The organism is Pseudomonas sp. 32A (genome assembly GCF_052682255.1).
In genome coordinates this window covers 113,283-228,192 of record NZ_JBQYLY010000001.1, presented here as the reverse complement: position 1 = coordinate 228,192, position 114,910 = coordinate 113,283, and the positions used below count along the sequence as shown (strand labels likewise).

At 60.6% G+C, this 114,910-nt stretch carries 100 protein-coding genes, 2 tRNA genes and 4 pseudogenes (2 of these 106 only partly in view); 49 read left to right on the top strand and 57 right to left on the bottom strand.

Annotated elements, in window-relative coordinates:
• From argS to ACUN0G_RS01000, 9 genes and pseudogenes are all read left to right on the top strand, one after another.
• Positions 1-1,378 carry the 3' portion of an arginine--tRNA ligase gene (gene argS, locus ACUN0G_RS01040; protein ID WP_177028678.1) on the top strand. It extends 359 nt beyond the left edge of the window, so only the last 1,378 of its 1,737 coding nucleotides appear in the window; its start codon lies beyond the left edge, outside the window; its stop codon occupies positions 1,376-1,378.
• 1 nt (position 1,379) lies between these two features.
• Complete coding sequence (locus ACUN0G_RS01035) at positions 1,380-2,084, top strand: SPOR domain-containing protein (RefSeq protein ID WP_017478234.1); 705 nt, start codon at positions 1,380-1,382, stop codon at positions 2,082-2,084.
• 267 nt (positions 2,085-2,351) lie between these two features.
• On the top strand, positions 2,352-2,882 hold the full coding sequence (hslV, locus tag ACUN0G_RS01030) for an ATP-dependent protease subunit HslV (RefSeq protein WP_003209323.1): 531 nt from the start codon (positions 2,352-2,354) through the stop codon (positions 2,880-2,882).
• A gap of 38 nt (positions 2,883-2,920) precedes the next feature.
• Positions 2,921-4,258 (top strand): ATP-dependent protease ATPase subunit HslU, encoded by a 1,338-nt coding sequence (hslU, locus tag ACUN0G_RS01025; protein ID WP_008439258.1) that lies wholly within the window; start codon positions 2,921-2,923, stop codon positions 4,256-4,258.
• 161 nt (positions 4,259-4,419) lie between these two features.
• Positions 4,420-4,797 (top strand): gamma-butyrobetaine hydroxylase-like domain-containing protein, encoded by a 378-nt coding sequence (locus ACUN0G_RS01020; RefSeq protein ID WP_017478232.1) that lies wholly within the window; start codon positions 4,420-4,422, stop codon positions 4,795-4,797.
• A gap of 249 nt (positions 4,798-5,046) precedes the next feature.
• A complete protein-coding gene (phaC, locus tag ACUN0G_RS01015; RefSeq protein WP_017478231.1) occupies positions 5,047-6,726 on the top strand; it encodes a class II poly(R)-hydroxyalkanoic acid synthase in 1,680 nt (559 codons plus the stop codon).
• A 152-nt stretch (positions 6,727-6,878) separates the two neighbouring features.
• A pseudogene (phaZ, locus tag ACUN0G_RS01010) lies at positions 6,879-7,723 on the top strand (poly(3-hydroxyalkanoate) depolymerase).
• Between the two features lie 247 nt (positions 7,724-7,970).
• Positions 7,971-9,653 carry a class II poly(R)-hydroxyalkanoic acid synthase gene (gene phaC / locus ACUN0G_RS01005; RefSeq protein WP_258343316.1) on the top strand — a complete coding sequence of 561 codons (1,683 nt, stop codon included), beginning with the start codon at positions 7,971-7,973 and terminating at the stop codon, positions 9,651-9,653.
• Between the two features lie 27 nt (positions 9,654-9,680).
• Entirely contained in the window at positions 9,681-10,301 is a 621-nt protein-coding gene (locus tag ACUN0G_RS01000) for a TetR/AcrR family transcriptional regulator (RefSeq protein WP_177025866.1), read from the top strand.
• Positions 10,302-10,472: 171 nt separating this feature from the next.
• Here the strand turns inward: ACUN0G_RS01000 and ACUN0G_RS00995 are convergent, their stop codons facing one another.
• The 3 genes from ACUN0G_RS00995 to ACUN0G_RS00985 all read right to left on the bottom strand — a co-directional run bounded on the left by ACUN0G_RS00995 (position 10,473) and on the right by ACUN0G_RS00985 (position 12,299).
• Complete coding sequence (locus tag ACUN0G_RS00995; protein ID WP_445572507.1) at positions 10,473-11,483, bottom strand: phasin family protein; 1,011 nt, start codon at positions 11,481-11,483, stop codon at positions 10,473-10,475.
• A gap of 12 nt (positions 11,484-11,495) precedes the next feature.
• Positions 11,496-11,918, bottom strand: coding sequence for a phasin family protein (locus tag ACUN0G_RS00990; protein ID WP_017478218.1), 423 nt, complete (start codon positions 11,916-11,918; stop codon positions 11,496-11,498).
• A 105-nt stretch (positions 11,919-12,023) separates the two neighbouring features.
• The gene (locus ACUN0G_RS00985) at positions 12,024-12,299 is read right to left on the bottom strand and encodes a polyhydroxyalkanoic acid system family protein (protein WP_017478217.1); all 276 of its coding nucleotides are present in this window, start codon (positions 12,297-12,299) and stop codon (positions 12,024-12,026) included.
• Between the two features lie 143 nt (positions 12,300-12,442).
• Between ACUN0G_RS00985 and ubiE the strand changes: the two genes are divergently transcribed.
• The 12 genes and pseudogenes from ubiE (at position 12,443) to ACUN0G_RS00925 (ending at position 22,625) form a co-directional block, all read left to right on the top strand.
• Positions 12,443-13,213 carry a bifunctional demethylmenaquinone methyltransferase/2-methoxy-6-polyprenyl-1,4-benzoquinol methylase UbiE gene (gene ubiE / locus ACUN0G_RS00980; RefSeq protein WP_003209306.1) on the top strand — a complete coding sequence of 257 codons (771 nt, stop codon included), beginning with the start codon at positions 12,443-12,445 and terminating at the stop codon, positions 13,211-13,213.
• Positions 13,213-13,836 (top strand): ubiquinone biosynthesis accessory factor UbiJ, encoded by a 624-nt coding sequence (locus ACUN0G_RS00975; RefSeq protein ID WP_003209304.1) that lies wholly within the window; start codon positions 13,213-13,215, stop codon positions 13,834-13,836. The genes ubiE and ACUN0G_RS00975 overlap by 1 nt, the downstream gene beginning before the upstream one ends.
• Positions 13,833-15,437: a ubiquinone biosynthesis regulatory protein kinase UbiB gene (ubiB, locus tag ACUN0G_RS00970; protein WP_421525248.1), complete on the top strand. Its 1,605-nt coding sequence runs from the start codon at positions 13,833-13,835 to the stop codon at positions 15,435-15,437. Before ACUN0G_RS00975 ends, ubiB begins: the two co-directional genes overlap by 4 nt.
• 41 nt (positions 15,438-15,478) lie before the next feature.
• Positions 15,479-15,871 (top strand): phosphoribosyl-AMP cyclohydrolase, encoded by a 393-nt coding sequence (gene hisI / locus ACUN0G_RS00965; protein WP_010169173.1) that lies wholly within the window; start codon positions 15,479-15,481, stop codon positions 15,869-15,871.
• Between the two features lie 2 nt (positions 15,872-15,873).
• On the top strand, positions 15,874-16,206 hold the full coding sequence (locus ACUN0G_RS00960) for a phosphoribosyl-ATP diphosphatase (RefSeq protein WP_017478214.1): 333 nt from the start codon (positions 15,874-15,876) through the stop codon (positions 16,204-16,206).
• 25 nt (positions 16,207-16,231) lie between these two features.
• On the top strand, positions 16,232-16,510 hold the full coding sequence (locus ACUN0G_RS00955) for a twin-arginine translocase TatA/TatE family subunit (RefSeq protein ID WP_017478213.1): 279 nt from the start codon (positions 16,232-16,234) through the stop codon (positions 16,508-16,510).
• 10 nt (positions 16,511-16,520) lie between these two features.
• Positions 16,521-16,957, top strand: a pseudogene (tatB, locus tag ACUN0G_RS00950) (Sec-independent protein translocase protein TatB).
• A complete protein-coding gene (tatC, locus tag ACUN0G_RS00945; RefSeq protein ID WP_026078063.1) occupies positions 16,954-17,745 on the top strand; it encodes a twin-arginine translocase subunit TatC in 792 nt (263 codons plus the stop codon). The pseudogene tatB and the gene tatC overlap by 4 nt, the downstream one beginning before the upstream one ends.
• The gene (locus tag ACUN0G_RS00940) at positions 17,742-18,449 is read left to right on the top strand and encodes a 16S rRNA (uracil(1498)-N(3))-methyltransferase (protein WP_258343301.1); all 708 of its coding nucleotides are present in this window, start codon (positions 17,742-17,744) and stop codon (positions 18,447-18,449) included. Before tatC ends, ACUN0G_RS00940 begins: the two co-directional genes overlap by 4 nt.
• Positions 18,450-18,628: 179 nt before the next feature.
• Positions 18,629-19,639, top strand: a pseudogene (locus ACUN0G_RS00935) (methyl-accepting chemotaxis protein); the annotation flags it as partial.
• Positions 19,640-19,672: 33 nt separating this feature from the next.
• A complete protein-coding gene (locus ACUN0G_RS00930; RefSeq protein WP_371103578.1) occupies positions 19,673-20,545 on the top strand; it encodes a methyl-accepting chemotaxis protein in 873 nt (290 codons plus the stop codon).
• A gap of 172 nt (positions 20,546-20,717) precedes the next feature.
• Positions 20,718-22,625 carry a methyl-accepting chemotaxis protein gene (locus ACUN0G_RS00925; RefSeq protein WP_445572506.1) on the top strand — a complete coding sequence of 636 codons (1,908 nt, stop codon included), beginning with the start codon at positions 20,718-20,720 and terminating at the stop codon, positions 22,623-22,625.
• Positions 22,626-22,694: 69 nt separating this feature from the next.
• Here ACUN0G_RS00925 and ACUN0G_RS00920 read toward each other — a convergent pair whose 3' ends face one another.
• The 22 genes and pseudogenes from ACUN0G_RS00920 to hutC all read right to left on the bottom strand — a co-directional run bounded on the left by ACUN0G_RS00920 (position 22,695) and on the right by hutC (position 49,541).
• Complete coding sequence (locus ACUN0G_RS00920; protein WP_088423043.1) at positions 22,695-23,429, bottom strand: amino acid ABC transporter ATP-binding protein; 735 nt, start codon at positions 23,427-23,429, stop codon at positions 22,695-22,697.
• Positions 23,422-24,381 (bottom strand): amino acid ABC transporter permease, encoded by a 960-nt coding sequence (locus ACUN0G_RS00915; RefSeq protein WP_258343295.1) that lies wholly within the window; start codon positions 24,379-24,381, stop codon positions 23,422-23,424. Before ACUN0G_RS00915 ends, ACUN0G_RS00920 begins: the two co-directional genes overlap by 8 nt.
• 143 nt (positions 24,382-24,524) lie before the next feature.
• Positions 24,525-25,322: a transporter substrate-binding domain-containing protein gene (locus tag ACUN0G_RS00910; RefSeq protein ID WP_258343293.1), complete on the bottom strand. Its 798-nt coding sequence runs from the start codon at positions 25,320-25,322 to the stop codon at positions 24,525-24,527.
• Positions 25,323-25,541: 219 nt separating this feature from the next.
• Positions 25,542-26,345 carry a transporter substrate-binding domain-containing protein gene (locus ACUN0G_RS00905; RefSeq protein WP_258343292.1) on the bottom strand — a complete coding sequence of 268 codons (804 nt, stop codon included), beginning with the start codon at positions 26,343-26,345 and terminating at the stop codon, positions 25,542-25,544.
• Positions 26,346-26,565: 220 nt separating this feature from the next.
• Positions 26,566-29,156: pseudogene (gene mdoH, locus ACUN0G_RS00900) on the bottom strand (glucans biosynthesis glucosyltransferase MdoH).
• The gene (locus ACUN0G_RS00895; RefSeq protein WP_421525252.1) at positions 29,149-30,888 is read right to left on the bottom strand and encodes a glucan biosynthesis protein G; all 1,740 of its coding nucleotides are present in this window, start codon (positions 30,886-30,888) and stop codon (positions 29,149-29,151) included. Before ACUN0G_RS00895 ends, mdoH begins: the two are co-directional and overlap by 8 nt.
• Before the next feature lie 267 nt (positions 30,889-31,155).
• The gene (gene dtd / locus ACUN0G_RS00890) at positions 31,156-31,593 is read right to left on the bottom strand and encodes a D-aminoacyl-tRNA deacylase (RefSeq protein ID WP_008439281.1); all 438 of its coding nucleotides are present in this window, start codon (positions 31,591-31,593) and stop codon (positions 31,156-31,158) included.
• Positions 31,590-32,561: a prolyl aminopeptidase gene (gene pip / locus ACUN0G_RS00885; RefSeq protein ID WP_421525253.1), complete on the bottom strand. Its 972-nt coding sequence runs from the start codon at positions 32,559-32,561 to the stop codon at positions 31,590-31,592. The genes dtd and pip overlap by 4 nt, the downstream gene beginning before the upstream one ends.
• A 103-nt stretch (positions 32,562-32,664) precedes the next feature.
• A complete protein-coding gene (locus tag ACUN0G_RS00880; protein ID WP_445572505.1) occupies positions 32,665-33,600 on the bottom strand; it encodes an alpha/beta hydrolase in 936 nt (311 codons plus the stop codon).
• A 172-nt stretch (positions 33,601-33,772) separates the two neighbouring features.
• Complete coding sequence (locus ACUN0G_RS00875) at positions 33,773-34,720, bottom strand: choline ABC transporter substrate-binding protein (RefSeq protein WP_076018108.1); 948 nt, start codon at positions 34,718-34,720, stop codon at positions 33,773-33,775.
• Between the two features lie 259 nt (positions 34,721-34,979).
• On the bottom strand, positions 34,980-35,780 hold the full coding sequence (gene hutG, locus ACUN0G_RS00870; RefSeq protein WP_445572504.1) for an N-formylglutamate deformylase: 801 nt from the start codon (positions 35,778-35,780) through the stop codon (positions 34,980-34,982).
• 11 nt (positions 35,781-35,791) lie between these two features.
• Complete coding sequence (gene hutI, locus ACUN0G_RS00865) at positions 35,792-36,997, bottom strand: imidazolonepropionase (protein WP_445572503.1); 1,206 nt, start codon at positions 36,995-36,997, stop codon at positions 35,792-35,794.
• A gap of 16 nt (positions 36,998-37,013) precedes the next feature.
• Entirely contained in the window at positions 37,014-38,423 is a 1,410-nt protein-coding gene (locus tag ACUN0G_RS00860) for an amino acid permease (RefSeq protein ID WP_063033490.1), read from the bottom strand.
• Between the two features lie 182 nt (positions 38,424-38,605).
• Complete coding sequence (hutH, locus tag ACUN0G_RS00855; RefSeq protein WP_085984627.1) at positions 38,606-40,144, bottom strand: histidine ammonia-lyase; 1,539 nt, start codon at positions 40,142-40,144, stop codon at positions 38,606-38,608.
• Positions 40,145-40,163: 19 nt separating this feature from the next.
• Positions 40,164-41,687, bottom strand: a complete 1,524-nt coding sequence (locus tag ACUN0G_RS00850; RefSeq protein ID WP_445572502.1) for an HAL/PAL/TAL family ammonia-lyase — start codon at positions 41,685-41,687, stop codon at positions 40,164-40,166.
• Positions 41,688-41,823: 136 nt separating this feature from the next.
• Complete coding sequence (locus tag ACUN0G_RS00845; RefSeq protein WP_167662987.1) at positions 41,824-42,648, bottom strand: quaternary amine ABC transporter ATP-binding protein; 825 nt, start codon at positions 42,646-42,648, stop codon at positions 41,824-41,826.
• The gene (locus tag ACUN0G_RS00840) at positions 42,645-43,496 is read right to left on the bottom strand and encodes an ABC transporter permease (protein WP_017478193.1); all 852 of its coding nucleotides are present in this window, start codon (positions 43,494-43,496) and stop codon (positions 42,645-42,647) included. The genes ACUN0G_RS00845 and ACUN0G_RS00840 overlap by 4 nt, the downstream gene beginning before the upstream one ends.
• A 71-nt stretch (positions 43,497-43,567) precedes the next feature.
• A complete protein-coding gene (locus tag ACUN0G_RS00835; protein ID WP_076018113.1) occupies positions 43,568-44,533 on the bottom strand; it encodes an ABC transporter substrate-binding protein in 966 nt (321 codons plus the stop codon).
• A gap of 69 nt (positions 44,534-44,602) precedes the next feature.
• Positions 44,603-46,060, bottom strand: coding sequence for a purine-cytosine permease family protein (locus ACUN0G_RS00830; RefSeq protein WP_421553319.1), 1,458 nt, complete (start codon positions 46,058-46,060; stop codon positions 44,603-44,605).
• Between the two features lie 149 nt (positions 46,061-46,209).
• Entirely contained in the window at positions 46,210-47,880 is a 1,671-nt protein-coding gene (hutU, locus tag ACUN0G_RS00825; protein ID WP_445572501.1) for a urocanate hydratase, read from the bottom strand.
• 324 nt (positions 47,881-48,204) lie between these two features.
• Positions 48,205-48,765, bottom strand: a complete 561-nt coding sequence (locus ACUN0G_RS00820; protein ID WP_063033495.1) for a HutD/Ves family protein — start codon at positions 48,763-48,765, stop codon at positions 48,205-48,207.
• A complete protein-coding gene (gene hutC / locus ACUN0G_RS00815; RefSeq protein WP_177025851.1) occupies positions 48,762-49,541 on the bottom strand; it encodes a histidine utilization repressor in 780 nt (259 codons plus the stop codon). The genes ACUN0G_RS00820 and hutC overlap by 4 nt, the downstream gene beginning before the upstream one ends.
• Positions 49,542-49,619: 78 nt before the next feature.
• On the opposite strand from hutC, the gene ACUN0G_RS00810 reads away from it, so the two are divergent.
• Positions 49,620-50,984, top strand: a complete 1,365-nt coding sequence (locus ACUN0G_RS00810; RefSeq protein WP_445572500.1) for a formimidoylglutamate deiminase — start codon at positions 49,620-49,622, stop codon at positions 50,982-50,984.
• 113 nt (positions 50,985-51,097) lie between these two features.
• Here the strand turns inward: ACUN0G_RS00810 and ACUN0G_RS00805 are convergent, their stop codons facing one another.
• The 6 genes from ACUN0G_RS00805 to ACUN0G_RS00780 all read right to left on the bottom strand — a co-directional run bounded on the left by ACUN0G_RS00805 (position 51,098) and on the right by ACUN0G_RS00780 (position 60,857).
• Positions 51,098-51,667: a lipocalin family protein gene (locus ACUN0G_RS00805; RefSeq protein WP_017478186.1), complete on the bottom strand. Its 570-nt coding sequence runs from the start codon at positions 51,665-51,667 to the stop codon at positions 51,098-51,100.
• Between the two features lie 32 nt (positions 51,668-51,699).
• Positions 51,700-51,954, bottom strand: coding sequence for a hypothetical protein (locus ACUN0G_RS00800; RefSeq protein WP_003217986.1), 255 nt, complete (start codon positions 51,952-51,954; stop codon positions 51,700-51,702).
• 257 nt (positions 51,955-52,211) lie between these two features.
• Positions 52,212-53,222 carry a class 1 fructose-bisphosphatase gene (locus ACUN0G_RS00795; RefSeq protein WP_003217989.1) on the bottom strand — a complete coding sequence of 337 codons (1,011 nt, stop codon included), beginning with the start codon at positions 53,220-53,222 and terminating at the stop codon, positions 52,212-52,214.
• Between the two features lie 107 nt (positions 53,223-53,329).
• Positions 53,330-54,685: a DUF3999 domain-containing protein gene (locus ACUN0G_RS00790; RefSeq protein ID WP_445572499.1), complete on the bottom strand. Its 1,356-nt coding sequence runs from the start codon at positions 54,683-54,685 to the stop codon at positions 53,330-53,332.
• Positions 54,685-58,221, bottom strand: coding sequence for a DUF2339 domain-containing protein (locus ACUN0G_RS00785; protein ID WP_445572498.1), 3,537 nt, complete (start codon positions 58,219-58,221; stop codon positions 54,685-54,687). Before ACUN0G_RS00785 ends, ACUN0G_RS00790 begins: the two co-directional genes overlap by 1 nt.
• A gap of 185 nt (positions 58,222-58,406) precedes the next feature.
• A complete protein-coding gene (locus tag ACUN0G_RS00780; RefSeq protein WP_258343266.1) occupies positions 58,407-60,857 on the bottom strand; it encodes a glycogen/starch/alpha-glucan phosphorylase in 2,451 nt (816 codons plus the stop codon).
• Between the two features lie 235 nt (positions 60,858-61,092).
• Here ACUN0G_RS00780 and ACUN0G_RS00775 point away from each other — a divergent pair, with 235 nt between their 5' ends.
• Positions 61,093-61,527, top strand: coding sequence for a YkgJ family cysteine cluster protein (locus tag ACUN0G_RS00775; protein WP_258343265.1), 435 nt, complete (start codon positions 61,093-61,095; stop codon positions 61,525-61,527).
• 189 nt (positions 61,528-61,716) lie between these two features.
• Here the strand turns inward: ACUN0G_RS00775 and typA are convergent, their stop codons facing one another.
• Both typA and thiI read right to left on the bottom strand, forming a co-directional pair.
• On the bottom strand, positions 61,717-63,537 hold the full coding sequence (gene typA, locus ACUN0G_RS00770) for a translational GTPase TypA (protein ID WP_063033502.1): 1,821 nt from the start codon (positions 63,535-63,537) through the stop codon (positions 61,717-61,719).
• Between the two features lie 139 nt (positions 63,538-63,676).
• Positions 63,677-65,131, bottom strand: a complete 1,455-nt coding sequence (thiI, locus tag ACUN0G_RS00765; protein ID WP_063033503.1) for a tRNA uracil 4-sulfurtransferase ThiI — start codon at positions 65,129-65,131, stop codon at positions 63,677-63,679.
• Between the two features lie 333 nt (positions 65,132-65,464).
• On the opposite strand from thiI, the gene glnA reads away from it, so the two are divergent.
• The 4 genes from glnA (at position 65,465) to ntrC (ending at position 70,508) form a co-directional block, all read left to right on the top strand.
• Positions 65,465-66,871: a glutamate--ammonia ligase gene (gene glnA / locus ACUN0G_RS00760; RefSeq protein ID WP_003217999.1), complete on the top strand. Its 1,407-nt coding sequence runs from the start codon at positions 65,465-65,467 to the stop codon at positions 66,869-66,871.
• 190 nt (positions 66,872-67,061) lie between these two features.
• Positions 67,062-67,598, top strand: a complete 537-nt coding sequence (locus ACUN0G_RS00755; protein WP_445572497.1) for a chorismate mutase — start codon at positions 67,062-67,064, stop codon at positions 67,596-67,598.
• Positions 67,599-67,989: 391 nt separating this feature from the next.
• Positions 67,990-69,075: a nitrogen regulation protein NR(II) gene (gene glnL / locus ACUN0G_RS00750; RefSeq protein WP_003218001.1), complete on the top strand. Its 1,086-nt coding sequence runs from the start codon at positions 67,990-67,992 to the stop codon at positions 69,073-69,075.
• Positions 69,072-70,508 carry a nitrogen regulation protein NR(I) gene (gene ntrC / locus ACUN0G_RS00745; RefSeq protein WP_003218003.1) on the top strand — a complete coding sequence of 479 codons (1,437 nt, stop codon included), beginning with the start codon at positions 69,072-69,074 and terminating at the stop codon, positions 70,506-70,508. The genes glnL and ntrC overlap by 4 nt, the downstream gene beginning before the upstream one ends.
• Before the next feature lie 623 nt (positions 70,509-71,131).
• On the opposite strand, the gene ACUN0G_RS00740 is transcribed toward ntrC, so the two are convergent.
• Positions 71,132-71,572, bottom strand: a complete 441-nt coding sequence (locus ACUN0G_RS00740; protein ID WP_445572496.1) for a hypothetical protein — start codon at positions 71,570-71,572, stop codon at positions 71,132-71,134.
• On the opposite strand from ACUN0G_RS00740, the gene ACUN0G_RS00735 reads away from it, so the two are divergent.
• Positions 71,571-72,026: a tRNA (cytidine(34)-2'-O)-methyltransferase gene (locus tag ACUN0G_RS00735; RefSeq protein WP_003218007.1), complete on the top strand. Its 456-nt coding sequence runs from the start codon at positions 71,571-71,573 to the stop codon at positions 72,024-72,026. The genes ACUN0G_RS00740 and ACUN0G_RS00735 overlap by 2 nt on opposite strands.
• Before the next feature lie 168 nt (positions 72,027-72,194).
• On the opposite strand, the gene secB is transcribed toward ACUN0G_RS00735, so the two are convergent.
• Genes secB through ACUN0G_RS00720 form a run of 3 tightly spaced genes read right to left on the bottom strand, consistent with a single transcriptional unit; the run spans position 72,195 to position 73,392 of the window.
• The gene (gene secB, locus ACUN0G_RS00730; protein ID WP_003218009.1) at positions 72,195-72,680 is read right to left on the bottom strand and encodes a protein-export chaperone SecB; all 486 of its coding nucleotides are present in this window, start codon (positions 72,678-72,680) and stop codon (positions 72,195-72,197) included.
• 42 nt (positions 72,681-72,722) lie between these two features.
• A complete protein-coding gene (gene grxC, locus ACUN0G_RS00725) occupies positions 72,723-72,977 on the bottom strand; it encodes a glutaredoxin 3 (RefSeq protein WP_010169095.1) in 255 nt (84 codons plus the stop codon).
• A 1-nt stretch (position 72,978) separates the two neighbouring features.
• Positions 72,979-73,392: a rhodanese-like domain-containing protein gene (locus ACUN0G_RS00720; RefSeq protein ID WP_003218014.1), complete on the bottom strand. Its 414-nt coding sequence runs from the start codon at positions 73,390-73,392 to the stop codon at positions 72,979-72,981.
• Between the two features lie 151 nt (positions 73,393-73,543).
• Here ACUN0G_RS00720 and gpmI point away from each other — a divergent pair, with 151 nt between their 5' ends.
• The 6 genes from gpmI (at position 73,544) to ACUN0G_RS00690 (ending at position 81,702) form a co-directional block, all read left to right on the top strand.
• Entirely contained in the window at positions 73,544-75,070 is a 1,527-nt protein-coding gene (gene gpmI / locus ACUN0G_RS00715) for a 2,3-bisphosphoglycerate-independent phosphoglycerate mutase (protein ID WP_445572495.1), read from the top strand.
• A gap of 137 nt (positions 75,071-75,207) precedes the next feature.
• Positions 75,208-76,509, top strand: coding sequence for a peptidoglycan DD-metalloendopeptidase family protein (locus ACUN0G_RS00710; RefSeq protein WP_445572494.1), 1,302 nt, complete (start codon positions 75,208-75,210; stop codon positions 76,507-76,509).
• A gap of 31 nt (positions 76,510-76,540) precedes the next feature.
• On the top strand, positions 76,541-77,848 hold the full coding sequence (locus ACUN0G_RS00705) for a S41 family peptidase (RefSeq protein WP_258343255.1): 1,308 nt from the start codon (positions 76,541-76,543) through the stop codon (positions 77,846-77,848).
• Between the two features lies 1 nt (position 77,849).
• The gene (locus tag ACUN0G_RS00700; RefSeq protein ID WP_445572493.1) at positions 77,850-78,632 is read left to right on the top strand and encodes a divergent polysaccharide deacetylase family protein; all 783 of its coding nucleotides are present in this window, start codon (positions 77,850-77,852) and stop codon (positions 78,630-78,632) included.
• A 242-nt stretch (positions 78,633-78,874) separates the two neighbouring features.
• Positions 78,875-80,347, top strand: a complete 1,473-nt coding sequence (locus ACUN0G_RS00695) for a trypsin-like serine protease (RefSeq protein WP_445572492.1) — start codon at positions 78,875-78,877, stop codon at positions 80,345-80,347.
• A 41-nt stretch (positions 80,348-80,388) separates the two neighbouring features.
• The gene (locus ACUN0G_RS00690; protein ID WP_445572491.1) at positions 80,389-81,702 is read left to right on the top strand and encodes a Vps62-related protein; all 1,314 of its coding nucleotides are present in this window, start codon (positions 80,389-80,391) and stop codon (positions 81,700-81,702) included.
• Here the strand turns inward: ACUN0G_RS00690 and ACUN0G_RS00685 are convergent.
• The 7 genes from ACUN0G_RS00685 to ACUN0G_RS00655 all read right to left on the bottom strand — a co-directional run bounded on the left by ACUN0G_RS00685 (position 81,655) and on the right by ACUN0G_RS00655 (position 87,427).
• Positions 81,655-82,413 (bottom strand): substrate-binding periplasmic protein, encoded by a 759-nt coding sequence (locus ACUN0G_RS00685; RefSeq protein ID WP_445572490.1) that lies wholly within the window; start codon positions 82,411-82,413, stop codon positions 81,655-81,657. The two genes, ACUN0G_RS00690 and ACUN0G_RS00685, sit on opposite strands and share 48 nt — an antisense overlap.
• Before the next feature lie 66 nt (positions 82,414-82,479).
• Positions 82,480-83,250 (bottom strand): imidazole glycerol phosphate synthase subunit HisF, encoded by a 771-nt coding sequence (gene hisF, locus ACUN0G_RS00680; RefSeq protein ID WP_017138643.1) that lies wholly within the window; start codon positions 83,248-83,250, stop codon positions 82,480-82,482.
• 9 nt (positions 83,251-83,259) lie between these two features.
• On the bottom strand, positions 83,260-83,997 hold the full coding sequence (gene hisA / locus ACUN0G_RS00675; RefSeq protein WP_003187784.1) for a 1-(5-phosphoribosyl)-5-[(5-phosphoribosylamino)methylideneamino]imidazole-4-carboxamide isomerase: 738 nt from the start codon (positions 83,995-83,997) through the stop codon (positions 83,260-83,262).
• A 39-nt stretch (positions 83,998-84,036) separates the two neighbouring features.
• Positions 84,037-84,294, bottom strand: a complete 258-nt coding sequence (locus ACUN0G_RS00670) for a DUF2164 domain-containing protein (RefSeq protein ID WP_003218033.1) — start codon at positions 84,292-84,294, stop codon at positions 84,037-84,039.
• Positions 84,294-84,932: an imidazole glycerol phosphate synthase subunit HisH gene (hisH, locus tag ACUN0G_RS00665; RefSeq protein WP_017478168.1), complete on the bottom strand. Its 639-nt coding sequence runs from the start codon at positions 84,930-84,932 to the stop codon at positions 84,294-84,296. The genes ACUN0G_RS00670 and hisH overlap by 1 nt, the downstream gene beginning before the upstream one ends.
• Positions 84,932-85,525: an imidazoleglycerol-phosphate dehydratase HisB gene (gene hisB, locus ACUN0G_RS00660; protein WP_003218037.1), complete on the bottom strand. Its 594-nt coding sequence runs from the start codon at positions 85,523-85,525 to the stop codon at positions 84,932-84,934. Before hisB ends, hisH begins: the two co-directional genes overlap by 1 nt.
• Before the next feature lie 240 nt (positions 85,526-85,765).
• Positions 85,766-87,427, bottom strand: a complete 1,662-nt coding sequence (locus ACUN0G_RS00655) for an OFA family MFS transporter (protein ID WP_010169062.1) — start codon at positions 87,425-87,427, stop codon at positions 85,766-85,768.
• A gap of 323 nt (positions 87,428-87,750) precedes the next feature.
• On the opposite strand from ACUN0G_RS00655, the gene ACUN0G_RS00650 reads away from it, so the two are divergent.
• The 4 genes from ACUN0G_RS00650 to ACUN0G_RS00635 all read left to right on the top strand — a co-directional run bounded on the left by ACUN0G_RS00650 (position 87,751) and on the right by ACUN0G_RS00635 (position 91,479).
• Positions 87,751-89,967 (top strand): AsmA family protein, encoded by a 2,217-nt coding sequence (locus ACUN0G_RS00650; RefSeq protein ID WP_445572489.1) that lies wholly within the window; start codon positions 87,751-87,753, stop codon positions 89,965-89,967.
• Entirely contained in the window at positions 89,964-91,031 is a 1,068-nt protein-coding gene (gene mutY / locus ACUN0G_RS00645; protein ID WP_445572488.1) for an A/G-specific adenine glycosylase, read from the top strand. Before ACUN0G_RS00650 ends, mutY begins: the two co-directional genes overlap by 4 nt.
• Positions 91,028-91,300, top strand: coding sequence for an oxidative damage protection protein (locus ACUN0G_RS00640; RefSeq protein ID WP_017478164.1), 273 nt, complete (start codon positions 91,028-91,030; stop codon positions 91,298-91,300). Before mutY ends, ACUN0G_RS00640 begins: the two co-directional genes overlap by 4 nt.
• 103 nt (positions 91,301-91,403) lie before the next feature.
• Positions 91,404-91,479, top strand: a tRNA-Phe gene (locus ACUN0G_RS00635).
• 179 nt (positions 91,480-91,658) lie between these two features.
• Here the strand turns inward: ACUN0G_RS00635 and ACUN0G_RS00630 are convergent.
• Both ACUN0G_RS00630 and ACUN0G_RS00625 read right to left on the bottom strand, forming a co-directional pair.
• The gene (locus ACUN0G_RS00630) at positions 91,659-93,299 is read right to left on the bottom strand and encodes an ArnT family glycosyltransferase (RefSeq protein ID WP_445572487.1); all 1,641 of its coding nucleotides are present in this window, start codon (positions 93,297-93,299) and stop codon (positions 91,659-91,661) included.
• An 87-nt stretch (positions 93,300-93,386) separates the two neighbouring features.
• Entirely contained in the window at positions 93,387-94,352 is a 966-nt protein-coding gene (locus ACUN0G_RS00625) for an arsenic resistance protein (RefSeq protein WP_445572486.1), read from the bottom strand.
• 172 nt (positions 94,353-94,524) lie between these two features.
• Here ACUN0G_RS00625 and ACUN0G_RS00620 point away from each other — a divergent pair, with 172 nt between their 5' ends.
• Together ACUN0G_RS00620 and ACUN0G_RS00615 are read left to right on the top strand one after the other, a co-directional pair.
• Entirely contained in the window at positions 94,525-95,445 is a 921-nt protein-coding gene (locus ACUN0G_RS00620; protein ID WP_445572485.1) for an alpha/beta hydrolase family protein, read from the top strand.
• Positions 95,446-95,518: 73 nt separating this feature from the next.
• Positions 95,519-95,932 carry a hypothetical protein gene (locus tag ACUN0G_RS00615; RefSeq protein WP_445572484.1) on the top strand — a complete coding sequence of 138 codons (414 nt, stop codon included), beginning with the start codon at positions 95,519-95,521 and terminating at the stop codon, positions 95,930-95,932.
• Positions 95,933-96,067: 135 nt separating this feature from the next.
• On the opposite strand, the gene gabP is transcribed toward ACUN0G_RS00615, so the two are convergent.
• A complete protein-coding gene (gene gabP / locus ACUN0G_RS00610) occupies positions 96,068-97,459 on the bottom strand; it encodes a GABA permease (RefSeq protein ID WP_445572483.1) in 1,392 nt (463 codons plus the stop codon).
• A gap of 554 nt (positions 97,460-98,013) precedes the next feature.
• Between gabP and ACUN0G_RS00605 the strand changes: the two genes are divergently transcribed.
• The 5 genes from ACUN0G_RS00605 to ACUN0G_RS00585 all read left to right on the top strand — a co-directional run bounded on the left by ACUN0G_RS00605 (position 98,014) and on the right by ACUN0G_RS00585 (position 102,245).
• Complete coding sequence (locus ACUN0G_RS00605; protein ID WP_017478155.1) at positions 98,014-98,787, top strand: ABC transporter ATP-binding protein; 774 nt, start codon at positions 98,014-98,016, stop codon at positions 98,785-98,787.
• Between the two features lie 13 nt (positions 98,788-98,800).
• The gene (locus tag ACUN0G_RS00600) at positions 98,801-99,553 is read left to right on the top strand and encodes an ABC transporter substrate-binding protein (RefSeq protein ID WP_445572482.1); all 753 of its coding nucleotides are present in this window, start codon (positions 98,801-98,803) and stop codon (positions 99,551-99,553) included.
• A gap of 73 nt (positions 99,554-99,626) precedes the next feature.
• Positions 99,627-100,322, top strand: a complete 696-nt coding sequence (locus ACUN0G_RS00595) for an ABC transporter permease (RefSeq protein WP_034117272.1) — start codon at positions 99,627-99,629, stop codon at positions 100,320-100,322.
• Between the two features lie 38 nt (positions 100,323-100,360).
• Complete coding sequence (locus ACUN0G_RS00590; RefSeq protein WP_177071123.1) at positions 100,361-101,050, top strand: ABC transporter permease; 690 nt, start codon at positions 100,361-100,363, stop codon at positions 101,048-101,050.
• Positions 101,031-102,245 carry a methyltransferase gene (locus tag ACUN0G_RS00585; protein ID WP_445572481.1) on the top strand — a complete coding sequence of 405 codons (1,215 nt, stop codon included), beginning with the start codon at positions 101,031-101,033 and terminating at the stop codon, positions 102,243-102,245. Before ACUN0G_RS00590 ends, ACUN0G_RS00585 begins: the two co-directional genes overlap by 20 nt.
• A gap of 242 nt (positions 102,246-102,487) precedes the next feature.
• On the opposite strand, the gene bcsQ is transcribed toward ACUN0G_RS00585, so the two are convergent.
• The gene (gene bcsQ / locus ACUN0G_RS00580; RefSeq protein WP_445572480.1) at positions 102,488-103,429 is read right to left on the bottom strand and encodes a cellulose biosynthesis protein BcsQ; all 942 of its coding nucleotides are present in this window, start codon (positions 103,427-103,429) and stop codon (positions 102,488-102,490) included.
• A 372-nt stretch (positions 103,430-103,801) separates the two neighbouring features.
• Between bcsQ and ACUN0G_RS00575 the strand changes: the two genes are divergently transcribed.
• Together ACUN0G_RS00575 and ACUN0G_RS00570 are read left to right on the top strand one after the other, a co-directional pair.
• Complete coding sequence (locus ACUN0G_RS00575) at positions 103,802-104,038, top strand: DUF2790 domain-containing protein (protein WP_258343235.1); 237 nt, start codon at positions 103,802-103,804, stop codon at positions 104,036-104,038.
• 168 nt (positions 104,039-104,206) lie between these two features.
• Positions 104,207-104,282, top strand: a tRNA-Thr gene (locus tag ACUN0G_RS00570).
• A gap of 975 nt (positions 104,283-105,257) precedes the next feature.
• Here the strand turns inward: ACUN0G_RS00570 and ACUN0G_RS00565 are convergent.
• Positions 105,258-105,518, bottom strand: a complete 261-nt coding sequence (locus ACUN0G_RS00565; RefSeq protein ID WP_445572479.1) for a hypothetical protein — start codon at positions 105,516-105,518, stop codon at positions 105,258-105,260.
• 539 nt (positions 105,519-106,057) lie between these two features.
• Here ACUN0G_RS00565 and ACUN0G_RS00560 point away from each other — a divergent pair.
• Positions 106,058-106,339, top strand: a complete 282-nt coding sequence (locus tag ACUN0G_RS00560; protein ID WP_445572478.1) for a DUF3077 domain-containing protein — start codon at positions 106,058-106,060, stop codon at positions 106,337-106,339.
• Between the two features lie 167 nt (positions 106,340-106,506).
• Here ACUN0G_RS00560 and ACUN0G_RS00555 read toward each other — a convergent pair whose 3' ends face one another.
• From ACUN0G_RS00555 to ACUN0G_RS00535, 5 genes are all read right to left on the bottom strand, one after another.
• Positions 106,507-107,217, bottom strand: coding sequence for an SDR family NAD(P)-dependent oxidoreductase (locus ACUN0G_RS00555; RefSeq protein WP_445572477.1), 711 nt, complete (start codon positions 107,215-107,217; stop codon positions 106,507-106,509).
• A 31-nt stretch (positions 107,218-107,248) separates the two neighbouring features.
• Complete coding sequence (locus ACUN0G_RS00550; protein ID WP_445572476.1) at positions 107,249-107,899, bottom strand: DsbA family oxidoreductase; 651 nt, start codon at positions 107,897-107,899, stop codon at positions 107,249-107,251.
• On the bottom strand, positions 107,896-108,111 hold the full coding sequence (locus tag ACUN0G_RS00545) for a tautomerase family protein (RefSeq protein ID WP_003218111.1): 216 nt from the start codon (positions 108,109-108,111) through the stop codon (positions 107,896-107,898). Before ACUN0G_RS00545 ends, ACUN0G_RS00550 begins: the two co-directional genes overlap by 4 nt.
• Before the next feature lie 201 nt (positions 108,112-108,312).
• Entirely contained in the window at positions 108,313-109,599 is a 1,287-nt protein-coding gene (locus tag ACUN0G_RS00540) for an OprD family porin (RefSeq protein ID WP_421524631.1), read from the bottom strand.
• 271 nt (positions 109,600-109,870) lie between these two features.
• The gene (locus ACUN0G_RS00535; RefSeq protein ID WP_445572475.1) at positions 109,871-110,578 is read right to left on the bottom strand and encodes a DsbA family protein; all 708 of its coding nucleotides are present in this window, start codon (positions 110,576-110,578) and stop codon (positions 109,871-109,873) included.
• Positions 110,579-110,807: 229 nt separating this feature from the next.
• Here ACUN0G_RS00535 and ACUN0G_RS00530 point away from each other — a divergent pair, with 229 nt between their 5' ends.
• Positions 110,808-112,880 carry a TonB-dependent receptor gene (locus ACUN0G_RS00530; protein ID WP_445572474.1) on the top strand — a complete coding sequence of 691 codons (2,073 nt, stop codon included), beginning with the start codon at positions 110,808-110,810 and terminating at the stop codon, positions 112,878-112,880.
• 102 nt (positions 112,881-112,982) lie between these two features.
• On the opposite strand, the gene ACUN0G_RS00525 is transcribed toward ACUN0G_RS00530, so the two are convergent.
• The 3 genes from ACUN0G_RS00525 to ACUN0G_RS00515 form a co-directional block, all read right to left on the bottom strand.
• Entirely contained in the window at positions 112,983-113,198 is a 216-nt protein-coding gene (locus tag ACUN0G_RS00525; protein WP_167663014.1) for a hypothetical protein, read from the bottom strand.
• Between the two features lie 243 nt (positions 113,199-113,441).
• Complete coding sequence (aguA, locus tag ACUN0G_RS00520; RefSeq protein WP_445572473.1) at positions 113,442-114,548, bottom strand: agmatine deiminase; 1,107 nt, start codon at positions 114,546-114,548, stop codon at positions 113,442-113,444.
• Positions 114,549-114,685: 137 nt separating this feature from the next.
• Positions 114,686-114,910, bottom strand: the final stretch of a protein-coding gene (locus ACUN0G_RS00515; RefSeq protein WP_445572472.1) for an aminotransferase. 2,685 nt of this gene lie beyond the right edge of the window; 225 of the gene's 2,910 nt are visible here — the last part of the coding sequence; its start codon lies off the right edge, out of view; it ends in the stop codon at positions 114,686-114,688.

Sequence of the window (114,910 nt, the reverse complement as noted above, 5' to 3'; positions counted from 1 at the left end):
GGCCATCGACCTGTCGGCACCGAACCTGGCCAAGGAAATGCACGTGGGCCACCTGCGCTCCACCATCATCGGTGACGGCGTGGCGCGGGTCCTGGAGTTCCTCGGCGACGACGTCATCCGCCAGAACCACGTAGGCGACTGGGGCACCCAGTTCGGCATGTTGATGGCCTATCTGCAGGAAAACCCGATCACCAGCAATGAGCTGTCGGACCTGGAGAACTTCTACCGCGCCGCCAAGAAGCGTTTCGACGAATCCGAAGAATTCGCCGACCGCGCCCGTGGCCTGGTGGTCAAGCTGCAAGCCGGCGATGCCGAATGCCTGGAGCTGTGGGGCCGCTTCCGCGAGATTTCCCTGTCCCACTGCCAGGAAATCTACGAGCTGCTCAACGTCAAATTGACCATGGCCGACGTCATGGGCGAAAGCGCCTACAACGACGACCTGATCAACGTGGTCAACGACCTCAAGGCCAAGGGCCTGCTGGTTGAGAGCAACGGTGCCCAGTGCGTGTTCCTCGAAGAATTCAAGACGGCCGACGGCGACCCGCTGCCGGTGATCATCGTCAAGGCCGATGGCGGCTACCTCTACGCCACCACCGACCTGGCCGCCGTGCGCTACCGCAGCGGTGTGCTGAAAGCCGACCGCGCCCTGTATTTCGTTGACCAGCGCCAGGCCCTGCACTTCCAGCAAGTGTTCGAAGTGGCGCGCCGCGCCGGTTTCGTCACCCACCCGATGCAGATGGAACACATGGGCTTCGGCACCATGAACGGCGCCGATGGCCGCCCGTTCAAGACCCGTGACGGCGGCACCGTGAAGCTGATCGACCTGCTGAACGAAGCCCAGGACCGCGCCTACAACCTGGTGAAGGAAAAGAACCCGGAGCTGGCCGAAGCCGACCTGCGCAACATCGCCCGCGTGGTGGGGATTGGCGCGGTGAAATACGCCGACCTGTCCAAGCACCGCACCAGCGACTACAGCTTCAACTTCGAGCTGATGCTCAACTTCGAAGGCAACACTGCGCCGTACCTGCTGTATGCCTACACCCGGGTGGCCGGTGTGTTCCGCAAGCTGGGCAAGGACTTCAGTGAAGTCGAAGGCCAGATCAACCTTGAAGCGCCGCACGAGCAGGAACTGGCGGCCAAGCTGGCGCAATTCGGCGAAGTGCTGAACAGCGTCGGCGAGAAAGGCACGCCGCACATCCTCTGCACCTATTTGTACGAAGTCGCCGGTTTGTTCTCCAGCTTCTACGAGAACTGCCCGATCCTGACCGCAGACGACGAAGCCCAAAAGCAGAGCCGCCTGCGCCTCGCCGCACTGGCAGGACGGACCCTCAAGCAAGGCCTGGAATTGTTGGGCCTGGAAACTCTGGAGCGTATGTAAGTTGGCTGCCAAGAAAAAACCTGCACCCAAGCGCGGCGCCAGCCGCTACCAGGCACCTGCGAAGAAACCTATTCCGGGCTGGTTGTGGATGGCGATCGGCCTGACGGTCGGCGCGTTTGTCGTCTTCCTGATGAAGCTGGACCCGGGCAAGGGCGATGACGTCAAACGGGTCAAGCAAGAGCAGCAGAGGGCCACGAAAATGGCCGAAGCGAACAAGACCGTCCCGAGCCCAACTGCACCGGTGAAGCCGAAGTACGACTTCTACACATTGCTGCCGGAATCGGAAGTGATCGTGCCGCCGGACGCCGTGCCGGAGAAAACCCTGCCGACGCCGCAGCCGGTGCCGACTACGCCGGTTACCCCGGCCGAAGCAGCGAAGATAGACACGGCCCGGGCCCAGGCTGCGCTGGCCGGGATTACCCCGCCGCCACCGCCGCCGGTTGCCACCACCAAGGCCGCGCCGGTGACCAAGTTCTTCCTGCAGGCGGGCTCGTTCCCGAAACAGGCGGATGCGGACCGCGTGCGTGCGCAGATTATTTTGCTGGGGCAGGCAGTGACGGTTGAGTCGGGCACTGTGAAGGATGCGACCTGGTATCGCGTGCTGGTAGGGCCGTTCAGCAACCGTGAACAGCTGACCGTGGCCCAGAAACAACTGGCGGGTGCAGGGTTTAGCAACCTGTTGTTACAACAACGCCAGAGCCGCTGATCGGCCCCGACTCCGAGGTCACAGCAGATCAAATGTGGGAGCCGGGCTTGCCCGCGATGGCGGTGGAACAGTCAATATTTTCGGTGACTGACCCACCGCCATCGCGGGCAAGCCCGGCTCCCACATTGGTTTTCATTGTATTTAAAACCTCGGTACACACAGATTCACCACTCGTCCGCCCTCCCGTCCTACAGTTGAAATCCCCCCCGCCACCCCCATATGAGTTCCATCAGGGCATTTTCGCCCCGCAGCGTGGAGACTCTCCCCTTGACCACCATCGTTTCAGTTCGCCGCCACGGCAAAGTCGTCATGGGCGGCGACGGCCAGGTTTCACTTGGCAATACCGTGATGAAAGGCAACGCGAAAAAAGTCCGTCGCCTGTACCACGGCCAGGTCCTCGCCGGTTTCGCCGGCGCCACCGCTGACGCCTTTACCCTGTTCGAGCGCTTTGAAGGCCAACTTGAGAAGCACCAGGGCCACCTGGTCCGTGCCGCCGTCGAACTCGCCAAAGAATGGCGCACCGACCGCTCCCTCAGCCGCCTCGAAGCCATGTTGGCCGTCGCCAACAAAGATGCCTCGCTGATCATCACCGGCAACGGCGACGTGGTTGAACCCGAAGAAGGCCTGATCGCCATGGGTTCCGGCGGCGGTTACGCCCAGGCCGCTGCCAGCGCCCTGCTGAAGAAAACCGACCTGTCGGCCCGGGAAATCGTCGAGACGGCCCTGGGTATCGCTGGCGACATCTGTGTCTTCACCAACCACAACCTGACCATTGAGGAGCAGGACCTCGCCGAGTAAGCCGCAGGCTTATTCCCGCTTGAGGACCGCCAATTACTATGTCCATGACTCCCCGCGAAATCGTCCATGAACTCAATCGCCATATCATCGGCCAGGACGATGCCAAGCGCGCCGTTGCCATCGCCCTGCGTAACCGCTGGCGCCGGATGCAACTGCCCGAAGAATTGCGCGTTGAAGTAACCCCCAAGAACATCCTGATGATTGGCCCGACCGGTGTCGGTAAAACCGAGATCGCCCGACGCCTGGCCAAACTGGCCAACGCTCCGTTCATCAAGGTCGAAGCCACCAAGTTCACCGAAGTGGGCTACGTGGGCCGTGACGTCGAATCGATCATTCGTGACCTGGCCGACGCTGCCCTGAAGCTGCTGCGCGAACAGGAAATGACCAAGGTCAGCCATCGCGCCGAAGACGCCGCCGAAGAGCGCATCCTCGACGCCCTGCTGCCACCGGCACGCATGGGCTTCAACGAAGACGCCGCGCCGAGCTCGGATTCCAACACCCGCCAGCTGTTCCGCAAGCGCCTGCGTGAAGGCCAGCTGGACGACAAGGAAATCGAGATCGAAGTCGCCGAAGTGTCCGGCGTCGACATCTCCGCACCGCCTGGCATGGAAGAAATGACCAGCCAGTTGCAGAACCTGTTCGCCAACATGGGCAAGGGCAAGAAGAAAAGCCGCAAGCTCAAGGTGAAGGAAGCGCTGAAACTGGTGCGTGACGAAGAAGCCGGGCGCCTGGTGAATGAGGAAGAACTCAAGGCCAAGGCCCTGGAAGCGGTCGAGCAGCACGGCATCGTGTTTATCGACGAGATCGACAAGGTGGCCAAGCGCGGTAATTCCGGCGGCGTCGATGTCTCCCGCGAAGGCGTGCAGCGCGACCTGCTGCCGCTGATCGAAGGCTGCACCGTCAACACCAAGCTGGGCATGGTCAAGACCGACCACATCCTGTTTATCGCTTCCGGTGCCTTCCACCTGAGCAAGCCGAGCGACCTGGTGCCGGAGCTGCAAGGCCGCCTGCCAATTCGCGTTGAGCTGAAAGCCCTGACGCCAGGCGACTTCGAACGCATTCTCAGCGAGCCCCATGCGTCGCTGACCGAGCAATACCGCGAACTGCTGAAAACCGAAGGCTTGGGCATTGAGTTCCTGCCGGACGGAATCAAGCGTTTGGCCGAGATCGCCTGGCAGGTCAACGAGAAGACCGAGAACATCGGGGCCCGTCGTTTGCACACCTTGCTGGAGCGCCTGCTGGAGGAAGTGTCCTTCAGTGCCGGCGACATGGCGGGCGCGCAGAATGGCGAGGCAATCAAGATCGACGCCGACTACGTCAACAGCCACTTGGGCGAATTGGCGCAGAACGAAGATCTGTCTCGTTATATCCTGTAAGGCTTACGCAGGAACCGCTCTGCTTTAATGTGGGAGCGGGCTTGCTCGCGAATGCGGTGGGTCAGTTATGCAACGGTAACTGACCCACCGCATTCGCGAGCAAGCCCGCTCCCACAGTTTAAAGCCGGTTCCTTCAGGATCATCTCTGAGCGGTTCCCCAAATGACCAAACTGCCTACCGCCATCAACCTGCACAAAGCCTCCAAGACCCTGGGCCTTACCTACGGTCCTGACGAGGTGTATCAATTGCCCGCCGAATTCCTTCGCGTGCACTCCCCCTCCGCCGAGGTCCAGGGCCACGGCAAACCGATCCTGCAATTCGGCAAGCTCAATGTCGGTTTGACCAAGATCGAACCCGCCGGCCAATACGCACTGAAATTGACCTTCGACGATGGCCATGACAGCGGATTGTTCACCTGGGACTACCTCTATCAACTTGCCGTGCGTCAGGACGCGCTGTGGGCTGACTATCTTGCCGAGCTGAAAGCCGCCGGAAAAACCCGCGACCCGAGCCAGTCGGTCGTGCGGTTGATGCTCTAGCTCAGGCCTCTTGCTCATTAGTGGGCATTTTCTAATTCCATCTGCTTGAATGCCCCTCTGTCGTGGCCAACGATTGGCCCGCTTGCGAAAAAAATTAAACTCGGGTAACCAATGGAACTGGCAAGTTCCCTGCATTTGACGATGCGGTATTAACGGTCACCCGAGCAGTAGTACCAGGCTGTGCTGTGTGGCAAGTAGTGGTACACAGCGGTACCCGGTACTCGTCTGTCGGACAATGGAGCGTCGTAGATGAGTAACAAGAACAACGATGACTTGAAACGCCAAGCCTCGGAAAACACCCTGGGGCTGAACCCGATCATCGCGTTACGGAAAAAGGATTTACTGGCATCCGCTCGGATGGTGCTGACCCAGGCCATCAAACAACCGTTGCACAGCGTCAAGCACGTCGCCCATTTTGGCGTCGAATTGAAGAACGTGGTGTTCGGCAAATCACAGCTGACACCCGAGGCCGACGACCGCCGCTTCAACGACCCGGCGTGGACCCAGAACCCGCTCTACAAACGTTACCTGCAAACCTACCTGGCGTGGCGCAAGGAGCTGCACGACTGGATCGGTGACAGCAACCTGTCGGAGCACGACATCAGCCGCGGCCACTTCGTCATCAACCTGATGACCGAAGCCATGGCGCCCACCAATAGCGCGGCCAACCCGGCGGCAGTCAAACGCTTCTTCGAAACCGGCGGCAAGAGCCTGCTGGACGGCCTGTCCCACTTGGCCAAGGACATGGTGCACAACGGCGGCATGCCAAGCCAGGTCAACATGGGCGCCTTTGAAGTGGGCAAGAGCCTGGGCACCACCGAAGGCGCCGTGGTGTTTCGCAACGATGTGCTGGAGCTGATCCAGTACCGGCCGATCACCGAGCAGGTGCACGAACGCCCACTGCTGGTGGTGCCGCCGCAGATCAACAAGTTCTATGTATTCGACCTGAGCCCGGACAAGAGCCTGGCGCGGTTCTGCCTGCGCAATAACCAGCAGACGTTTATCGTCAGTTGGCGCAACCCGACCAAGGCCCAGCGCGAGTGGGGCCTGTCGACCTACATCGAGGCGCTGAAAGAAGCGGTGGATGTGGTGAGCGCGATCACCGGCAGCAAAGACATCAACATGCTCGGCGCCTGCTCCGGCGGCATCACCTGCACCGCCCTGCTGGGCCACTACGCGGCGCTGGGCGAGAAGAAGGTCAACGCCCTGACCCTGCTGGTGAGCGTGCTGGACACCACCCTGGACACCCAGGTGGCGTTGTTCGTCGACGAACAGACCCTGGAAGCGGCCAAGCGCCATTCCTACCAGGCCGGTGTGCTGGAAGGCCGCGACATGGCCAAGGTGTTTGCCTGGATGCGCCCCAATGACCTGATCTGGAACTACTGGGTCAACAACTACCTGCTGGGCAACGAGCCACCAGTGTTCGACATCCTGTTCTGGAACAACGACACCACCCGCTTGCCGGCCGCTTTCCACGGCGACCTGATTGAGCTGTTCAAGAACAACCCATTGGTTCGCGCCAATGCCCTCGAAGTGTGCGGCACGCCGATCGACCTGAAGCAGGTCACCGCCGATATCTATTCGTTGGCCGGCACCAACGACCACATTACGCCGTGGCAGTCCTGCTACAAGTCGGCACAGCTGTTTGGCGGCAAGGTTGAGTTTGTGCTGTCCAGCAGCGGGCATATCCAAAGCATCCTTAACCCGCCGGGCAACCCCAAGTCGCGTTACCAGACCAGCGACACGATGCCGGGCAAGGCCCTCGACTGGCAGGAGAACGCCACCAAGCACACCGATTCGTGGTGGCTGCATTGGCAGGCGTGGCAGGCGGAGCGGTCGGGCAAGTTGAAGAAGGCGCCGACGGCGCTGGGTAATAAAGCGTACGCAGCGGCTGAAGCGGCGCCGGGCACTTACGTTCACGAAAGGTAGGCTGGAATGGGATCAAATGTGGGAGCTGGCTTGCCTGCGATGGCATCAACTCGGTATGCCTGATACACAGCAGCGTCTGCATCGCAGGCAAGCCAGCTCCCACATTAACCGTGTTCCCGCAGGGAAATAGCGCCATTTTGCAGGGTAAGCCCATGCCGCAACCGTTTATCTTCCGTACCATCGACCTGGATGGCCAAGCCATCCGCACGGCGGTACGCCCGGGCAATCCTCACTTGACGCCGCTGCTGATTTTCAACGGCATCGGCGCCAACCTTGAGCTCGTGTTTCCGTTCGTCCAGGCCTTGGACCCGGACCTGGAAGTGATTGCCTTTGATGTGCCAGGCGTCGGCGGATCGTCGACCCCCAGCCGGCCTTATCGCTTTCCCGGCCTGGCCAAACTCACCGCGCGCATGCTCGATTACCTGGACTATGGCCAGGTCAACGCGGTGGGCGTTTCCTGGGGCGGCGCGCTGGCGCAGCAGTTCGCCTATGACTATCCGGAACGCTGCAAGAAGCTGATTCTGGCCGCCACCGCTGCCGGCGCCTTTATGGTGCCGGGCAAACCGAAAGTCTTGTGGTTGATGGCCAGTCCCCGGCGTTATATCCAACCGTCCCATGTGGTGCGCATTGCCCCGATGATCTACGGCGGCTCCTTCCGTCGGGATTCGAAGCTGGCCGCCGAACACGCCAGCAAAGTGCGTTCGGCGGGCAAGTTGGGCTACTACTGGCAACTGTTCGCCGGGCTTGGCTGGACCAGCATCCACTGGCTGCACAAGATCAAGCAACCAACCCTGGTGCTGGCCGGCGACGACGACCCGCTGATCCCGCTGATCAACATGCGCATGCTGGCCTGGCGCATACCCAACGCTCAACTGCACATCATCGACGACGGTCATCTGTTTCTGATTACCCGGGCCGAGGCCGTGGCGCCGATCATCATGAAATTTCTCCAGGAGGAACGCCTAGGGCGGTGATTCACCCGCAACCCGCCCTTTGAGCAAGCCCTCCGTAGCAGCTGTCGAGCGCCAGCGAGGCTGCGTCAGCCGCGACTCGGTCCTGCGCCAGGCTCATCATCGGCGGCGCGCTCAACGCAGCCTCGCTGGCGCTCGACAGCTGCTACGGAATTACGAATCACGGGGGTTACAGGGAAGAAATTTTGGTCGCGCATAGGGTCACTTGGCCAGAACCGACTATGGTTCTGAATTGGCGTGCTTGTTGATGGCTTGACGAAGGAGTGTTGGCGCATGCGAGAAAGACCCGTATCGAACCCGGTGCCCACACCCGCCGCGTTCATCAATGCACAAAGCGCGATCACCGGCCTGCGCGGCCGGGATTTGCTCTCGACCCTGCGCAGCGTCGCCGCACACGGCCTGCGCAACCCGGTGCACACCGCCCGTCACGCCCTGAAGTTGGGTGGGCAATTGGGCCGTGTGCTGCTCGGGGAAACGGTGCACGAGCCGAACCCGGCCGACAGCCGTTTCGCCGACCCGACCTGGCAGCTCAACCCGTTTTATCGGCGCAGCCTGCAAGCCTATTTGAGCTGGCAAAAACAAACCCGGCACTGGATCGACGACAGCAACCTGAGCGCCGACGACCGGGCCCGGGCGCAATTTGCCTTTTCCCTGCTCAACGATGCGGTTTCGCCCTCCAATACGTTGCTCAACCCGCTGGCGGTCAAGGAGTTGCTCAACTCCGGCGGCAACAGCGTGGTGCGGGGTGTCAGCAATCTGTTCGATGATCTGCTGCACAACAACGGCTTGCCGCGGCAGGTCACCAGGCAGGCCTTTGAAGTCGGCAAGACGGTGGCTACCACGCCCGGCTCGGTGGTGTTTCGCAACGAACTGCTGGAGCTGATCCAGTACAAGCCCATGAGCGAAAAACAGTACGCCAAGCCGCTGCTGGTAGTGCCGCCGCAAATCAACAAGTACTACATCTTCGACCTGAGCCCGAACAACAGCTTCGTCCAGTTCGCCCTGAAAAACGGCCTGCAAGTATTCATGGTCAGCTGGCGCAACCCGGATGTACGGCATCGCGAATGGGGCCTTTCCACCTACGTAGCGGCTTTGGAAGAAGCGCTGAACGTGTGCCGCGCAATCACCGGCGCCCGCGAGGTCAACTTGATGGGCGCCTGCGCCGGTGGCCTGACCATCGCTGCGCTGCAAGGCCACCTGCAGGCCAAGCGCCAGCTGCGTCGCATCTCCAGTGCCAGTTATCTGGTGAGCCTGCTGGACAGCCAGATCGACAGCCCCGCCACCCTGTTCGCCGACGAACAAACCCTGGAAGCCGCCAAGCGCCGCTCCTATCAACAAGGTGTGCTCGATGGACGCGACATGGCCAAGGTGTTCGCCTGGATGCGTCCCAACGACCTGATCTGGAATTACTGGATCAACAACTACCTGCTGGGCAAGGAACCGCCGGCCTTCGACATCCTGTACTGGAACAACGACAACACCCGCCTGCCCGCCGCACTGCATGGCGACTTGCTGGACTTCTTCAAGCACAACCCGCTGAGCCATCCCGGTGGCCTGGAAGTTTGCGGCACGCCTATCGACTTGCAGAAGGTCACGGTGGACAGCTTCAGCGTGGGCGGGATCAACGACCACATCACGCCGTGGGACGCGGTGTACCGCTCCACCCAACTGCTGGGCGGCGACAAGCGCTTCATTCTGTCCAACAGCGGGCATATCCAGAGCATCCTCAACCCGCCAGGCAATCCCAAGGCGAACTACGTCGAGAACCTCAAGCTGAGCAGCGACCCGCGTGCGTGGTACTACGACGCCGCTCATGTCGAGGGCAGTTGGTGGCCCAATTGGCTGGCGTGGATCCAGCAGCGCTCCGGTGTACAGCGCGAAACCCTGACCGCCCTGGGCAACCAGAATTACCCACCGATGGAAGCGGCGCCGGGCACCTATGTGCGGGTCCGCTGAGCCCAACGAAGACCTTAAGAAGACTGGATGAAGACCCGCGACCGTATCCTTGAATGTGCCTTGCAGTTGTTCAACCACAAGGGCGAGCCGAACGTGTCGACCATGGAGGTGGCGAATGAAATGGGGATCAGCCCCGGCAATCTCTATTACCACTTCCATGGCAAGGAGCCACTGGTGCTCGGGCTGTTCGAGCGCTTCCAGGCCGAATTGGCGCCATTGCTCGACCCGCCTGACGACGCCCAACTGGCGGCCGAGGATTACTGGCTATTCCTGCACCTGATCGTGGAGCGTATGGCCCACTACCGGTTTCTGTTCCAGGACTTGTCGAACTTGGCGGGGCGCCTGCCGAAACTGGCCAAGGGCATTCGCAACCTGCTGACGGCGCTCAAGCGCACGCTGGCCTCGTTGCTGGCCAGGCTCAAGACGGATGGGCAATTGGTCAGTGACACCCAGGCGCTGGGGCAGTTGGTGGAACAGATCACCATGACCCTGCTGTTTTCCCTGGACTACCAACGGATCCTCGACCGTGAAGGTGAGGTGCGGGTGGTGGTGTACCAGATCATGATGCTGGTGGCGCCGCATCTTTTGATGCCGGCGAGGATGGCGACGGAGCGGTTGGCGCTCAGGTACCTGGACGACGCGGACTAAAATGTGGGAGCGGGCTTGCTCGCGAAAGCGAAGTGTCAGTCAGCACATGTGTGACTGATCCACCGCTTTCGCGAGCAAGCCCGCTCCCACATTGGATTTGTGTTGTTCTGTAGATTCCATAAAAAACGCCCGACCTTCGCAGGCCGGGCGTTTTTATGTGTCCTGTAAAAATCAGGACTGACTGGTAGGCGTCGGGGTTGCCGGCGTTGCAGTCGGGGTAGCAGCAGCCTGGGTCGGTGGGGTCACCGAGTTGGTCGCTGGCGCCGGGGTTGCAGGCTTGGCCGCTACCGCAGGCTTTGGCGCTGCTGGCTTTTTGGCTACGGCCGGCTTCTTCGCCGCAGCCGGTTTTGCAGCCGGCTTGGCCGCTGCAGGTTTTGCAGCCGCAGGTTTAGCGACGGGTTTGGCAGCGGCGGGTTTGGCTGCAGGTTTCGCAGCGGCTGGTTTGGCAGCAGGTTTAGCGGCAGCGGTTTTAGCCGCTGGCTTGGCTGCGGCTTTTGCTGCCGGCTTGGCGGCTGGTTTTGCCGCAGGTTTTGCAGCTGCTTTAGCGGCCACTGGTTTAGCGGCAGGCTTGGCGGCCGGTTTAGCCGCTGCGGTTTTAGCCGCAGGCTTGGCAGCCGGTTTTGCAGCAGCTTTGGCCGGCGCTTTAGCGGCTGGCTTGGCTGCCGGTTTGGCGGCAGCCTTGACCAGCGGTTTAGCGGCGGTTTTTGCAGCAGGTTTGGCCGCTGCAGTTTTCGCGGCAGGCTTGGCAGCCGGTTTAGCCGCTGCGGTTTTGGCCGCAACTGGCGCAGCTTTAAGGCCAGTGAGCTTTTCGATTTGCTTGGTCAAGGTATCGACCTTGCTGTGCAGCGCTTTCACTTCAGTACGGCTAGGTACGCCGAGTCGCGAAATGGCACTGTTCAGGCGCTTGTCAAAAGCCCCTTCCAGTTCGCCCCACTTATCGCTGATACGTGATTTGGCAGAACCGGCGGAAGCCTTTGCCGCATCGACTTGTTTACCCACTGTGCTCTTGGTCAACTTCTCGGCCTTCTCGCCGTCTTTAACCAAAGTCTCGAAGTATTTACCGCCGTCACTGCTCACCTTCGAGTACACGCCTAAACCGGCCAGCCAGATCTTGCGGGAGTATTTTTCAACTTCCCCGATCCACGAGCTGCCTTCTTTATCAGTAGTCTTTTTACCAGCCATCCCGTTGTCTCCTTAGTGTTTACGCGCGACACGTTCGAGCAATGCCGTCAGCTCATCGAGCTTAGCAGAGAGTGTCTCCACGTCATGTTTAGACGGAATGCCGATCCGATTCAAGGCACTTCCAACACGACTATCAAAAGCGCGTTCAACTTTATCCAGTTGCACTTCGACTCGACCTTTGACGCCGAAGACTTCGCTCTTGACTTGATCAATCTGACTGTTGGCAGCATCAAGTTGTTCAATCACAACTTTTTTGCCTTTACTTTCAACATGTTGACCAGTCTTAACGAGCTCTTTGAAGTACTCGGCGCCCTCGCTTCCAACCTTGGCATAAGCCCCCAAACCGGCCAACCAGATCTTGCGGGCATAGGATTTAACGTCAGTCAGGGCGTTAGTTCCGGTAGCAATTTTTTTCTTCAAAATAACTTTGGCCATGGTGCACCTCACGCATAAAGGGGGGAGGAACTGCCCACAGAAGTTGAGGGCTTGGGCACAAAGTAGGCAGAAAAATTAGAATCGGCACCCTAAGAAGGACGAAAATCAGGCCAGGGCTTTATCCAGTGCCTTCTCGATTTCGGACTTGATGGTGCCACTCATGGCCGACATCAACAGCCCCAGTTCGACTTCGATGCGCAGAGAATCTTCAGCCACTTTCACGGTGCCTTTAACGCCCGAACGTTTGAGGTTCAGTGTGTCGCCGGCCCACGAAGACTCCAGGCCATATTGATCCTTGAGTTTGCTCGCCAACTTGTCGGCTTTTTCTCGGGCAGCGTCTTTGCCCAGCGTGTGAGCACGTTCAACCTGTATACGGGCCATTTGAATGACTCCTCGTTATAGAGACTTGTCGACCCGCCATGCGGCAAAAGGTCTCGGTGGCCACCTATCTTACCTTCAGCCTTGCCAAGACAAAGCATGCCTTGGGGATTAGAATGCCCCCATTCTCTTTTGGTGACAGCGATATGACTGATCAGCGCAAAGGCAGCGATGCCGAACCCACCACTCACTTCGGCTTCAAAAACGTCCCGGAAAGCCAGAAAGCGGAAAAAGTCGCCGAGGTGTTCCACTCGGTAGCCGCCAAGTACGACTTGATGAACGACGTACTGTCCGGCGGCATGCACCGCCTGTGGAAGCGCTTCACCATCGAGTTGTCGGGCGTACGCACCGGCAACCGCGTGTTGGATATCGCCGGCGGCACAGGCGACCTGGCCGCCAAGTTCTCCAAACTGGTGGGCCCCACTGGCCAAGTAGTCCTGGCCGACATCAACGGCTCGATGCTCAAGGTCGGCCGCGACCGCCTGTTGGATAAAGGCGTGGCGGGCAATATCGAATTCGTCCAGGCCGACGCTGAAAAGCTGCCATTCCCGGACAACCATTTCGATTGCGTCACCATCGCCTTCGGCCTGCGTAACGTAACCCACAAGGAAGACGCGCTGCGCTCCATGCTGCGGGTGCTCAAGCCCGGCGGTCGCCTGCTGGTGCTGGAGTTCTCCAAGCCGACCAACGCATTGATGTCCAAGGTCTACGACACCTACTCGTTCGCCTTCATGCCGTTGATGGGCAAGCTGATCACCAATGACGCCGAAAGCTACCGCTACCTGGCCGAATCGATCCGCATGCACCCGAACCAGGAAACCCTGAAGTCGATGATGGTAGAGGCCGGTTTCGACCGCGTGACCTACCACAACATGACCTCGGGCATCGTCGCCCTGCACCGCGGCATCAAGCCCTGATGTTGTTCGCAGGCCTTCTCGCCAGCGTCGAACACGGCCTCAACCGTGTACTGCGCCTGGACAGCACCGCCCTGGCACGGCTGGCGCACCTGAACGGCAGGATCATCGCCGTCGACTGCACCAGCCCCGCCTTGCAGCTGTTTATCCTGCCCAGCGATGAAGGCCTGTTGCTGGCGTCCCACTGGGCCGCCGACGCCGACTGCACCCTGCGTGCTTCCGGCTCAAGCCTGCTGCGCCTGGCCCTGAGCCGGGACAAGACGGCGATCCTCCACGGCCCGGACGTGGAACTTGAAGGCGACAGCGCGGTGCTGATGGACCTGGCCGCCGTGCTGCAAGACCTGGAACTGGACTGGGAGTACGAGCTGTCACGCTGGCTCGGCCCGGTGGCCACCCAACTGATCAGCGGTCACCTGCGCAGTCGCACGCGCTGGTACCAGCAGGGTTTCGCCAGCCTGAACCAGAACCTCGCCGAATACCTGAGCGAAGAATCGCGCACCCTGGTCGGACAACGGGAAGCGGAAGCGCGCTTTCGTGAACTCGACCAGGCCAAACTCGACCTGGAACGACTTGAGGCGCGCTTCGAGCGCCTGAGCCGCTCCCTTGATTCAAGCGATAACGCATGAAGCTGCTCGCCGTCCGCCGTTTGTTTCGTATCCAGCGCGTCGTAATCCGCTACCGCCTCGATGACCTGCTGTTCGCCCTGCCGCTGCCGTGGTTCCTGCTGGCGGTGCGCTATGTCCTGCCGTGGCGCTGGTTCCCGCGCAAAACCCTCGAGCTGAGCCGTGGCGCGCGCCTGCGCCTGGCGTTGCAGGACCTGGGGCCGATCTTCATCAAATTCGGGCAGATCCTCTCCACCCGCCGCGACCTGTTGCCCGAAGATATCGCCGACGAGCTGATGCTGTTGCAGGACCGCGTGCCGCCGTTCGACTCGCAACTGGCAGTCACGCTGATTGAAGAGCAACTGGGCAAGAAGATCAGCGAAGTCTTCAGCCGCTTCGATATCGCGCCATTGGCTTCAGCCTCGGTGGCCCAGGTGCATGCCGCGCAACTGAAAAGCGGCGAAGAAGTGGTGGTGAAGGTGATCCGCCCGGGCCTCAAGCCGATCATCGGCCAGGACCTGGCGTGGCTGTTCATCCTCGCCCGCGCCGCCGAGCGCTTCTCTGCCGATGCGCGCCTGCTGCACCCGGTGGACGTGGTGCTGGATTACGAGAAAACCATCTACGACGAACTCGACCTGCTGCGCGAAGCCGCCAACGCCAGCCAGCTCAAGCGCAACTTCGAAGGCTCGCAGCTGCTGTACGTGCCGCAAGTCTATTGGGACTGGTGCCGCCCGAAAGTGCTGGTGATGGAGCGCATCTACGGCGTGCAGGTCACCGACCTCGCGACCCTGGCCGACCAGCGCACCGACATGAAAATGCTTGCCGAGCGCGGCGTGGAGATTTTCTTCACCCAGGTGTTCCGCGACAGCTTCTTCCACGCCGACATGCACCCCGGCAACATCTTCGTCAGCACCGTGAACCCGTGGAGCCCCCAGTACATTGCGATCGACTGCGGCATCGTCGGCAGCCTGACCCCGGAAGACCAGGACTACCTGGCGCGCAACCTGTTTGCCTTCTTCAAGCGTGACTACCGCCGCGTGGCGCAGTTGCACATCGATTCGGGCTGGGTACCGGCTGAAACCAAGCTCAACGAATTCGAAGCAGCGATCCGCACCGTGTGCGAGCCGATCTTTGAAAAACCGTTAAAAGATATTTCCTTCGGCCAGGTGCTGATGCGCCTGTTCCAGACGGCGCGGCGCTTCAATATGGAAGTGCAGCCGCAGCTGGTGCTGTTGCAAAAGACCCTGCTGAACATCGAAGGCCTGGGCCGCCAGCTGTACCCGGACCTGGACCTGTGGAACACCGCCCAGCCGTTCCTCGAGCGCTGGATGCGTGAACGCGTCAGCCCGAAAACCCTGCTGGGCAACCTGCAAAGCCAGGTCGAGCAACTGCCGCACCTGGCCAATATGACGCGCGACCTGCTGGAGCGTATGTCCCAGCCCCATGCCAAAGACCCCGCGCCGCCCTGGCAGAAGCGCAAGGACGACTGGTTCCTGCGCCTGCTGGGTGCTGCGCACCTGGTCGGTGGCGTGATGCTGGCCATTGGCGGGCCGCTGAACCAACTGGGCCACTGGCCGGCTGGCATCATGGTCGCCGTGGGCGTGTATCTGATCGTGCGTCGATAGCCAATCCGGTTATACACTGTCGCAAATTGCCGGAGCCGAAAATGAAAGACTGGCTGGACGAGATCAAGTGGGACAGTGACGGCCTGGTGCCAGCCATTGCCCAGGACTACAAGACCGGGCGCGTGCTGATGATGGCCTGGATGAACCGCGAGGCCCTGAGCCTGACCGCCGCCGAGAACCGTGCCATTTACTGGTCACGTTCCCGTGGCAAACTGTGGCGCAAGGGCGAAGAGTCCGGGCACGTGCAAACCCTGCATGAGATGCGCATCGACTGCGATGCCGATGTGGTGATCCTCAAGGTCGAACAGATCGGCGATATCGCCTGTCATACCGGCCGTCACAGCTGCTTTTACCGCGTGTTCGAGAACGGCGAGTGGAAGACCGTCGAGCCCGTGCTCAAAGACCCGCACGCTATTTACTCGGCAGGACACTGAACATGACCGATACCCTGAACCGCCTGGCCCAGGTGCTGGAAGACCGCAAGGGCGCGGCCGCCGACAGCTCTTATGTCGCCAGCCTGTACCACAAGGGTCTGAACAAGATTCTGGAGAAACTCGGCGAAGAATCCGTCGAGACGATTATTGCTGCCAAGGACGCGCAAATCAGCGGCGACTGCAGCGACGTGATCTACGAAACTGCCGACTTGTGGTTCCACAGCCTGGTCATGCTCGCCCAACTGGGGCAGCATCCACAGGCAGTGCTTGATGAACTGGACCGTCGCTTCGGCTTGTCCGGGCATGCCGAAAAGGCCTCGCGCCCGTCCGCCTGACCAACTTTTACAGAGGAATTGCAGCATGGGCATTTTTGACTGGAAACACTGGATCGTCATTCTGGTAGTGGTTGTCCTGGTATTCGGCACCAAGAAGCTGAAAAACCTCGGCACCGACGTCGGTGAATCGATCAAGGGCTTTCGCAAGGCCATGAACGACGACGAGAAACCTGCCGACCCGGTCGTCAACCCGGTGCCACCGGCACAGCCTGTGCACCCGCAGGCCACTCAGCCGATCACTGAACGTCGCACCTTCGACGTGCAGGCCGAGCACGTCAAAGAGCAGAACCAAAAAGACTCGTGAGTACTGAATAATGTTTGGTATCAGCTTCTCTGAACTGCTGCTCGTCGGCCTCGTGGCCCTGCTGGTACTGGGGCCGGAACGCCTGCCCGGTGCCGCGCGCACGGCCGGCCTGTGGATCGGGCGCCTGAAACGCAGTTTCAACGCCATCAAACAGGAAGTTGAACGGGAAATAGGCGCCGAGAGATTCGCCGGCAACTGCACAACGAGCACATTCTGTCGTTGGAGCAGGAGGCACGGAAGATTCTCTCGCCTGTGCAGGAAACGCCCAAGCCGGTTGAACCTGTGGCCGAGCAATCGATTGCACCGCCCGCCGCACCTGCACCTGCACCTGCACCGGTCGCTGACCCCGTGCATGCCGCGGCGCCAGCAACCCCGACCGAACCCGCGCCGACGCCTGCCGTGTCGCCCGCGCCCCACGACCCTACATTGCCGCCGCGAGCCCCATGAGCGCTGATAAACCGGAAACCGACCAGCACATGCCGCTGGTCTCGCACCTCACCGAGCTGCGTACCCGCCTGCTGCGCTGTGTCGCGGCGATCTTCATCATCTTTGCCGGGCTGTTTGCCTTCACCCAGCAGATCTACACCTTCGTCTCCACGCCGCTGCGCGACTACTTGCCAGCTGGCGCAACGATGATCGCCACCGACGTATCGTCACCGTTCCTCACGCCGTTGAAGCTGACGATGATGGTTTCGCTGTTCCTGGCGATCCCGGTGATCCTGCATCAGATCTGGGGCTTTATCGCGCCGGGCCTGTACAAGCATGAAAAACGCATCGCCGTGCCGCTGCTGGTGTCGAGCATCCTGCTGTTCTACACCGGGATGGCCTTCGCCTACTTCCTGGTGTTCCCGCTGATCTTCAAATTCTTCGCCGCTGCTACCCCGGCCGGTGTGGAAATGATGACCGACATCACCAGCTACCTCGACTTCGTGATGACGCTGTTCTTCGCCTTTGGCGTGGCCTTCGAAATCCCGGTGGCCGTGGTGCTGCTGGTGTGGATCGGCGTGGTCGACGTCAAATACCTGAAGAAAATCCGCCCGTACGTGATCATCGGCTGCTTCGTGGTCGGCATGATCCTGACCCCGCCGGACATCTTCTCCCAGACCCTGCTGGCCGTACCCATGTGGATGCTGTTCGAGATCGGCATCCTGTTTGGCAGCCTGGTGAGCAAGCGTGGCGATCACCCGGATGACCAACCCGCCGACGACGACCAGCCGCCAGCGACCCAGCCGTGAACCTGCTGCTGCTTGAGGAGGCCGACTTTATCGCGGCCGACCGGGTGGTGCTGCGTGATCGGCGTCTGGTGCATATGCAGGAAGTCCACCGTGCCGCCGTAGGCGACAGCCTGCGGGTCGGGCGCATTGGCGGGTTGATGGGCAATGCGCAATTGCTGCGCCTGGAAGCCCGGGAAGCCGAGCTGGAAGTCACCTTCGACCAGCCGCCGCCGGCCAAACTGCCCCTGACCCTGCTGCTGGCCCTGCCCCGTCCGAAAATGCTCCGCCGAGTGCTGCAAACCGTTGCGTCCATGGGCGTGCCACGGGTGGTGCTGGTGAACAGCTATCGGGTGGAAAAGAGCTTCTGGCAAACGCCGTTCCTGGAGCCGGAGGCGATTCGCGAGCAACTGATCCTTGGCCTGGAACAGTCCCGAGACACGGTGCTGCCCGAGATTGTTATCGAAAAGCGCTTCAAACCATTCGTCGAAGACCGCCTGCCCGCCCTGGCGCACGGCACCCTCGGCCTGATTGGCCACCCGGGTGACTATCCGCCCTGCCCTCGTGGCCTGGATGAACCGGTCACCCTGGCCATCGGGCCGGAAGGCGGCTGGATTCCCTACGAGGTGGATCTGCTGGCCAAGGCCGGGTTGCAGCCGGTGCAACTGGGGGCTCGGATCCTGAGGGTCGAAACCGCCGTTACCGCATTGCTCGCCCGCCTTTTCTAAACACCGCCCTCTCCTGTAGGAGCGAGCTTGCTCGCGAAAAACTCAAGGACACCGCGTTCATTCAGAATGCCCGCGTTATCGTTGACGACCTTCGCGAGCAAGCTCGCTCCTACAGAAACATCCGAATCTGCCGATACGCTCTGAATAAGTCCAAGCCTTGTTCCAGGGGAGTTCGCAGCATGTATCGTTGGTTAGCCGAGAAACTGGGGAATGTCAGCGTCAACCGCAAGCTGAGCATAGGCTTCGGCCTGGTATTGGTCCTGACCCTATTGATCACCTTCACCGGCTGGACCGGCCTCAGCGGCGTGATCAACCGTGGCGATAAGCTGGGCTATATTTCCAGTCTCAACGGGCTGTCCAAAGACCTGCGCCTGGCGCGCCTGGACTTCGAAATGCGTCGCGGCGAACAAGGTACAGGCGCGGTCACCGACTTGATCGCACAGCTGGACAGCGGCCTGAAAACCGCCGCAGAGCTGATCGAGCAACCCGCCGACAAGCTTGTCGTGGAACAACAACAGGAAGCCTTGGGCCAATACAAAAAAGCCTTCAGCGCCATGGTGCAGGCCGGCCTCAAGCGCGAAGGTGCCCGCAGCAAACTGGGTGATACCGCCGACAACGCCGTGGCAAAAACCAACGAAGTGGAAAAATCCCTGCTGCAAGGCGACAGCGTCACCCTGTTCAACAGCGTGGTCGACCTGAGCAAACTGATCCAGCAAGCGCGCTTCCAGGTGCGCGGCTACACCTACAGCGGCAAGGTCGAAGCCGAACAGCCGGCTCTGGATGCCATCGACAACGCCCTGAAAAAAATCACCGACCTCAGCGACCAGTTGCCCGAGCAATATCGGGCCAACCTGCAAGAAGCCAGCGTCTCGCTGCAGGCCTACCGCGCCGCCGTCAGCCAGTACCGCGATTCCCAAGTGGCCACCGCTGCCGCGACGAAAATCATGGCCGAGCAAGGCGACATCCTGCTCGACCGCAGCGACAAACTCACCACCTCGCAAACCGTGGTGCGCGATACCGACACTGCCCACGCCAAGAACTTGCTGCTGTTGGCCACCGCCCTGGCGTTGGCCTTCGGCATCCTCGCCGCCTGGGCCATCACTCGCCAGATCGTGATCCCGCTGAGCCAAACCCTTAAAGTCGCCGAACGCGTAGCGGCTGGCGACCTCAGCCACAACCTGATCTCCGAACGCCGCGATGAGCTGGGCCAACTGCAACGCTCCATGCAGAGCATGACCGTGGGCCTGCGGGAACTGATCGGCGGTATCAGCGACGGCGTCACCCAGATTGCCAGCGCCGCCGAGCAACTGTCGGCCGTTACCGAGCAGACCAGCGCCGGGGTCAACAGCCAGAAGGTCGAGACCGACCAGGTCGCCACCGCCATGAACGAAATGGCCGCTACCGTGCAGGAAGTCGCACGTAACGCCGAGGAAGCTTCCGAGGCCGCCGTCGCCGCCGACCAGCAGGCCCGTGAAGGTGACAAGGTGGTCGGTGAGGCCATCGCCCAGATCGAGCGCCTGGCCAGCGAGGTGGGCAACTCCACCGAAGCCATGGGCCATCTCAAGCGGGAAAGCGACAAGATTGGCAGTGTGCTGGACGTCATCAAGTCGGTAGCCCAGCAAACCAACCTGCTGGCCCTTAACGCAGCGATTGAAGCGGCGCGCGCTGGCGAAGCCGGACGCGGTTTTGCGGTGGTTGCCGATGAAGTGCGCAGCCTGGCCCAACGGACGCAGAAGTCCACCGAGGAGATCGAAGAGTTGATCGTCGGCCTGCAAAGCGGCACCCAGCAGGTGGCAACCATCATGGACAACAGTCGCGGCCTGACTGACAGCAGCGTCGAGCTGACCCGCCGGGCCGGCAATGCCCTGGAGAACATCACCCGTACCGTCTCGGCGATCCAGGCGATGAACCAGCAGATCGCCACCGCCGCCGAGCAACAAAGCGCCGTGGCCGAAGAGATCAACCGCAGCGTACTCAATGTGCGGGACGTCTCCGAACAAACCTCGGCAGCCAGCGAAGAAACCGCTGCTTCCAGTGCCGAGCTGGCGCGCCTGGGGGTTTACCTGCAAAGCCTGGTAGGTCGCTTCAAGGTCTGACCCGCTTGCGGCGGCCATCAGGGCCGCCCTCCTGACAACTTGTGAAATTTCCTACGCGTTTTTCAGGTCGTGGATCACACACCTGGCGCCGAATAAAAGTAGCGTTTCAACTCCCCTGACCGTTGTCGGCCGGACGCTTGAGACGCTCCTTTTGATTCGTTGGAGGTTCACCATGTTTCGTCCACTGACCCGCCTGCTTGGAAACATCAGCATCAGCCTCAAACTTGCCCTGGGCTTTGGCCTGGTGCTCAGCCTCAGCCTGATCATCGCGTCTACCGGCTGGCAAGCCTTGAGCGCATCCCTCGAGCGCTCACAAAAACTCACCACCCTCTCGCAATTGGCCGTCGTCGGCGAAGAGCTGCGGGCTGATCGCATCGTCTATCGCACCCTTAATGACCCCGCGAGCCTGTCCAAAATAGAGCTGCACATGGACAAGATCGACCAGTTCCTGGTGGATCTTTCCCCACGATTCACCGACCTGGTCAACCAACAACAGCTGCAGGAAAGCCGACGCTTTGTCACCAGTTTCAAAACCGCCCTCAGTGGCCTGGAGGGGCTGATCAAACAACGCGAGGACGCCCGCGAACAGCTCAAGCGCAGTTCAATCCAGAGCAGCGACAGCCTCTCGGAACTGTCCAGCAACCTGCCCAATCAAGACGATGAAAAGGCCCTCGACGCCGTTGAACAATTGCGCCAGGCCATGGAACAAGCCGAAGACCGCGCCCAAAGCCCCGCGTGGGCCGCTGCGTCATTGGACGCCTATACCAACGGCGTGAGTGAAGCGCTACTGGCCCTGGACGGCGCCCAAGCGGCGGTAGGCGCACTGCCGGTTGATGCCAGCGCCCTGAAAAAAGCCCTGCTCGACTTTCGGACTCATCTGACACGCCTCAAGGATGCCCAACTCAGCACCGAAACCACCCAGAACCAGCTTGAGCAGTGGCTGGATAAGTTGCTCACGGAAAGCGACCTGCTGAGCCAGGACCAGACCGCCAAGCGTGACAAGGAAGCCAGCCTCGCCCGCACCCTGCTGCTCAACGTCACTGCGGCGGCGTTATTGCTCGGCGTCGTGGCCGCCTGGTTGATCGCCGTCCAGATCGTCGCGCCGCTGCGCCAGGCACTGCACGTGGCCAACCGGATTGCCGAAGGTGACCTGAGCCACGACATCCCGACCTCGCGCCAGGATGAACTGGGGCAGTTGCAGCGCAGCATCGGGCAAATGACCCTCAACCTGCGGGGCTTGATCAGCGGCATCGGCGACAGCGCCCAACAGATCGCCAGTGCCGCCGAACAACTGTCTGCCGTCACCGAACAGACCCGCGCCGGAGTCGACGGCCAGAAACAGGAAACCGAACAGGTGGCCACTGCCATGAATGAGATGCTCGCCACCTCCCAGGAAGTAGCACGCCATGCCGAGCAAGCTTCACTCGCCGCTACCGAGGCCGATCAGCAGGCGAGCCAGGGCGATCAGGTGGTGGCTGAGGCTATCACCCACATCGAGCACCTGGCTCAGGAGATGGCGCGTTCAAGCCAGGCCATGCAAGGCTTGCAACAGGAAAGCCGGAAGATCGGCAGCGTGCTGGAGGTGATCAAATCGGTGTCGGAGCAGACCAATTTGCTGGCCCTCAACGCCGCCATCGAAGCGGCCCGCGCCGGCGAGGCTGGCAGAGGCTTTGCCGTGGTCGCCGATGAAGTGCGCAGCCTGGCGCAGCGTACCCAGCAGTCGGCCGAGGAAATCGAGGAGCTGATCAGCGGCTTGCATCGTGGCACGCAGCAGGTCGCGGACATTATGGACAACAGTCGCAGCCTCACCGACAACAGCGTGCAACTGACCCGCCGTGCAGGAGAAGCGCTGGCGGGTATCACCCGTACCGTGTCAGTGATTCAGGAGATGAACCCGCAAATTGCCGCTGCCGCCGAGGAACAAACCGCGGTCGCCGAGGAGATCAACCGCAGCGTGTTGAAGGTCAAGGATGTATCGGAACAGACCTGGACCGCGAGTCAGGACACTGCGGCGGCCAGTGTCGAACTGGCGCGCCTGGGGGCGGATTTGCAGGTGTGGGTGGGCAAGTTCAAGGTCTGAAAAAACCCACGACCAACGCTATCCTGTGGCGAGGGAGCTCCCTCGCCACAAAAAGCATTCTCAACGCATTTATAGAACTTGGCGCAGGAAGGCTTGGGCGCGGGGGTCCTTCGGCGCATCGAAGAATTGCGCCGGGGCGGCGTCCTCCAGCAATTTGCCGTGATCGAAGAACAGCACTCGATCGGCCACTTCCCGGGCAAAACCCATTTCATGGGTGACGCAAACCATGGTCATGCCTTCCAGAGCCAGGGTCTTCATCACGTCCAGCACCTCGCCAACCATTTCCGGGTCCAGGGCCGAGGTGGGCTCGTCAAACAGCATCACCTTGGGCTCCATCGCCAGGGCGCGGGCAATCGCCACGCGTTGTTGCTGGCCGCCAGAAAGCCGCGACGGGAACTCGTTGGCTTTCTGAGCAATGCCGACTTTTTCCAGGAGGGCCAGGGCCTTGGCCTCACGCTCTTTCTTGCCGCGCTTGCGCACGACTTTTTGCGCCAGGCAGAGGTTTTCCAGCACGGTCATGTGGGGGAACAGGTTGAAGTGCTGGAACACCATGCCGACTTCGCGGCGGTAGGCGTTCACGTCGGTCTTCGGGTCTGCCAGTTGCAGGCCGTCGATGCTTACCGAGCCGGAATCGAATTCCTCCAGGCCGTTAAGGCACCGCAGGAACGTCGACTTGCCGGAACCGGACGGGCCGATCACCACCAGCACTTCACCCTTGGCCACTTGGGTGGTCACGTTGTCCACCGCGCGCACGACGTGGCCACGGGTGTCGAAGACTTTTACCAGATCGCGGACTTCAATCACTTTGCGCGAGCCTCCGCTCAAGCCGGCTGGCGATTTTCGACAGCGGCAGGTTGATCAGCAGGTACAGGCCTGCGACGCAGAACAGGATTTCAAACGGTGAGAACGAAGTAGTAATGACCTCGCGGCCGCTTTTCAGCAGTTCGGTAATCGCAATCACCGACACCAGGGACGTGTCCTTCACCAGGCTGATAAATTGCCCGGCCAGGGGCGGCAGCACGCGCTTGAAGGCTTGCGGCAACACCACATGACGCATCGACTGGCCAGCACTGAGCCCCAGGGAACGTGCCGCTTCATTCTGGCCCCGGGCAATCGACTGCACGCCGGCGCGGATGATTTCCGCCACATAGGCACCGGTAAACAGCGACAGCGCAGCGATCCCGGCGAACTCCCGGGACAGGTTGAGCACCGTGCCGATAAAGAAATAGAAAATGAAGATCTGCACCAACAGCGGCGTGCCGCGCACCAGTTCGACGTAGATCGTCGACAAGTCGCGCAAAGTCGGGTTGTTCGACAGGCGACACAATCCGGTGGCCAGGCCGATCAACAGTCCCAGCACCCCGGACACCACCGATAACCACAACGTAGTCCACAAGCCCCACAGCAGAGGGCCCGCAGCCCAATGCCGGGTGACGCCGACCACATCGCCCTCGGCCACGTCATCGCCCTTGGCCACTTGCAGGCTGTTCTCGGCCACGGTCAGGTGCTGTTCGTTGCCCTCGTCATTACGCAGGGTGACTTCAGCCACATCGCCCTTGCGCACCAACTCGCTGACGGTGGAAATGTCCGACGCCCGCTGGGATTCTTCGGCCTGGTAGACGAAGTACTGCGGCACGCGGTTCCAGCGCCATTCGTAGGACATCAGCGAGGTGGCGTAATACAGCGCGCCGGCCAGGCCGACCAGCACCAGCACCGTCAGCAGGTGCCAGGGCCATTGGGCTTTTTTCTGTTTCATTACGGGTTCCGGGATATGTCGAGATCGTTCCCACGCTCTGCGTGGGAATGCCTCACTGGACGCTCAGCGTCCGCTTTGTGACGCAGAGCGTCACGGGCTGCATTCCCACGCGGAGCGTGGGAACGATCAATGCAGGTCAGCTTTTATTCCATGTCCTTGAGCCACTCGGAGCTCTTGAACCACTTGTCATGGATGCGATCGTAGGTGCCGTCGTTGCGGATCTGGTGCAGGAAGTTGTTGATGAAGTTGATGCTGTCGTAGTCGCCCTTCTTCAGGCCGAACGCCAGGGGTTCAAAGGTGAACGGCTGGTCGAGGAATACCAGCTTGCCGGCGCCGACCTTGTTCACGGCCACCACGTTGTACGGGGCGTCATAGACGAAGGCGTCAGCCTTGCCGTTGACCACGTCGAGCACGGCTTCCTGCTCGTTGTCGTAGCCGTGGTACTTGGCCTTGGAGATCAGCTTCTTGGCGACCATCTCGCCGGTGGTGCCGAGCTTGGAGGTCAGGCGGTATTTCTCGTCGTTCAGGTCTTTGTAGGACTTGATGGTGCCTTCCAGCTCCTTGCGGATCAGCAGGGTCTGGCCGACCACGATGAACGGTTCGCTGAAGTTCAGGCGCAGGTTGCGTTCCTGGGTCAGGGTCATGCCGCTGCCGATCATGTCGAACTTGTTGGTCAGCAGGGCCGGGATGATGCCGTCATAGCCGGTGGAGATCGGCTCTAACTTCACGCCCATGGACTTGGCCATGGCCTTGAGAATGTCGACTTCAAAGCCGATGATTTCGCCGCGCTTGTTGGTCATCTGGAACGGCATGTAGGTCGGGTCCATGCCGACTTTCAGCGTGCCGCGCTTGACCGCATCATCGATGGCGCCGGCGTGGGCCGCGTTGACCGCCACCAGTGCGGTGACGCCTAGCAGCAGCATCGAAAGATACTTTTTCATCATCAAGTCCCCTGAACTCATTTTATTGTGAGATCGGCGCGCAAAAGGGCTGCACCATTTCGGGGTGCGATCCTAACTCACTCACCGCCCGGTACAAAGGTTTCGCCGGGATTTGTTGCCAAGGGATGACAGAAAAGCCTCACAACCGTGCAGAGAACGGTACCGCTAGACACTTCAGCCCACAGATCGGCCAATGGCTTGATGTGTAAGTAGTTATGACTACCAGTCCACCTCCGCCATCCAGCCCGAGTCCTTGAACCACTTGTCATGCAGCCGATCGTAGGTGCCGTCCTGGGCCACCTGATTGAGGAAGTGATTGATCCAGTTGAGGCTGTCGTAATCGCCTTTTTTCAGGCCGAACGCCAAAGGCTCGTAGGTGAAAGGCTGCTCCAATGCCAGCAACGCACTGTTCTGGGGTTTGGCGATGGCGATCAGGTTATACGGCGCATCGTGGACGAAGGCGTCGGCCTTGCCCTCCACTACCTGGCGCACGCCTTCTTCAGGGGTTGGAAAACTGCGCAGCCGCGCGGTGCCGAGAAACCTTTTCGCCGCCGCCTCGCCCGTGGTGCCGTCAGCGGCCACGATCCGGTAACCGGCTTCGTTCAGGTCTTCGATGCTCTGGACCTTGTCGGCCAACCGTGGGTTCAGCAACACGGTCTGGCCGACGATGATGAACGAGTCGCTGAAGTTGAGGGTCAGGTTGCGCTCCTGCGTTACGGTCATGCCGCTGCCGATCAGGTCGAAGCGGCTGGCCAGCAGGCCGGGAATCAGCTCGGTATACGGCACCGAAACCAGCTCCAGCTTGACCCCAAGCGCCTTGCTCATCTCCCGCAACAGATCAATTTCAAACCCGACGATACGGCCTTTCTTGTCGGTCATCTCAAAGGGCACGTACGCCGGATTGGTACCGACTTTCAGCACACCCCGCCGAACGGCCTCGTCTATGGCGCCGGCGTGCGCCAGGTAACCGTGGGAAAGCGTGACGATGCCGAGCAGCAGCATCGACAAATACCTTTTGATCATGAAAAGCCCCTGTTTCGTTAAACACACCCACACCCAGCCACGCGTAAGTTCGCGTAGGCCAAGGGCTTCGAGTCAGATTTTGGGGGCGATGCTAACCCACTCGCAGGCACGGCAATACGCCTCGGCGAAGGGTCTTTTGTTTCGAAATAACAAGGAGTTAGCAGAATGAAGCAGAAGGGAAAAACAGCGTAGGACGGTGACAACAAACGCCCCCGAGGCGTTACCTCGGGGGCGTCTGAATCAGGCCAGTTGAGCCTGGGACGACAGCGGTTTCAATGGCAGCAACGGCGCATGAGGATCGGCCTTGACCGATTCGCGCCAGGCGTTGAGCCATTCAGCATGGCCTTCGTTCCAGACTTGCTCGTGCAAACGTGCCAGAGCGACCGGGTCGCTCAGCAGAGCCAGGCGCTCGCCGTTGTTGAGGCCGGCCGGGCCGACTTTCAACGCGTGGCGAACACGGTCAACACGCAGCCATTCGATCGGCTCCGCTTGGCCATGACGGGAAGTTGCCAAGGCGCACGCCAAGGCGTTCTGTTGTGGATCGACCACCGCCCGCACAAAACCGTCATTCAGCGCGTGCCAACGGTTTTCGTGGGTGTACTTGTCGGTCGACAACAGCGCCTGGGGCGGGTTGTATTCCTCAGGGATCAAAAACAGGCTCTCGTCGCGAGACTTGAGGCCCAGCTTGACCCGGCTGGAAATCACCGACACCGGAATCGACAGCATCAGCGAACCGACGATTGGCACCAGCCACCACAGGAAGCTTGGGTTCAACCACACCACCAGCAATGCCCAGAAGAAACCGAGCAGGGTCTGCGGGCCGTGGCGCTTGACCGCCTCGCTCCATGGCGTGGAATCGTCGTCACGCTGCGGCGAGTTCCAGGTCGCAGCCCAGCCGAGGAACGCGGCGAGTACGAAACGGGTGTGGAAAATCATCCGCACCGGCGCCAGCAACATGGAGAACAGCATCTCCAGGAGCATCGACAAGGTCACCTTGAACTTGCCGCCGAACTCTTTCGCGCCCTTGGCCCAGATCAGGATGATGCTCAGCAACTTAGGCAGGAACAGCAGCACGATGGTGGTGGAGAACAGCGCCACCGCCTTGTCCGGATGCCATTGAGGCCACAGCGGGTACAACTGGCGTGGCGCCATGAAGTACTGCGGCTCCATCAGTGTGTTGACCGCCAGCAAGGCCGTCGACAGCACCAGGAAGAAGAACCACAACGGTGCCGACAGGTACGACATCACGCCGGTCAGGAACACCGCACGGTGCACCGGGTGCATGCCTTTGACCAGGAACAGGCGGAAGTTCATCAGGTTACCGTGGCACCAGCGACGGTCGCGCTTGAGTTCGTCCAGCAGGTTCGGCGGCAGTTCTTCGTAGCTGCCCGGCAAGTCGTAGGCAATCCACACGCCCCAGCCGGCACGGCGCATCAGCGCCGCTTCAACGAAGTCGTGGGAGAGGATCGCACCGGCAAACGCGCCTTTACCTGGCAACGGCGCCAGGGCGCAGTGCTCGATAAACGGCTTCATGCGGATGATCGCGTTGTGACCCCAGTAGTGGGATTCACCCAACTGCCAGAAGTGCAGGCCAGCGGTAAACAGCGGGCCGTACACACGGGTGGCGAACTGCTGCATGCGCGCATACAGGGTGTCCATGCCCGACGCACGTGGCGCGGTCTGGATAATCCCGGCATCCGGCGTGGCTTCCATCAAGCGCACCAGGCTGGTCAGGCAGTCGCCGCTCATTACGCTGTCGGCGTCGAGGACCACCATGTACTTGTAGTCACCGCCCCAGCGACGGCAGAAGTCGTCGAGGTTGCCGCTCTTGCGTTTGACGCGACGGCGACGGCGGCGATAGAAGATCTTGCCGAAGCCACCGGCTTCGCGGCATACGTCGAGCCAGGCTTGCTGCTCGGCGATGCAGATGTCGGCCTCGTTACTGTCGCTGAGGACGAAGAAGTCGAAACGGTCCAGGTCGCCGGTGGCGGCCACCGATTCGAACGTCGCGCGCAGGCCGGCAAATACCCGGGGCACGTCTTCGTTGCAGATCGGCATCACCAGGGCGGTGCGGGCGTCTTTCGGAATCGGCTCGTCACCGGCACTTTTACCGGAGATACGGTATTTATCGTGACCGGTCAGCAGTTCCAGGAAGCCCATCAGCGCGGTCCAGAAACCGGCCGAGACCCAGCAGAACAGAATCCCGAACAGCACCAGAATGCTGGTTTGCAGGGCGTAAGGCAGAACCTGGGTAGCGGTTTGCAGCAAGGTCTGGTTGCGGATCTCGTCAAAGTCGACGAAGGACCAACCCTGGTACGGCATGATGCCTTTCATGTACCAGCCGGCGACGACCGTCTGGCCGAGCATCAGCACCAGCAGGATGTAACGACGGATCGAACCGACGGTGCGCCAGCGGGCAGCCGGCAGCACGCGCTCATCCTTCGGCGGTGCCGGTGGATTGGTGCGGCCGGTCAGGCGGCGCCAGCCACGCACCAGGATATTGGTGCGCCACGGCTCGGGCACGACCTTGGTCCGACGGATCGGCGGCGTGGCCTTGAGGCAAACCCGGCCGCTGGCGTCGAGCGCCAGCATTTCGGCGTCTTGCAGCTCTTCGGCGGTGTTGAGGGTCAGCCGCGCGCCGACCGACGCTTGGGCAGCGTCGGCAGGTGCGTCGAACGTGGACGATGACAGGCGCTTGTGCAATTCACTGAAGGACTCGCAGCCCGCCAGTTCGGCGCGCTGCTCATCGGTCATCGGTAGATGCGCCAGGTACTCGGCAAGCGTCTCTGGCTGGACTTGAGAATTACTCATCGGCAGGCAACTGATAGCTCCAGGTTTCGGTCAGGACTTGTTCTGTCTTGGCCGGCTCCGGTGTGGCTGGGGCCGCAGCTTCGGGCTGCTTGGCATCCTTGTCTTTGGCTTCTTTCTTGGCGGCTTTCTCGTGCTGCTTGGCCAAGACCTTGTCAGCTTTAAGCACTTGGGTCGAAACCTTCTCCGGCTCAGGCGTCACGATGTCCTGGACCAGGGCAGCGCGCATTTCAGTCGGCTTGCCTGCGTCCTTGATCTTCATGCGCAAGGTCAGGCGCCAGCCTTGTGTGTGCGGGTTGTAGCGCACGCTGTTTTCAACGATTTCGGCGTTGTCGCCCACGCTGACCTGGCTGCGAACCGGTGCGTCAGCTGGCAGTTTCTTCAGGGACGGGCCCTCGAAGTCCACCAGGTAAGCCACGCTGCCGTCTGGCTGACGGATCAGGTTGGATTGCTTGACGTCGCCGGTGGAACGCAGGGTCTGCTTGACCCAGGCGCTTTCAGGCGAATGGAACTCGGCGTCGTTCAATGTCCAGTGCAGGCGGTAGGCAACGTCCAGCGGCTTGCCTGGCTCCGGCAGTGTTTCCGGGCTCCAGAAGGCAACGATGTTGTCGTTGGTTTCATCGGCGGTCGGGATCTCTACCAGGTCGACGGAGCCCTTGCCCCAGTCGCCTTCAGGCTCGATCCAGGCGCTTGGGCGCTTGTCGTAGTTGTCGTCGAGGTCTTCGTAGTGGCTGAAGTTGCGACCGCGTTGCAGCAGGCCGAAACCGCGCGGGTTTTCCACGGTGAAGTTGCTGACCGACAGGTGTTTAGGGTTGTTCAGTGGGCGCCAGATCCACTCGCCGTTGCCGGCATGGATCGACAGGCCGCTGGAATCGTGCAGCTCGCGACGGTAGTTAAGGACCTTGGACGGCTGGTTGGCGCCGAACAGGAACATGCTGGTCAGCGGAGCGATGCCCAGCTTGGTGACCTTGTCACGCAGGTACATCTGGGATTTGACGTCGACAATGGTGTCGGTGCCAGGGCGCAGGATCAGGCGATAAGCGCCGGTGGCCCGTGGCGAATCCAGCAAGGCGTAGATCACCAGCTGCTTCTCACCCGGCTTTGGACGTTCGATCCAGAACTCGGTGAAGCGCGGGAACTCTTCGCCGGACGGCAAGGCAGTGTCGATCGCCATGCCACGTGCAGACAGGCCGTAGACCTGATCTTTACCCACGACGCGGAAATAGCTCGCGCCGAGCATGGTCATGATCTCGTCTTGCTTGTCGCCCTTGTTGATCGGGTACAGCACACGGAAACCGGCATAACCCAGCTGTTCTGTGGACTTGGGATCAAACTTGACGTCGCCGAAATCGAAGCGGGACGGGTCGTACTTGATTTCCTGGACGCTGTCGGCAGTGACTTCGTTGATTTTCACCGGTGTATCGAAGTGCATACCCTGGTGATAGAAGGACAGCTTGAACGGGGTGTTTTGATCGGCCCACTCGGCTTTTTCGTTGCGGAAACGAATTTTCTGGTAATCAGCGAATTTCATTTCGCGGAATTCGTTCGGCAAATTGCTGCGCGGAGCTTCGTATTTCTGCCCGGCCAGCTCTTTAGCCTTGGCCGACACATCATCCAGACTGAATGCCCACAGTTGACCCGCGCCGAACAGGCAAAACAGGGCAGAGCCCGTTACCAGTGCGTTTCGTAACCGTTTGGCAGACAATTTTGGTGCATTACAGGGACTAACAATCACGAGCAACCCTCGCCGAAAACAGATCAAAAAACCAACGGCCAGCTATCTATATGCCAGGTTGGCGAGCATTGTTCCGACTCCCATGGGGCTAAATGATTCCCCAACAGTCATCGGGCAAGTCTCTACCTAAGTCAAAAATGGACCAATCAACGCTGATCCCCGTAGCGCGCGATTATCTAGTAGCCCGCGTGACAACGCATCAGGGTCAGCGAAGTATTTGTAGCGAAAACCCGGTTTTTTGGGCATTACAAGTCGTTTTCAGTACATTCACGTCTGTAACAGGAAGGTGACCGGCCCGTCATTGACCAAATGCACCTGCATATCCGCGCCAAAACGCCCTGCCGCTACCGTGCCATGCAATTGTTGCGCTTGTAACAACAGGTAGTCGAAAAGTGCCTCGCCCACCGCCGGCGGTGCCGCCGTGGAGAAGCTGGGACGCAAGCCGCTCTTGGTGTCTGCCGCCAGAGTGAACTGCGACACCAGCAGCAAACCGCCGCCAATGTCTTTCAAGGACAAGTTCATCTTGCCCTCGTCGTCGCTGAACACCCGATAGTTAAGCAGCTTATGCAGCAGCTTGTCGGCGCTGGCCTGGGTATCTGAGGGCTCGACGGCCACCAGCACCAGCAAACCCTGGTCTATCGCACCCACCACCTGCCCTTCTACCTCGACCCGGGCGCCGCGCACCCGTTGCAAAAGCCCCTTCATGCTTCTTCAGGCGGCAAATCAAGCAGGCGCCGTGCCATTTCACTCGCCGCACGCACCAGCGCATCGGTGATTCCGGGTTCGGACGCCGCATGGCCGGCTTCGCGGATGATCTGCAGCTCGCTGTTGGGCCAGGCTTGATGCAGCTCCCAGGCGTTATCCAGCGGGCAGATCATATCGTAGCGGCCATGCACGATTACGCCAGGCAGATGGGCGATCTTGTGCATGTCGCGAATCAGCTGGTCGGGCTCAAGGAACGAGTTGTTGGTGAAGTAATGGCATTCGATACGCGCAATCGACAGGGCGCGCTGGGGCTCGGAGAAACGCTCGATCAATTGCGGGTTCGGGCACAGGCCCAACATGCGGCCTTCCCACGTGGACCAGGCCTTGGCGGCGTGCATCTGGGCAATCTGGTCATTGCCGGTCAGGCGCTTGTGGTAGGCGCTGAGCAGGTCGTGACGCTCTTCCGGGGGGATGGGCGCGAGGTAGTCCTGCCAGTAATCCGGGAACAGGCGGCTGGCGCCGGCCTGGTAGAACCATTGAATGTCCTGGGGGCGGGCCAGGAAAATGCCCCGAACGATCAAGCCATGCACGCGCTCCGGGTGGGTTTGCGCGTAGGCCAGGGCCAGGGTCGAGCCCCAGGAACCGCCGAACAACACCCATTTCTCGATGCCCAGGTGCTCGCGGATCCGCTCAAGGTCGGCCACCAGGTCCCAGGTGGTGTTGTTTTCCAGGCTGGCCCGTGGGGTGGAGCGCCCGCAGCCACGCTGATCAAAAGTAACAATTCGGTACAGATTGGGATCGAAATAGCAGCGGCTATTGGCGTCACACCCGGCGCCGGGGCCGCCATGGATGAACACAACGGGCAAGCCTTCCGGGGAACCGCTTTCGTCGACGTACAGGACGTGGGTTTCATCGACGGCCAGATCGTGCCGGGCGTAGGGTTTGATCTGCGGGTACAAAGTCTGCATTGCGCGCTCCGTAAGGGGTCGAGTTCATCCCTGAGGGGACGTCTATTATTTTGCCGTCTGGCATCATAAACCCGAATTGTGCAATGAGCATGCCCTAGCGGACTTAGAGCTGTGTCAGCAAAACACCACACAGATAATCCATCAGATAACCGTAGAGCCGATCGACCTCCTCCACCTGGCCCCGGGCCCTTAGGCAGCCATGAATCAAGCCTTTTCCGGGATAGAGCGTGGCAGCCACTCCGGCAGTCTGGAGGCGCTCGGCGTAGAGCATGCCGTCGTCCCGCAACGGGTCAAACTGGGCGACAGCGATCAGCGCCGGTGGCAATCCGCTGAAATCCACGGCCAGCAATGGCATGGCGTAGGGCGACGGCTTGCCCGGCCCACGCAGGTAAAGGGCGAGGTAGCACTCGGTGTCGGCGGTACTGAGCAGCGGCGCGTCGACGCAGTCGCGGCGGGACGGCAGGTCGGCGGGGCCGCCCAGGCCGGGGTAGATCAGGATTTGCGCCAAGGGCTGCGGTTGATGGTCATCCCGCAGGCCCAGACATAAGGCGGCCGCCAGGTTGCCGCCGGCGCTGTCACCAGCCACCACCAGGCGTTGCAGGTTGACGGGGCAAGGTGCTTCACCCGCCTGAATCGCCTGCCAGACTGCACGGCAATCATCGAAGGCCGCCGGAAAAGGGTGTTCGGGTGCCAGGCGGTAATCGATGGCGATTACCAGCACCTGCAGCGCGTAGGCCAGCTCACCGCAGATAAAGTCGTGGGAATCCAGCCCGCCCACCACCCAGCCACCACCGTGCATATAAAGGATGCATGGCCAGCCGCCATCAGGGGTTGGCGTCGCCGGTTGATAAATGCGTACGCCCACGCCATTCAGGGAAGCGTCTGACACCTGTAACCCTTCGGGCCGCGCCGGGGTGAATGCCTGGCACATGCGGTCATAGCTCCGGCGCAATCCGGCCAGCGATGTGTCGTCGCTGGTGAAGGATTCGGTTTTTTCGACGAAGGCGCACATCTGCGGGGAAATCGGGTAATGGGACATCAGAAATTGCCCTGCTGCTGAAAACTTGAAGCACACCACAAGACAAATGTGGGAGCTGGCTTGCCTGCGATAGCGGTGTATCAACCAACGCCATCGTCGACTGATACACCGCTATCGCGGGCAAGCCCGGCTCCCACAGTGGTGCTCTGTTGTTTGATCTATCGTGTTCGCATCAGGGTTTGAGGCTGGCCTGCACCGCCGCCACGCCGTCTTTTCCATCCAGGGTCGTTACACCCGCCAGCCAGCGCTGCAAATCCTCGGGGTTGTCGCGCAACCATTGTTTGGCCACCTCCTGCGGCGTCTTGCGGTCCATGATCGGCACCATCAACTGGCTTTCCTGGGCCGCGGTGTAGGTCAGGTTTTCCAGCAGGCGGGTCACGTTGGGGCAACGCTCGGCGTAATCCGGCGCCGTCACCGTGGAGACCGTGGCCATGCCTTCGTTGGCACCGAACACATCTTCACTGCCGGTCAGGTAAGCCATTTTCATGTTGATGTTCATCGGGTGCGGGGTCCAGCCGACAAACACCACGAACTCCTTGCGATTCACCGCCCGCTGCACGGCTGCCAGCATGCCCGCCTCGCCGGAGGCCACCAGCTTGAAGCCGCCGAGGCCGAAGCGGTTGCTGTCGATCATTTTCTGGATATCGGTATTGGCGCCGCTGCCCGGCTCGATGCCATAGATCTTGCCGCCCAGTTTGTCCTTGAAACGGGCAATGTCGGCAAAGGTCTTCAGGCCTGCGTCCGCAACATACTGCGGCACCGCCAAAGTCGCTTGGGCGTCGGCCAGGCTCGGTTTGTCGAACACCTTGACCTGGTTGGCCGCGAGGAACGGTGCGATGTTGTTGTCCATCGCCGGTTTCCAGTAGCCCAGGAAGATATCCAGGCGCTTGTCGCGGATGCCGGCAAAGATGATCTGCTGCACGGCGCTGGTTTGCTTGCTGTCATAGCCCAGGCCATTGAGCAGCACGTCGGCCATGCCGCTGGTGGCGATCACGTCAGTCCAGCTGACCACGCCCATGCGCACGACCTTGCACGAGGCCGGGTCGGCGGCCATCGCATTGGCGCTCAGAAGTGCGGCGCCGGTGAGAATCAACAGACAACGGTTGAACAGTCTTTTCATCGATGCGGTCTCACTCGGCAGTTTTTATTGTGGGAGTGGCGTCTGACGCGCCGTGCCCAACACCTTACCCAGCGAGACCTCGATCAAAGCGACCTGTGGCGACAGGGATTTGCACACAGACGACTTGAGGGATGTGTTGCTGTTGAGGGCCTCTTCGCGAGCAAGCCCGCTCCCACATTCGACCGTGTTCCTCCTGAAGAAATACGGTCGAATGTGGGAGCGGGCTTGCTCGCGAAGGCTATCTCAGCAACGACGCCAATCAGGAGTAATGCCGCTTGCCCCACGCCAGGAACCCTTCCAGCAGCTCCTTCAACACCCCCCGCGTCGGCTCGGCCAGATCGACGCGATAACGAAACGGCTCAAACTCTTCCATGTAGGTGCACTGCCCCAACTCCAACTGCACGGCGTGGATGTTCTCGGCCGGGTTGCCGTAGTGCCGGGTGATATGCCCGCCCTTGAAGCGCCCGTTGAGCACATGGCTGTACTGCGGGTGACCGGCGCAGATGGTTTCCAGTTGGCTGGCGAGTTGCGGATCGCAGGACGCGCCGTTGAAGGTGCCGAGGTTGAAGTCCGGCAGCTTGCCTTCGAACAGGTGCGGGATCACCGAGCGAATCGAGTGCGCATCAAACAATAGCGCATAGCCGAACTCGGCCTTGAGCCGGGCCAGTTCGTTCTGCAGGGTGCGGTGATACGGGGTCCATATCTGTTCCAGGTACGTGGTGCGTTCGGCCTTGGACGGTTCCAGGCCTTCGCGGAACAGCGGTACACCGTCGAACAGCGTCGCCGGGTACAAGCCGGTGGTAGCGCCGACGTACAGCGGCTTGTCGTCGGACGGCCGATTAAGGTCGATGACAAAACGCGAATACTCCGCCGCCAGGGTGCTGGCGCCCAGCGCTTCGGCGAAGTCATACAACGTGGGAATGTGCCAGTCGGTGTCCGGCAGGCTTTGCGCCTCGGGGATCAGCCCGGCTTGCACCGTCGGCGTCAGGCGCAGGCCCGCGTGGGGCATGCTGATCAGCAGCGGCACACGGCCTTGTTTGAAACTCAGAACCTTATCCACAGCAGTACTCCTTAAACGGTGACATCGGCGCCGTGGCGCACGACGCGTTTATCCAGCTCGCCACCCAGCCAGTAGGCCAGGTCAGCGGGGCGATCAATCTGCCAGGCGACAAAATCCGCGACCTTGCCCACTTCCAGCGAACCGTGGCTGTCGCCCAGGCCCAAGGCGGTAGCCGCATATTGCGTGGCGCCGGCCAGGGCTTCTTCCGGGGTCATGCGGAACAGGGTGCAGGCCATGTTCAGCATCAAGCGCACCGACAATGCCGGTGACGTGCCCGGGTTGAGGTCGCTGGCGATGGCGATCTTCACACCGTGCTTGCGCAGGGCGTCCATCGGCGGCAGCTGGGTTTCCCGCAGAAAGTAGAACGCCCCCGGCAGCAACACCGCGACGGTACCGGAAGCGGCCATGGCGATGGCGTCTTCCTCGGTCATGAATTCCAGGTGGTCCGCCGACAGCGCCTGATAACGCGCCGCCAGGCTGGAGCCGTGCAGGGAGGACAACTGCTCGGCGTGCAGCTTCACCGGCAAGCCGAGCTTGTGTGCAGCGATGAAGACGCGCTCTACCTGCTCCGGTGAAAACGCCAGGTATTCACAGAAGGCGTCGACCGCATCCACCAGACCTTCCGCTGCCAGTGCCGGGAGCATTTCAGCGCAGATGTGTTCGATGTAAGCATCGGCACGGTCCACGTACTCCGGCGGCAACGCGTGAGCTGCCAGGCAAGTGCTGCGTACGCTCACCGGCAGCTCGGCGCCGAGGCGGCGGATCACCCGCAGAATCTTGCGCTCGCTGGCCAGGTCCAGGCCGTAGCCGGACTTGATCTCGACGGTGGTTACACCGTCCCGCAGCAAACTGCGCAAGCGCTTGCGGCTGCTTTCGAACAGCTCATCTTCGGTGGCCGCCCGGGTGGCGCGCACGGTGCTGGCAATACCGCCACCGGCCGCTGCGATCTCGGCATAGCTCACACCTTCCAGACGCTGCTCGAACTCGCCGCTGCGATTGCCGCCGAACACCGTGTGGGTGTGGCAGTCGATCAGCCCGGGCGTGACCCACGCCCCTTGCAGGTCATGGGTGGTCGCGTAGTCCGCCTTCGGCAGTTCGGCACGCGGACCGATCCACTCGATGAGCGTGCCCGAGGTCACGATGGCGGCATCCTCGATGATCGAGTATTTGCCCTGGGCCATGGTTGCGACGTGGCAATGTTGCCAAAGCGTTTTCATCAACGCCTCCGTTGGGTTATCGATGAGACAAAGCCGGGTCGTAATGAACCTTGGCTGCTTGCCCGGCGGAGGGTTTGACCCACAGCAGATAGGCAACGATCAGCAAGACGATCCACACGGCACCGACCATAAGGGCGGCCTGGGTGTCCGGGAAGTAACCCAGCACGCCGAAGATAAACAGCATGAACACGATGGCCGCCGCTGGCGCGTAGGGCCAGAACGGCACCGGGAATTTCAGCTCGGCAATCTGTTCCTTGGTCATGGAGCGACGCATGGCGACCTGGGTAACCAGGATCATCAACCACACCCACACCGTGGCGAAGGTCGCAATCGAGGCGATGACGAGGAACACGTTTTCCGGGATCAGGTAGTTGAGCACCACACCGCCGAGCAACGCGGCGCCCATCACCACCACGGTCATCCATGGCACGCCCTGGCTCGACAGTTGGGCAAAGCCTTTGGGCGCCTGCCCTTGCTGGGCCAGGCCGTACATCATGCGACCGGCGCCGAAGATGTCGCTGTTGATGGCCGAGACAGCGGCGGAGATCACCACGATGTTGAGGATGGTCGCCGCCGAGCCTATCCCCAGGTTGCTGAAGATCTGCACGAACGGGCTGCCCTGGCTGCCGATCTGCGGCCACGGGTAGATCGCCATCAGCACAAACAACGTCAGCACGTAGAACAGCAGGATGCGCAGTGGCACGGCGTTGATCGCCTTGGGAATCACTCGCTGCGGGTCCTTGGCTTCGCCGGCGGTGATGCCGATGATTTCGATGCCGCCAAAGGCAAACATCACCACCGCGAAGGACGCAATCAAGCCACCCACGCCGTTAGGCATGAAGCCGCCGTGGGCCCACAGGTTGCTGAGGCCGGTGGCCGGTGCTTCGCCCGCCGAGTGAATGCCGAACAGCATGATGCCGAAGCCGCCGAGGATCATCGCGACGATGGCGCCGACCTTGAGCAGCGACAGCCAGAACTCCATTTCGCCAAAGACTTTGACGTTGCACAGGTTCAGGCCGCCGATCAGCAGCACGATGCCGAGCACCCAGACCCAACGCGCGACTTCGGGAAACCAGAAGCCCATGTAGATGCCGAAGGCGGTGACGTCGGCGAGGCAGACGATGATCATTTCAAAGGCGTAGGTCCAGCCGAGGATAAAGCCGGCCATTGGGCCCAGGTAAGTGCTGGCGTACTGGCCGAAGGAGCCGGACACCGGGTTGTGCACGGCCATTTCGCCGAGGGCGCGCATGACCATGAAGACGGCGGCGCCACCGATCAGGTAGGCCAGCAGTACGGCCGGGCCGGCCATCTGGATGGCGGAGGCAGAGCCGTAGAACAGCCCGGTGCCGATCGCGGAACCGAGTGCCATGAAGCGAATATGTCGGGCGGAGAGCCCGCGTTTTAGCGTCTTTTCTTGCTGGTGCATTTCTCGTCCTTAATTATTTTTATCCTGAGAAAATTCGAATCTGTAGAAGATCAAATGTGGGAGCTGTCGAGCCCCAGCGAGGCTGCGATAGCGGTGGGTCAGGCTACGAAAGTGTTGCCTGTTCCGGCGCCATCGCAGCCTCGCCGGGGCTCGACAGCTCCCACACGGGATCGGTGTCGCTCTTACAAGCTCGGCAGCAATTTCGCCGGCACCAGCTCATTCAGGCAACGTGTTGCCAACAACTCACTGGCGGCGTTGATGTCCGGCGCAAAGAACCGGTCCTTCTCATAAAACGCCACTTTGCTGCGCAGGATCCCGCGCGCCTTTTCAAGGGCAGGCGAGGTTTTCAAGCCATTGCGCAGGTCCAGGCCCTGGCACGCGGCCAACCATTCCACCGCCAATACACCGCGGGTGTTTTCGGCCATTTCCCACAGGCGTTTGCCCGCAGCCGGCGCCATGGATACGTGGTCTTCCTGGTTGGCCGACGTCGGCAGGCTGTCGACGCTATGGGGATGGGCCAGCGCCTTGTTCTCGCTGGCCAATGCCGCCGCGGTCACCTGGGCGATCATGAAGCCGGAGTTCACACCGCCGTTGCCCACCAGGAATGGCGGCAGTTGCGACATGTGCTTGTCCATCATCAACGAGATACGACGCTCGCTCAGGGAGCCGATTTCCGCGATGGCCAATGCCATGTTGTCAGCGGCCATGGCCACCGGTTCAGCGTGGAAGTTGCCGCCGGAAATCACGTCTCCTTCAGCCGCAAACACCAACGGGTTATCCGACACGGCGTTGGCCTCCACCACCAGCACTTCCGCTGCCTGGCGGAACTGGGTCAGGCAGGCGCCCATGACTTGCGGCTGGCAGCGCAGGGAGTACGGGTCCTGGACCTTGTCGCAGTTCTCGTGGGATTGGGAGACTTCACTGCTTTCACCCAGCAGGGCGCGATACGCGGCGGCAGAGTCGATCTGGCCACGCTGGCCACGGGCAGCGTGAATGCGTGCGTCGAACGGCGAGCGCGAACCCAGTACGGCTTCCACCGTCAGGGCGCCACAGGCCAACGCACCGGCAAACAGGTCTTCGCCTTCGAACAGGCCGCGCAGGGCATAAGCGGTGGACACCTGAGTGCCGTTGAGCAGGGCCAAGCCTTCTTTGGCGGCCAGGGTCAGCGGCGTCAGGCCGGCGACTTTCAGCGCCTCGGTGGCTTCCAGCCATTCGCCTTTATAGCGGGCCTTGCCTTCGCCCAGCAGCACCAGCGACATGTGGGCCAATGGCGCCAGGTCACCGGAGGCACCCACCGAACCTTTCAACGGAATGTGCGGGTACACCTCGGCGTTGATCAGGGCGATCAGCGCGTCGATGACCTGCCGGCGAATCCCGGAGAAACCACGGCTCAGGCTGTTGACCTTGAGCACCATGACCAGCCGCACCAGCGCATCGCTGATGGGCTCACCCACGCCAGCGGCGTGGGACAGCACCAGGGAACGCTGGAGGTTTTCCAGGTCTTCGCTGGCGATGCGGGTCGAGGCCAGCAAGCCGAAACCGGTGTTGATGCCGTAGGCGGTGCGGTTCTCGGCGAGAATCTGCTCCACACAGGCGACACTGGCTTCGATCTGGGCCGAGGCGCTGTCATCCAGGCTGAGGGTTACCGGCTGCTGGTAGATGGCCCGCAGTTGGGCAAGGCTCAGTTGGCCTGGAATCAGGTTTAGCGCAGTCACATTCATACTCCTTTTGAATTAGGTTTCAGTGCAAATTCGGTAAAACACGGTTCAACAAATCGGAGGCCTTGAGCAACGCGGCGGTGGCTGCGATGTCCGGCGCCAGCCAGCGGTCCTGGTCGTAGGCCGGGACGTGTTCACGCAGCAAACGCCAGGCGGCGTCGGTGCCAGCGCCGAAGCGTTGCTCCTGGAGAAACTCGAACGCCTGGGCTGCCAGCAGGTACTCGATGGCGAGGATCTGGGTGACGTTTTCCAGCACCGAATACAGCTTCAGCGCGGCGTTGGTGCCCATGCTCAGGTGGTCTTCCTGCAAGCCTGAGGTGACGAAGTTGTCGAGCACCGCCGGTTGCGCCAGCTGGCGGTTTTGCCCGCACAGCGAGGCCGCGACGTACTGCACGATCATCATCCCGGAGTTGACCCCGGGGTTGCTCACCAGAAACGCCGGCAAGCCACTCACGTGCGGGTTGATCAGGCGGTCCAGGCGGCGCTCGGCAATGGAGCCGATTTCCGCCATGGCGATGGCCAACATGTCCGCCGCCAGGGCCACGGACTGCCCGTGGGGGTTGGCCTGGGACACCACGCGGTAGTTGTCCGGGGTGCCGAGCACCAGCGGGTTATCAGTGGCGCCGTTGAGTTCGGTTTCGATCTGGCGGGTGGCATGTTCCAGTTGGTCGCGGGCGGCGCCGTGCACCTGGGGAATCGAACGGATGCTCAGGGCGTCCTGGGTACGAATGCCTTTGCTGCTGGCGATCACTTCACTGCCGTCCAGCAACGCCCGCAGGTTGATGCCCACTTGCTGCATGCCCGGGTGCGGCTTGAGGGCAATGATTTCTTCGTCGAAGGCGTCGATCTGGCCGCGCTGGGCTTCGAAACTCATGGCACCGATTACGTCGGCCCATTGCAGCAGGCGGTGCGCATCGGCCAGGGCCAGGCAGCTGAGGCCGGTCATGCACGGCGTGCCGTTGACCAGGCACAGCCCGTCCTTGGCACCGAGCACCACCGCCTGCAAACCTTCTTCGGTCAGCGCCTGGTGCGCCGGAACGATACGGCCCCGGTAGCTGACGTCGCCGACGCCGAGCAAAGCGACGCCAATGTGCGCCATGTGGGTCAGGTAACCCACCGAGCCCTGGGACGGCACTTGCGGCGTGATGCCATGGTTGAGCAGCCCCAGCAGCGAATGCACCACCTGCGGATGCAGGCCGGATTTGCCGTGGCTGTAGTTGATGATCGCCGCGCAAATGATCGCACGGGTTTGCTCCACGCTCAGTGGCGCGCCGACGCCGCAGGCATGGCTGAGCAAGGTGTTGCGCGACAGCCGGCTCAGCTGTTCGTCCTTGAGCGACACATTGCACAAGGCGCCCAGGCCGGTATTGATGCCATAGGCGCGCTCGCCGCTGCTGACGATACGCTGGACGATGGCCTGGGCATTGTCGATGCGAGCCCAGGCGTGGCCCGAGAGTTCGAGGATCGCACCGTGGCGGGCCACGGCGACCACGTCCTGCCAACGCATTGGGGCGTCGGCGATGATGATTTTTTCAGCCTGGGACATCGTTGTACCTTCTTCAATTCTTGTGCAGCCTTACCGGCCTCTTCGCGAGCAAGCCCGCTCCCACATTTGAAATGCATTCCCCTGTGGGAGCGGGCTTGCTCGCGAAGAGGCCAGCCGGCTCACCACAAGATCCGGATCAGACCACCGCAGCCCGCCGCTGAACAAACCGGTCCACATATTCATCCGCCGGCGAATGCAGGATTTCCCGGGGCGTGCCGACCTGGATCAGCTTGCCGTCCTTGAGGATCGCAATGCGGTTGCCGATACGCACGGCCTCGTCGAGGTCGTGGGTGATAAAGACGATGGTCTTGTGCAGGGTCTTTTGCAGCTCCAGCAACTGGTCCTGCATCTCGGCGCGGATCAGCGGGTCGAGGGCGCTGAACGCTTCGTCCATCAGGATGATGTCGGTGTCGGCCGCCAGGGCGCGAGCCAGGCCCACCCGTTGGCGCATGCCGCCGGACAGCTGGTGCGGGTATTTGTTTTCGTAGCCTTTGAGGCCCACGGTTTCGATCCAGTGCAACGCACGCTCGGCGCACACTTGCTTGGTTTCGCCGCGCACTTTCAGGCCATAGGCGACGTTGTCCAGCACGCTCTTGTGGGGCAGCAGGCCGAAGCTCTGGAACACCATGCTGATCTTGTGCCGGCGGAATTGGCGCAGGGCTTCCATGTCCAGTTGCAGGATGTCTTCGCCGTCCACCAGGATCGCGCCGCTGGTGGGGTCGATCAGGCGGTTGAAGTGGCGCACCAGGGTCGACTTGCCGGAACCCGACAGGCCCATGATCACGAAGATCTCGCCGGTGGCGATGCTCAGGGACAGGTCGTTCACACCCACCACGCAACCGGTCTCGGCCAACACCTGGTCCTTGGTCTTGCCCTGGCCAATCAGCGCCAGCGCCTCCTTGGAACGGTTGCCGAAGATCTTGAATACGTTTTTGACTTCAATCTTGCTGACGGTAGTCATTTGCTCGCCTCATGCCGTGGACGACCATAGGCCTGGGTAATGCGGTCGATGACCACTGCGAGAATCACGATCGCCAGACCGGCTTCAAGGCCACGTCCGACGTTAAGCGTCTGGATACCGACCAATACGTCTTCACCCAGGCCACGAGCACCGATCATCGAGGCGATGACCACCATCGACAGGGCCATCATGGTGGTCTGGTTGATCCCGGCCATGATGCTCGGCAGGGCCAGCGGCAGTTGCACGCCGAACAGTTGCTGCCAGCGGTTGGCACCGAAGGCGTTGATCGCTTCCATGACTTCGCCGTCTACCTGGCGAATGCCCAGGTCGGTCAGGCGAATCAGTGGAGGCGCGGCGTAGATCACCGTGGCGAAAATCGCCGGGACCTTGCCCAGGCCGAACAGCATCAGCACCGGGATCAGGTACACGAAGCTGGGCATGGTTTGCATGATGTCCAGCAGCGGCATCAGCACCGAACGCAGGCGGTTGCTACGGGCCGACAATATCCCCAGGGGAATGCCGATCAGCACCGAGATCACCGTGGCCACCATCATCAGCGCCAGGGTTTGCATCAGCTTGTCCCACAGGCCAACGGCGCCCACCAGGAACAGCAAACCGACAATCACCGCTGTAGTGACGACCTTGCGCGTGGCGTGCCAGGCGATGCCGCCGACAATTGCCAGCATCAGCCACCAGGGTGCTGCGCGCAACACCCCTTCAAGATTGACGATGGCCCACAACAGCGTATCGGAGATGTGCCGGAACACATCACCGTAGTTGGTCACCAGCGAATCAACCCAACTGTTGACCCAATCGGCGATGGAAAACGTAAAACTCTCAGGAAACATAGTGTGCTCTCGATCCAGTGGGTTGTGGCCGTGCGTCCGCTTGCCGGCGAGGGCAACCGGAAACGCTCAACCTACAAGGCCGCGTCGATTTTCTTGGCTGCGTCGTCGCTCACCCATGCGTGCCAGACTTCAGGATGTTCCTTGAGGAAAATTTTCGCCAGTTTTGGCGATTCAATTCGTTCTTTGGCCATACGGCCCAGGTTCTGGTTCAGCAGGTCGATGGGCAGGTTGACCTTTTCCAGCACGGCCACCAATTCCGGGGCTTGCTCGTGGAAGGTCTTGGACAGACCGACCTTGATGCTCACGCTTTTATCCACACCGGGCTTTTCTTCCAGCTTCACCAGGTCGACCTGGCCCATCAACGGGGTGGGCGACCAGTAGTAGAACAGGATCGGCTCGCCACGCTTGTAGCTCGACAACACCGCCGCATCCAGCGCCGGGCCGGTGCCTGGGCGGAAGTTGGTGTAGGTGCTTTCCAGGCCATAGCTTTTCAGCATCTCGCTGTTGTCCAGCTCACAGGTCCAGCCGGCCGGGCAGTTGTAGAAACGGCCCTTGGACGGCTCTTCCTGGTCCTTGAACACCGAGGCGTATTTGGCCAGGTCGGCGATGCTTTTCAGGTCCGGTGCCTTGGGTTCCAGCTTGCGCTTGGCGTCGCCTTCGATCACGTAGCGCGGCACGTACCAACCTTCGACAGCGCCCACCACCGGAGCACCGACACCCACGACCTTGCCGGCCTTCTCGGCCTTGTTCCAGACTTCGCTGCGGCCTACCCACTCCTCGGCGAACACCTGGATGTCATTGCTGCTCAGGGCGTTTTCCATGGTGATGGAGTTACCCGGCAGGCTGTCGGTTTTGCAGTCATAGCCTTTTTCCAGAACGGTTTGCAGGATGTCGGTCAGCAACATGCCGCTTTCCCAGTTCAAACCGGCAAATTTCACCGGCTTGCCGGACTCGCACCAACCGGCCGCCTGGGCGCCAGCAGAAGCCAGCAAGCCTGCCGAAAACAAAGTGGCCAACAGGGTCTTATTCATTTTCATTGTTGTGACGCTCCCAATCTTGAAATGGATTACGGCAGTCAGTAGGCATCCTGCCCTGTCCACGTCCCATCAGGCCTGTGCAACCAGCCCGTTTGTCGTTGGTGCAGCGCCCTGCTCTACCGGCAGGATCAAGTGTTCAGGTATTGCGCTGTGCCACTTTTTGGCAGCCCAGTAGTACAGCGCAGCCGGCACCACCAGGCCGATGATCCAGGAGATATCGGTGTCGCCGAGGCTGGCGACCAGTGGCCCGGTGTAGAAATGCGTGGAGATGAACGGCATCTGAATCAGCACGCCAAACACGTAGATGCTGATGCCCATCAGGTTCCAGCGACCGTAGCGGCCGTCGGGATTGGACAGCGCCGGGATGTCGTAGCGTTCTTTGGTGATGCAGTAGAAATCCACCAGGTTGATCGCGCTCCAGGGCGTGAAAAACGCCAGCAGGAACAGGATGAACGCGGAGAAATCCTTGAGGAACGAATCCTTGCCCAACAACGCCAGCGCAGCGGCAAGCGACACCATGACGAAGATGTACAACAGGCGCGTGCCACTGCCGATATGTCGGCTGCCACGGAAGCCGCTGATGATCGTCGCGATGGACATGAAGCTGCCGTAGGCATTGAGGGTGGTCACGGTGACCTTGCCGAAGGCGATGCTGAAATACAGCAGCGCCGCGACGATCCCGGTGCCGCCCAGGCCGACGATAAACGACACTTCGTGGTGAGCGAATTGCGAACCGGCCAGGGCCGCTGCGAATACCCCAAACACCATCGAAGCCTGCGCGCCGATCACCGAACCCAGGCCCACGGCCCAGAAGGTTTTCGACGCTTGCGTGCTGCGCGGCAAATAGCGCGAGTAGTCCGCCACGTAAGGGCCGAACGCAATCTGCCAGGACGCCGACAGGGAAATCGCCAGCAGGAAACTGCTCAGGGAAAAATGCTTGTTGCCCAGCAACGCACCGATGTCGTTACCGGCCAGCAGCTTGTAGAACAGGTACACGAAGGCAACCACACCCAGCACGCTGGCGACGCGACCGATACCGTGGATCACCCGGTAGCCGAAGATCGTGAACACCATGATCAGCCCCGCGAACAACACGATGCCGACCCAGTCTTCGACGTGGAGCAACTGCGCCACCGCCTGCCCCGCCAGCAATGAGCCGCTGGCGGAAAACCCGATGTACATCAGGCACACCAGCACCAGCGGGATCACCGCGCCATACACGCCAAACTGCACGCGGCTGGAGATCATTTGCGGCAAGCCCAATTGCGGGCCCTGGGCTGCGTGCAACGCCATGACGCCGCCGCCCAACAGTTGACCGATCAACAGACCGATCAACGACCAGAACACATCACCGCCCAACACCACGGCCAGGGCCCCGGTGACAATCGCGGTGATTTGCAGGTTGGCACCCAACCACAGGGTGAACTGACTCAATAGACGGCCGTGTCTTTCCGCTTCCGGGATGTAGTCGATCGAACGCCTTTCGATCAACGGGGTGGTGCTTGCACGAGCGTCTGTTACAGCCATTTATGTTCAACCTCTGATGGATTGTTCTGTATGCGGATTGCTCTTCTGTGGGAGCTGGCTTGCCTGCGATGGCATCACCTCGGTCTTACTGAAAAACCGAGTCGTCTGCATCGCGGGCAAGCCCGGCTCCCACAGGACCGAGCCAGTATTTATTTGATCATCGGGAGATTGAGGCCCTGCTCTTTGGCGCAGTCGATGGCGATCTGATAACCCGCATCGGCATGACGCATGACACCGGTGGCCGGGTCGTTGTGCAGCACGCGGGCGATGCGCTCGGCCGCTTCGTCGGTACCGTCGCAGACGATCACCATGCCGGAGTGCTGGGAGAAGCCCATGCCGACGCCGCCGCCGTGGTGCAGCGAAACCCAGGTCGCGCCGCTGGCGGTGTTGAGCAAGGCGTTGAGCAGTGGCCAGTCGGACACGGCGTCGGAACCGTCCTGCATCGATTCGGTTTCACGGTTAGGGCTGGCCACCGAGCCGGAGTCCAGGTGGTCGCGGCCAATCACGATCGGCGCCGACAGCTCGCCGCTGCGCACCATTTCGTTGAATGCCAGGCCGAGCTTGGCGCGCTGACCCAGGCCAACCCAGCAGATACGTGCCGGCAAGCCCTGGAAGCTGATGCGCTCGCGGGCCATGTCCAGCCAGTTGTGCAGGTGGGCGTCGTCCGGGATCAGCTCTTTGACTTTGGCGTCGGTCTTGTAGATGTCTTGCGGGTCGCCAGACAGTGCCGCCCAGCGGAACGGGCCGATGCCGCGGCAGAACAGCGGGCGAATGTAGGCCGGTACGAAACCCGGGAAGTCGAAAGCGTTTTTCACGCCTTCTTCCTGGGCCATCTGGCGGATGTTGTTGCCGTAGTCGAAGGTCGGCACGCCCATTTTCTGGAAGTCCAGCATCGCCTGAACGTGTACCGCCATGGATTGCTTGGCGGCCTTGATCACCTCGGCCGGTTCGGTCTTGGCGCGGGCGCGGTATTCGTCCCAGGTCCAGCCGGCGGGCAGGTAACCGTTGAGCGGGTCGTGGGCGCTGGTCTGGTCAGTGACCATGTCCGGGCGCACGCCGCGCTTGACCAGTTCCGGCAGGATTTCCGCCGCGTTGCCCAGCAGGGCGATGGAGATCGCGCGACCTTCCTTGGTGTATTTCTCGATGCGCGCCAGGGCGTCGTCGAGGTCGGTGGCTTGCTCGTCGACGTAGCGGCTGCTCAGGCGGAAATCGATGCTGACCTGCTGGCATTCGATGTTCAGCGAGCAGGCGCCGGCCAGGGTGGCGGCCAGCGGCTGGGCGCCGCCCATGCCGCCGAGGCCGGCGGTCAGTACCCAGCGGCCCTTGAGGTCATCGTTGTAATGTTGGCGGCCGGCTTCGACGAAGGTTTCGTAGGTGCCCTGCACGATGCCCTGGCTGCCGATGTAGATCCAGCTGCCGGCGGTCATCTGGCCGTACATGGCCAGGCCCTTGGCGTCGAGTTCGTTGAAGTGTTCCCAACTGGCCCAGTGCGGCACCAGGTTGGAGTTGGCGATCAGTACGCGCGGGGCGTTGCTGTGGGTCTTGAATACACCGACGGGTTTGCCGGATTGCACCAGCAGGGTTTCATCGTCGTTGAGGTTGGTCAGGCTTTCGACGATCTGGTCGTAGCATTCCCAGTTGCGCGCGGCACGGCCGATACCGCCGTACACCACCAGCTCTCTCGGGTTCTCGGCCACCTGTGGGTCGAGGTTGTTCATCAGCATGCGCAGCGGCGCTTCAGTCAGCCAGCTTTTGGCGGTGAGCTTGTTGCCACGGGCAGCGCGGATTTCAACGTCACGGTACTTGGTAGGCTTGGTCACAAAAAATTCCTCAACGATCAATGCGCGAACATGATTGGTGCGAAGAGGATGTTCATGGACTCTTACGCACACATCTTTACTTGTACATACAAGCATATGCAATCAAGCGGCCAACTTTGCGCGCAAGGTTTGTAGATTTTTTCGGGACGAGGGTGGAAGCCTTGGAAAACAAGGCTTCGCAGCATAATGAATTTTCTTACAAGGGATTTTTACAGTGCGGGAGACTTGTCATCGAGGCAGGGCTTTGCGCCATGCTGGGGCGTTCGGTAACAAGTTGGTGCGGGAAGAGGGAAACAAAATGTGGGGGAAGAAACCCCCACCTGTTCAAGCGGCTGCAGTCAATTCGATAACGCAGCAACGGCCAATCACGCTGACGTCCAGCAGGCCGGTGTTACCGTCCAGTTGCAGGCAGTCGTGACGGTTCAGCCGCTCGCCGAGCACCTTCACTTCATCGGCCACGCTGAACACCAGCACGGTGTGCGCTGCACTGAAGAAACGCTGCGTGCCGTCCATCCATTGCAACCGCGCTTGATAGCGTTGCGGCGAATAGATGAGGTTGAAATCGCGGATCGGCCCACCGATCAATCGGCAGGCCACCTGGCTGTCACCCTTGAACGGGAATGGCTGCAGCGGTAACAACCCGAGTTGTTCCTCGCCGTCCACCGTCAGCACCATGCCCGAGCCTTGCAGCACGGTGATGATCCGCTGGTACCCGGCAAAGGTGGAAAACCCGCCCGACTCGGCGATATCGGCAATCGACAGGCGCCAGCCGAAACCGTCCAGGCCCTCGCCCGCGTCACGGGTGATTTCTTCAGTGCTGCCGCCGCCGTTTTTCCACGGCATGCGGATGTAATCGGCGGCGCGCCAGACTTTCATCGAACTCATTTACTGAAACGTCCTTCCAGGCTATGACGGGAACCGGGGTGGATCAAACGCGCAGCCGTGACCGGCTGGCGGCCAGACCAGGTGCGGCGGCGAATCAACAGGCATGGCTCGCTGGTTTCAATTTGCAGCAACGTGCATTCATCGGCGTCGGCCAGGATCGCCTCCACCACGTGCTCGCCTTCGGTCAGCGGTGCCACCTGGTTGAGGTAGGCATAGGGCGTTTGCTGGGTGAAATCCTGCTGCAGGTATTCCGGTGCGACCAGGGCGTTGACGAAGCGGTCTTCGATTTGCACCGGGATGTCGTTTTCGTAGTGCACGATCAACGAGTGGAACACCCGCCCGCCTTCGCGCATTTCCAGGGCGACGGCGCGCTCGGAACCGGCGGCTTCTTCACCGAGGGTGATGACTTTGCACGTATGACGATGACCGCGAGAGGCGATCTCATCGGCAATGTTGTGCACTTCAAACAGCGCCGATTGACTCTTGGGCTCGGCGACAAAGGTGCCCACACCTTGCATGCGCACCAGCAGGCCTTCGGCGGTCAACTCGCGCAGCGCACGGTTGATGGTCATGCGGCTGAAGCCCAGCTGGTTGACCAGTTCGCTTTCCGACGGCACGCGATAATGCGGCGGCCAATTGCCGTTGAGAATCTGCTGGCTGATCATCTGTTTGACGCGGGCATACAAGGGCGCCGGACTTTCGTCCATGTGGGCAGCCAGTGGAGACTTGGCAGGCGGAGTCGGCACGGGAAATCCTTGTAGGTGAAAAAGAAGCATAGCTTGCCGGAGTTTACCGAGCAGGCAAACGTCTGTATATGTATATACAAATAAACACACGACCGGGGTGCCTGAATCATGTCCGCTTTCTTTGCCGAACGCGCGCTGCTGCCTAATGGATGGGCCAACGATGTACGTCTTGAAGTCAGCGCCGATGGCCTGCTGACCCAGGTTGAGCCTAACGCCAGTGCAGACGGTGCCGAACGGCTGAGGGGCCCGGTGCTGGCGGGCATGCCGAACCTGCATTCCCACGCGTTCCAGCGGGCGATGGCCGGGCTGGCGGAAGTCGCCGGCAACCCGAATGACAGCTTCTGGACCTGGCGCGACTTGATGTACCGGATGGTTGGCAAGATCAGCCCCGACCAACTGCAGATCATCGCGCGCCAGCTGTATATCGAAATGCTCAAGGCCGGCTATACCTCGGTGGCCGAATTTCACTACGTGCACCACGACGTCAGCGGCCAGCCTTATGCAGACCCCGCCGAGCTGTCGCGACAAATCAGCCAGGCCGCCGCCGGCAGCGGTATCGGCCTGACCTTGTTGCCGGTGCTCTACAGCCATTCCGGTTTTGGCGGCCAGGCGCCCAATGAAGGCCAGCGGCGCTTTATCAACAGCACCGAGCATTACCTGAACCTGCAATCACGCCTGCAACCGATTCTGGCTGCGCAACCGGCGCAACAGCTGGGCCTGTGCTTCCACTCGCTGCGCGCGGTAACACCCCAACAGATCAGCGACGTGCTGGCCGCCAGCGACAAGACGTGCCCGGTGCATATCCATATCGCCGAGCAGCAAAAGGAAGTCGACGACTGCCTGGCCTGGAGCGGCCAGCGTCCGCTGCAATGGCTGTATGACCATGTTGAAGTGGATCAGCGCTGGTGCCTGGTGCACGCCACCCACGCCAACCCGGAAGAAGTGACGTTGATGGCCAAGAGCCGGGCGATTGCCGGGCTGTGCCTGACCACTGAAGCCAACCTGGGGGACGGAATTTTCCCGGCGGTGGACTTCCTGGCCCAGGGCGGGCGCATGGGGATTGGTTCCGACAGCCATGTATCGCTGAGCGTGGTGGAAGAATTGCGCTGGCTGGAATATGGGCAGCGGCTGCGGGACCAGCGGCGCAACCGGCTGTATCGCAGCGATCAACCGATGGTCGGCCGCACGCTGTTCGATGCCGCGCTGGACGGCGGCGCCGAAGCGCTGGGGCAGCCGATTGGGCGCCTGGAAGTCGGCAAGCGTGCGGACTGGCTGGTGCTGGATGGCAACGATCCATACCTGGCGACGGCAAACGAAGACGGGATTCTCAATCGCTGGCTGTTTGCCGGGGGTGATCGCCAGGTGCGCGATGTGCTGGTGAACGGCCAGTGGGTGATTCGCGACGGGCATCACGCCGCCGAAGAAGACAGCAGCCGGGCGTTTACCCAGGTTCTGCGGGATTTGCTGGGCTAACAGACGACACATAACAAAATGTGGGAGCTGGCTTGCCTGCGATAGCGATGGTGAATCCAACACCGCTATCGCAGGCAAGCCAGCTCCCACATTGGAACGATGGCGTTCTTCCGTTACTGCGAAGTCTTCGCCATTTGCTTGTCCGACGTACGCCAGATCAAGCGCGTGGTGTCATACCCCTGTTGCCGCGCCCTGCTCAGCAGGTCTTCGCGGGTGTCGGCGCTGACTGTCGGCGTGCGCGACAATAACCACATGTAGCGCCGGCTAGGGCTGCCGACAATGGCGGTCTTGTAGTCATCGCTGACGTACAGCACCCAGTAATCGCCCTTGGCCACGCCCGGCAACAGCGAGGTGAACCAGTTATTGAATTCCACCCACAGTTTGTCGGTCCTGCCGGCGACCTGCGGCGTGGCCGTGCCCTTGGCTTCTTGCCATTTCCACTCAGGCGTCAGGCAGCGGTTGAATACCGACATATTGCCGTCGGGCAGCAGCGTGTAGCGGGCTTCGGACTGTGCGCAATTGCGCTGGAAGTACATCGGCAAACGGGCCAACTCATACCAGGTGCCCTGGTAACGCTTGAGGTTGACGCTGCCGACAGTCTTGGGTTGCAGATCATCGCCAGAATGGCTGGCGCAGCCCGCCAAAAACAGGCTGGCGCAGAGGTATAGAACGAAACGCATCATGTTGTTTTTCTCCCGCAGGCTTTCGCCCCGGTTTACTTCAGGCCTTGCCCGGAAAAAATCAGTACTTTGTCACCGGCGTATTGCACGCTGATAAAGCTGTTTTTATCGCCCCAGGTGCAACTGGACATACCCAGCGCGCCAGAGCAATCAGTCGGCTTACCCAGCAACGACTCCACTTCGGCCTTGGGCATGCCGGCCGACAGTTTTGCGTAATTTTCTTGGGTGACCTTGCTGCAAGCGGCCAGAAGCACGCAAAACGACAACAGGGCGAGACGGCGTAACGACATGGAATAACTCCTGGAGAGACGAAGCAGCTTGGGGGTCTGCCAGAAGCTTAGAAGGGAAAAGGGGTGTCTGGTTCCCGACGAGCGAAAACAAAAAAGCCCCGAAAACGCTGAAACGTTTCGGGGCTCAGTCAAGCGAATCAAATCACTGTAGGAGCGAGCTTGCTCGCGAAAAATGTTCAGGCGACGCGGGCAACCAGGCAGCCCGTGTCATCGTTAACGCTCTTCGCGAGCATGCTCGCTCCTACAGGTCACCAGGCTTATGCCTTGTGGTAACCGGTCACACGCTCAACTTCTTCCTTCGAACCCAGGAACACCGCCACACGCTGGTGCAGGCCTTCCGGCTGGATGTCGAGGATGCGCTGGTGGCCGTCGGTGGACGCACCGCCCGCCTGTTCAACCAGGAACGACATCGGGTTGGCTTCGTACATCAGGCGCAGCTTGCCCGGCTTGGAAGGCTCGCGGCTGTCACGTGGGTACATGAACAGGCCACCACGGGTCAGGATGCGGTGCACGTCGGCAACCATCGCAGCCACCCAGCGCATGTTGAAGTTCTTCTTCAACGGGCCTTCCTCGCCGGCCATCAACTCACCCACATAGCGGGTAACCGGCTCTTCCCAGTGGCGCTGGTTGGACATGTTGATTGCAAATTCCTGGGTGGACGCAGGAATGGTGATGTCTTCGTGGGTGAGCACGAAGCTGCCCATTTCACGGTCCAGGGTGAAGCCTTTGACGCCGTCCCCCAGGGTCAGTACCAGCATGGTCTGCGGGCCGTAGATCGCGTAACCGGCAGCGACCTGCTCGGTGCCTGGCTGCAGGAAGGCCTTTTCGTTCAGGGCTTCGTTCTGGCTCAGGTATTCGTTCGGGCAACGCAGTACCGAGAAGATGGTGCCGACCGGCGCGTTGATGTCGATGTTCGACGAACCGTCCAATGGGTCGAATACCAGCAGATACGCGCCTTTCGGGTATTTGCCCGGGATCTGGTAGGCGTTGTCCATTTCTTCGGACGCCATGCCGGCCAGGTGACCGCCCCATTCGTTGGCTTCGAGCAGGATTTCGTTGGAAATCACGTCGAGCTTCTTCTGCACTTCGCCTTGTACGTTTTCAGTGCCCATGCTGCCCAGGACACCACCCAGCGCGCCTTTGGAGACGGCGTGGCTGATTTCCTTGCAAGCACGCGCCACCACTTCGATAAGGAAGCGCAGATCGGCAGGCGTGTTGTTGCTGCGGGTCTGCTCGATCAAATAGCGACTCAGGGTAACGCGGGACATGGAAGGCTCCGGAAATTGGGGGCTAAAAACCCGCGCAGTTTAACGCGAGTCGGGGCGTATTTCCTCCTATCAGAGGATTTAAACCCAATAGAGTTCATGGACTTTATTTAACGTGCCACCGGCGGCTTGCGCAGCAAACTGTAGGCCATGGCTCCAAGTGCCGCCACACCGAGCAGCAGCACGGCCCAAAGACCGAGCTTTTTCCAGTTCGGCCCGGCATCGACAGGGGTCGCAACCGCAGGCGAAGTCACCACCGCCTCGCCCGCCACTTTGGCCTGCCCAAGCGCGGCGAGGCGTTCGACGCTGTAATCCGGGATCAACGTCGACAGCGGCAAGTTCGCGCCCTTCACCGACGAATTACCCAACGCCAACGTGAACGGTGGCTCGCCCCGCGCCAGGAACACCAACTGCGTGGCCCGCACCGCAAAGCTCAAGGTCGGCGCCTCAACACCCAGGCCACCGCCGCGCTCGTCCACCTCGAGCTTGAGCTGGGCAACAGCCTGGCCTGACAGCTGTAATTCATTCTGTAAAACGTCCTGGCCATTTTGCGTCAGCCGGTAGAGCAAGCCGCTGCTCAAGGGCTGCCAGGCCTGGTTGCTCTCTCGGCGGCCCGACAGAGTGACCGGTGCGAGGCTGTTGGGTTGACTCAGGTCGATACGCAGACGTTCGACGTTCAGTGCGCTGGGCAACTGCCAGCTGTATTCCCCGGCCTTGAGACGGCTGCCCGCCAACGGCTGCGACCACACCAGCGGCAACGGCAGGCTATGGGCGCTGACACTCTCCAACTGCGCCGACGTCAGTGTCGGTGCGGCCTGGCCTTTCCAGAGCAGGCGCAGGTACCGCGCCGACTGCCCCGGCAAACTCACTTCGTGCTGCTCGACCCGCTCATCGGCAAACGACAGTCGCGCCACCTGCCCTTCGCCCCAGGCACGCCAGTGCTGCAAATCGTCGCTGGCTTCGATGCTGAAACGCTGGAAGCCGTCGCGCTCACTGGTCCAGTCGAGAACCAGTTGCTGCAACGGCGCCTTGATCCCACTGGCGTCGAGCAGCCAGCCGCGCAGGACCTCTTCGCCCGCCTCCAATTGGCCAGGCGGCTGCACTTGCACCAACGTGCCGGTGGAAGTGGATTGCACACGCACACTGGGCACGGCTTCAGCGGAGTCGGCCGCGGCGTACAGCGGGAACCACTTCACGTTGGACAGGCTGCGGCTTTCGGTGCTTTGCGCCGACTGCCGCGCCAGCGCATAGGCCTGTGGCTCGCCAGCGGCGTTGAACACCCGCACATCGCTCAGGTCGGCCTGACGGGCGCTCAATTGCACCGCCAGCGGCAGCTCCAGGCGGTACCATGGGCCTTCACCACTGACCGTCAGCGGTACCCGCGTGGTGAAATCGGCGGGCGTTTCCTGGGCCCAGGCCGACAACGTTGTGCACAACCCCAACAGCGCCACACTCAACTTGCCCATCAAGAAGCCACTCCTTCAGTTTCAACCACCGGCTCGGGACGCTTGGGCGGCAGCGGAGCGAAATAACCCACCACCAGCAACAGCCCGCCCACACCGATAAACGATACGATCCGCGCCAGCCCGCCACGGTTGCTCAATTCGACGAAGAACAATTTGGCGACCACCACGGCAATCAACGCCGCACCGATCAACCACACCTCACGCCGGTGACGCAGATGGCCACCGATCATCAGGCTCAGGGCAATCAGGGTCCACACGATCGACAGCCCGGCCTGCACCAGCATCGACTCCAGCAACGCATCCAGATGGAACGGCACGCCGCCCCAATGATGAGCCGTACGCATCACCAGGGCGGTGAAGAAGGCGAACAATGAAACCCCGGCAACCGCCTGGGCGATCAGCTCGGCGCGCGGCCCGCGTTGCGGGGCGGCACTGCTGGACCACAGATAGACACCCAGCAGCGCGAACAACAATCCCAGATCCAGCGGGTTAAGCAGCGGCACGTACGGCAGCGGCTCGGCGGTGCCGTCGCTGAAGATATTCGCCAGCCAGAACCAGCCGAGCATCAGCACGGCCAGCGGCAGCGCGGCATACAACCGGTACTCGCGCGGGTACGCCGACACCGGCCACGGCCAACTGCGCGGCGCAGCGGCCAGCACCAGGTACAGGCTCGGCAGGATCGCCCAGCCCAGCCAGCGCCAGGCGTTGTATTCCTCGGACAGCAGCAACAGGCCGTAGCGCAGCTCCAGCGCCAGCACGCCGATCAGCAGCCAGCAACCAAGCACATGCGCGGCGCTCAGGGCTTTCTCCGGAATGACCGAAGCCAGGCTCCGCAGCGACACGAAGTGCACCGCAAACACCGCCGCCCACGCCAGCCAGGCGAAGTTCGCCGCCGGGTGATAACGCGAGCCCCACGCGCCCAGCAACACCACGCCCACCGCCGGCATCAACAGCGTGCACAACACGCCCAGCGACGCCCATTGCAGCCGCAAAGCCAGCACCGCCCAAATCGCTACACTCACGGCCGCGACTGCCAACAGCCAGGTGCCTTGCAGCGTTGATGGTGCAAAACGCAGCACTTCACTGACCAATGCCAACGTCCACCAACCCGCGCCCCATACCAACAGCACGTCGGACAGCCGCTGCAAGCTCAACGCTTCGAACACCGGTGCGTGAGGTCGACGCTGCAAGCGCCAGGCCCCGACCAGCGCTGCCAGCCCGAGCACCATTGGCGTCCAGAAGCCGCTATGACCCAAAGGACGCAAGCCTTCGCTGGTCAGCGGCCCGAGCAGGTCCGGCACCGCGATCAGGAACGACGCGCCACCGATGATTTGCAGCAACAACCCAAAGACAAAACTGACGCGCTGTTGCAGATAGAGGCTCAGCCAGATGATCAACAAGCCGCTGGCCGCCCACACGCCGCTGGCGGTCTCCCATGGCAGCACGAACAGCACCGCGAGGTTGATCAGCACCAGCCCGGCCAACAGCACCACCGACAGGCCACGCAACAACCGAACATCGCTGCGCACCATGGTGTCCCGCGCGGCCAGCAACATGCCGCCGATCAACGCCAGGCCAATCAGCGAAGCCGTGAGCAGCCCGCTCCAACCCGCACTGAACACCGCGCCGGAATCGGCGCCCGTCCGCAACCGCAGCAGGAACAGCGCCCCACCCAGCAACTGCACGGCAAACGCGGTGAAGAGGAACGTGCGCGAGCCGATCCGCAGACCGACCAGCAAGGTCGCAAGCCCCGCTATCGCCCAGCTGATAGCGGTGCCTTGGGTCGACAGCAACAGCGGCGCAAGCAGGTACAAGAAGCCCAGGCCGACGCTGGCCAACACCGGCAAGCCACGACGCTCCCACAGTGCCGCCTGCTCAGTCGGGGCTTTGCGCAACTGGAAGAAACTGAACAGCAATGCCGCGCCCAGCAACAAAGCACCGAGCGGCGCGCCATCCAACAGACTGGTCTCACCCACCCGCAATTCGCTGAGGAACGCCAGCGCCGAGCCGACTTGCAACAGCAAGCCAAACGCCCGTGCCAACGGCCGTTGCTGGCGCAGGCCGAGCCAGAAGATCCCGGCGCCTTCCACGGCCCAGGCCGCCGCCGTCCAACGTGCGTCGAGGCCCAGGGGAATCGCCAGGCTGGCGAAGATCACACCCAGCGCCAGGCAGGTTTCCGCCAGCAGCAAGGCGCGACCGCCGCTCAGCAAACGGGCCAGGCCCATGTAGATAATGCCCAGGGCCAGCGCGCTGAACGCGGCGGCAAACTCCAGGTGCTGCACCAGCGCAAACTGCAGCCCGAAACCCACCAACGGCGGACCGAACAGCATGCTGCCGTCGACATAGTCGCCCTTGGCCGCCGACCAGCGCAGCAATGCGCCACGGCTGTCATCCTCCGGTGCGTCGCGCATCTCCAGCAGCTTGCGCCGGGCGAACAACAGGCCAATGCCCAGGTACATCAGGAAAAACACAATCAGGAACGGCTCGGTGCTCCACAGCAACTCCGGCGTATAAGAGCGCATGCCCCAGGCGAAGCCGATACCGAAGGTGCCAACAAAGCCGATCAGGTTCAGCAGGCGCCAGGCCTTGAACCAGGCGATGGCGAGAATGCCCGCGTTAAGCAGGGCGAAGTAGCTGAACAGCGCCACATGATTACCGGCGCCGGTAGACGTAAGGATAGGCGCGGCAAAACCGCCGAGGGCGGCGGCGCAGGCCAGGCCGAGGGCGTCCTGGGTAATCGCCAGGATCGCCGAGAACACCGTGACAGCCACCAGCAAGCCCAAGGCCGCACCGGGATCAAGCAACGGATGCAGGCGCATCGCGGCGAACACCGTCAGGTACAACACGGCGATGCCGGTGCCTTGCAGCATCAACCCGTAATTGCTGTTGCGCAGCCGCAGCCACCACCCCAAACCCAGCAAGGCCAGTGCACAGCCGGCAACGCCCGCGTAACGCAGCTCGATCGGTACCACCATGCCTTCAGTGGCATAACGCAGCAGGAACGCCAGGCCGAGGAACAACAGCACCACGCCGACCCGCAGCACGGTGTTGCCGCCGAACAGCCAGTTGCGTGCGCCACTGATGGCGCGTTCGATCACGTTGGGGCCGCGAGGTGCCGCAGGCGTAGCAGGTTGTTCAGGGATTTTTTCGCTCGGCTCAGCCCTCCAGACGTCAGCCGGCAATGGCTGGCTGGGCTCGGCCGCCACGGTTGCGTAGGCCGGTTCCAGTTCAGCGGGTAACTCCCAGACGAGCTCGGGCGGCGCCGCTACCGGCAGCGGTTCTTCGACAAAGACAGGTTCGGGGGTTTCAACGGCACCCGGTGTTTCCAGCAAGGCCAGGCGCTGCTCGACTGCTTTAAGAGCGCTCCTGGCAGACTCCAGCTGACGGCCTTGCTCCTCCGTACGCGAGGCGAGCATCGACAGGCGAATCGCCTGGCCAATGCCCAACCCGAGCAGCGCTCCGATGCCCGCATCACTGAACGACTCATCGAGCGTCCAGCCGAGCACCAGGCCAATCAGCATGAAAATCCATTGCATGGTCGATATCCCTAAGCAGCCCGAAGCGGGCAAAGGCGATGCTCAGTATATCGACACGGACCCCATGTGGGAGCGGGCTTGCTCGCGAAGGCGGTGGATCAGTCACAAATTTGTCGACTGGTCCACCGCCTTCGCGAGCAAGTCGAATCGTCGCACCGCCGCTCCCACATTTTTTATTGCGGTGTCTAATCCAACGCTTTCCAGATCTCCGTCGCATATTCCCGGATGGTCCGGTCCGACGAGAACCAGCCCATGCGCGCGGTGTTGAGCACCGCCGAGCGCCACCATTCCTTGGAATCGTGCCAATGGGCCTCGACCCGCGCCTGGGCTTCCCAGTAGGAATCGAAGTCGGCACAGACCAGGAAGCGGTCGTAGTCGATCAGCGAATCCACCAACCCGGCATAACGGCCCGGATCATCCGGCGAGAACACCCCGCCGCGAATCGCTTGCAGCACGTCGTTCAAGCGATGAGACGCGGCCACGTCTGGCCCGGCATTGAACTCACCGGCATGTTTGCGCGCCTCCACCTGCTCGGCACTGAGGCCGAAGATAAACATGTGATCCGCGCCGACACGTTCGTGCATCTCGACGTTGGCGCCGTCCATGGTGCCGATGGTCAGCGCACCGTTGAGGCCGAACTTCATGTTGCTGGTGCCCGACGCCTCAAAGCCGGCAGTGGAAATCTGCTCCGACAGGTCAGCCGCCGGAATGATGCTTTCCGCCAGGCTGACGTTGTAGTTGGGCAGGAACACTACCTTGAGCAACCCACGCACGGTGGGGTCGTTGTTGACGGTACGAGCGATGTCGTTGGTCAGCTTGATGATCAGCTTGGCCTGGTGATAGCTGGCCGCTGCCTTGCCGGCGAAGATCTTCACCCGCGGCACCCAATCGGTGCCCGGCTCGGCACGGATCGCCTGATACAGCGCGACGGTGTGCAGCAGGTTCAACAGCTGGCGCTTGTACTCGTGGATCCGCTTGACCTGCACGTCGAACATCGCCGCCGGGTTGACCGAAACCCCCAGGCGTTCGTGGATGATGTCGGCCAGCGCCCTTTTGCTATGCAGACGCTGCTCGGCGAAGGCTTTGCGGAACGCTTGCTTCTCGGCGAAGGTTTCCAGCTCAACCAGACGGGTTTCGGTGTTGTCGAGAATGTCCGGGCCCAGCGCTTCCACCAGCATCGCAGTGAGTTTTGGGTTCGCCTGGAACAACCAGCGGCGGAACGTGATGCCGTTGGTTTTGTTATTGATGCGGTCCGGGTAGAGCTTGTGCAGTTCGGAGAACACCGTGCTGCGCATCAGTTGGGTGTGCAGGCCCGACACGCCGTTGACGCTGTGGGAGCCGAGGAACGCCAGGTTGCCCATGCGTACGCGGCGGCCGTTGTCTTCTTCGATCAAAGACACTGCGCGCAGTACGTCGAAGTCGTGAATGCCTTTGGCTCGCAGCGAGTCGATGTGCTGGGCGTTGATCAGGTAGATGATCTGCATGTGCCGCGGCAGCATGCGTTCCATCAAGCCGACCGGCCAGGTCTCCAGCGCCTCAGGGAGCAACGTGTGGTTGGTGTAAGACAAGGTTTCGACGGTCACGTCCCAGGCGGCATCCCACGGGATGTCGTGCAGGTCCACCAACTGGCGCATCAACTCGGCCACCGCAATCGACGGGTGCGTGTCGTTGAGCTGGATGGCCGCGTGTTCGCCCAGGCTCAGCACCGAGCCGTGCATGTTTTTGTGGCGACGCAGCAAGTCCTGCAACGAGGCGGAAACGAAGAAGTATTCCTGGCGCAGGCGCAGTTCCTGCCCTGCTTCGGTGCTGTCGGCTGGGTAAAGCACTCGGGAGATGCTTTCGGCCCGGGCCACTTCGGCGACGGCGCCCAAGTGGTCACCGGCGTTGAAGCGTTCCAGGTGCAGGTCTTCCACCGCACGGGCACGCCACAGGCGCAAGGTGTTGACGCTTGCGCCGCGCCAGCCGACCACCGGGGTGTCATACGCTACCGCGCGTACGGTTTCATTCGGCGACCACACCTGAATCGACTTGCCGGACGCGTCCAGCACGGTTTCCACACCACCGCCAAACCCGATCGGGTAGATCACTTCGGCGCGCTCGAACTCCCAAGGGTTGCCGAAATCCAGCCAACGTTCGGTTTGTTCCTGCTGCCAGCCATCGACAATCGCCTGGCGGAACAAGCCGTGCTCATAACGAATGCCATAGCCGTGGCCGGCAATGCCCAGGGTCGACATGCTTTCCATAAAGCACGCCGCCAGGCGACCAAGGCCACCGTTGCCCAGGGCCGCGTCGGGCTCCAGCAGGCGAATACGCTCCATGTCCACGCCCAGCTCGCTCATGGCCTCACGGGCCACGTCCAGCAAGCCGAGGTTGCTCAGGCTGTCGTAGAGCAGACGGCCGATCAGGAATTCCAGCGAGAGGTAATAGACCCGCTTCTGTCCCTTGCGGTAGATGTGTCGCGTGTGGTCCATCCAGTGGTCGACCATATGGTCGCGGGCAGCCAGCGCGATGGCTTCGAACCAGTCGTGGTCGAAGGCGTGATCGGGGTCCTTGCCCACCGCGTAGGTAAGTTTGGTCAAGACGGCATCGCGAAATGCGGCTACCTCTGCTTCTCGTACAAGCGGTTCCTGAGACATCGATGCGACCTCGGGCGAGATAGAAGGAGTTGCTAGAGCCTAGACGGTCTGACAGACGGTAGACGCTCTGGTTCGGCAGTTTTTTAACTCATTCACCTTTGCATGATTTAGATGCAGGGGCCGTGCCCGTTTGTGGCCCGTCACAGCCTTCGAGCTGAAACCTGGAAGATATTGTTCAAAAAACCACCAGTTCCGGTATGATCCCGCGCCGGATAACACCCCTCTTGGAAACCTGATGAAGCCTCAACTGATCGCCGCCGCGGAACTCGACCGTCTCGAGACCTGGCAGAAATACTCAAGCCATATGTGTGGCGGCTGTGTGTCGAGCTGCTGCACCCTGCCGGTTGAGGTGAAGATCAAGGACCTGATCCGCATCGGCATCGTCGATGAATTCGAGCGTGGCGACCCGCCGAAGAACATCGCCAAGCGCCTGCAGAAGGAAGGTATCGTCGAGCGCTTCAATGCCAAATCCGAGATCTTCACCCTGCAGCGCATGAGCAACAACGATTGCCTGTACCTGGATCGTAAGAGCCGCTTCTGCACTATTTATGACAAGCGCCCGGATACGTGCCGCAATCACCCGAAAATCGGACCACGGCCGGGGTATTGCGCGTACAAGCCGAAGGAAGTGGTGCGCGAGACCAAGTTGCGTACGCTCGAAAAGTTCTGATCCGAATTCTTTATTGCTTGAACGACCGCTTTCGCGAGCAAGCCCGCTCCCACATTTGAAATGCATTCCAACTGTGGGAGCGGGCTTGCTCGCGAAGAGGCCGGCACGGTCACCACACAATCCCCAGACAAACAAAAACGCCCCCGACCTTGCGGTCGGGGGCGTTTTTTTTGCAGCTAACTAAGAGACTTAGTTACCAGCTTTTTTCGCAGCGCGGGTACGCTCGCTTTCGCCCAGGATCTTCTTACGAAGACGGATGGACTTAGGAGTGACTTCGCACAATTCGTCTTCTTGAACGAATTCCAGAGCCTGCTCCAGGGTGAAGCGGATAGGCGGAACCAGAGCGATGGTTTCGTCTTTACCCGAGGCACGCATGTTGTCGAGCTTCTTGCCTTTGGTTGGGTTAACGCCCAGGTCGTTGTCGCGGCTGTTGATGCCGACGATTTGACCTTCGTACACGTCTTCACCGTGACCCAGGAACAGTTTGCCGCGAGCTTGCAGGGTTTCCAGCGAGTAAGTCAGAGCCTTACCGGTAGCAACGGAAACCAGCACGCCGTTCTGACGGCCGGACATGTCGCCGGACTTCATCACGTCGTAACGGTCGAAGATCGAGGTCAGGATGCCTGCACCGGAGGTCAGGGTCAGGAACTCGTTACGGAAACCGATCAAGCCACGAGCCGGGATGTTGTACTCAAGGCGCACACGGCCCTTGCCATCCGGAACCATGTTGGTCAGGTCGCCTTTACGGATACCGATCTGTTCCATGATCGAACCTTGGGATTCTTCCGGCAGGTCGATGGTCACGTTTTCGTACGGTTCGTGCTTCACGCCGTCAACCATACGGATGATCACTTCCGGACGACCAACACCCATTTCGAAGCCTTCGCGACGCATGGTTTCGATCAGTACCGAGAGGTGCAGCTCACCACGGCCGGAGACTTTGAACTTGTCAGCCGAGTCGCCTTCTTCAACGCGCAGAGCAACGTTGTACAGCAGCTCTTTGTCCAGACGCTCCTTGATGTTCCGGGAAGTCACGAACTTGCCTTCTTTACCGCAGAAAGGCGAGTCGTTTACCTGGAAGGTCATGGAAACGGTTGGTTCGTCAACGGTCAGCGGCTTCATCGCTTCGACGTTCAGTGGGTCGCACAGAGTGTCGGAGATGAACAGCTGGTCGAAGCCGCTGATGCAGACGATGTCGCCGGCAGCTGCTTCTTCAACGTCGATGCGGTGCAGGCCGTGGTGACCCATCAGCTTCAGGATACGACCGTTGCGCTTCTTGCCGTCGGCGTCGATAGCGACAACCGGAGTGTTCGGCTTGATGCGACCACGAGCGATACGGCCAACGCCGATAACACCCAGGAAGCTGTTGTAGTCCAGTGCGGAGATTTGCATCTGGAACGGACCATCGCGGTCGACTTTCGGCGCAGGTACGTTGTCGACGATCGACTGGTACAGCGGGGTCATGTCTTCAGCCATGTCGGTGTGTTCCAGACCGGCAATGCCGTTCAGGGCCGAGGCGTAGACGACTTTGAAGTCCAGCTGTTCTTCGGTAGCACCCAGGTTGTCGAACAGGTCGAAGATCTGGTCCAGAACCCAGTCCGGACGTGCGCCTGGACGGTCAACCTTGTTGATGACCACGATTGGACGCAGGCCGGCTTCGAAAGCCTTCTTGGTCACGAAACGGGTTTGCGGCATAGGGCCGTCTTGAGCGTCAACCAGCAGCAGAACGGAGTCAACCATCGACATTACGCGTTCAACTTCGCCGCCGAAGTCGGCGTGGCCCGGGGTGTCCACGATGTTGATGTGGTAGCCGTTCCAGTTGATGGCGGTGTTTTTCGCCAGAATGGTAATACCGCGCTCTTTCTCCTGGTCGTTGGAGTCCATCACGCGCTCGTCGTTGAGCTCGTTGCGCTCCAGGGTGCCGGATTGACGCAAGAGTTTGTCTACCAGGGTGGTCTTACCATGGTCAACGTGAGCAATGATGGCGATGTTGCGTAGATTTTCGATCACTTGTGTATCTCGATCAGAGGATTCGGTGTGCTGACAGGTCGTGGCAGCGATTAACAGTAGAGTCAGGCCTTGCCGTTACAGCTTGACGGCAGAGTCGGGGGGCCGGTGACGCAGGCCACAGGCAAACAGCCCCGGGCTCTTAGCTCGGTCGATAAACGCGCACATTGGCATGCCCCTCACTGAGCAAATGGTGGGCATGCAGGCGACTCATCACGCCTTTGTCGCAATACAACAGGTACTGACGGCTGTCATCCAGTTCCTTGAAACGCGCATTCAGTGCATAGAACGGCAGCGTTTGTACGTCGATGCCAGCAATTTCCAGCGGCTCGTCTTCAGCGGCATCCGGGTGACGGATGTCGATGATGATCTGACCGGCCAGAGCCTCGCTGACTTCTTCGATCTGCAAATCCTGGCCCAATTCGTCGATAACCCGATCGATCGGCACCAGTTTGGCGTTCTCAAGCGCACGCTCAAGAACGGCCATGTCGAACTGTTGTTCTTCGTACTCCACGCGGTTGCGTTTGGCGTGGGTCTTGGGGTTCACCGAGATGACCCCGCAATATTCCGGCATGTGCTTGGCGAAATCCGCCGTGCCGATCTGGGTCGCCAGGTCGATGATGTCTTGCTTGTGACTGGCGATCAGCGGGCGCAATACCAGCTTCTCGGTCACAGAGTCGATCAACGACAGGTTCGGCAGGGTCTGGCTGGACACCTGGGAAATCGCTTCACCGGTGACCAGTGCGTCGATTTCCAGCCGATCCGCGATTCGGGACGCAGCGCGCAACATCATACGCTTCAATACTACGCCCATATGACTGTTATCGACTTTCCCGAGAATTTCTCCCAGGACTTCCTCGAACGGAACGCTGACAAACAGCACCCGTTGCGAGCTGCCGTACTTCTTCCAGATGTAATGCGCGACTTCCATCACGCCCAATTCGTGTGCACGCCCGCCCAGGTTAAAGAAGCAGAAGTGGCTCATCAGCCCGCGGCGCATGATCTGGTAGGCCGCCACGGTGGAATCGAAACCGCCGGACATCAAGACCAGGGTCTGTTCCAGGGCGCCCAGCGGGTAGCCGCCGATGCTGTCGTGCTGGCTGTGGATCACGAACAACCGTTGGTCGCGAATTTCCATCCGCACTTCAATTTGCGGCGCTTTCAGGGAAATTCCGGCGGCGCCGCACTCGCGACGCAGCTTGCTGCCCACGTATTTCTCGACATCCATGGAGCTGAACGGGTGCTTGCCGGCGCGTTTGCAACGCACCGAAAAAACCTTGCCCGCCAGCACATCGCCGTAGTGCTGTTTGCACTTTTCGGTGATGTCGTCGAAGTCACCCAGCGGGTACTCGTCGACCTGCAGGAAATGCGCGATGCCCGGCACGCAGCTCAGGCGCTCGGTCATGTCCTTCAAGGCCTTGGGGTCTGTGAGGCGGGTTTCCAGCTCGAGATTGTCCCACACACCGTTCACCACCACAGCCGGGTCCAGATCGCGGAGCACGGCACGGATGTTCTTGGCCAATTGACGGATGAAACGCATCCGTACCGGTCGGCTCTTGATGGTGATCTCGGGGAAGACTTTAACGATTAATTTCATGAAAACAGCGCGCGCAGGCCCAGCCGAAAAAGGGGGGCGCGGATTATAGCGGAAATCGCTCAAGGTTTAACCAGTTAATATGCACCGAACCTTTCGCGCACCAAAACGGGTCATAAACGAAAATTCGCGCTACATTGCGGTGCGCATTTTCTTCCGCTTCAGCGGATTGCACCTTTATAGGGGCGTTTTTGTGGCAAAAAACCCATGTCGGGGCACTGGCATGCAATTTGCTCTCTTGTGAGGCAGGTTGCCTTGGTCGAGTATTCGCGCCGGCATCACCCACATTCTAAGGGCTACTCCACTACCCCAGCCCGAAGCCACCCGGAGGACACTATGTCGAAGTCGGTTCAACTCATCAAAGATCATGACGTCAAATGGATTGATCTGCGCTTCACGGACACCAAAGGCACTCAGCACCACGTGACCATGCCGGCTCGCGACGCGCTGGATGACGCCTTCTTCGAAGAAGGCAAAATGTTCGACGGCTCCTCCATTGCTGGCTGGAAAGGCATCGAAGCTTCCGACATGATCCTGATGCCGGACGACAGCACTGCCGTACTCGACCCGTTCACCGAAGACCCAACGCTGATCATCGTCTGCGACGTGATCGAGCCTTCGACCATGCAAGGCTACGACCGTGACCCACGTGCGATCGCCAAGCGCGCCGAGGAATACCTGAAGTCGACCGGTATCGGTGACACCGTATTCGTAGGTCCGGAACCAGAATTCTTCATCTTTGATTCGGTCAAGTTCAAGTCCGACATCTCTGGCTCCATGTTCAAAATCTTCTCCGAACAAGGTTCGTGGATGTCCGACCAGGACGTGGAAGGCGGCAACAAAGGCCACCGTCCAGGTATCAAAGGCGGCTACTTCCCGGTTCCTCCGTTCGACCACGACCACGAAATCCGTACCTCCATGTGCAACGCCATGGAAGAGATGGGCCTGGTCATCGAAGTTCACCACCACGAAGTGGCGACTGCCGGCCAGAACGAAATCGGTGTGAAGTTCAACACCCTGGTTGCCAAGGCTGACGAAGTACAGACCCTGAAGTACTGCGTACACAACGTGGCTGATGCCTACGGCCGTACCGCTACCTTCATGCCTAAGCCTCTGTACGGCGATAACGGTTCGGGTATGCACGTTCACCTGTCCATCGCCAAAGAAGGCAAGAACACCTTCGCTGGCGAAGGTTATGCCGGCCTGTCCGACACCGCCCTGTACTTCATCGGCGGTATCATCAAGCACGGTAAGGCCCTGAACGGCTTCACCAACCCGTCGACCAACTCCTACAAGCGTCTGGTCCCAGGTTTCGAAGCGCCAGTGATGCTGGCCTACTCGGCTCGCAACCGTTCCGCTTCGATCCGTATTCCTTACGTGTCCAGCCCTCGCGCTCGCCGTATCGAAGCCCGTTTCCCGGATCCGGCAGCCAACCCGTACCTGGCCTTCGCTGCGCTGGTCATGGCCGGCCTGGACGGTATCCAGAACAAGATCCACCCAGGCGACGCCGCCGACAAAAACTTGTACGACCTGCCGCCTGAAGAGGCCAAAGAGATCCCACAAGTGTGCGGCAGCCTGAAAGAAGCCCTGGAAGAGCTGGACAAGGGCCGTGCGTTCCTGACCAAAGGCGGCGTGTTCAGCGACGACTTTATCGATGCCTACATCGCCCTGAAAAGCGAAGAAGAAATCAAGGTCCGCACCTTTGTACACCCACTGGAATACGAGCTGTACTACAGCTGCTGATCCGGTAGCGCTGCTTAACGTAGCGTGATGAAAAAGGGCCTCCTTCGGGAGGTCTTTTTTTTGCCCGCAAAACCCTGTGGGAGCGGGCTTGCTCGCGAAAAATCCAAAGACACCGCATTTCTTCAATATTTACGCGTTATCGTTAACGACCTTCGCGAGCAAGCTCGCGCCTACAGAAGAGGGTTCTGCCTTGAAATTCAAACTTGGGTTCATCTTGCTGGCCATCAGCGCCAATGTATTCGCAGCACCACCCACTCTCGCCCCACTGCTCGACAGCATCGCCGAACGCCTGGCGATTGCCGACCAGGTGGCCCTGAGCAAATGGGACAGCCACAAGCCCGTCGAGGACCGTGCGCGCGAGCAGGACGTAATCGCCAGCGTCGTCGCCCAGGCGCCGAGCTACAAACTGGCACCGGCCCAGGCAGAACAGTTCTTCTCGGCCCAGATCGAAGCGAACAAATTGGTGCAGTACGCTCACCTGTCCGATTGGCAGTTGCAAGGCAAGGCACTCAATGATCCGCGCCCGGATCTGGTCGGCCAGATTCGCCCTAAACTGGACCTGCTGCAAAAACGCCTGCTGCAACAGCTGGCGGACTTCACCCCGGAGCGCATCAACCCGCAGTGTCCACAATGGCTGGCCCAAGCCAATCACGCGGCTGCACATGACCCGCTGCATCAATTGGCGATGATCCGCGCCACCGCCGAGCTGTGCCTCTATAAAATCTAAAATTGCGAACCCCATCAAAATGTGGAAGCGGGCTTGCTCGCGAAGGCGGTGTGTCAGTTGATATATGCATGACTGACACGCCGCCTTCGCGAGCAAGCCCGCTTCCACAATTTAGATCCGACCCATTCAGTCAATCAGTCGTTGCCACCAGCTTCCTGAACAGATCTTTCAAAACCGCACTATATTGGTGCAATGCGTTGCACCCTTCCCACTTACGCAACCCATTTTGGTTCGAAACTTCACGCTCAAGCTGGCAGAACGCCACAGTTTCGCGCCTTAACCTCCCATTTCAGGGCTTTAACGCTTCTTTTCGGAGCTTTGGTTTGGTTTTTGCATTTTCCTTGTATCAGCGCATGCCTCAAGGCCGCGCCTTGCTCCAAAAGAGGTCCTAATGACCATCAGCGACGCACTGCACCGCCTGCTACTCGACAACCTGACCACCGCGACCATTCTGCTCAATGACGAACTGCGCCTTGAGTACATGAACCCGGCGGCGGAAATGCTGCTGGCCATCAGCGGACAGCGCAGCCATGGGCAATTCATCAGTGAGCTGTTCACTGAGTCGGCCGAGGCCTTGAGCTCATTGCGCCAGGCCGTGGAGCAGGCGCACCCGTTCACCAAGCGCGAAGCGATGCTCACCGCCCTCACCGGCCAGACCCTGACCGTCGATTACGCGGTAACGCCGATCCTGAGTCACGGCGCGACCCTGCTGCTGCTGGAGGTGCATCCCCGGGATCGCCTGCTGCGCATCACCAAGGAAGAGGCGCAACTGTCCAAGCAGGAAACCAGCAAGATGCTGGTGCGCGGCCTGGCCCACGAGATCAAGAACCCCCTGGGCGGGATTCGCGGCGCCGCACAGTTGCTGGCCCGCGAGCTGCCGGACGAGAACCTCAAGGACTACACCAACGTCATCATCGAGGAAGCCGACCGCCTGCGTAACCTGGTGGACCGCATGCTCGGCTCCAACAAGCTGCCGTCGCTGGCGATGACCAACGTCCACGAAGTATTGGAGCGGGTCTGCCAACTGGTAGAGGCCGAAAGCCAGGGCTGCATCACCTTGGTGCGCGACTACGACCCGAGCATTCCCGACGTATTGATCGACCGCGAGCAGATGATTCAGGCGGTGCTCAATATCGTGCGCAACGCTATGCAGGCCATCAGCAGCCAGAACGAACTGCGCCTGGGCCGCATCAGCCTGCGCACCCGCGCCTTGCGCCAGTTCACCATCGGCCACGTGCGCCATCGCCTGGTGACCAAGGTCGAGATCATCGACAACGGCCCGGGCATCCCTGCCGAGCTGCAGGAAACCATCTTTTTCCCAATGGTCAGCGGCCGCCCGGACGGTACCGGGCTCGGCCTGGCCATTACCCAGAACATCATCAGCCAGCACCAGGGTTTGATCGAATGTGAGAGCCATCCCGGCCACACCACCTTCTCGATCTTTCTGCCACTGGAACAAGGAGCCCCATCGACATGAGCCGTAGTGAAACTGTCTGGATCGTCGATGACGACCGTTCTATCCGCTGGGTCCTGGAGAAAGCCTTGCAACAGGAAGGCATGACCACCCAGAGCTTCGACAGCGCGGACGGGGTGATGAGCCGCCTGGCTCGCCAGCAGCCCGACGTGATCATCTCCGACATCCGCATGCCCGGCGCCAGTGGCCTGGACCTGCTGGCGCGGATTCGCGAGCAGCACCCGCGCTTGCCGGTGATTATCATGACCGCGCACTCGGACCTGGACAGCGCTGTCGCGTCCTATCAGGGCGGTGCCTTTGAATACCTGCCAAAACCGTTCGACGTGGACGAAGCGGTCGCGCTGGTAAAACGCGCCAACCAGCACGCCCAGGAACAGCAGAACCAGGAAGCCCCGCCGGCACTGACCCGTACCCCGGAAATCATCGGCGAAGCGCCGGCGATGCAGGAAGTGTTTCGCGCCATCGGGCGTTTGAGCCACTCCAACATCACCGTGCTAATCAACGGCGAGTCGGGTACCGGTAAAGAACTGGTGGCTCACGCCCTGCACCGTCACAGCCCACGGGCCGCGTCGCCGTTCATTGCATTGAACATGGCGGCGATTCCGAAAGACTTGATGGAATCGGAACTGTTCGGCCACGAAAAAGGCGCGTTCACTGGCGCGGCCAACCTGCGTCGTGGCCGTTTTGAACAGGCCGATGGCGGCACACTGTTCCTCGATGAAATCGGCGACATGCCGGCCGACACCCAGACCCGCTTGCTGCGGGTCCTGGCCGACGGCGAGTTTTACCGCGTAGGCGGGCACACGCCGGTCAAGGTCGACGTACGCATCATCGCAGCGACCCACCAGAACCTGGAAACCCTGGTGCATGCCGGGAAATTCCGTGAAGACCTGTTCCACCGCCTGAACGTGATCCGCATCCACATCCCACGGATGTCGGACCGCCGCGAAGACATTCCGACCCTGGCCCGTCACTTCCTCAGCCGCGCCGCCCAAGAGCTGGCCGTCGAGCCGAAGCTGCTGAAAAGCGAGACCGAGGAATACCTGAAGAACCTGCCATGGCCGGGCAACGTGCGTCAGCTGGAGAACACCTGCCGCTGGATCACGGTGATGGCTTCGGGTCGCGAAGTGCATATCAGCGACCTGCCGCCTGAGCTGCTGAGCCTGCCGCAGGATTCGGCACCGGTGACCAACTGGGAGCAGGCACTGCGCCAGTGGGCCGACCAGGCTCTGGCACGTGGCCAGTCGAACCTGCTGGACAGCGCTGTGCCGGCGTTCGAGCGGATCATGATCGAAACCGCCCTCAAGCATACCGCCGGTCGTCGTCGTGACGCTGCCGTGCTGCTGGGCTGGGGCCGCAACACCCTGACTCGCAAGATCAAGGAGCTGGGGATGAAGGTCGATGGTGGGGATGATGATGAGGGCGATGAAGGCTGATTGATCCCTCAAGTACACCGAAGATCCAGTGTGGGAGCGGGCTTGCTCGCGAAGGCGATGGTTCAGTCAACATACGTATCGACTGACGCGCCGCCTTCGCGAGCAAGCCCGCTCCCACATTTGGATCTCCACAAGGTTTCAGCACTGTGCACCGCTTCAATGCACCACGAACCGGCATCGCGCACTTATTCACTCCTTGAAACACATGCCTTGCTAAAAAAATATTAAAAGCTGAAAACGCCAAAGCCCCGTATTCCGGGGCTTTGCGCTTTTTGAAGAAATTTTTTGGCACAACTTCACAGTTCTGGCACGCGCCCTGCAATAACCCTGTTACTACCCAGTTTCGGGGACCTTGGTACAGGCAGGCCGAGAATCCCCTCTTTACACCCGGGGTGCTTGATGCGGATCGCGTCGCGCCCCACACCCGTTTCGGGAACCTCGGTACAGGCAGGCCGGGGATTCCCTCTTTAACACCGAAGCCTTTGGCTTCACCCCGTTTTGGGAGCCCTGGTACAGGCAGGCCGGGAACTCCCTTCTTTACACCCGGGGCTTATGAGGCAACGCGCCCATAGCCCCAGCCCGTTTTGGGAACCTTGGTACAGGCAGGCCGGGGATTCCCTCTTTTATTGCTCCTGGAGATGGACCTCCACCCGCCAGCGCCCCTCGACCTTCGCCCCCGACCACGCCCCACGCAACGGCCGAGCCGCCACCAGGTTCAGCAGCAAGCCGCCATCGGTCTTGCGGATGCGCCAGTTCACATCCTTGTCGTTGACCTTCAGTTGCCCGCCCTGAGCCTTGCCCAGCGCGTCGAACAGCAGCGCCACCGTGCCGTCGATATGCTCGCCGTGCAGCTTGGGCTCGCTGTTGAACCACACCACCAGGCCATCGGCCGCAGGCTCCACCTGCTGCAGCTCGACCGGGTCTGGCGTGGTCAGCCGACCGATCATCAGGCCCACCATCAAGCCGACAATCGCCAACGAGCCTAAAACCCGTGGCAATAGCTTCGGCCTGGGGTCTTCTTCAGGGGTAGAATGCAGCGCATCTTTGCCTTCGGAGCCGTGCATGTTTCACGTCATCCTTTTTCAACCAGAAATTCCGCCGAATACCGGCAACGTTATCAGGCTGTGCGCCAACAGTGGCTGCCACCTGCATTTGATCGAGCCCTTGGGCTTCGACATGGACGACAAGCGCCTGCGCCGCGCCGGGCTGGACTACCACGAGTACGCCACCCTGCAACGCCACGCCGACCTCGCCAGCTGCCTGGAAAGCCTGAACCACCCACGGTTGTTCGCGTTTACCACCAAAGGCTCGCGACCGTTCCATGATGCCAGCTTTGCCGAAGGCGACGCCTTCCTGTTCGGCCCGGAAAGCCGCGGCCTGCCGGCGGACGTGCTCGACGCCCTGCCCGACGGCCACCGCCTGCGCCTGCCGATGCGCGAAGGCTGCCGCAGCCTGAACCTGTCCAACACCGTGGCCGTCGCCGTCTATGAGGGTTGGCGCCAACTCGGTTTCAAATAGCCCCCTATTCCTCTGTAGGAGCGAGCTTGCTCGCGAAAAACGTTAACGATGACGCGCGCATCCTGAATGGACACGGCGCTCTCAGGTTTTTCGCGAGCAAGCTCGCTCCTACAGGGGCTCGCCCAATAAAAAAGCGCCTGTTATGGCGCTTTTTTATGCAGCAACAGCTTACTGAACCGTTGGCGAACCTTCCTGTTGCATGCGCTGCAGCTCTTGCGCATACAGGGCATCGAAGTTCACCGGAGCCAGCATCAGCGCCGGGAACGAGCCACGGGTGACCAGGCTGTCCAGGGTCTCACGGGCATACGGGAACAGGATGTTCGGGCAGAACGCGCCCAGTGTGTGGCTCATGGACGCTTCGTCTAGGCCCTGGATCAGGAAGATACCGGCCTGTTGCACTTCAGCGATGAAGGCCACTTCTTCGCCGTTCTTGACGGTCACCGACAAGGTCAGCACGACCTCGTGGAAGTCGCCTTCCAGCGCCTTTTGACGGGTGTTCAAGTCCAGCGCAACGCTCGGGGTCCATTCCTGACGGAAGATGGCCGGGCTTTTTGGCGCTTCGAACGACAAGTCACGTACGTAGATACGCTGCAGGGAAAATTGTGGGCCTTGAGCTTCTTCTGCTGCCGCTTCGGTGTTCTGTTGGTCAGTCATCGCAGATCCTTCGTGATCTTGGGGTCTTTTAGGGGTTAGGAGTCAGACGTGAAGCAGCGCATCCAGTTTACCGGCGCGCTCGAGTGCAAACAGGTCATCGCATCCACCGACATGCTTGTCACCGATCCAGATCTGCGGCACGGACGTGCGTCCCGCTTTCTTGGTCATCTCGGCGCGCACCTGGGGCTTGCCATCAACCTTGATCTCTTCGAAGGCAATGCCCTTTTTCTCAAGCAGGGCCTTGGCCCGCATGCAATAAGGGCAATAATCGCTGGAATAAACGACAACCTGGCTCATATCACTTCACCAGCGGCAGGTTGTCGCCACGCCAGCTGGAAATACCACCCGACAGTTTGGCGGCGTTGAAGCCGGTTTTCAGCATCTCGCGGGCGTGAGTGCCGGAGTGCTGGCCCTGGGCGTCGACCAGGATGATGGTCTTGGCCTTGTGCTTTTCCAGCTCGGCCAGGCGCGAAATCAGCTTGTCCTGGGGAATGTTCAGCGCGCCGACAATGTGGCCGGCGGCGAAATCCTTGGCGGGACGAATGTCCACCACTACAGCCTCATCCTTGTTGACCAGGGCGGTCAGCTCGGACGTGCTGAGGCTGCGGCCACCGCGGCTCAATTCGTGAGCGATCAGCAGCGCCAGCAGTACGACGAACGCACCAGCGAGCAAATAGTGGGTAGTGGCAAATGCAATCAGGTGATCAACCATCAAGGAGGTTCCAGGGCGTTAAAATGGCGGTAAGTATACACAGCCGTCATGGTCGGCCAACCCCCGTAAAGCGGTGACGTGGTCGGAACTTCGCTTTAAACTGCCACTCCCTTTTCAATTGCCTTCATTCATTACTGCCGCGAGAGGATCTATGACTACTACGCCTAAACCTTTGGTCCTGATAATTCTCGATGGCTTCGGACACAGTGAAAGCCACCACGACAACGCTGTGTACTCGGCCAGGAAGCCAGTACTGGACCGTCTGAGCGCTACCGTACCGAACGGCCTGATCTCGGGCTCGGGCATGGATGTTGGCCTGCCGGACGGCCAGATGGGCAACTCGGAAGTCGGCCACATGAATCTCGGTGCCGGACGAGTGGTCTATCAAGACTTCACCCGCGTGACCAAATCGATCCGCGACGGCGAGTTTTTCGAGAACCCGACTCTTTGCGCGGCAGTGGATAAGGCAGTCAAGGCTGGCAAGGCCGTGCACTTCATGGGCCTGCTGTCCGACGGCGGCGTCCACAGCCACCAGGACCACCTGATCGCCATGGCCGAACTGGCCTTCAAGCGCGGCGCCGAAAAAATCTACCTGCACGCGTTCCTCGACGGCCGCGACACCCCGCCGAAAAGCGCCCAGTCCTCCATCGAACTGCTGGACGAAACCTTCAAGACCCTCGGCAAGGGCCGCATCGCCAGCCTGGTCGGCCGTTACTTCGCGATGGACCGTGACAACCGCTGGGACCGCGTAGCCCAGGCCTACAACCTGATCGTCGACGGCCAGGCCGAATTCAACGCCGCCACTGCCCAGGAAGGCCTGGAAGCCGCTTACGCCCGTGGCGAGAGCGACGAATTCGTCAAGGCCACCACCATCGGTGAACCGGTAAAAGTCGAAGATGGCGACGCCGTGGTGTTCATGAACTTCCGCGCCGACCGTGCCCGCGAGCTGAGCCATGTGTTTGTCGACGACGGCTTCAAGGACTTCGAACGCGCCCGCCAGCCCAAAGTCGAATTCGTGATGCTGACCCAATACGCCGCCAACATCCCGGCCCCGTCGGCATTCGCCCCGGGCAGCCTGGAAAACGTGCTGGGGGATTACCTGGCGAAAAACGGCAAGACCCAACTGCGCATTGCCGAAACCGAGAAATACGCCCACGTCACCTTCTTCTTCTCCGGCGGTCGTGAAGAACCGTTCCCGGGTGAAGAGCGCATCCTGATCCCGTCGCCGAAAGTCGCCACCTACGACCTGCAGCCGGAAATGAGTGCCCCGGAAGTCACGGACAAGATCGTCAACGCCATCGAACACCAGCGTTACGACGTGATCGTGGTCAACTACGCCAACGGCGACATGGTGGGCCACAGCGGCAACCTGGAAGCGGCGGTAAAAGCCGTGGAATGCCTGGACCTGTGCGTCGGCCGCATCGTCGACGCGCTGGACAAGGTAGGTGGCGAAGCACTGATCACCGCCGACCACGGCAACTGCGAGCAAATGTCCGACGAATCCACCGGCCAGGCCCACACCGCCCACACCACCGAGCCGGTGCCGTTCATCTACGTCGGCAAACGCAACCTGAAAGTGCGTGACGGCGGCGTACTGGCCGACGTGGCACCGACCATGCTGATGCTGATGGGGCTGGAGAAGCCGAAAGAGATGACTGGCACTTCGATATTGGTTTAATGGCAAAACCGCCCGGTTAAATCGCCCGAAACGGCTTTTTATGACGAACGCCTCAAAGCAGTTGGCTTTGAGGCGTTTTTTTTGCAGCGCTTGGCGGGCATACTAGGCCGTCCCTTTCCCTGGTGTCGCCCGCCTCTATGCTTCGCGCCTTGATTACCCTTGCTATTGTCTGCCTGCTCCAACCGGCATTTGCCGATGAGCGTGCACAAACCCAACAACAGTTGGACGCTACGCGTCAGGACATTACCGAGCTCAAGAAGCTGCTCGGCAAGCTCCAGGAAGAGAAATCCGGCGTGCAGAAAGACCTGCGCGGCACGGAAACCGAGATGGGCAAGCTGGAGAAGCAGGTCCAGGAGCTGCAAAAAGAATTAAAGAAGAGCGAGTCGGAACTGGAGCGACTCGACGCTGAGAAAAAAAAACTCCAGAGCGCCCGCGTTGAACAGCAACGCCTGATCGCGATCCAGGCCCGCGCCGCCTACCAGAACGGCCGCCAGGAATACCTCAAGCTGCTGCTCAACCAGCAGAACCCGGAGAAATTCGCCCGCACCCTTACCTATTACGACTACCTGAGCAAGGCCCGCCTGGAGCAACTGAAAAGCTTCAACGAGACCCTGCGCCAGTTGGCCAATGTCGAGCAGGAAATCGCTAACCAGCAGTCGCAGTTGCTCGACCAGAAAAGCGCCCTCGACAGCCAGCGCGACGAGCTGGACAAGGTTCGCAAGGAGCGCCAGCAGGCGCTGGCCAAGCTGAATGACGACGTAAAGGCCCGGGATGCCAAGCTCAAGAATCGCGAGCAAGACCAGGCCGACCTGGCCAAAGTCCTGAAAACCATCGAGGAAACCCTGGCGCGCCAGGCCCGCGAGGCCGAAGAAGCGCGGCAAAAAGCGCTGATCGCCCAGCAGGAAGCCGAAAAAAAGCGCGAGCGTGAGGCGGCCGAGGCCGTTGCCAGCGCCACCGATGCCCCGGCCCCGCGTAAACCGGCGCGTGCAGCGCCTGGCCCGCTGGTTTCCAGCGCCGGCGAATCGTTTGGCGGACCTTTTGCTTCAGCCCGGGGAAAACTTCCATGGCCAGTTGATGGTCGATTACTGGCACGCTTTGGTGAAACCCGTGGCGATGACACCCGCGCCAAGTGGGACGGTGTGATGATCAGTGCCGGTGCCGGCACTCAGGTCCACGCCATTCACGGCGGCCGTGTGGTGTTCGCCGATTGGCTGCGCGGCGCAGGTTTGCTGGTGATTCTTGACCACGGTAATGGCTATTTGAGCCTTTACGGCCACAATCAAACTTTGCTTAAAGCGGCAGGTGATGTTGTAAAAGCCGGTGAATCCATCTCCACTGTCGGTAACAGTGGTGGCCAGGACACTCCGGCGCTGTACTTCGCTATTCGTCAGCAGGGCCGCCCGAGCGACCCGGCACAATGGTGCCGCACCCAAGGATAAGGGTCGCATCTACATTAGGAGTTCGTTCGACATGCTGCATTTGTCCCGCCTCACATCGCTGGCCCTGACGATCGCCCTGGTGATCGGCGCGCCTTTGGCATTCGCCGACCAGACCGCCCAGTCAGCCACGGCCGCGACCACCAAGGCCCCGCTGCCGCTGGACGAGTTGCGCACCTTCGCCGAGGTCATGGACCGGATCAAGGCCGCTTATGTCGAACCTGTGGACGACAAGACCCTGCTGGAAAATGCCATCAAGGGCATGCTCAGCAACCTTGACCCGCACTCCGCCTACCTGGGCCCGGAAGACTTTGCCGAACTGCAGGAGAGCACCAGCGGTGAATTCGGTGGCCTGGGCATTGAAGTGGGCGCCGAAGACGGCCAGATCAAAGTAGTCTCGCCTATCGACGACACGCCGGCCTCCAAGGCCGGGATCCAGGCGGGCGACCTGATCGTCAAGATCAACGGCCAGCCGACCCGCGGCCAGACCATGACCGAAGCCGTTGACAAGATGCGCGGCAAGCTCGGCCAGAAAATTACCCTGACCCTGGTACGCGACGGCGGCAACCCGTTTGACGTGACCCTGGCGCGCGCCACCATCACGGTCAAGAGCGTGAAGGCCCAACTGCTGGAATCGGGCTACGGCTACATCCGTATCACCCAGTTCCAGGTCAAGACCGGCGACGAAGTGGCCAAGGCCCTGGCCAAGCTGCGTAAAGACAACGGCAAGAAACTCAGCGGCATCGTGCTCGACCTGCGCAACAACCCGGGCGGCGTGTTGCAGGCGGCGGTGGAAGTGGTCGACCACTTCATCACCAAGGGCCTGATCGTCTACACCAAGGGCCGTATTGCCAACTCCGAACTGCGCTTCTCGGCCACCGGCAACGACCTCAGCGAAGGCGTGCCGATGGTTGTACTGATCAACGGCGGCAGCGCCTCGGCTTCGGAAATCGTCGCCGGCGCCTTGCAAGACCAGAAACGCGGTGTGTTGATGGGCACCACCAGCTTCGGCAAAGGCTCGGTACAAACCGTGCTGCCGCTGAACAACGAGCGCGCCTTGAAGATCACCACGGCGCTGTACTACACGCCGAATGGTCGCTCGATCCAGGCCCAGGGCATCGTGCCGGACATCGAAGTGCGCAAGGCCAAGATCACCAACGAAGTCGACAGCGAGTTCTACAAGGAAGCTGACCTGCAGGGCCACCTGGGCAATGGCAATGGCGGCGCAGACCAGCCAACCGGCAGCGGCTCGAAAGCCAAGCCGATGCCGCAGGACGACGATTATCAACTGGCCCAGGCGCTGAGCCTGCTCAAGGGCTTGAGCATTACGCGCAGCCGTTGATATGCGTTGTGGACTGATCGTCGCGTTGCTGTGCTGTCTGGCGGGAGTTGCCCACGGCAACCCCGCCAGTGCAGCCTCCGCTGAACACAAAGCCTACCTGACCCTGATCATCGACGACCTCGGGCAAAACCTGCCCCGGGATCGTCGTGTGCTCGCCCTGCCCGGCCCGGTGACCACGGCGATCATGCCCGACACACCCCACGCCGCCGAATTCGCCCGCGAAGCCCACAAGGCGGGCAAGATCGTCATCCTGCACATGCCCATGGACCCGGCCACCGGCCCGTTCGCCTGGCACCCCGACCTGCCCATCGAAGAGCTCGGCAAACGCCTGGACGCGGCCTTCAAGGCCGTGCCTTACACCGCCGGCATCAACAACCACATGGGCAGCCGCATGACCGCCCAGCCGGAGGCGATGGCCTGGTTGATGGGTGAGCTGCAACGGCGCCACAAGTTCTTCGTCGACAGCCGCACCAGCGCCAAAACCGTCGCTGCCGCCGAGGCGCAGAAGATTGGTCTGGCCAGCGTCTCGCGGGATGTGTTCCTCGATGACGTACGCACCGAAGCGGCCATCACCACTCAATTGCAGACCGCGATCAAGCTGGCCCACAAACAGGGTTCGGCCGTAATGATCGGCCACCCCTATCCGCAAACCCTGGCGGTGCTGGAACGTGAGCTGCCCAAGCTCAAGGCCCAGGGCGTGGAATGGATCGATATCAAGTTGATGATCAGCGTTCGCAGTAACCAGGCCATGGCCGGCCACGGTAAAAACGGTAGATACCGCTGAGCACGGGCAGTTTTTCCATGCCTACATAAGTACTGCCGCACCTCCCGCCCCTCCCCCGATATTGACACCTGCCCCTCGGGCAGCGGATCGCCAACAGGCAAGCCGTCATGCTTCAACTATCGAGACCTCTCATGAAGAGCACCTACTGCGCGCTCGCCAGCGTGCTATCCATCTTACTGATCACAGCCCCCACGCAGGCCCGGGATTTTGGCGAAGGCCTGGTAAACGGTGGCCCTCCACGGATGCTAGCCAACGCGAACCGGCAGCACAGCCACTGGAGCGGCATCGGCCGCATCCGTAACGAATCCAACACCCTCTGCACCGCCAGCCTGCTGGACACCCGAGACGCACAGGGCAACTCCGGTCCGGCCTATGTGATCACCAGCAGCCATTGCATTCATCGGCTCAACGGCACGGTACAGAAAGACCTGCCTATCAAGGGCAGTATCAGCTTCAACTACTTTGACGACACGCTGGAACAGCTCAAGACCTTCTCCCTGAAAACCCTCAGGTGGGGCAGCAGCCAAGGCGTCGACCTGGCGATCATTGAACTGGAAAAACCTCTGGCCACGTTGATAGCCCGCGGCATTCACCCCCTGAAACTGGCAGAAGAAGTCCCCGCCGACGGGAGCGACATCCTGGCCTTGAGCGCACCCGAGTGGGAAACCCTGCACCTGTCGGCCTGTACCCAGCAACGCTCCGAGGAAACCGTCGAACAGCCCTTCGTCTGGCGAGTGACCATGAAAAATCAATGCCAGGGAATCCGGCACGGCAGCTTTGGCGGGCCGCTGGTAACCCGCGATGGCAACCGTCTCTTTGGCATTCTTGGCACCAGTACCGCCGGCCAGTCCGAGGAAAACAAATGCCAGCGCGAGGCGCCCTGTGAGATTCACGCCGGGTTGCCGGTCTGGCATGCCGACACCCACTACGGCAGCCCGGTGACCTTTCTCAACGATTGCTTTGTCGACGGTGTCCTGCAAGCCAATGCCCAGACCTGCAACCTCTACCCCACCACCTCAATCGAATTTCGCAACCCGAAACCCATCCAGCAGTATTTCGTGAAAAAACCCCGCGGCAGAGGCCAGGACATCACGCCACGTTGGGACCTGGCGTTCACCGTCAACACCCCGTTCTATCGCTACAAAGTCACCCGACGTGCGATTGAGTGTGAAAACCCGTCGCTCTACAGTGCGCCCGTCAACGCTGCCAATGCGCATATAAACGACGCCATCGGCCCGCAAACAGGGATGCACATGCTGTGTATCGTCGGCGTGGAGTCCGCCGAACAGCCCGTGACCACGGGCATGATGCAAAACGCCTTGACCCTCGCCGTCGAACTCGCCGAACCCGGTCCGGCCAGGACCCCGGACGTGGACATCTTGCTGGATCGCCAGGCGTTACAGGGTTACCTCATCAGCTGGAACCTGGCTCCCCCCTTCATGAATCGCTACACCTATAAATACGGGCCGGCAGCCACCACCGATTGCCTGCGCCCGGTGGACTACAACCACTTGCCCACCCAAGAGACCGAGCACGACGACGACGGCCTGGACCTGTACGACCACCCCCTCGAAGACGCGCCCGGCTCGCACGTCCCGGACAAGACCGTACGAATCATTGCCGCCAGGGACCAGCCTTACAAGATCTGCACCTACGCCTTCGACCAGGCCGACCAACCTTCCACCTTGCGCATCGACTTACTCAAACCCCGCTGAGTCTGTATCAGCACCCAACTACCTTCGTCAGGAAATAAACAATGAACTCACTTCAATACAAAGACCTGCTCATCAATTTCACGTCCGAATTCATCCCCCTGTGGAATGACCGGGGATCGGGAGTTTACAAGTCCATAAGCTTTTGGCGGCCGGCCACTTCAGCCGACCCGCTGAGCCAATTCTTCCCGCTGGGGGACATCGCGGTCGAAGGCTATCGCAATATCAACCAGCAGAACGTCGTCGCCGTCGTCAGCGATGCGAATAAGGTCGACGGCACCGCACTTCGTTCACCCGATGAGTTCGAGCTGGTGTGGAAGGATGCCGGCTCGGGTGCGCGAACCGACTTTTCCCTGTGGCGTCCATTGCCGCCTGAAGGTTATGTATCCATGGGGCTGGTGTGCGGCGTGGGCTACGACAAACCTTCGCGCAATACGGTGCGCTGTGTGCGGGAAGATCTGGTCATGGCCGCCCGGACCGGGCAATTGGTCTGGAACGACAAGGGCAGTGGTGCGCCAATGGACTTCAGTGCCTGGGAAATCAAGCCCGCCGACGCAGCCCCTGGTGAAATCAACCTGGCCCCCGGCACCTTTATCGGTACCGCCAGTTATGCCAAGCCGATCACCGCCAGCTACTCATTGCGCCTGCCGCTGACCGCCGATCTGAAGGAGTTGCCCAAGCCGCCGCCGCTCTCTGGCTACGCGCAACCTGAGGCTCTGCACACACTGGAACAGCCTCAGTTTTGCCAACTCCCCTGGTTTACCGTGAAAGACCCGGATCTGAGCCCTGTCGAACAATTGCAAACCTGCCCGATGTATCGACTGGAAAGGATTGATCACTACTTGTTCGTCGGCTTTGGGCACAACCAGACGGCCACCAGCCAACCGTTCATGTGGACGGCCACCAAAGGCGAAACAGGAAAGCAGTCAAGAGCCCTCACCGCCACCACCAGCATTGAGCTATGCAGTGAATGGCCGTCGGATACCCGCGCCTTTGAATTGAGCTTTTCCGCGCACCTGGGCCAGGAATTCACCCATTGCCAGCGTTCGGCGAAGGGCTGGGCAGATTTATCGACGCTGGAAATCATCACCTACATCCCGGCCAACAAAGCCGTCGCGGCCTACGTCATCCAGAGTGAATATCGCCTGCTGCGTGAAGATGGCAGCCAGGTGACCGGCACCGTCACCTACACCAACGGCGATAATGTGTACGTGAGCGAGTATCCCGCCCCCGAGCCGGAGCGCATTGACGAGCCGCCAGCCGAACGGCCGCTCGAGCAGGCCGTGGAACTCCCTCAGGCCGAGCCCAGCCTAGAGATAACGCCCCATGATTTCATCGACGACACCCTCCTGCCGTAACTGATCGAGGGCTGCCTGGAGTTTCGCCACTACGTCATCCGGCACGTTTTTGTTCAGCGCCAGGTACAGCTCCGCGCTGTTGAAACGCAGCACGGTCTTGAGCCCGGTCACCCCGACCTGGCGCGCCAGGTAACGGCCCGCCGGGTCGCCGGTGGCCCACAGGTCGATCTGGCCATCGAGCAGTTTTTGCGCATTGTCTTGATCCCGCAGCACGATGACCGGCTTCAGGCCTTGTTTCTCAAGGCTCTCGGCGATGGCGTCGCCCTTGTAGGCGCCGATCCTGTAACGCCGGGCTTGCTCAAGGTCGCTCAATTGGATTTTGCTGTCGGCCTTGGCCAGCAGCACCCAATCGTCCGGGCCGATGGGGCCGACCCATTTGAACAGCGCCTCACGATCCGGCAGGCGCGCCATCACGAACACGCCGTAGCCGGGTTTTTCCAGGGCGAGTTTGTAGATTCGTTCCCAGGGGAAACGCAGAGTGAGGTTGTAGGAAATGCCGGCACGCTTGAAGGTCTCGCGGACGATGTCCACGGCGATGCCTTCGATGTTCTCTTCCTTGGCGAAGTTCTTGCCGTTTTTCGCCATGTTGTACGGCGGGAAGTTTTCCGTCAGCAGCACCAGGGAAGCGCCGTCGGACGGTTCATCGGCATGAGCCGAACCCGTCAACAGAACTGTGGCACTGGCGAAGGCGAGCAGCAGGTCTCTGAACATGAAAGTTACCGGAATCCATGGCAAGCCCAGAGAGTGCCGCGAGCCTGCCATGGTGTCCAGTGACGTTTAGCGAACGACGATACCGCGTGCCGCCATGTAGGCCTTGGCCTCGGGAACGGTGTATTCGCCAAAGTGGAAAATACTCGCTGCCAGCACCGCACTGGCGTGGCCTTCGATCACGCCGTCGGCCAGATGTTGCAGGTTGCCGACGCCGCCGGAAGCAATCACCGGGATGCCCAAGGCATCGCTGATGGCGCGGGTCACGCCCAGGTCGAAGCCGTTTTTCATGCCGTCCTGGTCCATGCTGGTCAGCAGGATCTCACCGGCGCCCAGGGCTTCCATCTTCATCGCCCACTCCACAGCATCCAACCCGGTCGGCTTGCGTCCGCCGTGGGTGAAGATCTCCCAGCGCGGGGTTTCGCCCGGGCCGGAGACTTTCTTGGCGTCGATGGCGACGACGATGCATTGAGAGCCGAAGTGCTGCGCAGCTTCGCCGACAAACTCCGGGTTGAACACGGCGGCGGTGTTGATCGAGACCTTGTCCGCGCCGGCATTCAGCAGGTTGCGAATGTCCTGCACGGTGCGCACGCCACCGCCCACGGTCAGCGGGATAAACACCTGGCTGGCCATGCGCTCCACGGTATGCAGCGTGGTGTCGCGACCGTCGACGCTGGCGGTGATGTCGAGAAAGGTAATCTCGTCAGCACCCTGTTCGTCGTAGCGACGGGCGATTTCCACCGGGTCGCCGGCGTCACGGATGTTCTCGAACTTGACGCCCTTGACCACGCGACCGTTGTCGACGTCCAGGCAAGGGATGATGCGTTTGGCCAGCGCCATGGTCAGTCCTCAGCCGTTGTAGGCGTCGCAATAAGCCTGGGCTTCAGCGACGTCCAGAGTGCCTTCATAGATCGCCCGGCCGGTGATGGCGCCGATGATCCCTGGCGCCTTCGCGTCCAGCAGCGACTTGATGTCGCCCAGGTTGTGGATACCGCCGGAAGCGATCACCGGGATTTTGGTAGCCGCGGCCAGCGCCGCGGTGAACGGTACGTTGCAGCCCTGCATCATGCCGTCTTTGGCGATGTCGGTATAAACGATGGCGGAGACGCCGTCGGCTTCAAACTGCTTGGCCAGGTCGATCACTTGGACGGTGCTGATTTCCGCCCAGCCGTCGGTGGCGACAAAACCGTCTTTGGCGTCGAGGCCGACGATCACCTTGCCCGGGAACGCGCGGCAGGCTTCTGCGACGAAGGCCGGGTCTTTCACGGCCTTCGTGCCGATGATCACGTAGCTCACGCCCGCTTTCACGTAGTGCTCGATGGTTTCCAGGGAGCGGATGCCGCCACCAATCTGGATCGGCAGGTTCGGGTAACGCTTGGCGATCGCCGTCACCACTTCGCCGTTGACCGGCTGGCCTTCGAACGCGCCGTTCAAGTCCACCAGATGCAGACGACGGCAACCGCCTTCCACCCACTTGGCAGCCATGCTCACCGGGTCATCGGAGAACACCGTGGAATCTTCCATGCGGCCCTGGCGCAAACGTACGCAGGCGCCGTCCTTGAGATCGATAGCGGGAATAATCAGCATCTGGCAAACCTTATTCGATATTCAGCGTTGCTCGGGAAATCAGGGTTTCTCGAGCGCCCACAAGTCGCTTTCGATGCTTTCGAACCTTTCTTTAAGGTGCGTCTGCACGTCGAAAATCGCCCTGTTGTAATAGTGCGGAGCAATTTCAGTGGTGAACAGTTCGAGGATTTCTGCGACCTCGAACGAGCCGAGCTTGAGCTCGAAGCGGTCTTCCATGAAACGCTTGATCTTGTCGGTGGCCTCACTCTCCTGCTGGGGAGTGAGGTTCAAGATCGGCGGCTTGACCTTCTTGGCCATTACCAGCGCCCGTCCCAGGCGGCGAAGTTCTGCAGCAATTGCAGGCCATGGGTATGGCTCTTCTCCGGGTGGAACTGCACGGCAAAGCGCGAACCGTCGGCCAGGGCCGCGGCGAAGTCGACGCCATAGTGCCCGCCACCCACCACCTGACGCGGGTTACCGGCGGCGATGTAATAGCTGTGCACGAAATAGAAACGCGCCAGGTCCGGCACGTTGTGCCACAACGGGTGGTCCACGGTCTGGCGTACTTCGTTCCAGCCCATGTGCGGCACCTTCAGGTGCTCGCCGTCTTCGTGCAGGTCCTTGCCGAAAAACTTCACCTGGCCCGGGAACAGGCCGATGCAGTCGACGCCGGCGTTCTCTTCACTGCTGTCGAGCAAGGCTTGCATGCCTACGCAGATGCCGAGGAACGGCCGGTCCTGGCTGACTTCACGCACCAGGCTGTCGAAGCCCAGGCGGCGAATCTCGGCCATGCAGTCGCGAATCGCGCCAACCCCCGGGAACACCACCCGGTCGGCTTCGCGAATCACGTCGGCATCGCTGGTGATCAGCACCTTGCCGGCACCCACGTGCTCGAGGGCCTTGGCCACCGAGTGCAGGTTACCCATGCCGTAATCGATAACCGCGACCGTCTGCATTACAGGACGCCCTTGGTCGACGGCATTTGCCCGGCCATGCGGTCATCCAGCTCTACGGCCATGCGCAGGGCGCGACCGAAGGCCTTGAACACGGTCTCGATCTGGTGGTGAGTGTTGGTGCCGCGCAGGTTGTCGATGTGCAGGCTGACCAGCGCGTGGTTGACGAAGCCCTGGAAGAATTCCTGGAACAGGTCAACGTCGAAGCCGCCCACGGTGGCGCGGGTGTAGGGCACGTGCATCTGCAGGCCTGGGCGGCCGGAGAAGTCGATGACCACACGCGACAGCGCTTCATCCAGCGGGACATAGGCGTGGCCGTAGCGACGGATGCCTTTCTTGTCGCCGATGGCTTTGGCAAAAGCCTGGCCCAACGTGATACCGACGTCTTCCACCGTGTGGTGGTCGTCGATATGCAGGTCGCCCTTGCTGACGATATCCAGGTCGATCAGCCCGTGACGGGCGATCTGGTCCAGCATGTGCTCAAGAAAAGGTACACCGATATCAAATCGGGCCTTTCCGGTGCCATCCAGGTTAATCGAGGCTTTGATCTGGGTTTCCAGAGTGTCGCGCTCGACGGACGCCTTACGTTCGGCCATCACCAGCTCCGCAAAATCATTGGGCGAAAAAGGCAGCCATTATAGGGGCGCGGGCGCTAAACAGAAACATCGGAGGGGATAAGACTGATGGAGTGTCGAGGATAGACATGTCAGTACAAGTGTGGGAGCAGCTTTGTGTGGGAGCAGGCTTGCTCGCGAAGGCGGTGGGTCAGCCAATACATGTGCTGACTGATCCATCGCCTTCGCGAGCAAGCCCGCTCCCACAAGGGTTACGCGGTGTTAGTGGAACAGTACTGCGGTTTTCTGCAGGGTGACCCACACGCCCCACGCCAACGGAATACCCACCACCAGCCAGGCAGCCACCGCCAATGGCACGCTGCCGGAGGAGGCTTTCCATTCCAGCACGGTGCTGGAATCGGCGCCCTTGTCGTGGCCCAGCGCCTGTTCGGCAGCCAGTTCGGCGTCGGTCATGAAGTACTTGTCTGCCACCGGTCGTACCAGCAGGTTGCAGATGAAGCCCAGCACCAGCAGGCCTGCGAGGATGTACAAGGTGATGTCGTAGGCTGCAGCGCGTTCAACGCCGATGCTCAACTGGTACTCGCGCAGGTAGTTCACCAGCACCGGGCCCAGTACGCCCGCCGCTGCCCATGCGGTCAGCAGACGACCGTGGATCGCACCCACCATTTGCGTACCGAACAGGTCCGCCAGGTAAGCCGGGACGGTCGCAAAGCCACCGCCGTACATCGACAGGATGATGCAGAACGCCGCCACGAACAGCGCGACGTTGCCCAGGTGACCCAGGTTCGGGATCAACGCGTACAGGGCAAAGCCCAATGCGAAGAACACGAAGTAGGTGTTTTTACGGCCCAGGTAGTCGGAGAACGATGCCCAGAAGAACCGGCCACCGATGTTGAACAGGCTCAACAGGCCGGTAAAGCCGGCGGCGATGGCGGCGATGGAAGCCAGTTGACCGGCATCCAGCTGGCCAAACGTCAGGCCGTTACCCAACAATTTACCGCCGAACACTTCCTGCAGCAGCGGCGAAGCCATGCCGAGGATGCCGATACCGGCCGATACGTTCAGGCACAGCACCAGCCACACCAGACGAAATTGCGGGGTTTTCCAGGCCACGTTCACGTGCACATGACGGTGGGTGATCATCGCGTTGCTGGCTTTTTTCGCCGGGGCAGTCCAGCCCTCAGGCTTCCAGCCGGTCGGCGGAACGCGGTAGGACAAGGCGCCGCCGATCATGAACACGAAGTAGATCACGGCCATGACCACGAAGCTCTGCCACACGCCCACGCTGGTCGGCGAAGCGAAGTGGCCCATCAGGGCGGCTGCCAACGGAGCACCAACCATCGCGCCGCCGCCGAAACCCATGATCGCCATGCCGGTAGCCATGCCGCGCTTGTCCGGGAACCACTTGATCAGGGTCGAGACCGGCGAGATATAACCCAGGCCCAGGCCGATACCACCAATGACCCCGGAGCCGATCCACATCAGCCAGATCTGGTGGGTATAGATCCCCAACGCAGAGATCAGCAGACCGCCGCACCAGCACAGGGCCGACACGACACCGGCTTTACGTGGCCCGGCATGTTCCAGCCAGCCGCCCCAGATCGCTGCAGAGCAACCCAGGAAGATGAAGAACAGGGTGTAGATCCAGCCCAGCATGGAGATGGGCCAGTCGCATTGCGACGAGAAGACCTGGCTGATAAAGCTCATGTCCGGCGCACAGGCGACCGGTGCGGTGATACCCAGCGCCTTGGACAACGGCAACCAGAACACCGAGAAGCCGTAGGCCATGCCGATACACAGGTGGATGGCCAGGGCGGCCGGTGGTACCAGCCAACGGTTGAACCCGGGCTTGGCGATAATGCGCTCCTTGGACAGGAACGCAGGCTGTGCAGCAGTATGACCCGCCGCAGTGCTAGTGCTCATTGGTGTTTCCCCCAGTTATTAGTATGTGTCCGTCGGGCGCTCTCTCCCTCGGCCTGGCACGCAAAGCGTGGCCGTTTTTTTGAGTAAAGCTCCATTTTGGCGCGACGTTTAGCCGCAGAAGGCGGACGAACACGCAGAGATTAGCATCTGTGGATGACAGAAAAACCAAACTGCCATCACCTTTTCCAGGTTATCTGTCTTTTTTGACGCCAAAATCCCGTTTTTCCGACCGTGGATACAATGTAACTATCCGCGAACTGACGTAAGCCTTCGGGCGTTATACTCTTCGGCTAAATTTTAAATCGACATACAAGGACTCGCCCATGAAAGCGTTCGGCAAAATCCTGGGTCTGGTACTTCTCGGGCTGTTGCTGATCATTGTGGCTCTAGGCTTTGCCCTGACCCATCTCTTCGATCCCAACGACTACAAAGACGAGATTCGCCAGATTGCCCGCGACAAGGCTCACATCGAGCTGACGCTCAATGGCGACATCGGCTGGAGCCTGTTCCCCTGGCTAGGCCTGGAACTGCACGAGGCCAGCGTTGCGACCCTGACCAACCCGACCCAACCGTTTGCCGATTTGCAGATGCTCGGCCTGTCTGTTCGCGTGCTGCCTCTGTTACGCCGTGAAGTGCAGATGAGCGACGTGCGTGTCGAAGGCCTGAACCTGCGCCTGAACAAAGACGTGCATGGCCACGGCAACTGGGAAGACATCGGCAAGAATGTGCCGGACCCGGCCACCGCCACCAGTGCGCCCGCCGTCACTGAAGCGGCCACGCCGCCCAAGCCTGAAAAGCCACCGCAGCCGATCCGCCTGGACATCGACAGCCTGACCATCAATAACGCCCGCGTCGAATACAACGATGAGCAGAGCGGCAAGCAGTTCAGCGCCGAAAGCATCCAATTGAGCGCCGGCGCGGTGCACGAAGGTGCAAGCATCCCACTGAAACTCACCGCATTCCTCGGCACCAACCAGCCGCTGATGCGCGTCAAGACCGAGTTGAACGGCAACCTGCGCATTCAGCGCGCCCTCCAGCGTTACCAGTTCGAAGACATGAAACTCAGTGGCGAAGCCACGGGCGAGCCGCTGCAAGGCAAGACCGTGACCTTTTCGACCCAGGGCCAATTGCTGGTGGACCTTGCCGCCAACATCGCCGAATGGACCAACATGAAGCTGTCGCTGAACCAACTGCGCGCCCTGGGCGAGCTGAAGGTCAACGACCTGGACAAAACTCCGCAGCTCAATGGCGCCCTGTCGATTGCCCAGTTTGACCTGGCCAAGTTCCTCGACAGCGTCGGCAATCCACTGCCACCGATGGCCGCAGGCAGCCTGAGCAAGGTCGAACTGGTCAGCCGCCTCAAGGGCACACCGACCAGCCTGGCGCTTGAAGACCTCAACCTGAAACTCGACGACAGCACCTTTACCGGGCGCGTGGCCGTGGATGATTTCGCCAAGCAATCCCTGCGAGTGCAGCTCAAGGCCGATACGTTCAACGCCGACAACTACCTGCCGGCCAAGTCCGAAGCCGCCAAAGGCGCTGCGGCCGCGCGCCAGGCTGAAGTACAGAACAGCGAAGCCGGCGCCATGGCGGCCGGGGGCACCACACCGCTGCCCGACGCGCCGACCAAGGCCGCGTGGAGCAACGACAAGCTGCTGCCACTGACCCGCCTGCGCACCCTGGACGTGAACGCCGACCTGTCCTTCGGTCAGTTGACCCTGAGCCATCTGCCGATCCAGAACGCCGCCCTGAAAGCCTCCGGCCTCGATGGTCAGCTCAAGCTCGACACCTTGAGCGGCGGCCTCTACAACGGCACCTTCCAGGCCAACGGCAACCTTGACGTGCGTCAGGACATCCCGCTGCTGGCGCTGCAAACGCGCATCAAGCAAGTACCGATCGAACGCATCCTGCAAGCCCAGGGGCAGAACCCGCCGGTGAAGGGCCAGCTCACCCTCGACAGCAACCTCAATGGCCGCGGCAATAGCCAGAAAGCCCTGATCGACAGCCTCAACGGTACCGCCAGCTTCGCGATCAACAACGGTGTACTGCTCAACGCCAACCTTGAGCAACAGCTGTGCACCGGCATCGCCCTGCTCAACCGCAAGACCCTCAGCGGCGAGCAGCGCGGCAAGGACACCCCGTTCCAGGAGCTCAAGGGCAACCTGACCTTCCGCAACGGCGTGGCCAGCAACCCCGACCTCAAAGTGCGCATCCCGGGCCTGACCGTCAACGGCGACGGTGACGTCGACCTGCGCGTACTGGGCATGGACTACCGCGTCGGCATCATCGTCGAAGGCGACCAGCGCGAAGTGCCGGACCCGGCTTGCCAAGTGGGCTCCAACTTCCAGAACATCGAAGTCCCGCTGCGCTGCCGTGGCCCGCTGGAACTGGGCGCCAAGGCGTGCCGCCTGGACAAGGACGGCTTGAGCCAGGTCGCCATCAAGGCGGCGGGCAACAAGCTCAGCGAGAAGCTTGAGCAGAAGCTCGACAAGGTCAATCCACAGTTGAAAGACGCGTTGAAGGGTCTGTTCAAGCGATGAGAAACGAGGAATTTTCAGAGGCGGTGCTGGACTGGTACGACCGCCACGGTCGCCACGACCTGCCCTGGCAACAGGGCATCACGCCTTACCGGGTGTGGGTCTCGGAGATCATGTTGCAGCAGACTCAGGTCAGCACCGTGCTGAACTACTTCGACCGGTTCATGGCGTCATTGCCAACGGTCGAAGCCCTGGCCGCCGCACCGGAAGACGAGGTGCTGCACCTGTGGACCGGGCTGGGTTACTACACCCGGGCGCGCAACCTGCAAAAGACCGCAAAGATCGTCGTGGCCGAATACGGCGGCGAGTTTCCCCGTGACGTCGAAAAGCTCACCGAATTGCCGGGCATCGGCCTATCTACCGCTGGCGCGATTGCCAGCCTGAGCATGGGCCTGCGGGCGCCGATCCTCGATGGCAACGTCAAACGCGTGCTGGCGCGCTTTACCGCGCAAGAGGGTTACCCGGGCGAGCCTAAGGTCGCCAAGCAGCTGTGGGCCACCGCAGAGCGCTTTACGCCCCACGACCGCGTCAACGCCTACACCCAGGCGATGATGGACATGGGCGCCACCCTTTGCACCCGCAGTAAACCCAGTTGCCTGCTGTGCCCGCTGGAAAAGGGCTGCGAAGCCCACATGCTCGGCCTGGAAACCCGCTACCCGATCCCCAAGCCGCGCAAGACCGTGCCCCAGAAGCGCACGCTGATGCCGATGCTGGCCAATGGCGAGGGCGCGATTCTGCTTTACCGTCGCCCTTCCACAGGCCTGTGGGGCGGTTTGTGGAGCTTGCCGGAGCTGGATGACTTGAGCGACCTGGAGCACCTGGCCAACCAGCACTCGCTGGCGCTGGGCGAGCAACAGGAACTGCCGAGCCTGATCCACACCTTCAGCCACTTCCAACTGGCTATCGAACCCTGGCTGGTCCAGGTCCAGGAGTCTGCCCATCACGTGGCCGAGGCTGACTGGCTCTGGTATAACCTCGCCACCCCGCCGCGCCTGGGCCTTGCCGCCCCGGTCAAGAAACTGCTGAAGCGCGCGGCTGAAGCATTGAACGCAGGAGTTCCGTCATGACCCGCACCATCATCTGCCGCAAGTACCACGAAGAATTGCCCGCCCTGGAACGCGCTCCGTTCCCCGGCGCCAAGGGCCAGGACATCTTCGATCACGTCTCCGCCAAGGCCTGGGCCGACTGGCAAAAGCACCAGACCCTGCTGATCAACGAAAAACGCCTGAACATGATGAACGCCGAAGACCGCAAATACCTGCAGGGCGAGATGGACAAGTTCTTTTCCGGCGAAGATTACGCCAAGGCCGACGGCTACGTGCCACCTGCTGAATAATTGATCAAATGTGGGGGTTGGTCCGTAAGCGACGGTAATAATTAAATATTTTTTGAAAACTTGCTTGACGACCCCCTGAAAAACCCGTTTAATGCGCCCCGTTGCCCAGATAGCTCAGTCGGTAGAGCAGGGGATTGAAAATCCCCGTGTCGGCGGTTCGATTCCGTCTCTGGGCACCACTAATTAGATTCAGGTGGTGCAAACGTCATCTGAAACACACAAGAAACCCGCCTAGTGCGGGTTTTTTGTTGTCTGGGATTTGTGGCCGTTCACTTTCATCTAATCGCGAAGGGCCAAGAGCATCTCCAGCCCCAAGCCATAGACAGGCCTGAGGCTGATTGCCAGCCCCACCCCGCACTCACCTCACCAAAAACACCAGCAGCGGGTTGTCATTCAACCGCCCATTGAACACCGGCGCCATATGCTCCAGCGGCGTGCCGCTCAGCAATGCGGTTTGCTTGCGCTCCACAATCACCCAGGCGGGGCGCGGCAGCGTGTCCACCAGCAACGGTTCGTTGCGCCCGATGAACAACGGCTGCTCATCGTGATCCAGGTTCATGATGTAGCGAATCGCCCAGGTGTCTTTGGCCAGATCGACAAACACCAACGTTCCGGGATTATCGGCACGCAGCCTCTCCACCGCGCCAACGAAGTTCTTGGTGTCGTATTGCAGGTCCTTGGCTGGCTCCACCACCACGACGAGCACCAGCCATTGGGTGACCAGCGCAATAAGGCTGAGCACCACCAAACGCTGGCCGAGACTGCCCTGCAAACGGCGCCAGGCAATCACCGCTGCCAGTTGCAACACAATCAGCACACCCACCAACGCAGGCACGGAAACGTCCGGCCAGTAACCGTGCTTGTGCCACAGGTGCCGACAGACGAACACCACCACGATGCCCAGCACCGGTAACACAGCCACCAGCCACTCATAGCCACGACGCACCCTGAGCAGCCAGCCTTGGGCCTGGAGCAGGCCATAGGCGGCTACAGCAGCAAACATCGGGACCATCGGCACGATGTAATAGGCGCGCTTGAAGTGCGGGATGGACAAGCCCGCCAAAATCATCAGGCCGCAGGCGGCCAGGCGCAGCATCAACTGCACGTCGGCATCGTCGTTACGCATCGACCATTTGTGGCGCAGGGCAATCATCGTTGCCAGTGCCAGCGGTACCACCGGGAAGTAACGGTACAGGCTCAGCTTGAAGTAGAAGTAGAACGCCTCACCGGATTCGTCGAGGCGCCCGGCGAACTGCATCCGCAGCACATCATCGACGAAGGCTTCGCCACCGCTGATCCGCGCCAGCTTCAATAGCAACCACCAACAGCCGGCCAGCAGGATCAGGCCGATCACGCCATGGGCAATGACCTTTTTCAGCACGCCCATTCGCTCTTGCCGAGTGCGAGCGGGGCCCAGCGCCCAGTAGACACACACCACCCCGCACACCTCAATCAGCCCCAGCGGCCCGCGAATGGCAAACGCCACCACGAACAACGGAAAGACCGCATATTGGCGCAGCCTCGAACCCATGCGCTCGCCGGTATGCAAAAGGTAGAAAGCACCGAGGCACAACAACGAGACCATCTGGTCCAGGCACACCGAGCGCGACTTCTCCAGCAATTGCGCGGTCAATGCGGTGAGCAGCACCGTCAGCAGCGCCCACGCCCGGCCGGACGGCACCAGCAAGCGGTAGATCAGCGCCATGACCCCGGCCGACGCCAAGGCGGTGGGCATCACGTTAGCCAGGTCGTTGGGCGCGCCGAACATGCGGGCAAAAAGGTAGCTGAGGTAGGTCGCGGTGCCCGGGTAGTCCGGGTAAGGCTCACCGTAGGTGGTAGGGAACAGGCTCGCGCCGTGGCGAAACATCTCTTGCATGAACACGGCCCAGCGGCCGTCGAAGCCTTGTGGCTGCTGGTCCCAGATGCCCAGGGTAAACAGCAGCAAGGCGATAACGAAAATGCCCAGCGATTCCATTCGAAAGCGATTGTGTTGATCCATTATTCAGCCTGTCAGGTGGGGTAAACCGGGCCATGTTGCCGAACCCCACGCTGAATGCCCCCTGAACGGAATCAAACATTCATCCGCCTAACGACGAGCGGGCCAGATCAGCAGCGGCACCAGCCGGATGTAGAGTAGCTCTCCCACCAGTTCCACCAGGGTTTGCGTGATCACCGCAGCGGCGGCAAGCCCGCGGATGTCTTCAGGCAATGCCAGCGCCAGCGGCAGTACCACCAGGGAATTGCGGGTGGACGCGCTGAAGGTGACCGCCCGCGCCGTGGTCGCCGGTAGCTTGAACAGTCGCGAAGCCAATGCCCCCATCAGCGGTGCCAATAACAGGAAGCCGATATACACCGGGATCACCGGCGCCAGCAGGCCGATATCGCGGACCACAGCAGTAATCTGCGAACCGATCACCACCATCAGCACCAGCGCCATGGCCGGGACAGGCAGCCAGGCCCACGCATCATTCCAGGCGCTGACAAGGCCCGATCGCCGGGACAGGGAAGTCGTCAACACCGCCAGAATCATCGGTGCAACGATCAGCAGCAAGAAGGCCTCGACAAAGGGCCCCACCGCCACCACCACCTGCGACTGCGCCCCCAACATCACTCCCAGATACACCGGCAACAGCAACAGTTGCAGCAGCAACAGAACCGGGGTCGCCGCAAGCATCAGCCGCGAGTCACCCTTGCCGATATGAGTGAACACCACCACGTAGTCGATGCATGGCGTCAGCAGCACCAGCAACGCGCCGATCAGAATCGCCGGGTGATCCGCCAGGCCACGGGTCAACGCCCACACCAGCAGCGGGATCAGGATGAAGTTGGCCAACAGCAACGCGGCCATGAAGCGTTTGTTGCCCAGGCCCTGGCGCAGGTCCAGAAACGGGATTTGCAGGAACATCGCATACATCAACACGGCGATGGCAGGTGTCACCAGGGTGCCCAGGCTTTGGGCCATGGATGGCGCCACCAGGCCGACAACGACGGCGAGCAGCCCACTGGCAAAGTAGAGGGCGATCTGGTTTTGTTCGAGGGTGTCGCGGGTCATGGGCCGGCTCTGGTGGGCGAAAGGGTCTAAGCCTAGGCATCTGTGCCGCTCAGGTCGAGCCTCAGAAAAATCCCCGGGGTCTTCGTAGCAGAAATTTGTTAGTTTCGACTTCTTATAAAACTGCGCACGGGCCTTTGACACCCCATCGAAAGCGCAATGATCGAGCCTGCTCATGAACCTGCCAGCCCGTCCTCAAGCCGAAGCATTCCGCGAGTCCACAGCCGATGGGCATTCCATCGGCGGCTTCACGTGGCGCCATCCGCGCACAGACCATGAACGCCCGGTCGTCATCATCAACGCCGCTACCTCTGTACGCTGCCGTCACTACTCACGGTTTGCCGATTACCTGTTTGCCAATGGCTTCGACGTCATCACCTACGACTACCGCGGCATCGGCGAATCCCGCAGTGGCTCGCTGAAAGGGTTCAAGGCCTCGTGGTCGGATTGGGGCGTGCTGGACTTCGAAGCGATCCTGCAGCGGGCACAGCGGGAGTTTGCCGGCCAGCCGATTGATGTGGTCGGGCACAGTTTTGGCGGATGTGCGGCGGGACTCGGGGCTTCCGGCGCGGTAATTCGGCGCCTGGTGACGGTAGGCGCGCAGTTTGCCTACTGGCGCGACTACGAGGCGAGCGGGCGCTGGCGGATGTTTGCCAAATGGCATGTGGTGATGCCATTGATGACTGCGTTTTTTGGCTACTTCCCGGGCAAGCGCATGGGCTGGCTCGAGGATACGCCGGCGGGTGTGGTACGCGATTGGAGCACGCCGACGCCGGGTTATGAACAGCGCCCCAGCGGACGGGCCTTGGGTGAGTTGCCGTTTTCCCGGGTGAAGGCACAGGTATTGGCGATTAGCATTACCGACGATCCGTTTGGCACGGTGGCGGCAATCGAGCGCCTGCTGGGTTATTTCAAAGGCAGCGAGCGCACGCATCTGCGGATCACCCCTGAAGATATCGGCGAAAAAGAGGTCGGGCATTTCGCGTTCTTTCGTAGCCAATATCAGGATCGGTTGTGGCCGATTGCATTGGCATGGCTACAGCGGGGAGAGTTGGCCAACGGTACGCCGGGGCGCCAAGTGACGGATCGCACCTAGAAAGCCTTGGGATTTCCCCAGACCTGCGCTTCAATACCCCACCCCCAGATCCTGACACCAAGGACGTGAGCCCATGGCCTCGCCGAACAAGCAGCAAAAACGCGCCCACCGGGCAAAAGCCAAGGCCAAGCAGAACCGTACCCAACGCGCCGTCGCGACCAAGCCGGACGCCTTTGCCGGCGATGACAGCCGCATCGATCTTGAGTCGGTGGATTTGACCGAGCTGTTCCTGGAAATGCGCACCGCTGGCGAAACCAGCCAACAAGCGCTGTGTGCGGTGTTCCTGGCGCACCCGCTGTTGGCGGTGGTGCTGGAGCAGGAAGGTGAAGAGGAAGCGACCGACTTTATCCTCGCGGCGCTGATCGAGTATCGCCAATGGGCCACGGATATCGAGGATGAAGCGGCAGCGCTGGCGTGGATTGAATCGCCGGAGTTTCAGGCTGATTACGTCGCGGCGTCACAGGCGCTGGTGAATTCCGAAGACTGATACAAAACGAAATGTGGGAGCGGGCTTGCTCGCGAAGGCAGTGTGTCAGTCAACTCAAATGTCGACTGATCCACCGCATTCGCGAGCAAGCCCGCTCCCACATTTGATCAACGGTATTGCGACGAAAGCACTCCGTCAGTTAAGCACCGCCGCCCCAATCTTCCGGCCCTTGCGCCGACGCGACACAATCAGCCCCGCCGCAATCACCAGCAAGCTCAGAATCCCGGTGGCCATGATCTCCACCTGATGCGCGTCCTGGAACAACATGATCGTCAGCACGCCCACGATGAACACGATCACCGCATAGGTGAGGCCCGGGAACAGCCACATCTTGAAGGCAATCTTCTCGCCCGCTTCCGTGCGCTTCTGGCGCATGCGCAGTTGCGACACGGCGATCACCAGGTACACCAGCAGCGCGATGGCGCCGGAGCTGGCCAGCAGGAATTCAAACACCGCCGCCGGAGCCACGTAGTTGGCGAATACCGCCAGGAACGCCGCGCCGGTAGACAGCAACACTGCCCAGTAAGGCGTGCCGCTCTTGTTGGTGATCTTGGACACCGCCGGTGCATCACCGCGACGGCCCAGGGAAAACATCATGCGTGAAGCGGTGTACAGCGCCGAGTTCAGGCAGCTGGTCACGGCCACCAACACCACCAGGTCAACGATCAGCTTGGCATTCGGGATACCCATGCGTTCCAGCACCGTCTGGTAGGAACCGACCGCTGCCAGCGCAGGATCATTCCATGGCACCAGGGCCACCACGATGAAGATCGACACCAGGTAGAACAAGCCGATCCGCCAGATCACCGAGTTGGTGGCCTTGGAGATCTGCTGGCCAGGGTTCTTCGATTCAGCGGCCGCGATGGTCACGATCTCGGTGCCCATGAACGAGAACATCGTGGTCAGGATCGCCGCCAACACCGCGCCCATGCCGTTTGGCAGGAAGCCCTGGGTGTCGAACAGGTGCGAAACGCCGCTGACCTGACTTCCCGGCAGGAAGCCGAAGATCGCCAGGATGCCGAGGATCACAAAGCCAATGATCGCCACCACTTTGATCAGCGCAAACCAGAACTCGAACTCGCCGTAGTTCTTTACGCTGAACAGGTTGGTCGCGGTCAGCAGCAAAGTGATGATCAGGGTGAAGGCCCAGATCGCCACGTTGGGAAACCAGGCATGGAGGATGGTCGCAGCGGCGTTGGCTTCCAGTGGAATCACCAGCACCCAGAACCACCAGTACAGCCAGCCGATGGTGAAACCGGCCCAGTGACCAATCGCACGGTCGGCATAAGTAGAGAACGAACCCGTGTCCGGGGATGCCACGGCCATCTCGGCCAGCATGCGCATCACCAACACCACCAGCGTACCGGCGGCCGCATACGCCAGCAGCACGGCCGGGCCTGCGGCAGCAATCGCGTGGCCGGAGCCGACAAACAAACCGGCACCAATAACGCCGGCAATCGACAGCATGGTGACGTGACGCGGTTTGAGCCCCTGTTCGAGGTCATTGGAGCTTTGCGTACTACTCATTGACACACCTTTACGAGGAATTGCGAATACGGTCCACCCGGCCTGACGTCTTTCTCGTGAAAAGAAACCAACGGGGCGTTCTTTATTTTTTACGCAAGATTTGCGCCAAAATGTTACAGGGCCGCGATTGACGCGGCCTGTAGGGAAACTCAACAGCTCTCGTAAGTCACTGAGACTAATGGCATTCCGCTATAGCGTTACTGTGCGACCCACTTGAAGTACGAACAGGCGCACCAAAAACACACACAAATTGTACGTGACGCCCCATTAAAGGGCTGATAAGGACCGTTCGCCGGTTTAACCCTTCCAACACCCGGCCAAAGCTGGCACCATCGCGCCCTTTTTTACGCGAAGCCTGTAGGCATCCGGGTTCAAACGGCTGTTCGGTTGTTGATGGCGCGACACACTGCTGTGCCGATGCGACACCCTGCCGCACACCGTCTGTTTACCGCCTGCAGGGCTGTTGGCTGTCATCCAAACGCTATGCTAGCTTGGCGCCTCGCCAGGAAGGCGGGCCAACAGCAGGAGCGCAATGAACACAATGAGGACCGCACATGGCTGAGGCCACGCCCGCGCTTGAAATCCGCAACTTGCATAAACGCTATGGTGAGCTTGAGGTGCTTAAAGGCATCTCGCTGACCGCCCGCGACGGCGATGTGATCTCGATCCTGGGTTCCTCCGGTTCCGGCAAGTCCACGTTCCTGCGCTGCATCAACCTCCTGGAAAACCCGCATCAGGGGCAAATCCTGGTGGCCGGTGAAGAACTCAAGCTCAAGGCCGCAAAAAACGGCGAGCTGGTTGCCGCCGACGGCAAACAGATCAACCGCCTGCGCAGCGAAATCGGTTTTGTGTTTCAAAACTTTAACCTGTGGCCGCACATGAGCGTCCTCGACAACATCATCGAGGCGCCGCGCCGGGTGCTCGGCCAGAGCAAGGCCGAAGCCATCGAAATCGCCGAAGCCTTGCTGGCCAAGGTCGGCATCAGTGACAAGCGCCACGCCTACCCCGCGCAATTGTCCGGCGGCCAGCAGCAACGCGCCGCGATCGCCCGCACCCTGGCCATGCAGCCCAAAGTCATCCTGTTCGACGAGCCGACATCGGCCCTTGACCCGGAAATGGTTCAGGAAGTACTTAATGTGATCCGCGCACTGGCCGAAGAGGGCCGCACCATGCTGCTGGTCACCCATGAAATGGGCTTCGCCCGTCAGGTGTCCAGTGAAGTGGTGTTCCTGCACCAGGGCCTGGTCGAAGAGCAAGGATCGCCACAGCAGGTGTTTGAAAACCCGCTTTCGGCGCGCTGCAAACAATTCATGTCCAGCAACCGCTAACGGAGCAACATGCATGCAGAACTATAAAAAATTCATCCTGGCTGCCGCCGTTTCGATGGCGTTCAGCGCCACGGCGATGGCCGAGACCTTGAAAATGGGGATCGAGGCGGCCTACCCGCCGTTCAACAATAAAGATGCCAGCGGCAACGTCGTCGGCTTCGACAAAGACATCGGCGACGCCCTGTGCGCGAAGATGAAAGTCGAGAAGTGCGAAGTGTATGTCTCGGACTGGGACGGCATCATCCCGGCCCTGAACGCCAAGAAGTTCGACTTCCTGGTCTCCTCGCTGTCCATCACCGATGAACGCAAGCAGGCCGTCGACTTCACCGACCCGTACTACTCCAACAAGCTGCAGTTCATCGCGCCTAAAGCCACCAAAGACTTCAAGACCGACGCGGACTACCTGAAGGGCAAGATCATCGGTGCACAGCGCGCGACGCTGGCCGGTACCTACCTGGAAGACAAGCTGCCGGACACCACCGCCAAGCTCTACGACACCCAGGAAAACGCCTACCTCGACCTGACTTCCGGCCGCCTGGACGGGATACTCGCCGACAAGTACGTGCAATACGAGTGGCTGAAAAGCAAAGACGGCTCCGCCTACGAATTCAAGGGCGATCCGGTGGTTGAGAGCGACAAGATCGGTATCGCCGTACGCAAAGGCGACCCACTGCGCGAGCGCTTGAACAAAGCCCTGGCAGAAATCAAAGCCGACGGCACCTACAAAAAGATCAACGACAAGTACTTCCCTTTCAGTATCGAGTGATCCTGAATGGCCTGCCCGGCGCGCTCGCTTGAGTGCGCCGGTCCTGAGCTTTGCCTTGCGAAACGACTAAACCATGAATTTCGACCTCTACGGATTCGGCCCGGCGCTCGCCGCCGGCGCGCTGATGACCGTCAAGCTGGCGCTCACCGCCCTGTGCCTCGGGCTGGTGCTCGGCCTGGCCGGTGCCCTGGCCAAGACTTCCCCGTACAAGCCGCTGCAATGGCTTGGCGGTGCCTACTCCACCCTGGTTCGCGGCATTCCGGAACTGCTGTGGGTACTGCTGATCTACTTCGGTACGGTCAATTTGATGCGTGCCCTCGGAGAGTTTTTCGGCAACCCCGACCTGTCCCTCAGCGCCTTCGCCGCCGGTGTTATCGCCCTGGGCCTGTGCTTTGGCGCCTACGCCACGGAAGTCTTCCGCGGCGCGATCCTCGCCATTCCCAAAGGTCACCGTGAAGCCGGTGTCGCACTGGGCTTGTCGAAGTTCCGGATCTTCACCCGGTTGATCATGCCGCAGATGTGGCGTATCGCCCTGCCGGGCCTAGGCAACCTGTTCATGATTTTGATGAAGGACACCGCGCTGGTTTCGGTGATCGGCCTGGAAGAAATCATGCGCCACGCGCAGATCGGTGTGACCGTCACCAAGCAGCCCTTCACCTTCTTTATGGTCGCGGCTTTCATGTACCTGGGCCTCACCGTCCTGGCGATGACCGGCATGCACTTCCTGGAAAAACGTGCCGCGCGCGGCTTTGCGAGGAGCACGCAATGAGTGGCGACTACAGCTGGCTGTCGCATTTCGACCTTGGCCTGAACTGGGCCGTGATCATCAAGTGGCTGCCGAAACTGGCCCAGGGCGCAACCCTGACCCTGGAGCTGGTGGCCATCGCCGTGATCGCCGGCCTGCTGCTGGCAATCCCGTTGGGCATCGCGCGATCTTCGCGCCTGTGGTACGTGCGCACCCTGCCCTACTGCTACATCTTTTTCTTCCGGGGCACACCGCTGCTGGTGCAGCTGTTCCTGGTGTATTACGGCCTGGCGCAGTTCGACGCCGTGCGTGAAAGCTTCATGTGGCCGTACCTGCGGGACCCGTTCTGGTGCGCCACCGCCACCATGACCCTGCATACCGCCGCCTATATCGCCGAGATCCTGCGCGGCGCGATCCAGGCCATCCCGCCGGGTGAAATCGAAGCGGCGCGGGCGCTGGGCATGTCCAAGCCCAAGGCGCTGTTCTACATCATCCTGCCGCGTGCGGCGCGCATCGGCCTGCCGGCCTACAGCAACGAAGTGATCCTGATGCTCAAGGCCAGCGCCCTGGCCAGTACCGTGACCTTGCTGGAACTGACCGGCATGGCCCGCACGATCATTGCCCGCACCTACTTGCCGGTGGAAATCTTCTTCGCTGCCGGGTTGTTCTACCTGCTGATGTCGTACGTTTTGGTGCGCTTCTTCAAGCTGCTGGAGCGCTGGTTGCGGGTTGATGCCTGCCAAGGGCGCTGACGCCATGTTGACGGGTGAGCCGTTGCTCGCCCGCTTCCAGGCACTGGACGCGTTTCTCACCGAGCATCAAGGGCTGTGGCGACCACGGCCCTTTACCCACCTGCAATTGCCGTGGGAAGCGCAGCATCCCGAGCTGGCCCACTGGCTGCGCCAACGCTCGCTGGCTGAGGCGGAAAGCAACCATAACCAACCTCATAACCTGCCGGCGCCCGCGCCGTTTCCCGAGCTGGCGGCCCAGTCGCTGAGTCTCGGTGCTGTGGATAACTTACCGTCCACTGCGCTGCCGGCCGCCCACCACCGCTTAAACGTCGATGTACCCGGCCGTAAATGGCAGCAGATAGAAGCCTTCGGCGCTGCCCTGCAATTTTCTAAACCACCCCAACATTGGCTCGACTGGTGCGCCGGCAAGGGCCACCTCGGCCGCCGCCTGCTGCAACCCGGGCAGCAACTGACCTGCCTGGAATATGACCCAGCACTGATTGCTTCAGGGCAAACACTCAGCGAGCACCATCGATTGCCCGTCACCCATCGCCTGCAAGACGTGATGGCCGACGTGCAGATCAGCCGCGACCAAACTCCGGTCGCGCTGCATGCGTGCGGCGACTTGCATGTGCGCCTGCTCCAGTTGGCCAGCGCCGCCGGTTGCCAGCAACTGGCTGTGGCGCCCTGCTGCTACAACCGCATCCGCGCCCAGGAATATCAACCGCTGTCGATTGCGGCCCAGGCGTCATCATTACGTTTATCAGTGGAAGACCTCGGCCTGCCGTTGAGCGAAACCGTCACCGCCGGCGCGCGCGTACGCCAGCAGCGCGATACGTCGATGGCCAGGCGGTTGGGCTTTGATGTGCTGCAGCGGCAACTGCGCGGTTGCGACGAGTACCTGCCGACCCCGTCATTGCCTGCAAGCTGGCTGACCAAGCCGTTCGCCGACTACTGCCGGGAACTGGCTGTGCTCAAGGGATTATCCACAGGCGAGCAGGATTGGTCGGTTCTGGAGGCCCAAGGCTGGCAGCGCTTGGCGCACGTGCGAAATCTGGAATTGCTGCGTGGTTTGTTTCGGCGCCCGTTGGAAATGTGGCTAGTGCTGGACCGGGCATTGTTTCTCGAAGAAAACGGCTACAGGGTTCAAGTCGGCAGCTTCTGCGAAACACCGCTGACCCCGCGTAACCTGATGCTGCTTGCCGAGCGCAATTAAAGGGCAATTTGTCGCAGCGTGCCCTGTGGATAAGTCTGTTGATGGAATTCTGTTGCGAGCCCTGGCGGCAAGCTTTACAGGGCAAAATGCTGACTGGTCATTTTTTATTCACAAAATAAAACGCACGCAAAACAGGCAGTTGTAGCGTGATGAGAACGCCTCCGCAAAATTGCTGTTTCGTGACAGGTTGAACCAACCGATTGTGCATAAGCGTCTGGCGTTAGCGGCATAACCCGGTCTTTTCAGCGGGCAATCAGCAGCCGGCAAAGCTCATTGAGATCGTCACAGGCCATGCTTGCAGTGTCTCTATCCAGCGGGTCGCTGCCGTAGGCCAGGGCTTCGCTGATCGCCGAATCCCGGTGCACCACTTCCAGCAGATTTCCACCCAGGCGCTTCTTGAACACCTCGACCATGTCGAGGCTGAAGCCGGAAGTCTCGTCAAGTTGGTTGATCACAAAGTGGCACCGCAGCGCCGGCTGACGATCAATGTGTGGCGCCAGCAACTGCTCCATCTGCTCCAGAGTGCCGAGGGAGGCGGCATCCGCCTGGGCGATGACCAGCACCACATCGGCCACGTTCAGTGCCTGATGCAGATAGACGTTGTTGCCTGCCGGGGTGTCGATGATCACCGTGTCCTGCTCGCTCAGACCGAGGGCCGAGAGGTGCTGCGCCAACCACTGCGGTTCCTGCTTGAGCCAACGCTGCAGGTCTTCCTGCTGACGGATATCGGTTTCGCCAAAAGTGATCACCTGGCAACCGGCAAAGCCCGAATGAAGGATCTGGCTCCAGCGCTCGTTCTGCAGGCTGGTGCGCCCGATGCCGGGCAAAGTGTGGCTCAGGCCGAAGTGGTGATAGAGGGCGTTTTGAGGGTCCAGGTCCAGCGCCACCACCGGCCGCCCCAGGCGCTGCAAACCGCTGCTCAGCGCCGTGGCCAGGGTGCTGCGGCCAACGCCGCCATTGACCGACACCAGCGCCACCACATTCGCACGAATGGTCGCGGCTTCGCCGGACTGCTCGTTGGCACAGGGAGAATGCCGGAGGAACGACGCGCCGCTGCCCATGTTGAGACTGGCGCTGTCGTCGATGGGCATGTCTTCGAAAAATTGCAGCATCGAATCCATTCCCTGGACATCATTGGCAGTTGTCTTATTAAACAACTCAAAAAGTTCGTCAGTACGGCTCATCGCCAACACTCCATCACGACGCATCTTAAAGACGTGAAAGGTCAGCTGTACTGATGCTTACCGCAGGTCTTTTTGTGGGCGCCTTTGTGTACGCATTCTGTGACAAAGGAATGAAAGTGTCATTATTTTGGTCTTTCTGAAGAAATCTTTACGACGAGCGGTAAATGGTCAATTTAATGACTAGCCCTCGCCAGATCCGAGCATGTCCGCAAATACCTCTGATGGCTGTGCTCGTGTATCAGGTTGTATGAAATCCATCTCCAATACATGCCGAGGCAAAACCCCGAGGTGCATGACATAGGCCGGATACCTCCCAGGTGCTCAATAGGCTCCAACGCAACACACTCCTATTGAACCTCAGAGGACACCACCATGAACCGGAACACCTTCATCGCCAGCGGCTTGCTTGCCTTGCTCAACATCGCCGCCTTCTCGGCCCAGGCCGAGGCCAGCCCCAAGCTGGATATTCAGCAAGTGCTGTCGACTGTGGACGATGGCGGCGCGGCGTGCGGCGTGGTGAATGCGCGAATGACGTACCTGGATTCCCATGGGCAGAAGCAGGTGTTTGAGTACATGAAGTTTGCGGATTCGTGTAATGAAGGCAACTGATCGGAACACATTCTTTTACGGGCTGACCCTGGATGGCCTTCGGGCTGAGGAAGCCATCCCCAGTGGTCAAAATGAGCTGGATGCAAGAAAACCTCTGTGCCTGCAAAAATAGTCAGAATTCAGGGGTTTACAGAAGCTTGCCAATCGCTATAATCGTCGCCCTAACACGCCGGTATAGCTCAGTTGGTAGAGCAACTGACTTGTAATCAGTAGGTCCCGGGTTCGACTCCTGGTGCCGGCACCATACAAAACGAAGCCCTCGCAGAAATGTGAGGGCTTTGTTGTTTCTGGGGTGTCCCTACCGTAGATCCTGATCTGGCAGCCTCACTACTTTCCTGCTGACCATCTACCTGCTACCACGCCCCTCTGCAAACCTTTCTAAAGCCGCGACTCCTGTAACCATGCTTGCATCGATATTTGGATGCGAAATTTTGGGTTGAGGCGGGACAGTGCAGAGCGATAAATAAATCTGTTCCCTTTACGCTTGATGAACACGGCGATCGCCGTACACAAGCATGGGCCGAAACCGCAGCCGGATAGCGCCGGTGAATTCATCACCCATGCAGGAACCGCCACGTTGCTGGCTGGACAGTTGGAACCTATTACCGCGTAGCACCCAACAATTATCGGGTACGACGATAAGCGGCCACTAATATGAATAAAGACGATTCCTACCGGCGATGGAGACGTCTCTTCGTGGATATTTTTACAACCAAGAAACAACCTAGACCGCTCACTATCAATCAGCCCTATGAATCATGAAGCCTTACTTTCCAGACCCGATGTTTAACGATCCGCCCAAAAAACCAAAGCCGCCGAAGATCCTTGATTTCCTGGCCATTTCAACATTGATATTCATCGCCGCTTGGTTTTTCTATGAATAAGACCAAGACGGCATAACTGCACCTGCCGGGCAGTTCAAACCAACCGCAACGTAAAGGGGACCGTAAAGGGGACGGATTTATTTATCGCTCTACACGGTTCCGCCTCAACCCAAAATTTCGCATACGAAGATCGATGCCAGCGCGGTTACAGAACTTGGGGCTTTCGAAAGGGTTGCAGAAGGACGTGGGAGCAGGTAGTTGATCACTAGGAAATTAGTGAGGCTGCCAGATCAGGATGTTCGGTAGGAACACCCCCAGAGACAGCAAAGCCCTCGCATTTCTGCGGGGGGCTCGTTTTTTATGGTGCGGCACGAAAAGTCGAATTAACAGCTATCTCAGTTGCCTTGCTGCTCATAAAGAGCGATGAGATGGCTGCGATTGGCGTCATCGATTGGCCAAGGGGCATGAATCTCGACCAGGTCAAACTCCATTTGTCCGGATTTGGCTAGATCTACGACTTCTTGGTCTGAAAGCTCTGCGTATTCGGGCCATTGGTCGATGAGTTCCCGCGCATTTGCTACGGCATTTTCCTCTGTCTCGCCAACGAAAAGCTCTTCGATTTGAGTCATCCCGTAGGTAATCATGTAGAAGCTCATCGGTTCTCCAGCGGTAACGATCCAGTATGTAGAAAGTAGTCAGTTCCCTGTTCTGAAGCTCAGAATCAGCGCGCGGGTTACCTTTTACCCACAATTCGATGTGGTTAGAAGCATTGGCTTAAAACGCGAAACATCTGGAAAACAAAAAAGGCCCACCTTTCGGTGAGCTTTTCGTTACTGCGTATGGTGCCGGCACTAGGAGTCGAACCCGGGACCTACTGATTACAAGTCAGTTGCTCCCCTGAACTCCCATCACTCTGCCCAGTTGCACCCAATCCACCACCACGCTACCCTCCCCCCGTCGCTGCCAATTCAGCGACCGGGCCTGAGAACCCGACATGATGCAGGCGCAACAGCGCCACCAATCACGATTTGCAGGCGCTTTTTTATGCCCGCAGTTTCGTGCAATGGCGGCTGTGCGTGGGAGACCTTCGGGTCTGCCGGGTTCCTGTATCTCCGGTTCTCAGCCTGCGCACAGCTGCCACCCATTCGCCTGAGAACGAACGTGGTAGCTCTCACTTGATATGGGAGTTTTACCGATGAACGCTCCAAATCCGTCTGGCTTCACTACCCTCGGCGTTACCCCTTTTTCATTTCATTCCGACCAGCCTTTGTTCCGCGTTAACAGCGGGGTTTCCCTGCGGGAAGCGCTGTCTCACGTTTCCGATTTACTGCATGTGGCCAAGCTGCTGGCGGAAGACGCGGCGATGATTCGGGATACGGACCGGTACGCCTGGGCTTCGCACTATCTGCAAGAGATGAGCAAGGCGGTGATTGATGATGTGGTGAAGGTGTTGGAGTCGCCGGGCAATATTCTGTAGGTGTGTCAGGTTGTGAGTGTGCTGGCTGGGCCATTGCCATCGCGGGCAAGCCCGGCTCCCACATTTGATCTTTGTTGTTTGTTTTAGAGTGCTTGGCTCTAACCCGCCACCCACAAAAACGCCCCGAACCATCACGGTTCGGGGCGTTTTTTATTCAGCCGTATCGCTTAGTGCCCAGCACTCTGCCCACCATCGACATGCAGAATTTCCCCCGTCACAAACCCTGCCGATTCCAGGTACACAATCGCCTGCGCAATATCCCGCGCCTCCCCCATATGCCCAACCGGATGCAGGCTACCCAGCGCCGCATGCGTCTCTTCGCCATGCATCGGCGTCTTGATAATCCCGGGGCTCACCGCATTCACTCGAATCCCGCGCTTGGCGTATTCAATCGCCAGCGATTTGGTCGCCGAGTTCAGTCCGCCTTTGGTCAGCGAAGCCAGCACCGATGGCACGCCATCAATCGCGTGGTCCACCAGGCTGGTGGTGATGTTGACGATGTGCCCGGCGCCCTGTTTCAGCATCTCGGTAATCGCCAGTTGGGTGATATAGAAGAACCCGTTGAGGTTCACGGCCAGGACGTTCACGTAGTCTTCGTGGGTGTAGTTGGTGAAGGGTTTGGCGACGAAGATGCCGGCGTTGTTGATCAGGCTGTCGATGCGGCCAAAACGCGCCACGCCTTCGCGGATCACGCGCTCGGCGGTGGCCGGGTCGGCGATGTCGCCCGCCACGGTGAAGATGTCCGGATCCGTCGACGGTTTGATCGACCGGGAGGTGGCAACCACGCGGTAATCCAGCTCGCGGTAAGCCTTGACCGCAGCCGCGCCGAGGCCTTGGGATGCGCCGGTGATCACAACGACTTTTTTCGAATTGCTCATGATGAAACCTCTATATAGAAAAGGGGATGGTTCAAGCAGCCGCGGCGGACATTTCCCGCAGCATCTGTTCGTAGTCACTGACGGATTGCGATCCGGAGACCCACTGGCGGCCGTTGAGGACCATGGCCGGTACGGAGTTGATGCCGTGCTCGCGGTAGAACGCTTCAAGCTCGCGCACTTCATTGCCGTAGGCGGCAGAGCCCAGCACCCGTCGTGCGCCTTTGATTTCCAGCCCGGCTTCGGCCGCTAAACGGGCCAGGGTTTCGTGGTCGCTGACGTTTTGGCCATCGGTGAAATACCCATGCAGCAGCGCCTTTTTCAGCTCGATCTGCCGCCCTTGCTGCAACGCCCAAAACAACAGCCGATGAGCGTCGAAGGTGTTGTAGAAGTGGCTGCGTTTTTCCAGGTCGAAGGTGAAGCCGATGGCATCGCCGCGCTCCATCAGCATTCTTTTCCCGCTGGCGACTTCTTCAGCGCTGCGCCCGTATTTGCGCATCATGTGGGCGACGGCGTTTTCACCTTCGGCCGGCATGTCGGGGTTGAGTTCGAAGGGTTTGAAGGTCAGTTCAACCTTCACTTCGCCCGCCAGGTGGGCGATGGCTTGTTCCAGGGCAGTGGCGCCCAGGGCGCACCATGGGCAGACCACGTCGGAGATGAAGTCGATGGTGACGGGCGTGCTCATGACGGATTTTCCGCGAGCTGCTTGCGGTACTGGGTGGTGGTGATGCCGGCGTAGCCCCAGTTATCGGTGTCGACTTCTTCGATGACGATGTGGGTCAGGTCGGGGCGTTTGTTAAGGACGCGCTCGAGGGTTTCGGTGATTTCGGCAATGACCTGGGCTTTCTGCTCCGAGGTGACGCCGTCGCGGGTGATACGTACGCTGACAAAAGGCATGACAAGGCTCCAGTGACTTGCCCATCGGTGTGGTGGGCAGGCAGTGAGGCCAATTTATGAGGTTGCTTGAGGTGGATAAAGGTGGGGCGGAGTACTTCATTAGTGATGCGGTGTAATCAATAGCCCGGATCGCAGGCATAAAAAAACCCCGAACCAGTCGGGGTTTTTTATCGCCTTGAATCAGGCGCGACGCCGAATCAATTAGAAAACGTTGATTGGGTAGTCGGCGAACAGGCGGATCTCGTTACCACCCACGTTGTAGTTGCTGGCGTTGTTGGAAACGCGCAACCACGACGCACGGGCCCGCAGGCTCAGGTCTTTAGCCGGACCGCTCTGTACCACGTATTTGAACTGGTTGAAGATCTCACGCTCGGTGCCACTGCCGCGGTTGGAACCGTCGTCAATGTTGGTACCGCGCACGTAAGCGATGTTGTAGGTCAGGCCAGGCACGCCGAAAGCGCTGAAGTCCAGGCCGTAGCCTGCTTGCCAGGAGCGCTCGTCCTTGCCGTTGAAGTCAGACCAGTAGGAGTTGGCCAGCAGGATGGTGTTGCCACCGTCGCCGATGCCGCCTGCGTTGCGGTAGCCGCCGTACAGGTAACCGGTGTCACCGGTGCTGCGCTGGTGAGCCACGGTGAAGCTGTGCGGGCCAACGGCCCATGTGGCGCCCAGGCTCCAGATTTTGTTGTCGCGAGCGTCGGCATCACCTTGGTTTTCCAGGGCGAAGCTACGGTCCAGCTTGGTTTTGTAGCCGTTGAAGTCGAAGGTCAACGATTGCTTCTCTGGCAGGGCCAGCACGTAGTTGACGTTGACGTATTGCTTCTTCAGCACGTCCTGCATGTTGGAGGCGTAGAGCGCTGCCGACAGGCTTTCGGTGAATTTGTAGCTACCGCCGATGTAGTCGATGCTTTTCAGCGCGCCACTGTCGGAACCTTCGGCGCTCTTGCGAGCTTCCTTGGTGAAGTGACCAGCGTCCAGTTGCAGGCCGGCGATTTCTTTGGAAACGATCGAAGTACCTTCGTAGGTTTCCGACAACAGACGGGAGTTGTCGTACTGCAGGACCGGCACGGCTGGCATCTGCTGACCGTATTTGATTACGGTGTTGGAGATGCGTGCCTTGACGGCTGCGCCGCCCTTGGCCAGGTCGTCGGCAGCTGCGCCGCTGTCGCCTTGTTTGAAGAAGTCGATACCACCCGCGCCGCTGCGACCCTTACCACCATCCAGGCGAATGGCGTATTGGCCGATCACGTCCACACCTACACCGACGGTGCCTTGGGTGAAGCCGGATTCGAACTTGCCGATGAAGCCCTGGCCCCATTCAGCTTTGTCTTGCTTGCCGTTTTTGTAGTCGCGGCTGATGTAAGCGTTGCGTGCCGCGATGTTCAGGTGGCTGTCTTCAACAAAACCCTTCGATTGGGATTGGTCATCAGCCATTGCTTGCGTAGCGCTCAAAATCCCCAGAGCGATCAGCCCCATCCGTTGCTTCAACATTTTCTTATATTCCTTATTACTGGTTGAGTACGCTCTGTGACACCAGGCTCCGTGTTGCTTCTCTGGTGTCGACTCTCCAGATAAAAAAAGGCCCGCGGACGACTGAATATGCCGCGGGCCTTTTTTTATTGGAGAAGTCATGGCGGTTAGCCACAGGCGTTGGGGCGAATCCTATCCGCGCCCTTTACTGTGTGTCAATTTCGTGAATCTTCTGTATTTAGGCTAAAAAAGTCTAAGAGAGATTAAATGGCCATCACCCTCCAAGGCTCTATCAAGCACTTCTCGGATCCTCGCACCCGTGCAGGCCACACATTGGTGCACTCGATTGGGTGGGTTGAATCGAAATTGCGACTCTTTGTCTCAGCCACTCAGCAAAGGCCTCGGGCTTGCCCAGCCAGGGGCTGATGTCGATCAAGTGCAGCTGCTCATCCTGCTCCAGGGCCAACGTGGGAAAGCCCTGGCCGCCGATTTTTGCCAGCCATTGGCGGCTGCTTTTGATGTGTGCTTGAGTGGCTGCGCCGAGGATTTCAGTGAAGGCGGCGTTGAAGACTTGAGGATCCAAACCGATGGATTCGGCGAGATCAATCAGCACGTCGCGATCGGCAATTCGGCGGCCTTCGACGTAGTGCGCAGTCTGCAAACGCGCCAGCAACTCCAGGCCGCGACCGGCGATTTTTTCGGCGGCCAGTACTGCAGTAATCGGCGGGGCTGAATCGAACACCGCATCGTGATCGCGCAGCAAGCCTTCGAAATATGCCTCTCCGAAGGGTTGCCCGGTGTACTCGGCGATACGCCGGTCGTGGGGCATGACGTAGTCACGCAACTGCGGCGATACGGATTGGCGATTGGCGCCGGTCATCATGCCGCCACCGTGCAACTGGATCGGCAACACGCTATGGGCGGCGTGCAGCAGCGGCTCGGCGCCGTAACACCAGCCGCACAGCGGGTCGTAAATATAGTGAAGCGTGGCAGCTGACATGAAGGGCTCCGATGGGCGTTGATGCCCGGCAGATTAGTCTCACGCACAGTTAGGAAAAACCCTGGATTGGCTTTCAGACTGTTTCGAGAATCGGTCGAATAACCCTGGAAAACATACGCCGTAACAGTTTTTCTGAAGGGTACGTTTAGGAATAGATAACCTGCGCAAATAGTAAGCATTACCATTAACGCACTTTTATCCTGCCAACCTTTTTTGGACACACACCCCGATGCCTGCCCTCCGCCTGACGCCCATTACCCTTGGGCTCTCTGTCCTGCTGTCTGCCGGATTTGCCTGCGCTGCAACCGTCCTGCCGGAAACCTCCGTAAGTGCTGAAGCCGACGAGGACGACCCGCGCGTCAAGGAAACCAGCACCGCCACCCGCACCGCTACGCCCGTGCGTTATGTACCCCAGGCTATCGACTCGGTGAAAACCGACAACCTGCGCTCTTACGGGACCAATGACCTGGGCCAGGCGTTGAGCGGTGTACCCAACGTCAGCAGCGGCGCCGACACACGTTTCGACAGCCTGCGCATCCGTGGCTTCGACGCCAGCAACGACTTCTATCTGGATGGTATTCGCGACGACAGCCAATACGTGCGCGACCTGCACAACATCGAGCGTATCGAGGTGCTCAAGGGTCCGGCAGCGGTGTTGTACGGCCGTGGCGGCCAGGGCGGCATCGTCAACCGCGTGAGCAAGCTGCCCCAGGCGGGTCGCGCCTCCAGCATCGAGGCCCAGGGCGGCAGCAATGATTTGCGCAGCCTGTACGCCGACCTCAGCACCGACGCCACCGATAACATCAGCCTGCGCCTGAACATGGGCAACGAGGACAACAACAGTTTCCGCGATGGCGTCAGCGGCAATCGCCAGCTGTTTGCGCCGTCCATGAGCTGGCAACTGACCCCGGACCTGAACTGGCTGGTGCAGTACGAATACAGCCGCTACAACCGCACGCCGGACCGTGGCATTCCCGGAGCCAACGGGCGCCCGGCGGATGTCAGCCGCGGCACTACTTATGGTGACAAGCGCGATTACATCGACGACAAGTCCCAATCCCTGCGCTCCCGGCTTGCCTATGAGCTGAACGACAGTTGGCAACTGCGCCATACGTTGGGCGTGTTCACCCTCGACAGCGACTTCGATAACACCTATGCCGTCAGCTACGACCCAAAGACCAACAAGGTCGGGCGCCAGCGCTGGCAGCAGGACTTGACCACACGCAACCTCTCCAACAACGTCGAGCTGGAAGGCGGTTTCACCACCTTTGGCCTGGAGCATCGCTTGCTGACCGGCGTGGAGTTGGGCAGCCAGCGCCGCGACCCGAAACTCTATCGAGCGCCCCTCGCCGCTGTGCCGAGCGTGGATGTGTACAACCCCAACCCGGACCTGCGCCACTACGGCCGCCTGCCGGCCTTCAGCAGCAGTCACACCGAAGCGCAAAGCCAGGGCCTGTATGTGCAGGACCAACTGCGCCTGAACGACCATTGGCAACTGCTCGCCGGTTTGCGCTATGACCGGTTTGATGTGGAGTCCACCAACAAACTGACCAACGCCTCGGAACAGGTCGTGAGCCACAGCACCAGCCCGCGCGTAGGCCTGGTCTGGACGCCGCTGGAACACCATTCGTTCTATGCCTCGTGGAGCAAGACCTTCTCGCCTACCGGTGGTGGCCTGATCGGCATCACGCCCAACGCGGCGGGCAACGCCAACGACCTGAGCCCGGAGCTGACCAAACAGAAGGAAATCGGGGTCAAGAGCGACTGGCTCGACGACCGCCTGAGCACCACCCTGGCGGTGTACGAACTGGAACTCTACAACCGCCGCACCCGCGACCCGCTGGACCCGACCATCACCTTGCTCAGCGGTGAGCAGCGCTCCCGTGGCGTGGAGTTGACCGCGACCGGGAAGATCGTCGGCAACTGGTACGTGCGTGGTGGGGTTGGCGTGCAGGACGCCAAGGTGGTGAAGGACAACAATGGCTTTGAAGGCAAGCGCATCAGCGACGTGGCCAAGCGTAATGCCAGCCTGTTCGTGACCTGGAAACCGGAGATGGGTTGGTATGCGGAAACCGGGCTGACATTGGTGGGTGATCGTTACGCGGATAACGCCAACACGGTGATGTTGCCGGGTTATGGGCGCTGGGATGCACTGGCCGGGTTCCGGCAGAAGGAATGGGACGTGCGGGCGGCGCTGAACAATATCAGCGACAAGACGTACTACGCGTCAGCGACCAGTGCGGCGCAGATTCAGCTCGGCGACCCTCGGAGCCTGGTGGTGACCGGTACCTACAGCTTCTAACAGTTCCTGTAGGAGCGAGCTTGCTCGCGAAAAACCTGAGGTCGCTGCGGGGAGTCAGGCTCCCCGCATCATCGTTAACGCCCTTCGCGAGCAAGCTCGCTCCTACAAGGTGCCCATCAATTCACACAACGCCTGCACCTCATCCTCGCTGAACAGCCCCACCGGGTACCGTTCGCTCATCACCCGGCGCGGGTCGGGCGTCCTGATCTGCCTTGAACCGTTTTCCTTCAACCAGAGCGCCAGCGCATGGATCGCGTCACCGTTCACCCGCAAAGGGTGGAACGTGCGCGTGTACATCAGGTTGATATCGGCATTCATTTCAGCGCTCTCTCCAACTGCATGAGCGGCTAACTTACTCAAGGTTTATGACAGAACCGCTTAGTCATACACCGTGTTCTCTGTCCCAACAGCGATACAAGAGCTATGCCAATGTGCCCGGTTTATAGGCACATGGACACAAAAAAGCCCACGAACCTGACGGGCCGTGGGCTTGCTGTAAGCGCGCAAACTGCAACACGCCCGATTACCGTTCAATCCGGCATCAAGCTGTTACAAGTGCACTCAGTTTTTGTGCGGAGCCGGCTGCTGCTGGGTCAGACAGTGGATGTTGCCACCCCCCAGTAACAGTTCGCGGCCAGGCACCATCACCACTTCGTGCTGCGGGAACAGGCTCTGCAGAATCTCCTTGGCGCGGCTGTCCAGGGGGTCGTCGAAGCTCGGCGCGATGATGCCGCCGTTGACGATCAGGAAATTGACGTAGGAACCGGCCAGCCGCACGCTAGGATTGCGCTCCTGGCTGCCGTCTACCGGATCAACGCCTGCACATTCTTCCTCGGTGGCATACAGCGGCCCCGGGATCGGCATTTTATGCACTGTGAACGGGCGCCCCTGGGCGTCAGTGCTGCTTTGCAGCACATCCATGGCGGCGTGGCAGCGTGCGTAGTTAGGGTCTTGCGGGTCGTCGGTCCAGGCCAGCAACACCTCACCCGGGCGCACGTAGCAGCAGAAGTTATCCACATGCCCGTCGGTTTCATCGTTGAACAGGCCATCCGGCAGCCAGATGATCTTATCCACAGCCAGGTTGGCGCTGAGCACCGCTTCGATTTCCTCACGCTGAAGGTGCGGATTGCGATTGCGGTTGAGCAGGCATTCTTCGGTGGTGATCAGGGTGCCTTCGCCGTCGACATGGATCGAACCGCCTTCCAGCACAAAACCTTCGGTGCGATAACGCGGGCTGCGCTCGATCTCGAGGATCTTGCCACCCACCTGGGCATCGCGGTTCCACGGCGAATACAGGCCGCCGTCAAAACCACCCCAGGCGTTGAAGTCCCAGTTCACGCCACGCACTTCGCCGGTATTGTTGATCACGAAGGTCGGCCCGGTATCGCGTACCCAGGCGTCGTCGCTGGACATTTCCACCAGGCGAATATTCGGCACGTCCAGGCGCGCCCGGGCGTTTTCGTACTGGCCGGCCGAGACGGCCACGGTCACCGGTTCAAAGCGTGCAATGGCCTTGGCCACCGCCACGTGGGCGGCTTGCGCCGGCTTGCCGCCCAGGCGCCAGTTGTCCGGGCGCTCGGGCCAGATCATCCAGGTTTGGGTGTGTGGCGCCCATTCGGCAGGCATGTAGAAGCCGTCGGCGCGGGGGGTGCTGTGCAAAGTGGTCATGAAAAATCTCCTGGGACGGCTGCGTGAGCATGGCGCCTTTATATCGGATAAAAATCGATCTTAAAAGACGATATACATCTATTAATCATAAATTACCGGAAAATTACCGATAACAATCGAATTACCCCGACAAATGTTTAAAGCGACTCGTCCAACACCTTTGCCAGCATGTCGACGAAGAAATCCACGCTCTGCCGTGTAGTGACCATCGGCGGCTTGATCTTGAGGATGTTCAGATAGTCACCAGTGGGCTGCATGAAGATCCCCAGCTCCCGCAGCCGGTCGCACAGCACGGCGGTCTCTTCGGTGGCCGGTTCCAGGGTTTGCCGGTCGCGGACCAGTTCCAGCCCGAGGTAAAACCC

Bases quoted from the DNA above. Each gene is read 5' to 3' on its own strand.
- ACUN0G_RS00840 (WP_017478193.1), bottom strand. From the start codon at position 43,496: ATGTTTCCTGAGAGTTTTACGTTTTCCATCGCCGATTGGGTCAACAGT.
- ACUN0G_RS00560 (WP_445572478.1), top strand. From the start codon at position 106,058: ATGAACGCTCCAAATCCGTCTGGCTTCACTACCCTCGGCGTTACCCCT.
- phaC (WP_258343316.1), top strand. From the start codon at position 7,971: ATGCGAGAAAGACCCGTATCGAACCCGGTGCCCACACCCGCCGCGTTC.
- hisI (WP_010169173.1), top strand. From the start codon at position 15,479: ATGAAAGACTGGCTGGACGAGATCAAGTGGGACAGTGACGGCCTGGTG.
- bcsQ (WP_445572480.1), bottom strand. From the start codon at position 103,429: ATGAGCCGTACTGACGAACTTTTTGAGTTGTTTAATAAGACAACTGCC.
- ACUN0G_RS00710 (WP_445572494.1), top strand. From the start codon at position 75,208: ATGCTTCGCGCCTTGATTACCCTTGCTATTGTCTGCCTGCTCCAACCG.
- hisA (WP_003187784.1), bottom strand. From the start codon at position 83,997: ATGCTGATTATTCCCGCTATCGATCTCAAGGACGGCGCCTGCGTACGT.
- gabP (WP_445572483.1), bottom strand. From the start codon at position 97,459: ATGAGTAGTACGCAAAGCTCCAATGACCTCGAACAGGGGCTCAAACCG.
- ACUN0G_RS00740 (WP_445572496.1), bottom strand. From the start codon at position 71,572: ATGCACGGCTCCGAAGGCAAAGATGCGCTGCATTCTACCCCTGAAGAA.
- ubiE (WP_003209306.1), top strand. From the start codon at position 12,443: ATGACTGATCAGCGCAAAGGCAGCGATGCCGAACCCACCACTCACTTC.
- ACUN0G_RS00915 (WP_258343295.1), bottom strand. From the start codon at position 24,381: ATGAAACAGAAAAAAGCCCAATGGCCCTGGCACCTGCTGACGGTGCTG.
- ACUN0G_RS00690 (WP_445572491.1), top strand. From the start codon at position 80,389: ATGAACTCACTTCAATACAAAGACCTGCTCATCAATTTCACGTCCGAA.
- dtd (WP_008439281.1), bottom strand. From the start codon at position 31,593: ATGAAGGGGCTTTTGCAACGGGTGCGCGGCGCCCGGGTCGAGGTAGAA.
- ACUN0G_RS00835 (WP_076018113.1), bottom strand. From the start codon at position 44,533: ATGAAAATGAATAAGACCCTGTTGGCCACTTTGTTTTCGGCAGGCTTG.
- ACUN0G_RS00535 (WP_445572475.1), bottom strand. From the start codon at position 110,578: ATGTCAGCTGCCACGCTTCACTATATTTACGACCCGCTGTGCGGCTGG.
- ACUN0G_RS01000 (WP_177025866.1), top strand. From the start codon at position 9,681: ATGAAGACCCGCGACCGTATCCTTGAATGTGCCTTGCAGTTGTTCAAC.
- hutI (WP_445572503.1), bottom strand. From the start codon at position 36,997: ATGAAAACGCTTTGGCAACATTGCCACGTCGCAACCATGGCCCAGGGC.
- grxC (WP_010169095.1), bottom strand. From the start codon at position 72,977: ATGAGCCAGGTTGTCGTTTATTCCAGCGATTATTGCCCTTATTGCATG.
- secB (WP_003218009.1), bottom strand. From the start codon at position 72,680: ATGACTGACCAACAGAACACCGAAGCGGCAGCAGAAGAAGCTCAAGGC.
- ACUN0G_RS00720 (WP_003218014.1), bottom strand. From the start codon at position 73,392: ATGGTTGATCACCTGATTGCATTTGCCACTACCCACTATTTGCTCGCT.
- ACUN0G_RS00685 (WP_445572490.1), bottom strand. From the start codon at position 82,413: ATGTTCAGAGACCTGCTGCTCGCCTTCGCCAGTGCCACAGTTCTGTTG.
- ACUN0G_RS00655 (WP_010169062.1), bottom strand. From the start codon at position 87,427: ATGAGCACTAGCACTGCGGCGGGTCATACTGCTGCACAGCCTGCGTTC.
- ACUN0G_RS00545 (WP_003218111.1), bottom strand. From the start codon at position 108,111: ATGCCTTTTGTCAGCGTACGTATCACCCGCGACGGCGTCACCTCGGAG.
- ACUN0G_RS00930 (WP_371103578.1), top strand. From the start codon at position 19,673: ATGCAGAGCATGACCGTGGGCCTGCGGGAACTGATCGGCGGTATCAGC.
- hisH (WP_017478168.1), bottom strand. From the start codon at position 84,932: ATGCAGACGGTCGCGGTTATCGATTACGGCATGGGTAACCTGCACTCG.
- ACUN0G_RS00620 (WP_445572485.1), top strand. From the start codon at position 94,525: ATGAACCTGCCAGCCCGTCCTCAAGCCGAAGCATTCCGCGAGTCCACA.
- ACUN0G_RS00670 (WP_003218033.1), bottom strand. From the start codon at position 84,294: ATGGCCAAGAAGGTCAAGCCGCCGATCTTGAACCTCACTCCCCAGCAG.
- ACUN0G_RS01020 (WP_017478232.1), top strand. From the start codon at position 4,420: ATGACCAAACTGCCTACCGCCATCAACCTGCACAAAGCCTCCAAGACC.
- phaC (WP_017478231.1), top strand. From the start codon at position 5,047: ATGAGTAACAAGAACAACGATGACTTGAAACGCCAAGCCTCGGAAAAC.
- ACUN0G_RS00795 (WP_003217989.1), bottom strand. From the start codon at position 53,222: ATGTCCCGCGTTACCCTGAGTCGCTATTTGATCGAGCAGACCCGCAGC.
- tatC (WP_026078063.1), top strand. From the start codon at position 16,954: ATGAGCGCTGATAAACCGGAAACCGACCAGCACATGCCGCTGGTCTCG.
- ACUN0G_RS00925 (WP_445572506.1), top strand. From the start codon at position 20,718: ATGTTTCGTCCACTGACCCGCCTGCTTGGAAACATCAGCATCAGCCTC.
- ACUN0G_RS00955 (WP_017478213.1), top strand. From the start codon at position 16,232: ATGGGCATTTTTGACTGGAAACACTGGATCGTCATTCTGGTAGTGGTT.
- ACUN0G_RS00805 (WP_017478186.1), bottom strand. From the start codon at position 51,667: ATGATGCGTTTCGTTCTATACCTCTGCGCCAGCCTGTTTTTGGCGGGC.
- thiI (WP_063033503.1), bottom strand. From the start codon at position 65,131: ATGAAATTAATCGTTAAAGTCTTCCCCGAGATCACCATCAAGAGCCGA.
- ACUN0G_RS00615 (WP_445572484.1), top strand. From the start codon at position 95,519: ATGGCCTCGCCGAACAAGCAGCAAAAACGCGCCCACCGGGCAAAAGCC.
- ACUN0G_RS00820 (WP_063033495.1), bottom strand. From the start codon at position 48,765: ATGAGTTCGATGAAAGTCTGGCGCGCCGCCGATTACATCCGCATGCCG.
- glnA (WP_003217999.1), top strand. From the start codon at position 65,465: ATGTCGAAGTCGGTTCAACTCATCAAAGATCATGACGTCAAATGGATT.
- ACUN0G_RS00605 (WP_017478155.1), top strand. From the start codon at position 98,014: ATGGCTGAGGCCACGCCCGCGCTTGAAATCCGCAACTTGCATAAACGC.
- ACUN0G_RS00625 (WP_445572486.1), bottom strand. From the start codon at position 94,352: ATGACCCGCGACACCCTCGAACAAAACCAGATCGCCCTCTACTTTGCC.
- ACUN0G_RS00810 (WP_445572500.1), top strand. From the start codon at position 49,620: ATGTCCGCTTTCTTTGCCGAACGCGCGCTGCTGCCTAATGGATGGGCC.
- ACUN0G_RS00880 (WP_445572505.1), bottom strand. From the start codon at position 33,600: ATGTCCCATTACCCGATTTCCCCGCAGATGTGCGCCTTCGTCGAAAAA.
- ACUN0G_RS00540 (WP_421524631.1), bottom strand. From the start codon at position 109,599: ATGTTGAAGCAACGGATGGGGCTGATCGCTCTGGGGATTTTGAGCGCT.
- ACUN0G_RS00910 (WP_258343293.1), bottom strand. From the start codon at position 25,322: ATGAAAAAGTATCTTTCGATGCTGCTGCTAGGCGTCACCGCACTGGTG.
- ACUN0G_RS00780 (WP_258343266.1), bottom strand. From the start codon at position 60,857: ATGTCTCAGGAACCGCTTGTACGAGAAGCAGAGGTAGCCGCATTTCGC.
- ACUN0G_RS00650 (WP_445572489.1), top strand. From the start codon at position 87,751: ATGAAAGCGTTCGGCAAAATCCTGGGTCTGGTACTTCTCGGGCTGTTG.
- aguA (WP_445572473.1), bottom strand. From the start codon at position 114,548: ATGACCACTTTGCACAGCACCCCCCGCGCCGACGGCTTCTACATGCCT.
- ACUN0G_RS00555 (WP_445572477.1), bottom strand. From the start codon at position 107,217: ATGAGCAATTCGAAAAAAGTCGTTGTGATCACCGGCGCATCCCAAGGC.
- ACUN0G_RS00575 (WP_258343235.1), top strand. From the start codon at position 103,802: ATGAACCGGAACACCTTCATCGCCAGCGGCTTGCTTGCCTTGCTCAAC.
- ACUN0G_RS00830 (WP_421553319.1), bottom strand. From the start codon at position 46,060: ATGGCTGTAACAGACGCTCGTGCAAGCACCACCCCGTTGATCGAAAGG.
- ACUN0G_RS00845 (WP_167662987.1), bottom strand. From the start codon at position 42,648: ATGACTACCGTCAGCAAGATTGAAGTCAAAAACGTATTCAAGATCTTC.
- ACUN0G_RS00695 (WP_445572492.1), top strand. From the start codon at position 78,875: ATGCTAGCCAACGCGAACCGGCAGCACAGCCACTGGAGCGGCATCGGC.
- hisB (WP_003218037.1), bottom strand. From the start codon at position 85,525: ATGGCCGAACGTAAGGCGTCCGTCGAGCGCGACACTCTGGAAACCCAG.
- ACUN0G_RS00585 (WP_445572481.1), top strand. From the start codon at position 101,031: ATGCCTGCCAAGGGCGCTGACGCCATGTTGACGGGTGAGCCGTTGCTC.
- ubiB (WP_421525248.1), top strand. From the start codon at position 13,833: ATGAAGCTGCTCGCCGTCCGCCGTTTGTTTCGTATCCAGCGCGTCGTA.
- ACUN0G_RS00565 (WP_445572479.1), bottom strand. From the start codon at position 105,518: ATGAGCTTCTACATGATTACCTACGGGATGACTCAAATCGAAGAGCTT.
- ACUN0G_RS00735 (WP_003218007.1), top strand. From the start codon at position 71,571: ATGTTTCACGTCATCCTTTTTCAACCAGAAATTCCGCCGAATACCGGC.
- ACUN0G_RS00630 (WP_445572487.1), bottom strand. From the start codon at position 93,299: ATGGATCAACACAATCGCTTTCGAATGGAATCGCTGGGCATTTTCGTT.
- hisF (WP_017138643.1), bottom strand. From the start codon at position 83,250: ATGGCGCTGGCCAAACGCATCATCCCTTGCCTGGACGTCGACAACGGT.
- ACUN0G_RS00600 (WP_445572482.1), top strand. From the start codon at position 98,801: ATGCAGAACTATAAAAAATTCATCCTGGCTGCCGCCGTTTCGATGGCG.
- glnL (WP_003218001.1), top strand. From the start codon at position 67,990: ATGACCATCAGCGACGCACTGCACCGCCTGCTACTCGACAACCTGACC.
- ACUN0G_RS00530 (WP_445572474.1), top strand. From the start codon at position 110,808: ATGCCTGCCCTCCGCCTGACGCCCATTACCCTTGGGCTCTCTGTCCTG.
- ACUN0G_RS00990 (WP_017478218.1), bottom strand. From the start codon at position 11,918: ATGGCCAAAGTTATTTTGAAGAAAAAAATTGCTACCGGAACTAACGCC.
- ACUN0G_RS00785 (WP_445572498.1), bottom strand. From the start codon at position 58,221: ATGCAATGGATTTTCATGCTGATTGGCCTGGTGCTCGGCTGGACGCTC.
- mutY (WP_445572488.1), top strand. From the start codon at position 89,964: ATGAGAAACGAGGAATTTTCAGAGGCGGTGCTGGACTGGTACGACCGC.
- ACUN0G_RS00995 (WP_445572507.1), bottom strand. From the start codon at position 11,483: ATGGCTGGTAAAAAGACTACTGATAAAGAAGGCAGCTCGTGGATCGGG.
- ACUN0G_RS00705 (WP_258343255.1), top strand. From the start codon at position 76,541: ATGCTGCATTTGTCCCGCCTCACATCGCTGGCCCTGACGATCGCCCTG.
- ACUN0G_RS00775 (WP_258343265.1), top strand. From the start codon at position 61,093: ATGAAGCCTCAACTGATCGCCGCCGCGGAACTCGACCGTCTCGAGACC.
- ACUN0G_RS00860 (WP_063033490.1), bottom strand. From the start codon at position 38,423: ATGCACCAGCAAGAAAAGACGCTAAAACGCGGGCTCTCCGCCCGACAT.
- ACUN0G_RS00800 (WP_003217986.1), bottom strand. From the start codon at position 51,954: ATGTCGTTACGCCGTCTCGCCCTGTTGTCGTTTTGCGTGCTTCTGGCC.
- ACUN0G_RS00985 (WP_017478217.1), bottom strand. From the start codon at position 12,299: ATGGCCCGTATACAGGTTGAACGTGCTCACACGCTGGGCAAAGACGCT.
- ACUN0G_RS00595 (WP_034117272.1), top strand. From the start codon at position 99,627: ATGAATTTCGACCTCTACGGATTCGGCCCGGCGCTCGCCGCCGGCGCG.
- ACUN0G_RS00975 (WP_003209304.1), top strand. From the start codon at position 13,213: ATGTTGTTCGCAGGCCTTCTCGCCAGCGTCGAACACGGCCTCAACCGT.
- ACUN0G_RS00525 (WP_167663014.1), bottom strand. From the start codon at position 113,198: ATGAATGCCGATATCAACCTGATGTACACGCGCACGTTCCACCCTTTG.
- ACUN0G_RS00790 (WP_445572499.1), bottom strand. From the start codon at position 54,685: ATGGGCAAGTTGAGTGTGGCGCTGTTGGGGTTGTGCACAACGTTGTCG.
- hutC (WP_177025851.1), bottom strand. From the start codon at position 49,541: ATGCTTCTTTTTCACCTACAAGGATTTCCCGTGCCGACTCCGCCTGCC.
- ACUN0G_RS00550 (WP_445572476.1), bottom strand. From the start codon at position 107,899: ATGAGCACGCCCGTCACCATCGACTTCATCTCCGACGTGGTCTGCCCA.
- ACUN0G_RS00700 (WP_445572493.1), top strand. From the start codon at position 77,850: ATGCGTTGTGGACTGATCGTCGCGTTGCTGTGCTGTCTGGCGGGAGTT.
- hutH (WP_085984627.1), bottom strand. From the start codon at position 40,144: ATGAATGTGACTGCGCTAAACCTGATTCCAGGCCAACTGAGCCTTGCC.
- gpmI (WP_445572495.1), top strand. From the start codon at position 73,544: ATGACTACTACGCCTAAACCTTTGGTCCTGATAATTCTCGATGGCTTC.
- ACUN0G_RS00905 (WP_258343292.1), bottom strand. From the start codon at position 26,345: ATGATCAAAAGGTATTTGTCGATGCTGCTGCTCGGCATCGTCACGCTT.
- ACUN0G_RS00875 (WP_076018108.1), bottom strand. From the start codon at position 34,720: ATGAAAAGACTGTTCAACCGTTGTCTGTTGATTCTCACCGGCGCCGCA.
- ACUN0G_RS00640 (WP_017478164.1), top strand. From the start codon at position 91,028: ATGACCCGCACCATCATCTGCCGCAAGTACCACGAAGAATTGCCCGCC.
- hslU (WP_008439258.1), top strand. From the start codon at position 2,921: ATGTCCATGACTCCCCGCGAAATCGTCCATGAACTCAATCGCCATATC.
- pip (WP_421525253.1), bottom strand. From the start codon at position 32,561: ATGCAGACTTTGTACCCGCAGATCAAACCCTACGCCCGGCACGATCTG.
- ntrC (WP_003218003.1), top strand. From the start codon at position 69,072: ATGAGCCGTAGTGAAACTGTCTGGATCGTCGATGACGACCGTTCTATC.
- ACUN0G_RS00960 (WP_017478214.1), top strand. From the start codon at position 15,874: ATGACCGATACCCTGAACCGCCTGGCCCAGGTGCTGGAAGACCGCAAG.
- ACUN0G_RS00850 (WP_445572502.1), bottom strand. From the start codon at position 41,687: ATGTCCCAGGCTGAAAAAATCATCATCGCCGACGCCCCAATGCGTTGG.